The organism is Bacillus sp. KICET-1 (genome assembly GCF_027721405.1).
Taxonomy (GTDB): Bacteria; Bacillota; Bacilli; order Bacillales; family Bacillaceae; genus Bacillus; species Bacillus velezensis.
Genome location: NZ_CP113515.1, coordinates 2193930 through 2307932, shown reverse-complemented (window position 1 = coordinate 2307932; position 114003 = coordinate 2193930). Strand labels below are relative to the sequence as shown.

The 114003-nt window shown below is 45.9% G+C and carries 122 protein-coding genes, 1 other RNA gene, 2 pseudogenes and 2 other annotated features (2 of these 127 running past the window's edge); of the genes and pseudogenes, 17 read left to right on the top strand and 108 right to left on the bottom strand.

Going from position 1 to position 114003, the window contains the following annotated elements; translation table 11 throughout:
* On the top strand, positions 1-865 hold the 3' portion of the coding sequence (locus OVA33_RS11885; protein WP_017418209.1) for an MFS transporter. 344 nt of this gene lie to the left of the window's left edge; 865 of the gene's 1209 nt are visible here — the last part of the coding sequence; its start codon lies off the left edge, out of view; its stop codon occupies positions 863-865.
* 149 nt (positions 866-1014) lie between these two features.
* Here OVA33_RS11885 and OVA33_RS11880 read toward each other — a convergent pair whose 3' ends face one another.
* From OVA33_RS11880 to OVA33_RS11850, 7 genes are all read right to left on the bottom strand, one after another.
* Positions 1015-4176: a bifunctional cytochrome P450/NADPH--P450 reductase gene (locus tag OVA33_RS11880; RefSeq protein ID WP_017418210.1), complete on the bottom strand. Its 3162-nt coding sequence runs from the start codon at positions 4174-4176 to the stop codon at positions 1015-1017.
* Positions 4177-4203: 27 nt separating this feature from the next.
* On the bottom strand, positions 4204-4770 hold the full coding sequence (locus OVA33_RS11875; RefSeq protein ID WP_003152789.1) for a TetR/AcrR family transcriptional regulator: 567 nt from the start codon (positions 4768-4770) through the stop codon (positions 4204-4206).
* A gap of 209 nt (positions 4771-4979) precedes the next feature.
* A complete protein-coding gene (locus tag OVA33_RS11870) occupies positions 4980-5519 on the bottom strand; it encodes a class I SAM-dependent methyltransferase (RefSeq protein WP_007408228.1) in 540 nt (179 codons plus the stop codon).
* 171 nt (positions 5520-5690) lie between these two features.
* The gene (locus OVA33_RS11865; protein ID WP_007408227.1) at positions 5691-5846 is read right to left on the bottom strand and encodes a hypothetical protein; all 156 of its coding nucleotides are present in this window, start codon (positions 5844-5846) and stop codon (positions 5691-5693) included.
* 173 nt (positions 5847-6019) lie between these two features.
* The gene (locus tag OVA33_RS11860) at positions 6020-6160 is read right to left on the bottom strand and encodes a YrzI family small protein (protein ID WP_003152787.1); all 141 of its coding nucleotides are present in this window, start codon (positions 6158-6160) and stop codon (positions 6020-6022) included.
* 389 nt (positions 6161-6549) lie between these two features.
* The gene (locus tag OVA33_RS11855; protein ID WP_007408225.1) at positions 6550-7350 is read right to left on the bottom strand and encodes a formate/nitrite transporter family protein; all 801 of its coding nucleotides are present in this window, start codon (positions 7348-7350) and stop codon (positions 6550-6552) included.
* 268 nt (positions 7351-7618) lie between these two features.
* Positions 7619-7987 (bottom strand): Na-translocating system protein MpsC family protein, encoded by a 369-nt coding sequence (locus OVA33_RS11850; RefSeq protein ID WP_003152783.1) that lies wholly within the window; start codon positions 7985-7987, stop codon positions 7619-7621.
* 306 nt (positions 7988-8293) lie between these two features.
* On the opposite strand from OVA33_RS11850, the gene fdhF reads away from it, so the two are divergent.
* Both fdhF and OVA33_RS11840 read left to right on the top strand, forming a co-directional pair.
* The gene (gene fdhF / locus OVA33_RS11845; protein WP_087920802.1) at positions 8294-11236 is read left to right on the top strand and encodes a formate dehydrogenase subunit alpha; all 2943 of its coding nucleotides are present in this window, start codon (positions 8294-8296) and stop codon (positions 11234-11236) included.
* 17 nt (positions 11237-11253) lie between these two features.
* The gene (locus OVA33_RS11840) at positions 11254-11745 is read left to right on the top strand and encodes a helical membrane plugin domain-containing protein (RefSeq protein WP_007612765.1); all 492 of its coding nucleotides are present in this window, start codon (positions 11254-11256) and stop codon (positions 11743-11745) included.
* 38 nt (positions 11746-11783) lie between these two features.
* Here OVA33_RS11840 and OVA33_RS11835 read toward each other — a convergent pair whose 3' ends face one another.
* The 5 genes from OVA33_RS11835 to OVA33_RS11815 form a co-directional block, all read right to left on the bottom strand.
* Entirely contained in the window at positions 11784-12014 is a 231-nt protein-coding gene (locus tag OVA33_RS11835; RefSeq protein ID WP_013353003.1) for a YrhC family protein, read from the bottom strand.
* Positions 12015-12097: 83 nt separating this feature from the next.
* Positions 12098-13240 (bottom strand): bifunctional cystathionine gamma-lyase/homocysteine desulfhydrase, encoded by a 1143-nt coding sequence (locus OVA33_RS11830; protein ID WP_025649668.1) that lies wholly within the window; start codon positions 13238-13240, stop codon positions 12098-12100.
* Position 13241: 1 nt separating this feature from the next.
* The gene (locus tag OVA33_RS11825; protein ID WP_061862423.1) at positions 13242-14165 is read right to left on the bottom strand and encodes an O-acetylserine dependent cystathionine beta-synthase; all 924 of its coding nucleotides are present in this window, start codon (positions 14163-14165) and stop codon (positions 13242-13244) included.
* Between the two features lie 47 nt (positions 14166-14212).
* On the bottom strand, positions 14213-14908 hold the full coding sequence (gene mtnN / locus OVA33_RS11820; protein ID WP_003152774.1) for a 5'-methylthioadenosine/S-adenosylhomocysteine nucleosidase: 696 nt from the start codon (positions 14906-14908) through the stop codon (positions 14213-14215).
* Positions 14909-14928: 20 nt separating this feature from the next.
* Positions 14929-15570, bottom strand: coding sequence for a class I SAM-dependent methyltransferase (locus tag OVA33_RS11815; RefSeq protein WP_025649669.1), 642 nt, complete (start codon positions 15568-15570; stop codon positions 14929-14931).
* Positions 15571-15753: 183 nt separating this feature from the next.
* Here OVA33_RS11815 and OVA33_RS11810 point away from each other — a divergent pair, with 183 nt between their 5' ends.
* Entirely contained in the window at positions 15754-15957 is a 204-nt protein-coding gene (locus tag OVA33_RS11810; RefSeq protein WP_003152771.1) for a YrzA family protein, read from the top strand.
* Between the two features lie 39 nt (positions 15958-15996).
* Here OVA33_RS11810 and OVA33_RS11805 read toward each other — a convergent pair whose 3' ends face one another.
* The 13 genes from OVA33_RS11805 to OVA33_RS11745 form a co-directional block, all read right to left on the bottom strand.
* On the bottom strand, positions 15997-16713 hold the full coding sequence (locus OVA33_RS11805) for a YrrS family protein (RefSeq protein ID WP_014418462.1): 717 nt from the start codon (positions 16711-16713) through the stop codon (positions 15997-15999).
* A gap of 63 nt (positions 16714-16776) precedes the next feature.
* Positions 16777-18531, bottom strand: coding sequence for a peptidoglycan D,D-transpeptidase FtsI family protein (locus OVA33_RS11800; protein ID WP_029973382.1), 1755 nt, complete (start codon positions 18529-18531; stop codon positions 16777-16779).
* A gap of 53 nt (positions 18532-18584) precedes the next feature.
* Positions 18585-19058, bottom strand: a complete 474-nt coding sequence (greA, locus tag OVA33_RS11795) for a transcription elongation factor GreA (protein WP_003152766.1) — start codon at positions 19056-19058, stop codon at positions 18585-18587.
* A 253-nt stretch (positions 19059-19311) separates the two neighbouring features.
* Positions 19312-19947, bottom strand: a complete 636-nt coding sequence (gene udk, locus OVA33_RS11790) for a uridine kinase (RefSeq protein ID WP_003152763.1) — start codon at positions 19945-19947, stop codon at positions 19312-19314.
* 6 nt (positions 19948-19953) lie between these two features.
* Positions 19954-21222: a peptidase U32 family protein gene (locus tag OVA33_RS11785; protein ID WP_017418217.1), complete on the bottom strand. Its 1269-nt coding sequence runs from the start codon at positions 21220-21222 to the stop codon at positions 19954-19956.
* Positions 21223-21239: 17 nt separating this feature from the next.
* Complete coding sequence (locus OVA33_RS11780; protein WP_007408214.1) at positions 21240-22169, bottom strand: peptidase U32 family protein; 930 nt, start codon at positions 22167-22169, stop codon at positions 21240-21242.
* A 6-nt stretch (positions 22170-22175) separates the two neighbouring features.
* A complete protein-coding gene (locus tag OVA33_RS11775) occupies positions 22176-22829 on the bottom strand; it encodes an O-methyltransferase (protein WP_017418218.1) in 654 nt (217 codons plus the stop codon).
* A gap of 151 nt (positions 22830-22980) precedes the next feature.
* Positions 22981-24072, bottom strand: coding sequence for an endolytic transglycosylase MltG (mltG, locus tag OVA33_RS11770; RefSeq protein ID WP_017418219.1), 1092 nt, complete (start codon positions 24070-24072; stop codon positions 22981-22983).
* Between the two features lie 109 nt (positions 24073-24181).
* The gene (locus OVA33_RS11765) at positions 24182-24463 is read right to left on the bottom strand and encodes a DUF1292 domain-containing protein (RefSeq protein WP_003152751.1); all 282 of its coding nucleotides are present in this window, start codon (positions 24461-24463) and stop codon (positions 24182-24184) included.
* A 12-nt stretch (positions 24464-24475) separates the two neighbouring features.
* Complete coding sequence (gene ruvX / locus OVA33_RS11760; protein ID WP_003152750.1) at positions 24476-24892, bottom strand: Holliday junction resolvase RuvX; 417 nt, start codon at positions 24890-24892, stop codon at positions 24476-24478.
* Between the two features lie 8 nt (positions 24893-24900).
* Positions 24901-25167, bottom strand: a complete 267-nt coding sequence (locus tag OVA33_RS11755) for an IreB family regulatory phosphoprotein (RefSeq protein WP_003152749.1) — start codon at positions 25165-25167, stop codon at positions 24901-24903.
* Positions 25168-25251: 84 nt separating this feature from the next.
* A complete protein-coding gene (gene alaS, locus OVA33_RS11750; RefSeq protein ID WP_063636751.1) occupies positions 25252-27888 on the bottom strand; it encodes an alanine--tRNA ligase in 2637 nt (878 codons plus the stop codon).
* Between the two features lie 331 nt (positions 27889-28219).
* Entirely contained in the window at positions 28220-29281 is a 1062-nt protein-coding gene (locus OVA33_RS11745) for an AI-2E family transporter (RefSeq protein WP_063636752.1), read from the bottom strand.
* A gap of 218 nt (positions 29282-29499) precedes the next feature.
* Here OVA33_RS11745 and OVA33_RS11740 point away from each other — a divergent pair, with 218 nt between their 5' ends.
* Genes OVA33_RS11740 through OVA33_RS11725 form a run of 4 tightly spaced genes read left to right on the top strand, consistent with a single transcriptional unit; the run spans position 29500 to position 32458 of the window.
* Positions 29500-30228 carry an amino acid ABC transporter ATP-binding protein gene (locus tag OVA33_RS11740; RefSeq protein WP_014305489.1) on the top strand — a complete coding sequence of 243 codons (729 nt, stop codon included), beginning with the start codon at positions 29500-29502 and terminating at the stop codon, positions 30226-30228.
* Positions 30229-30248: 20 nt separating this feature from the next.
* On the top strand, positions 30249-31076 hold the full coding sequence (locus OVA33_RS11735) for a transporter substrate-binding domain-containing protein (RefSeq protein WP_017418221.1): 828 nt from the start codon (positions 30249-30251) through the stop codon (positions 31074-31076).
* A gap of 56 nt (positions 31077-31132) precedes the next feature.
* Positions 31133-31783 (top strand): amino acid ABC transporter permease, encoded by a 651-nt coding sequence (locus OVA33_RS11730; protein WP_003152744.1) that lies wholly within the window; start codon positions 31133-31135, stop codon positions 31781-31783.
* Positions 31784-31801: 18 nt separating this feature from the next.
* The gene (locus OVA33_RS11725; protein ID WP_017418222.1) at positions 31802-32458 is read left to right on the top strand and encodes an amino acid ABC transporter permease; all 657 of its coding nucleotides are present in this window, start codon (positions 31802-31804) and stop codon (positions 32456-32458) included.
* A 35-nt stretch (positions 32459-32493) separates the two neighbouring features.
* On the opposite strand, the gene OVA33_RS11720 is transcribed toward OVA33_RS11725, so the two are convergent.
* The 8 genes from OVA33_RS11720 to cymR form a co-directional block, all read right to left on the bottom strand.
* Positions 32494-32625, bottom strand: a complete 132-nt coding sequence (locus OVA33_RS11720; protein WP_003152741.1) for a YrzQ family protein — start codon at positions 32623-32625, stop codon at positions 32494-32496.
* Between the two features lie 21 nt (positions 32626-32646).
* Positions 32647-32838: a hypothetical protein gene (locus OVA33_RS11715; RefSeq protein WP_003152738.1), complete on the bottom strand. Its 192-nt coding sequence runs from the start codon at positions 32836-32838 to the stop codon at positions 32647-32649.
* 12 nt (positions 32839-32850) lie between these two features.
* The gene (locus tag OVA33_RS11710) at positions 32851-33309 is read right to left on the bottom strand and encodes a PRC-barrel domain-containing protein (protein ID WP_017418223.1); all 459 of its coding nucleotides are present in this window, start codon (positions 33307-33309) and stop codon (positions 32851-32853) included.
* A 118-nt stretch (positions 33310-33427) separates the two neighbouring features.
* Entirely contained in the window at positions 33428-35806 is a 2379-nt protein-coding gene (recD2, locus tag OVA33_RS11705) for an SF1B family DNA helicase RecD2 (protein ID WP_017418224.1), read from the bottom strand.
* Positions 35807-35824: 18 nt separating this feature from the next.
* Complete coding sequence (locus OVA33_RS11700; protein ID WP_088461189.1) at positions 35825-36445, bottom strand: tetratricopeptide repeat protein; 621 nt, start codon at positions 36443-36445, stop codon at positions 35825-35827.
* Between the two features lie 87 nt (positions 36446-36532).
* On the bottom strand, positions 36533-37648 hold the full coding sequence (mnmA, locus tag OVA33_RS11695) for a tRNA 2-thiouridine(34) synthase MnmA (RefSeq protein WP_025649675.1): 1116 nt from the start codon (positions 37646-37648) through the stop codon (positions 36533-36535).
* A gap of 36 nt (positions 37649-37684) precedes the next feature.
* The gene (locus tag OVA33_RS11690; RefSeq protein WP_007612815.1) at positions 37685-38824 is read right to left on the bottom strand and encodes a cysteine desulfurase family protein; all 1140 of its coding nucleotides are present in this window, start codon (positions 38822-38824) and stop codon (positions 37685-37687) included.
* An 18-nt stretch (positions 38825-38842) separates the two neighbouring features.
* Positions 38843-39259, bottom strand: a complete 417-nt coding sequence (cymR, locus tag OVA33_RS11685) for a cysteine metabolism transcriptional regulator CymR (RefSeq protein WP_017418225.1) — start codon at positions 39257-39259, stop codon at positions 38843-38845.
* Between the two features lie 194 nt (positions 39260-39453).
* Here cymR and OVA33_RS11680 point away from each other — a divergent pair, with 194 nt between their 5' ends.
* The gene (locus OVA33_RS11680) at positions 39454-40722 is read left to right on the top strand and encodes a replication-associated recombination protein A (RefSeq protein ID WP_025649676.1); all 1269 of its coding nucleotides are present in this window, start codon (positions 39454-39456) and stop codon (positions 40720-40722) included.
* 114 nt (positions 40723-40836) lie between these two features.
* On the opposite strand, the gene OVA33_RS11675 is transcribed toward OVA33_RS11680, so the two are convergent.
* The 5 genes from OVA33_RS11675 to OVA33_RS11655 all read right to left on the bottom strand — a co-directional run bounded on the left by OVA33_RS11675 (position 40837) and on the right by OVA33_RS11655 (position 45521).
* On the bottom strand, positions 40837-41601 hold the full coding sequence (locus OVA33_RS11675) for a tRNA threonylcarbamoyladenosine dehydratase (RefSeq protein WP_017418227.1): 765 nt from the start codon (positions 41599-41601) through the stop codon (positions 40837-40839).
* A gap of 71 nt (positions 41602-41672) precedes the next feature.
* A non-coding RNA gene (ssrS, locus tag OVA33_RS11670) (6S RNA) lies at positions 41673-41864 on the bottom strand.
* A gap of 62 nt (positions 41865-41926) precedes the next feature.
* On the bottom strand, positions 41927-43705 hold the full coding sequence (gene aspS, locus OVA33_RS11665; protein WP_017418228.1) for an aspartate--tRNA ligase: 1779 nt from the start codon (positions 43703-43705) through the stop codon (positions 41927-41929).
* 14 nt (positions 43706-43719) lie between these two features.
* Positions 43720-44994 carry a histidine--tRNA ligase gene (gene hisS, locus OVA33_RS11660; protein ID WP_017418229.1) on the bottom strand — a complete coding sequence of 425 codons (1275 nt, stop codon included), beginning with the start codon at positions 44992-44994 and terminating at the stop codon, positions 43720-43722.
* Between the two features lie 63 nt (positions 44995-45057).
* Positions 45058-45290, bottom strand: a binding site (T-box leader).
* Between the two features lie 60 nt (positions 45291-45350).
* Positions 45351-45521, bottom strand: coding sequence for a YrzK family protein (locus tag OVA33_RS11655; protein ID WP_094247699.1), 171 nt, complete (start codon positions 45519-45521; stop codon positions 45351-45353).
* A gap of 130 nt (positions 45522-45651) precedes the next feature.
* Between OVA33_RS11655 and OVA33_RS11650 the strand changes: the two genes are divergently transcribed.
* On the top strand, positions 45652-47214 hold the full coding sequence (locus tag OVA33_RS11650) for an N-acetylmuramoyl-L-alanine amidase family protein (protein WP_025649677.1): 1563 nt from the start codon (positions 45652-45654) through the stop codon (positions 47212-47214).
* 25 nt (positions 47215-47239) lie between these two features.
* Here the strand turns inward: OVA33_RS11650 and dtd are convergent, their stop codons facing one another.
* The 8 genes from dtd to OVA33_RS11610 all read right to left on the bottom strand — a co-directional run bounded on the left by dtd (position 47240) and on the right by OVA33_RS11610 (position 56565).
* On the bottom strand, positions 47240-47683 hold the full coding sequence (gene dtd / locus OVA33_RS11645; RefSeq protein ID WP_007408194.1) for a D-aminoacyl-tRNA deacylase: 444 nt from the start codon (positions 47681-47683) through the stop codon (positions 47240-47242).
* A gap of 12 nt (positions 47684-47695) precedes the next feature.
* Complete coding sequence (relA, locus tag OVA33_RS11640) at positions 47696-49900, bottom strand: GTP diphosphokinase (RefSeq protein ID WP_003152716.1); 2205 nt, start codon at positions 49898-49900, stop codon at positions 47696-47698.
* Positions 49901-50057: 157 nt separating this feature from the next.
* The gene (locus OVA33_RS11635; RefSeq protein WP_003152714.1) at positions 50058-50570 is read right to left on the bottom strand and encodes an adenine phosphoribosyltransferase; all 513 of its coding nucleotides are present in this window, start codon (positions 50568-50570) and stop codon (positions 50058-50060) included.
* A 5-nt stretch (positions 50571-50575) separates the two neighbouring features.
* A complete protein-coding gene (gene recJ, locus OVA33_RS11630) occupies positions 50576-52936 on the bottom strand; it encodes a single-stranded-DNA-specific exonuclease RecJ (protein WP_128974208.1) in 2361 nt (786 codons plus the stop codon).
* Positions 52937-52991: 55 nt separating this feature from the next.
* A complete protein-coding gene (locus tag OVA33_RS11625; RefSeq protein WP_003152709.1) occupies positions 52992-53318 on the bottom strand; it encodes a LapA family protein in 327 nt (108 codons plus the stop codon).
* 63 nt (positions 53319-53381) lie between these two features.
* Positions 53382-53879, bottom strand: a complete 498-nt coding sequence (locus tag OVA33_RS11620) for a cation:proton antiporter regulatory subunit (RefSeq protein WP_012118088.1) — start codon at positions 53877-53879, stop codon at positions 53382-53384.
* 130 nt (positions 53880-54009) lie between these two features.
* Positions 54010-56232: a protein translocase subunit SecDF gene (gene secDF / locus OVA33_RS11615; protein WP_063636754.1), complete on the bottom strand. Its 2223-nt coding sequence runs from the start codon at positions 56230-56232 to the stop codon at positions 54010-54012.
* A 36-nt stretch (positions 56233-56268) separates the two neighbouring features.
* Positions 56269-56565 (bottom strand): post-transcriptional regulator, encoded by a 297-nt coding sequence (locus OVA33_RS11610; protein ID WP_007408189.1) that lies wholly within the window; start codon positions 56563-56565, stop codon positions 56269-56271.
* A gap of 115 nt (positions 56566-56680) precedes the next feature.
* Between OVA33_RS11610 and spoVB the strand changes: the two genes are divergently transcribed.
* Entirely contained in the window at positions 56681-58237 is a 1557-nt protein-coding gene (spoVB, locus tag OVA33_RS11605; protein WP_025649680.1) for a stage V sporulation protein B, read from the top strand.
* A 7-nt stretch (positions 58238-58244) separates the two neighbouring features.
* Here spoVB and OVA33_RS11600 read toward each other — a convergent pair whose 3' ends face one another.
* A complete protein-coding gene (locus OVA33_RS11600; protein WP_003152699.1) occupies positions 58245-58901 on the bottom strand; it encodes a DUF421 domain-containing protein in 657 nt (218 codons plus the stop codon).
* A gap of 166 nt (positions 58902-59067) precedes the next feature.
* Between OVA33_RS11600 and OVA33_RS11595 the strand changes: the two genes are divergently transcribed.
* Positions 59068-59454 (top strand): TIGR04086 family membrane protein, encoded by a 387-nt coding sequence (locus tag OVA33_RS11595; protein WP_063636755.1) that lies wholly within the window; start codon positions 59068-59070, stop codon positions 59452-59454.
* Between the two features lie 53 nt (positions 59455-59507).
* Here OVA33_RS11595 and yajC read toward each other — a convergent pair whose 3' ends face one another.
* The 13 genes from yajC to nadB all read right to left on the bottom strand — a co-directional run bounded on the left by yajC (position 59508) and on the right by nadB (position 70426).
* Positions 59508-59768 carry a preprotein translocase subunit YajC gene (yajC, locus tag OVA33_RS11590; RefSeq protein WP_003152695.1) on the bottom strand — a complete coding sequence of 87 codons (261 nt, stop codon included), beginning with the start codon at positions 59766-59768 and terminating at the stop codon, positions 59508-59510.
* A 30-nt stretch (positions 59769-59798) separates the two neighbouring features.
* Complete coding sequence (gene tgt / locus OVA33_RS11585) at positions 59799-60944, bottom strand: tRNA guanosine(34) transglycosylase Tgt (protein ID WP_007408186.1); 1146 nt, start codon at positions 60942-60944, stop codon at positions 59799-59801.
* A 27-nt stretch (positions 60945-60971) separates the two neighbouring features.
* The gene (gene queA, locus OVA33_RS11580; RefSeq protein ID WP_003152692.1) at positions 60972-62000 is read right to left on the bottom strand and encodes a tRNA preQ1(34) S-adenosylmethionine ribosyltransferase-isomerase QueA; all 1029 of its coding nucleotides are present in this window, start codon (positions 61998-62000) and stop codon (positions 60972-60974) included.
* Between the two features lie 25 nt (positions 62001-62025).
* Positions 62026-62226 carry a DUF2905 domain-containing protein gene (locus tag OVA33_RS11575; protein ID WP_003152687.1) on the bottom strand — a complete coding sequence of 67 codons (201 nt, stop codon included), beginning with the start codon at positions 62224-62226 and terminating at the stop codon, positions 62026-62028.
* Entirely contained in the window at positions 62219-63223 is a 1005-nt protein-coding gene (ruvB, locus tag OVA33_RS11570; protein ID WP_003152685.1) for a Holliday junction branch migration DNA helicase RuvB, read from the bottom strand. The genes OVA33_RS11575 and ruvB overlap by 8 nt, the downstream gene beginning before the upstream one ends.
* A gap of 10 nt (positions 63224-63233) precedes the next feature.
* On the bottom strand, positions 63234-63839 hold the full coding sequence (ruvA, locus tag OVA33_RS11565; protein WP_003152683.1) for a Holliday junction branch migration protein RuvA: 606 nt from the start codon (positions 63837-63839) through the stop codon (positions 63234-63236).
* A 134-nt stretch (positions 63840-63973) separates the two neighbouring features.
* Positions 63974-64483 (bottom strand): intercompartmental signaling factor BofC, encoded by a 510-nt coding sequence (locus tag OVA33_RS11560; protein WP_025649682.1) that lies wholly within the window; start codon positions 64481-64483, stop codon positions 63974-63976.
* Between the two features lie 131 nt (positions 64484-64614).
* Positions 64615-64734 (bottom strand): hypothetical protein, encoded by a 120-nt coding sequence (locus OVA33_RS20690; protein ID WP_373364962.1) that lies wholly within the window; start codon positions 64732-64734, stop codon positions 64615-64617.
* 133 nt (positions 64735-64867) lie between these two features.
* Positions 64868-65461 (bottom strand): YhcN/YlaJ family sporulation lipoprotein, encoded by a 594-nt coding sequence (locus OVA33_RS11555; protein ID WP_014721606.1) that lies wholly within the window; start codon positions 65459-65461, stop codon positions 64868-64870.
* Positions 65462-65608: 147 nt separating this feature from the next.
* Complete coding sequence (gene safA / locus OVA33_RS11550; protein WP_007612852.1) at positions 65609-66799, bottom strand: SafA/ExsA family spore coat assembly protein; 1191 nt, start codon at positions 66797-66799, stop codon at positions 65609-65611.
* A 126-nt stretch (positions 66800-66925) separates the two neighbouring features.
* Complete coding sequence (gene nadA, locus OVA33_RS11545) at positions 66926-68029, bottom strand: quinolinate synthase NadA (protein WP_017418240.1); 1104 nt, start codon at positions 68027-68029, stop codon at positions 66926-66928.
* A gap of 1 nt (position 68030) precedes the next feature.
* The gene (nadC, locus tag OVA33_RS11540; RefSeq protein ID WP_017418241.1) at positions 68031-68879 is read right to left on the bottom strand and encodes a carboxylating nicotinate-nucleotide diphosphorylase; all 849 of its coding nucleotides are present in this window, start codon (positions 68877-68879) and stop codon (positions 68031-68033) included.
* Entirely contained in the window at positions 68861-70426 is a 1566-nt protein-coding gene (gene nadB, locus OVA33_RS11535; RefSeq protein ID WP_022552882.1) for an L-aspartate oxidase, read from the bottom strand. Before nadB ends, nadC begins: the two co-directional genes overlap by 19 nt.
* A 106-nt stretch (positions 70427-70532) precedes the next feature.
* Here nadB and OVA33_RS11530 point away from each other — a divergent pair, with 106 nt between their 5' ends.
* The gene (locus OVA33_RS11530; protein ID WP_110085409.1) at positions 70533-71684 is read left to right on the top strand and encodes an IscS subfamily cysteine desulfurase; all 1152 of its coding nucleotides are present in this window, start codon (positions 70533-70535) and stop codon (positions 71682-71684) included.
* Entirely contained in the window at positions 71681-72223 is a 543-nt protein-coding gene (locus tag OVA33_RS11525) for a transcription repressor NadR (protein ID WP_014418541.1), read from the top strand. Before OVA33_RS11530 ends, OVA33_RS11525 begins: the two co-directional genes overlap by 4 nt.
* Before the next feature lie 25 nt (positions 72224-72248).
* On the opposite strand, the gene pheA is transcribed toward OVA33_RS11525, so the two are convergent.
* The 17 genes and pseudogenes from pheA to OVA33_RS11440 form a co-directional block, all read right to left on the bottom strand.
* Positions 72249-73106, bottom strand: a complete 858-nt coding sequence (pheA, locus tag OVA33_RS11520; protein WP_003152668.1) for a prephenate dehydratase — start codon at positions 73104-73106, stop codon at positions 72249-72251.
* 13 nt (positions 73107-73119) lie between these two features.
* Positions 73120-73563 carry a transcriptional regulator ThrR gene (thrR, locus tag OVA33_RS11515; protein ID WP_007408173.1) on the bottom strand — a complete coding sequence of 148 codons (444 nt, stop codon included), beginning with the start codon at positions 73561-73563 and terminating at the stop codon, positions 73120-73122.
* A gap of 53 nt (positions 73564-73616) precedes the next feature.
* A complete protein-coding gene (obgE, locus tag OVA33_RS11510; RefSeq protein WP_007408172.1) occupies positions 73617-74903 on the bottom strand; it encodes a GTPase ObgE in 1287 nt (428 codons plus the stop codon).
* Between the two features lie 31 nt (positions 74904-74934).
* Entirely contained in the window at positions 74935-75513 is a 579-nt protein-coding gene (locus OVA33_RS11505) for a sporulation initiation phosphotransferase B (RefSeq protein ID WP_014418543.1), read from the bottom strand.
* Between the two features lie 317 nt (positions 75514-75830).
* On the bottom strand, positions 75831-76115 hold the full coding sequence (rpmA, locus tag OVA33_RS11500) for a 50S ribosomal protein L27 (RefSeq protein WP_003152662.1): 285 nt from the start codon (positions 76113-76115) through the stop codon (positions 75831-75833).
* A 12-nt stretch (positions 76116-76127) separates the two neighbouring features.
* Positions 76128-76469 carry a ribosomal-processing cysteine protease Prp gene (locus OVA33_RS11495; protein ID WP_012118103.1) on the bottom strand — a complete coding sequence of 114 codons (342 nt, stop codon included), beginning with the start codon at positions 76467-76469 and terminating at the stop codon, positions 76128-76130.
* A gap of 2 nt (positions 76470-76471) precedes the next feature.
* A complete protein-coding gene (rplU, locus tag OVA33_RS11490; protein WP_128974209.1) occupies positions 76472-76780 on the bottom strand; it encodes a 50S ribosomal protein L21 in 309 nt (102 codons plus the stop codon).
* 13 nt (positions 76781-76793) lie between these two features.
* Positions 76794-76867: a sequence feature (ribosomal protein L21 leader region), on the bottom strand.
* A 58-nt stretch (positions 76868-76925) separates the two neighbouring features.
* Positions 76926-77792, bottom strand: coding sequence for a M50 family metallopeptidase (locus OVA33_RS11485; protein ID WP_017418245.1), 867 nt, complete (start codon positions 77790-77792; stop codon positions 76926-76928).
* Positions 77785-78588: a M23 family metallopeptidase gene (locus OVA33_RS11480; protein ID WP_017418246.1), complete on the bottom strand. Its 804-nt coding sequence runs from the start codon at positions 78586-78588 to the stop codon at positions 77785-77787. Before OVA33_RS11480 ends, OVA33_RS11485 begins: the two co-directional genes overlap by 8 nt.
* A gap of 127 nt (positions 78589-78715) precedes the next feature.
* On the bottom strand, positions 78716-79519 hold the full coding sequence (minD, locus tag OVA33_RS11475) for a septum site-determining protein MinD (protein WP_003152655.1): 804 nt from the start codon (positions 79517-79519) through the stop codon (positions 78716-78718).
* A gap of 2 nt (positions 79520-79521) precedes the next feature.
* Positions 79522-80202, bottom strand: coding sequence for a septum site-determining protein MinC (gene minC, locus OVA33_RS11470; RefSeq protein WP_003152653.1), 681 nt, complete (start codon positions 80200-80202; stop codon positions 79522-79524).
* Positions 80203-80255: 53 nt separating this feature from the next.
* Entirely contained in the window at positions 80256-80774 is a 519-nt protein-coding gene (mreD, locus tag OVA33_RS11465; RefSeq protein WP_007408167.1) for a rod shape-determining protein MreD, read from the bottom strand.
* Positions 80771-81634, bottom strand: a complete 864-nt coding sequence (gene mreC, locus OVA33_RS11460; protein ID WP_016938781.1) for a rod shape-determining protein MreC — start codon at positions 81632-81634, stop codon at positions 80771-80773. Before mreC ends, mreD begins: the two co-directional genes overlap by 4 nt.
* Before the next feature lie 30 nt (positions 81635-81664).
* Positions 81665-82678, bottom strand: coding sequence for a cell shape-determining protein MreB (mreB, locus tag OVA33_RS11455; protein WP_003152647.1), 1014 nt, complete (start codon positions 82676-82678; stop codon positions 81665-81667).
* A 91-nt stretch (positions 82679-82769) separates the two neighbouring features.
* Positions 82770-83072, bottom strand: a pseudogene (gene radC, locus OVA33_RS11450) (RadC family protein); the annotation flags it as partial.
* Positions 83073-83354: 282 nt separating this feature from the next.
* Positions 83355-83495: a PhrK family phosphatase-inhibitory pheromone gene (locus OVA33_RS11445; protein ID WP_236830067.1), complete on the bottom strand. Its 141-nt coding sequence runs from the start codon at positions 83493-83495 to the stop codon at positions 83355-83357.
* A gap of 9 nt (positions 83496-83504) precedes the next feature.
* Positions 83505-84617 (bottom strand): response regulator aspartate phosphatase, encoded by a 1113-nt coding sequence (locus OVA33_RS11440; protein ID WP_128974210.1) that lies wholly within the window; start codon positions 84615-84617, stop codon positions 83505-83507.
* A 299-nt stretch (positions 84618-84916) separates the two neighbouring features.
* Here OVA33_RS11440 and OVA33_RS11435 point away from each other — a divergent pair, with 299 nt between their 5' ends.
* Both OVA33_RS11435 and OVA33_RS11430 read left to right on the top strand, forming a co-directional pair.
* A complete protein-coding gene (locus OVA33_RS11435; RefSeq protein ID WP_071181880.1) occupies positions 84917-86497 on the top strand; it encodes a T7SS effector LXG polymorphic toxin in 1581 nt (526 codons plus the stop codon).
* A 14-nt stretch (positions 86498-86511) separates the two neighbouring features.
* Complete coding sequence (locus tag OVA33_RS11430) at positions 86512-86901, top strand: Imm50 family immunity protein (protein WP_071181881.1); 390 nt, start codon at positions 86512-86514, stop codon at positions 86899-86901.
* Positions 86902-86954: 53 nt separating this feature from the next.
* On the opposite strand, the pseudogene OVA33_RS11425 reads toward OVA33_RS11430, so the two are convergent.
* Positions 86955-87068 (bottom strand): annotated as a pseudogene (locus tag OVA33_RS11425) (peptidoglycan-binding domain-containing protein); the annotation flags it as partial.
* A gap of 71 nt (positions 87069-87139) precedes the next feature.
* Here OVA33_RS11425 and OVA33_RS11420 point away from each other — a divergent pair.
* Positions 87140-87973 carry a hypothetical protein gene (locus OVA33_RS11420; RefSeq protein ID WP_071181882.1) on the top strand — a complete coding sequence of 278 codons (834 nt, stop codon included), beginning with the start codon at positions 87140-87142 and terminating at the stop codon, positions 87971-87973.
* Between the two features lie 32 nt (positions 87974-88005).
* Here the strand turns inward: OVA33_RS11420 and OVA33_RS11415 are convergent, their stop codons facing one another.
* From OVA33_RS11415 to OVA33_RS11270, 30 genes are all read right to left on the bottom strand, one after another.
* Entirely contained in the window at positions 88006-88977 is a 972-nt protein-coding gene (locus OVA33_RS11415; protein ID WP_071181883.1) for an N-acetylmuramoyl-L-alanine amidase, read from the bottom strand.
* A 47-nt stretch (positions 88978-89024) separates the two neighbouring features.
* Positions 89025-89447 carry a phage holin family protein gene (locus OVA33_RS11410; RefSeq protein ID WP_013353490.1) on the bottom strand — a complete coding sequence of 141 codons (423 nt, stop codon included), beginning with the start codon at positions 89445-89447 and terminating at the stop codon, positions 89025-89027.
* Positions 89448-89497: 50 nt separating this feature from the next.
* The gene (locus OVA33_RS11405) at positions 89498-89686 is read right to left on the bottom strand and encodes an XkdX family protein (protein ID WP_071181884.1); all 189 of its coding nucleotides are present in this window, start codon (positions 89684-89686) and stop codon (positions 89498-89500) included.
* Positions 89683-90045 (bottom strand): hypothetical protein, encoded by a 363-nt coding sequence (locus OVA33_RS11400; protein WP_071181885.1) that lies wholly within the window; start codon positions 90043-90045, stop codon positions 89683-89685. Before OVA33_RS11400 ends, OVA33_RS11405 begins: the two co-directional genes overlap by 4 nt.
* A complete protein-coding gene (locus tag OVA33_RS11395; RefSeq protein ID WP_071181886.1) occupies positions 90042-91274 on the bottom strand; it encodes a phage baseplate upper protein in 1233 nt (410 codons plus the stop codon). The genes OVA33_RS11400 and OVA33_RS11395 overlap by 4 nt, the downstream gene beginning before the upstream one ends.
* A 12-nt stretch (positions 91275-91286) precedes the next feature.
* On the bottom strand, positions 91287-93782 hold the full coding sequence (locus tag OVA33_RS11390; protein WP_241688008.1) for a peptidase G2 autoproteolytic cleavage domain-containing protein: 2496 nt from the start codon (positions 93780-93782) through the stop codon (positions 91287-91289).
* Positions 93783-93901: 119 nt separating this feature from the next.
* Entirely contained in the window at positions 93902-95605 is a 1704-nt protein-coding gene (locus OVA33_RS11385; protein ID WP_128974211.1) for a phage tail spike protein, read from the bottom strand.
* Positions 95606-95619: 14 nt separating this feature from the next.
* Positions 95620-96459 (bottom strand): phage tail domain-containing protein, encoded by an 840-nt coding sequence (locus OVA33_RS11380; protein WP_071181889.1) that lies wholly within the window; start codon positions 96457-96459, stop codon positions 95620-95622.
* On the bottom strand, positions 96453-100940 hold the full coding sequence (locus tag OVA33_RS11375) for a phage tail tape measure protein (RefSeq protein WP_071181890.1): 4488 nt from the start codon (positions 100938-100940) through the stop codon (positions 96453-96455). The genes OVA33_RS11380 and OVA33_RS11375 overlap by 7 nt, the downstream gene beginning before the upstream one ends.
* Positions 100941-101145: 205 nt before the next feature.
* A complete protein-coding gene (gene gpG, locus OVA33_RS11370; RefSeq protein WP_049627390.1) occupies positions 101146-101514 on the bottom strand; it encodes a phage tail assembly chaperone G in 369 nt (122 codons plus the stop codon).
* A 58-nt stretch (positions 101515-101572) separates the two neighbouring features.
* Entirely contained in the window at positions 101573-102187 is a 615-nt protein-coding gene (locus tag OVA33_RS11365) for a major tail protein (RefSeq protein ID WP_014418477.1), read from the bottom strand.
* Between the two features lie 14 nt (positions 102188-102201).
* Positions 102202-102585: a tail completion protein gp17 gene (gene gp17 / locus OVA33_RS11360; RefSeq protein ID WP_049627391.1), complete on the bottom strand. Its 384-nt coding sequence runs from the start codon at positions 102583-102585 to the stop codon at positions 102202-102204.
* Positions 102582-102980, bottom strand: a complete 399-nt coding sequence (locus OVA33_RS11355; protein ID WP_014305139.1) for an HK97-gp10 family putative phage morphogenesis protein — start codon at positions 102978-102980, stop codon at positions 102582-102584. Before OVA33_RS11355 ends, gp17 begins: the two co-directional genes overlap by 4 nt.
* Positions 102977-103294, bottom strand: a complete 318-nt coding sequence (locus OVA33_RS11350; RefSeq protein ID WP_071181891.1) for a phage head closure protein — start codon at positions 103292-103294, stop codon at positions 102977-102979. The genes OVA33_RS11355 and OVA33_RS11350 overlap by 4 nt, the downstream gene beginning before the upstream one ends.
* Positions 103284-103586: a head-tail connector protein gene (locus tag OVA33_RS11345; RefSeq protein ID WP_071181892.1), complete on the bottom strand. Its 303-nt coding sequence runs from the start codon at positions 103584-103586 to the stop codon at positions 103284-103286. Before OVA33_RS11345 ends, OVA33_RS11350 begins: the two co-directional genes overlap by 11 nt.
* A gap of 17 nt (positions 103587-103603) precedes the next feature.
* Positions 103604-104011 (bottom strand): phage protein, encoded by a 408-nt coding sequence (locus OVA33_RS11340; RefSeq protein WP_046559943.1) that lies wholly within the window; start codon positions 104009-104011, stop codon positions 103604-103606.
* Positions 104012-104038: 27 nt separating this feature from the next.
* Entirely contained in the window at positions 104039-105331 is a 1293-nt protein-coding gene (locus tag OVA33_RS11335) for a phage major capsid protein (RefSeq protein WP_046559944.1), read from the bottom strand.
* Positions 105332-105369: 38 nt separating this feature from the next.
* Positions 105370-105996 carry an HK97 family phage prohead protease gene (locus OVA33_RS11330; RefSeq protein ID WP_071181893.1) on the bottom strand — a complete coding sequence of 209 codons (627 nt, stop codon included), beginning with the start codon at positions 105994-105996 and terminating at the stop codon, positions 105370-105372.
* Positions 105959-107239, bottom strand: a complete 1281-nt coding sequence (locus OVA33_RS11325; RefSeq protein ID WP_015387940.1) for a phage portal protein — start codon at positions 107237-107239, stop codon at positions 105959-105961. Before OVA33_RS11325 ends, OVA33_RS11330 begins: the two co-directional genes overlap by 38 nt.
* 188 nt (positions 107240-107427) lie before the next feature.
* A complete protein-coding gene (locus tag OVA33_RS11320) occupies positions 107428-109137 on the bottom strand; it encodes a terminase large subunit (RefSeq protein WP_071181894.1) in 1710 nt (569 codons plus the stop codon).
* Positions 109134-109649 carry a phage terminase small subunit P27 family gene (locus OVA33_RS11315; protein WP_071181895.1) on the bottom strand — a complete coding sequence of 172 codons (516 nt, stop codon included), beginning with the start codon at positions 109647-109649 and terminating at the stop codon, positions 109134-109136. The genes OVA33_RS11320 and OVA33_RS11315 overlap by 4 nt, the downstream gene beginning before the upstream one ends.
* A 226-nt stretch (positions 109650-109875) precedes the next feature.
* Positions 109876-110241 carry an HNH endonuclease gene (locus tag OVA33_RS11310; protein WP_015387938.1) on the bottom strand — a complete coding sequence of 122 codons (366 nt, stop codon included), beginning with the start codon at positions 110239-110241 and terminating at the stop codon, positions 109876-109878.
* Positions 110231-110599, bottom strand: a complete 369-nt coding sequence (locus OVA33_RS11305; RefSeq protein ID WP_015387937.1) for a hypothetical protein — start codon at positions 110597-110599, stop codon at positions 110231-110233. Before OVA33_RS11305 ends, OVA33_RS11310 begins: the two co-directional genes overlap by 11 nt.
* A gap of 47 nt (positions 110600-110646) precedes the next feature.
* Positions 110647-110961, bottom strand: coding sequence for a hypothetical protein (locus OVA33_RS11300; RefSeq protein WP_071181896.1), 315 nt, complete (start codon positions 110959-110961; stop codon positions 110647-110649).
* Positions 110958-111239, bottom strand: a complete 282-nt coding sequence (locus OVA33_RS11295) for a hypothetical protein (protein WP_071181897.1) — start codon at positions 111237-111239, stop codon at positions 110958-110960. Before OVA33_RS11295 ends, OVA33_RS11300 begins: the two co-directional genes overlap by 4 nt.
* A gap of 146 nt (positions 111240-111385) precedes the next feature.
* Complete coding sequence (locus tag OVA33_RS11290; protein ID WP_071181898.1) at positions 111386-111829, bottom strand: hypothetical protein; 444 nt, start codon at positions 111827-111829, stop codon at positions 111386-111388.
* A 16-nt stretch (positions 111830-111845) separates the two neighbouring features.
* The gene (locus tag OVA33_RS11285; protein ID WP_071181899.1) at positions 111846-112721 is read right to left on the bottom strand and encodes a DUF6731 family protein; all 876 of its coding nucleotides are present in this window, start codon (positions 112719-112721) and stop codon (positions 111846-111848) included.
* A 140-nt stretch (positions 112722-112861) separates the two neighbouring features.
* The gene (locus OVA33_RS11280; protein ID WP_046559952.1) at positions 112862-113074 is read right to left on the bottom strand and encodes a helix-turn-helix domain-containing protein; all 213 of its coding nucleotides are present in this window, start codon (positions 113072-113074) and stop codon (positions 112862-112864) included.
* A 255-nt stretch (positions 113075-113329) separates the two neighbouring features.
* Entirely contained in the window at positions 113330-113479 is a 150-nt protein-coding gene (locus OVA33_RS11275; RefSeq protein WP_164967576.1) for a hypothetical protein, read from the bottom strand.
* A gap of 423 nt (positions 113480-113902) precedes the next feature.
* On the bottom strand, positions 113903-114003 hold the 3' portion of the coding sequence (locus tag OVA33_RS11270; RefSeq protein WP_019260088.1) for an ArpU family phage packaging/lysis transcriptional regulator. The gene runs 277 nt beyond the window's last position; 101 of the gene's 378 nt are visible here — the last part of the coding sequence; its start codon lies beyond the right edge, outside the window; it ends in the stop codon at positions 113903-113905.

The following is a 114003-nucleotide window of genomic DNA, read 5'->3' as shown; positions in this document are numbered from 1 at the left end:
GGCAGGCGTTCCTGCTGTCGCTATGACATATGTAGGCGAGGAGTTTGATCCGAAGGGCCTCGGGAAAATGATGGGCTTGTATATCAGCGGCACAAGCATCGGGGGAATGAGCGGCAGGCTGTTAACGGGGCTTCTGACCGATGTATTCGGCTGGCGGCCGGCGCTTGCCATCATCGGCATTCTTTCTATTGTATTAAGCTATTTGTTTTGGCGTTTTCTTCCGGCTCCGCGCCATTCATCTCAGCGGCATGCGGGCGTAAAAGCGGCATGTAAGGAATACGGAGCGGTTCTGCACCGCAAACGGCTGCTTTTGTTAATATCTCTGGGATTTATATTAATGGGGAGTTTTGTGACATTATATAATTATATCGGCTTTCATTTAATGGCGGCTCCTTATCATTTGTCGCAGACTGTGATCGGTTTTATTTTTATTGTCTATCTCGCGGGAACGTTCAGCTCTGTCTATATGGGGAAAAAAGCAGATCTTTTCGGAAGCGCAAAAATGATTAAGATTGCGATTTTTGTTATGCTTGCCGGCGCAGCGGTGACACTTTTGCCCCAGCTTGCGCTTAAAATCGCGGGGATTGCCGTCTTTACCTTCGGCTTTTTCGGCGCGCATTCGATCGCAAGCGCCTGGGTCGGCCGCGCAGCCGGTGATCAGCGCGCGCAAGCCTCTTCATTATATCTGCTTGCATACTATATCGGTTCAAGCGTGGCAGGGTCTTGCGGCGGTTTCTTTTGGACGCATTTTCATTGGATCGGTATCATTTCATTTATTTCGGTTTTGCTATTAGTGTCTTATCCGGTTTTATTTCTGGCGGAATTCAGAAAAAAGGGACATAGCCGCCTGCATGTAAATCAATAAAAACATTAAAGATTTGTGTCTTTTGTCCGATACTAAAGTTAAGGCCGGCACGATACTCCCTATAACTATTCCTTTTGATTCAGTAGATTTCAAATATCGTGCCGGCTTTCTTCAATTAAAAAACATTCTTCAGTTGTCTCACTCTTCTGTTACATACCTGCCCAAACATCTTTCGCATATCTTCCTTCCGCCTGCAGCTGTTCAAGCCAATTCAAGGAAACTTTTGAATCAGTGTTATGCACCTTTTCATACGCCTGAAGCAGTACATTTTCTACGGCCGGAGCCATTTTGCTTCCGTCGCCGCATATATAGAGATGGCCGCCTTGGTCAAGGAGAGCAATAATTTGTTCAGCCTCGCGAACCAGGACATCCTGTACGTAAACTTTACAGTCCTGATCTAACCTGGAATACGCCCGATGCACGGTGACAAGGCCGTTTTTCTCCGCATGGTCGAATTCATCTTTGTACAGATCGTCTTCTTCCGGATGTCTGCAGCCGAAGTATAAATGAGCTTCGCCCAGGCTGTTACCGGACATTTTTTCTGCAGCCCGCGCCTGGATAAATCCCCTGAACGGTGCAATTCCGGTGCCTGCTCCGATCATAATGAGAGGCGTTTTCGTATTTTCAGGCAATGCAAAACCCGACTGCGGCGAGCGGATGAAACAGACCGCAGAATCGCCATTTTGTAATCCGGCTAAATAGTTCGAAGCCACGCCTCTGTATTCTCCCCGGCCGCTCCACGCCGGAGCCGTCACAACGCCGACCGTGATACTGAGCTCCCTTTTGTTTGACTTCGGTGAGCTTGAGATTGAATAATAGCGCGCCTTTAAGGACGGCAGAAGTTCTAAAAAGCGCTCAAACGGCAGTTCACAAGCCGGATAATCTTCCAGCAGGTCCAGCATGGTCATTCGTTTTTTCAGCACGTTTTCTTTATATGCCGCATCGTCAGAATAAAGATGCTCCAATTCTTTTTGGTGCGGCGGGCACACGGTATGGGCGGCAAGTTCGCGAAGCTGGGCTCTCGTTGCCGGTTCCTGCAGCTCTACATATGACGCCAAAAGCTCCGGCGCATTAACCGGCCGGTCCATCGGCAGATGAGGCAGCTGCCGGCCCTTGATCTTAAAGTGCTGGTTCGGATCAAGACCGAATCGGCGAATGACACGGCTGATCAGTTCCCCGCTGTTTTGCGGAAGCACCCCGAGATGGTCTCCTTCCTGATACGTTTCGGTTTTCGGGAGACGCAGCTCAATATGCCGGACTGAACGCTTGCTGCTTTCGGTATGAAGCTCTTTGTTTGTGATGACTTCCGCCTCAAATGCTTTGTACGTTTTGGCAATCGGCGTCTCGGCTGCTTCACTTACGTATTCGATTGATAACTGTGATTTGTTTGCCTGTTTTGGAGCGGCCTCTATATGAAAAGCCTTCATGATGTCCTTCCAGAATGAGTCTTCCCAGGCTTCCTGACTGTACTCAAAATCATCGGCATTGTCGCCCTCCCCGATAGAAGTCAGCCTTTTTGCCCCTTTTTCTTCAAGCACTTTGTCTATCAGGCGGGGGATCCTCTGGTAAGTGGCGGCCCAGTTGCGGTCTCCGCAGCCGAAGACAGCATAAGAAACACCCTTTAATTCCTGATCTTCAAGGGTTTCCATCCATTTCACAAAACCCGCCGCATTATCAGGCGGCGCCCCGTTATAAGAAGCCGTCACAATAACGACTGCGCCTTTTACAGGCAGTTTCCCTGCATAATCATCGAGCGGGCCGGTTTCAGTTGAAAATCCTTTGCTTCTGCCGATGTCAGCCAGCTCTTCCGCAATTCCTTCCGCAGTTCCCAAATTTGAACCGTAAAGAATGAGAAGCGGAGTTCCGTGGGACGGTATTTCTTTCGTTTCTTCTTTGTGACCGCTGCCTTCAGCTTTATGGTTTTGTGCGGACTGCTGATTGGACACATCCTTGTTTTTCACACGGATTTTAAAATCACCGGGCTTAATGGTTAAAGCTTCTTTAATCGTAAGCTCATAATCAGTATGATCAATCAGTTCAAAGTGTTTAAGGACAAGGCCGAGCACCATTGTCGCTTCCTGCAGGGCAAACTGCATCCCGATGCATGCGCGCTGTCCGTTTCCGAACGGCTTATACGCATCAGCCGGAATTGCCGCGGGATCGCTGAACCTTTCCGGACGGAATAGCTCGGCATCTTCTCCCCACGCGCTTTTATCCCGGTGCAGCTGCGGAGTCAGAATCGTCACCGGCTGTCCTTTCGCAATCGGATATTTCCCGCCGAGAACCGTATCTTCTTTCGCGTACAGGGAAAATGCCGGGGCAGTCGGATACAGCCGCAAAGTCTCGTTCAGCACCATGCGGATATATGTCAGCTGCTGAATCTGCTTATATTCAGGTGTCTCACCCGTCAGCACCCGCTCGGCTTCCTGAACGGCTTTTTTCAATTTATCTTTATTTTTCAGCAGGCAGTATATCGCAAAAGAAAGCAGCCCGCTTGTGGTTTCATGCCCCGCGATCAAAAAAGTAATGATTTGATAACGGATATTTTCATCATCCAGCCTTTCCCCCGTTACAGGGTCTTTCGCTTCAAGCATCAATGCTAAAAGGTCAGACAGATTCTCATCCGGATTTTCCCTCCGCTCAGCGATGATCCGGTCTACAAGCGAATTCATCTCTTCAATATCCTGCTGGAACTGATGTCTCGTTTTGATCATCAGCTTGTCCTGCAGGCTGTGTCTCTGCGATTGGCGCATGGCCTCCTGCAGCGCACGAAGCATGCTCGTGATAAAAGGATGCTGTGTGTCGCGGTAAAAGCTGTTAAAGCGGTAATGAAATCCGCACAGGCCGATTGTATCCAGCGTCAGGCGCGTCATATCTTCGGCAACGTCAATTTCTTCATTCGGATTTAATCTGCTCCACTTCTGCACGAGCTGCATGGCAATATCAAGCATCATTGAATGATAGCCTTTCATCGCCTTCTGGCTGAAGCTCGGCAATAAAATCCGATGCGCTTTCTGCCAATTCTTTTCGTGAGTCCAGCTCGTAAATAGTCCGTCACCGCCAAACTCACGGACTTTCAGCAAGGCTTTGCTGAGGTTTTTATCAAATCGCTTTTCATCACAGACTTCTGCCGCGAGCTCGCGGCCTGAGACGAAGACCCCGACAGAGCTCGGAAATTCAAAACGAAAGATCGGGCCGTATTCTTCGGCAATTTTCCAGAGCGATTGTGACAGTTTTTCTTTTTCCAAGTGAGGGAGATTTTTCAGAGGTCCGTATGTTTTCGGCTGCGGTATAGCGCTTAGCTGTTTCATATCGATCTTCCTTCCTTCGGCGAATAATTAATGAGTTCTGATGGCATCCCAAGAACATTGTTCCAGTTCTTTCAGAAACGGTTTTGTTATTTCGACGCTTCCCGTCCGAATAAGCTGATAGAGTTTGAGATATGCCCCGAGCAGCAGCGCCATCAGCACATTGGACGGCAGATTGCGGAGCACACCTTCAGACTTGCCGCGCTGAAAAAAGACGTCAAGCATCTGTGTTATTTCATCAAGAAGCTTACGGCTCGTTTCATTCAGAAAGTAGGCGTCCTTATTCGTTTCAAGAAAAAACAATGCATACTCACTTTCCTTCGTAAAATCAATCAGACAATAAAACAGGTGATGAAACCCTTCTCTTACAGAGATACCCTGAAAGTCCGTTTTGACTTTTTTCATAAAACGCTGCGCACTTTCCTGATACAGTACGTTCACAAGTGTCTCTTTACTGTCAAAGTAACGGTAGATTGTGCCGGTTCCGACATCGGCCTGAGCGGCAATCATCGGAATCGTCGTGGCGTCAAATCCTCTATCTGTAAACAAAGTAAGCGACGCTTTCATAATGAGTTCAACCTTGTTTGAAGCTGTCATTTCATCCCCCTTTCTAAATGCGGAATGAATATTCATTCCGTTTGTTCAAAATATTTAAAATGTACGGTCATCTGATTACCATTGTATAAGAAAAAAACTTTTTTTAATATAAAATATATGTGAAATAACCAAAAATAAGGAAATATGCCCAATTTCACAAAAAGAGCTGCAGTGACTTAAGCAGCTCTTTTTATTTCCCAAGAAATATTCTATTTAATGGCAGTAATAAAATGGAATGAATCTCTGCTGACAACTGAAATGTCTCTGAAATGCTGATCATAGAGCACCTCAATCACATCCTTTTCACTCATCCGCGAAGGTTTCAAAACCATATAGAAACACCCGTCAATTTGAAGAACGCGATACACTTCTTTACATGCTGTCCGGTAATCGCTGACTGTTTCAGCAGTATGTAACGAGAAGACTTTATGAAAACTGCGGTCGCGGAACGGTATGCTTTCCGGCCTCCCCTGCTGAATGTTTCCGAGCCCGGCTTTTATAACCGAACGGTTTGCGCGCTGTGTTTTCCGTATTTTACGTTTCGATGTTTCTATGCTTTTAAGACTGCCCTTTTCAAGCTGTCCGATGATTTGTTTAAACATTGAGCCGTTTCCGGTCCCGATTTCCAAAATGCGGTCGTATTCCTGTATGTCCATCAATATTTGCTGAATGACTGACTCTGCCGGTTCTGATGCAGCAAAGTATTTCGCGCGCATTCGTTTTAATGCTGAAGATGTATGTTGCAACATTGTATAACACCCGCTTTTCCATTCCTGTGATTTATTATTCAGAAATAATATTACCTCGTATTAGTATGAGGTACTAACTAGACGCACTTCTCTTCATGAACGTTTCGATTTATTTGAAATTTATATTTGTTTTCATAAAAAAAGACGGAAAACATAGGTTTTCCGCCTGCTCTAGTACCAATAATACGGTGCTATATATCTTGTCTGCCGGGAAAGCGCCGCCATTCTCTGCCGGCGATACGGGTTGCCGTAGCCGTGTTTAAATGAATGGGGCATTGACGCATACCCGTGCCCGATGGATGGAATTCTGTTCTGACCGCCTTGCATGCTATCACCCGCTTACCAATTTTTCTTTCTTTACCATGGTATGCAGGCCGTCTGCGACGTGACAGCAACATCCTCGCTAAACCTGGTCCTTCTCCATTGTGTAATGATTCAGCAGTTCAATTCTGAACATGATGATCTCCTCCTTCTCCTCCGTTTTGGCCCTTCGTGTCCGTTCAGTTCATATAAAAGTGTTTCAGCTGGCGTTCTTTCGCTTCATTATAAAACTCTTCGACCTGCTGTTCTCGTTCATACTCTTCCGCACTTTTAAAACGCTTTGAAATGGTCAGTGTTAAAAAGAAAAGATTAATGGTCATTATCGCTCACCCCCTTTCAATATCCGCACAAGCGAAAATAACCCGCAGCAAACTTCATATGCGCTGCGGGCAGACTAAATCCGCAGACAAAAGAAGACGGAGCTTCTTTCCCTGCGGGGAGCTGCGAATGTCCTGATACTCCGAAATTAACGTGCTTGACGGGCAGAGGTTAAGGAAGGACACGAACTCTTCCACAGGCTGAATCGGTTCAATTGTAAATTTTGATTGCCGTTTAACGTCGTCATGTGATTCAACCTCCCTTTGCTTTTTTCTTACTTTGTAAGTATATCCATCAGCTTCCATTTTGTAAACATTTTTTTCAAGATTTGGACGGAAAATGTGCTGGCATTCCGCTTCAATTGTCCGTGTTTTCCGGCATCTTTCTTACCTCAGGAAACTCTTTTCATCCCTTGCTTTTTCTGATCTTTTTTTGAATATGCAATAAAATAAATAAGGCCGACAAACACTGCCCCGCCGATTACATTCCCGATAAAGGCCGGAATGAGATTGCCAATCAGATCACCCCACGAAAAAGAGCCTGCAAAAATCGCAGCCGGGATGATAAACATATTGGCTACAACGTGCTGAAAACCAATTGCGACAAACGCCATAATCGGAAACCATATACCCGCGATTTTTCCGGCTCCGTCTTCTGCGCCGAAAGAAAGCCAGACGGCCAAACAGACAAGCCAGTTACAGCCGATCGCCGAAACAATGACTTTTCCAAACGGCATATCCAATTTGCCTTGTGCGACCGCAATCGTTTTTTCCAAGTAAGGTCCTGTTTCGGTTAATCCGACAACATGTCCGAAAAAGTAAGCGACAAACAGTGCGCCGACAAGATTCATCAACGTCACGATCACCCAATTTTTCACTAATGCACCGGCGGATATTCTTCTGGAAAACAGCGCCATGGATACCGACATCATATTTCCCGTAATCAGCTCCGCGCCGGCAAGAACGACGAGCACCAATCCGATGGGAAACACGGACGCCCCGATTAAACTCGACAGGCTTCCCCATTCTTTCGGAAGGTCGCCGATGACACGGATATCAAGCAAATAACCGAGTGCGATAAACGCTCCTCCCAAAAATCCTAATACAATCAGTGCTGAAAGCGGTGAATGCACCTTTTTTACCCCTGATTCGACCGCAAGCTCCGCTATTTCGTCCGGTTTACGAAAAGCCATAATAACCCCTCCATTTAACAATTCAGCCCGCAGTTTCCAAAGACGCCTAACAAAAAAGGCAGCATTCAACTAACCCGTCTGAAAAAACGAGGGTTTGAATGCTGCCTAACTTGTATGCATACCCATACAACAATATCAAGCAGAATGAAAATATGCGGTATAGAATATGTACAGATCATGCACACATTCCATAAAAAATCGTCCTTAGGCCACTGCTGGCAGTTCATATCATATCAAATGTGACAATTTCGTGTCAATTGAATTTTTTTCAGCTTTTGATTTCTTCACGGCGCTCTTCAATTGTTCGGTCAAAGACAAATACAGACACCGCAATATTCTCTTCGATCTTGATGTCTGAAAACAGATGCACGAGCTTTGCTCCGATGAGCTCTTCCATTCCGTCAGGCGTTTGTTTTGAATACAGTTCCTGAATTAAGCTGGTCCGCGCCGCATGAACCATTTCTCTTCCTTCAGGCGTGCGTGCGATAAACTGCTCACTTGCGCTTAGATTGCCGTAAAGCGTTGATACCGCCATGTTATCCACAAAAACGGTGTGAATTCGTTCCGGCCCCTTTCCAAATAATTCTTTGCGCAATTTCCGGATAATATCGTTAAATTCATGAATTTTTTTAGACATATTGTCCCCTCCGATTTCAGCCTATGAAAGACATTCCCGGTTCCCCTTTTTGACATTTCACCTGGTTAAAGTTTTCCTTTCGTATTGTATTATAATAAATATCACCTTATAATAAAAGCAGTGAAGATGGATTTGTAATAGGAAACGTGTTACGAGTCTATCGTTTTATACAAATAGGATTGGTCTGTTAGTAAGACTTGCTAGTGAACTATTCCGCCATGCGTATTTATACCGTTCTCCAGACAGGAGGCCGGTATCTATGTGCATGGCTTTTTTTCGAGTTTAAAAGATGGAGGGGAATTGGAAGTGACAGACGTTCAGTCTATCCGTGTCAAAATTGACGGCACGGAGTATGAAGCACCAGAGGGGTCAAAGATTTTAGATATTTTAAACCAAAACGGAATTGAGATTCCGCAAATATGCCATGTACCGGAAGTAGATCCGATTCAAACATGTGACACCTGTATTGTTGAAGTAAACGGGAAATTGCAGCGCTCTTGTTCCACGGCTGCAGAAAACGGGATGTCCATCTCGCTTACGTCGGGAAGGGTAAAAGAGGCTCAGACAGAGGCCATGGACCGCCTGCTCGAGAATCACCTGCTTTACTGTACGGTATGCGATAACAACAACGGCAACTGCACACTGCATAATACAGCGGAAATGATGGGAATTGAGCATCAGAAATATCCGTATACGCCGAAAGATGATTCAAAGTGCGCGGTTGATATGTCTCACCCGTTTTACCGCTATGATCCGAACCAATGCATCGCCTGCGGCCAATGTGTGGAAGTGTGTCAAAACCTTCAGGTGAATGAGACTCTTTCAATTGATTGGGAGCGCGACCGCCCGCGGGTCATTTGGGATGAAGGCGTCGCCATTAATGAATCATCCTGCGTCAGCTGCGGCCAGTGTGTCACTGTCTGCCCTTGTAACGCACTGATGGAAAAATCAATGCTCGGCCAAGCCGGATTTATGACAGGAATAAAAGAAGATGTTATGGAACCGATGATTGATTTAGTAAAAAATGTTGAACCCGACTATACAAGCATCTTCGCCGTGTCAGAAGTGGAAGCGGCTATGCGCGATAAACGGACGAAAAAAACAAAAACAGTCTGCACGTTCTGCGGCGTCGGATGCTCTTTTGAAGTATGGACAAAAGGCCGTGACATCCTTAAAATTCAGCCTGTTTCCGATGCTCCGGTTAACGCGATTTCCACTTGTGTGAAAGGGAAATTCGGCTGGGACTTCGTGAATTCGGAAGAACGGATTACAAAACCGCTCATCCGGAAAAACGGCGCATTTGTTGAATCGTCATGGGAAGAAGCCCTTGACCTTGTCGCTTCAAGACTCGGTTCGATCAAGGCCGAACACGGAAATGGTTCTGTCGGTTTTATTTCTTCTTCTAAAATTACGAATGAAGACAACTACGTCATTCAAAAATTGGCACGCCAAGTATTTGAAACCAACAACGTGGATAACTGCTCACGCTACTGCCAGTCACCGGCAACGGACGGCTTATTCCGCACCGTCGGTATGGGCGGAGACGCCGGCACAATTAAAGATATCGCAAAAGCGGGCCTCGTGCTCATCGTCGGCGCCAATCCGGCGGAAGGACATCCGGTTCTGGCCACACGCGTGAAACGCGCCCATAAGCTGCACGGCCAAAAACTGATTGTTGCCGATCTGCGCAGAAATGAAATGGCTGAACGGTCCGACCTCTTTATCAGCCCGAAACAAGGGACTGACCAGGTCTGGCTCATGGCAGTAACGAAATATATGATTGACCAAGGCTGGCACGATCAAGCGTTTATTGATGAAAATGTCAACTACTTTGATGATTATAAAGAAACGCTGGAAAAATACACATTGGAATATGCGGAGCGCATCACCGGACTTTCTCAGGATACGATCATCCGCATTGCCGAAATGATTCGTGATGCAGACGGCACTTGTGTTCTTTGGGGCATGGGCGTAACCCAGAATACAGGCGGCTCTGATACATCAGCGGCGATTTCCAACCTGCTGCTTGCCACAGGAAACTACCGCCGTCCGGGCGCCGGAGCCTATCCGCTGCGGGGACATAACAACGTTCAAGGCGCTTGCGATATGGGAACTCTTCCAGGCTGGCTTCCGGGATATCAGCATATTACAGATGATGCGGCACGCGCTAAATTCGAAAAAGCTTACGGTGTTGAAATTGACGGCAAGCCGGGTCTTGATAATATCGAAATGCTCCATGCGATTGAAGAAGGAAACATGAAAGCCATGTATCTCGTCGGTGAAGATATGGCGCTCGTCGATTCAAACGCCAACCATGTTCATGACATTTTATCCAGCCTTGATTTCTTTGTTGTACAGGATATTTTCCTTTCAAGAACGGCGCAATACGCGGATGTCATCCTGCCTGCGGTTCCATCTCTTGAAAAAGACGGAACATTTACAAACACAGAGCGTCGTGTGCAAAGATTGTATCAGGCGCTTCCGACACTCGGCGATGCAAAACCCGACTGGTGGATTATTCAGGAAGTCGCCAATCGTTTAGGCGCTGATTGGAATTACACGCATCCTAGCGACATTTTCTCAGAAATGGCGAGCCTTTCTCCGCTGTTCGGAAAAGCAAGCTACGACGTTCTTAGCGGCTGGAACAGCTTCCTGTGGGGAAGCTTTACGGGAGAAAGCACTCCGCTTCTTTATGAAGACGGCTTTAACTTCCCGGACAAAAAAGCCCGCTTTGCGCTGAGCGATTGGGTGGAGCCTGCTGTATTCCCTGAAGAATATGACCTGCATATTAACAACGGACGGATGCTTGAACATTTCCACGAAGGAAACATGACAAACAAGTCAAAAGGCATTCAGTCTAAAGTTCCGGATGTATTTGTTGAAGTATCGCCGGAGCTCGCGGCTGAACGCGGAATTTGCGACGGGACAATGATCCGGCTCGTCTCTCCTTTTGGAGCGGTTAAATTGAACGCGCTTGTGACAGACCGCGTCCGCGCAAATGAGCTTTATCTGCCGATGAACTCTACAGATAAAGATTCTGCGATTAATTTCCTGACCGGGCCTGCGTATGATTCACGGACACATACACCTGCCTATAAGCAGACAAAAGTCCGCATGGAAGTGCTCGGTTCCTGTGATACTCCGCCGCTTCCGAAAACGAATCCGCGGAACAAAAAACGTCATCCGCAAAACGGTGTGGAAGCTCAGCGAAAATGGAACCGTCCGGGCTATGTGCACTTAACTGATTAAGGAAAGGAGGAAACATTATGGCAAGCCCAATTACTGAAATTCAAAAAGAAACGAAAACAGAGGAACAGCTGAAAGCTGAAAAACTGGAAGAGCTGAAGACGCTTCTCGCAGAAAATGAAGAAGCCGTCGCGAAAACGATGTCCATCATGGCAGAGCTGAATAGCTTGGGCATTTTTGATGCCGCCGGCTATATGCTCCAGGCAAAAGAGGAGATTGCCAAAATCGCACTCGGACAGATTTCCCGGGAACCTGTCACCAATCTCCTGAATACGATGATGGCCGCGGGAGGCGCGCTGTCAAAAGCTGATCCCGAATTTATGGGCAGACTTTTAGAAAGCGCCATGGCCGGGACGGATCAGGCGCAAAGATTTTTAAAAGAGGACAGGAAAGTCAGTATGTTTGAACTGATGAAAGCCGTCGGTGATCCTGATATTAACCGCGCGCTCGGCTTCGGGCTGCAGTTTTTAAAAGGAATGGGAAAAGAATTACGCGAAACCCCGTCTGAATAAGAAATGAAAAAGCCATTGTCAAAAGACAATGGCTTTTTTTATTCATCGGCCTCTTCCAGCCTCTTTTTATAAATAAGTGAACGGTCAACGCAGAAATAAGCGCCCGCTAAAAATGCACAATCCGTTACAAACATCAGCATTTTCTGGCCCGCAGTCAGCCCTTGTCCGGGAAGAACCGCGCCGATATAAATGAAGGTGCTGACTGCAAGCAGAATAAATGCGTAATGCTTAAAATCTTCTATTAATGATTTCAGTCTTTTCTTCTCCATATAAGGTCACCTGCCAGTTTTATAGTCTACCAACATTATAATACAAGCTGACAGCCGACAGAGAATGTAAATCTATCCATTCTTTATAAAAGGGAATCAAGCGCCTGTTTCACATCCGCCGTTAAATCCTCAGTATCCTCAATACCGACTGAGATCCGTACGAGCCCGTCGGTAATGCCAAGCACAAGCCGGCGGTCGCGCGGAATCGAAGCGTGCGTCATTCTGGACGGCACGGAGATTAAGCTTTCAACCGCTCCTAAGCTTTCAGCGATTGTAAACAGGTTCAATTTTTCTAAAAACGCGTCGACGCGTTCACTGCTGCCGATATCAAAGGAAATCATTCCGCCGAAACCGGAGCTTTGCGCTTTTGTCAGCTCATGGCCCGGATGTTTCGCTGATCCCGGATAGTAGAGCGTCTGAACGGCATCATGCGCTTCAAGCAGCTCGGCGATTTTCCCGGCGCTGTGATTGATGGCATCCATTCTGAGTCCCAGTGTTTTAATGCCTCTCATTAAAAGCCATGAATCCTGCGGTCCTAAAACGCCGCCCGTTGAGTTTTGCACGTAATGAAGCTTTTCACCGAGCTCTTTATCAGCCGTCACAACTAAGCCGCCGACGACATCGCTGTGGCCGCCGAGATATTTTGTCGCGCTGTGCAGCACGATGTCCGCGCCAAAGCTGAGCGGCTGCTGGAAATACGGCGTGTAAAACGTATTATCGACGATAAGCAATACGCCCGCTTCTTTTGCGATGTCAGACATCAGTTTGAGGTCAGTCACTTTCAATAGCGGATTTGTCGGTGTTTCGATATAAATGGCTTTCGTATTCGGGCGAATGGCCTTTTTGACTTTTTCTTCATTGCTCGTATCAACAAAGTCCGCTTCAATGCCGAAGCGGTTCAGCACACCTGTCATCACCCGGTAAGTGCCGCCGTATACATCATCCGTCAAAATAACATGATCGCCGCTGTCAAACAGCATCATGACGGCAGTAATCGCAGCCATGCCTGAGCCGAACGCATATCCCGCCGCGCCGCCTTCAAGCTCCGCAATTAAGCTTTCAAGCGCCGTCCGCGTCGGATTGGCCGTTCTTGAATATTCATAACCCGTGTGCTCGCCCGCTTTCGGCTGCCGGTACGTGCTTACTTGATAAATCGGTACGGAAACCGCTCCTGTTTTTTCATCTCCCGTAATTCCTCCGTGCACCATCAGCGTTTTTTTCTTCATCTTACTGACCTCCTTGAAAAATGTTTTTGCTTATATATCGATCGCTGCCGTCAGGGAAAATGGTGACGATATTTGATCCGGCGGGCGCTTTTTTCGCTTCTTCAAGCGCTGCATAAAGAGCCGCCCCTGAAGAGCTTCCTATTAAGAGGCCTTCTTTCTCGGCCGCTTCTCTGACAAGCGAAAACGCCGTATCGTCTTCCACCGTGTAAATGGCGTCAAAATGGTTCTCGTCCATATAATCCGGGATAAACTCCATGCCGATGCCTTCCGTTTTATGGGCATGCGGCTCTCCTCCGTTCAGGATCGAGCCTTCCGGTTCAACGATCACCGTTTTGACGGCAGGATTTTTCTCCTTTAAATAAGCTGCCGTACCGGCAAAGGTGCCGCCGGAACCCGCTCCTGCGACAAAAGCGTGGATATCCCCGCCGAGTGCGTTCCATATTTCGGGTCCGATCGTTTTGTAGTAAGTCAATGGATTTACTCGGTTTTTAAATTGCAGAACGGCATAAGAATTATTAATCTCTCTCTCCAGTTCAAGCGCTTTTCGGATGGCTCCCTGCATGCCTTCTTCTCTCGGCGTATGCACGATGTCCGCTCCGAGAGCTTTCATAATTTGCTGCTTTTCTCTGCTGAAATGCTCCGGGACGCAAAAAACGGCGCGAAGCTGATGCTTTCTGGCGCACAGAGCGAGTCCGATCCCGGTGTTTCCGGCAGTCGCCTCAATGATAACGCCGCCCGGTTTCACCTTTCCCGTGCGAAGCGCATCTTCAATGAGCATCCCGCCCAGCCTGTCTTTAATGCTTCCGCCCGGATTCATCATCTCAAGCTTAGCATAAACCGCTGTTCCCTCCGGTATATCAAAATGATTGAGACGGAGCAGCGGTGTATTTCCGATCAGTTCTGTAATATCTGTTATCACGTTCAATATGTGTCCTCCTCCTGGAAAAGCGGAGGAGAACGAGAATCCCCCGCTTAGTGAATTCGTTTGATGACATTCAGGACAAGCTCAGTTGAATGAACGGCAGCCTGTTCTAAAAATTTATCAAATGAAACGTCAGATTCTTTTCCGGCAATATCAGATAAAGCTCTGATGACAACAAAAGGCGTTTTGAACTGGTGGCACACCTGTGCGACAGCCGCAGCTTCCATTTCAACCGCGTACAAATCCGCAAATTTGGCGCGTACGTCTTCAACCCGCTTCGGATCATTCATAAAAGAATCTCCCGTAGCGATTGTGCCCTTGGCGACTTGAATGCCGTTCAGTTCAGAAACCGCTTCCTCAGTAATGCTGATCAGCTTTTCATCAGCTTTGTATGCTGCCGGAAGACCCGGCACCTGTCCGTATTCATAGTCAAACGCCGTCACATCCACGTCATGATGGCGGACATCTGTTGAGATGACGACGTCGCCTACATTCAATGTATGATGAAAACCGCCCGCTGAGCCTGTGTTAATCACATAATCAGGTTTGAAACGGTCAAGCAGGAGCGTCGTGCTGATCGCCGCGTTGACTTTTCCGATACCTGATTTCAGCAAGATGACTTCGACGCCTTCATAGCTGCCAGTTGTAAACTCACAGTGAGCGATCATCTCTTGTTTTGCGTCTTTCAGTTTGCTTCTTAAAATCGTAACTTCCTCTTCCATTGCTCCGATGACTGCCAGTTTCATTTATACACAATCCCTTCGATTTACCGTTTAATCGCCTCCATTATCCAGACAAAGTCATTTTGCTGCGTAAACCGCGCGGCAAATCCCTCTTCTGAAAAGATGTTTTTCATTGTCGCGAGTGTCGGATAATGTTCCGTCTTTAAATCGTCCGCTAATTGATGATAGCCGTTTCGGATTGCTTTTTTAATGGTTTCATCATAAGCTTCATGATCTTTAAAGACTGTATCGGCAAACACTATTTTATCATGCTTCTGAAGGATTGCGCCATACTGCTTTACAGCCGTTCGCTTTTCTTCATCGGTTAAATGATGAAAGGCGTACGAGCTGACGATGGTATCTATTTGAAAAGGCGGAGCGGGAAACTCCAGAAAATCTCCGTCACTGAACACGGCTTTGTCAGAAAGCTTGTCAGCCGCCAGTTTTCTCATTGACGGAGACGGTTCTACACCAAACACCTTTTTGTTCGCGGCGGCTAATTTCGCCGTTAAATTCCCCGTTCCCGGTCCGAACTCTAAAACGTTTGAACCTGAAAGTGCGACAATGCTGTCAAGAATATTGTCATATCCTTTAAAAACAGCGGCATATTGTTTGTCAGCCCCGTGCACTGTGGCATCATAAGTCGCTGCCCAATCTTCAAATAAAGGAATAAATTCACGGCCCATATTTTTCACTCTCCATAATTTATAATTCCTATGAGTATAGTATGGATTAATCGTGGAACAGTTCCTATCCTATCACAAAAAAGAATGGAAGGGTACTAAAATACTTTGGGATTATTGCGCAATTACGGCAGAAAGGCTTATACTTTCATTGACTCAGAAGAAAAATCAGGAGGATCTGTACTGATGAATTTTCAATTGGATTTAATCAAAGATAAAGTAGAATTTTTCGAAGCGGCATCTTTGCAGGAGCTTGAAAAGAAAATAAACGTTCAGATTGAAAACAACCAGGCGATTATGCTTCGCGTCCGTTCCGTATCCCATCAGGTGACGGCCGTTGACGGCAGAATCCTTTACAGCGCGTCGGTGCACTTTTCAGCTGACGTATGACAGAAAAAAGCAGCTGAATAATCAGCTGCTTTTTTGCGGTTATTTTAAGGTTTCTACTTTTGTCGGCTTCCAGCCTTTTTTGTCTTTCCAAGTGATGGTGACCTGATACTTTTTGCCGTTCGTTTTGTCTAAAACTTTACCCTTCGCATCTTGCGGACTTCCATTGTTCCCGAGCCACAGCACTGTCATGTGATCTTTTGACACGCCTGTTGCGTAAGAGATGGCGTCAAGCATTTCGGCCCAGTCTTCAGAGCTTGAGTCATACGTCGCGGCATGTTCTCCCGTCTGCTTTGTGCCGACCGCTTTCCATTTTGGGTTAACAATTGTTTTCTCGACATCGCTTGATGAGCCGCCCTCTGTTATTTTTGCGCCTTTAAAAGGATCGCTTGAATCAGAGTCTTTTTTGCTGCTGTCATCACTTTTCGATGAATCATCGTCTTTTTTGCTGTCAGAGTCTGAAGATGAATCAGATGTGTCCTTATCCTGTTTATCTTTTTTGTCATCGTCTGATGCCGTATCTTTTTTGCTGTCTTTTATGTCTTCATCCGATGTCTGCTTCGTCTTGCCTGATGCAGGTGTTTCCTGCTTCTGGCTCGTGTCCGCTTTTTCGCTCACGTCGCCCGACGGACTGTTGATGAAGAGGCTGACGGCAACGACAACAATAAGAATAGATACGATAGCAATTAAAATGTTAAGCACCATATTTGCTTTTCTGCGCTTATCACGGTTTTCAAAACGAGATTGTTTATTGCTCAATCATTCTGCACTCCTTTATCCCTCTTGCTCAGCATATATTTTAACATGGGCTGAGCGGTTGTTCTATGTCTGATTTATTTCATTTTCATGTACCTTTTTAACAATATCATAAAACACTGTATTTGTCAGAGCCTTATCCCCCGGCGTGTCCATGTGCAGCACCACGAGAGCGTATTTCGGCTTGTCCGCGGGAAAGTATCCCGCAAACCATTTGTGGTAAAGCGTCTGTTTTTCTTTTGTGAACATTCCCGTCTGGGCCGTTCCCGATTTGCCTGCTATCTCATACGGCAGATCCTGAAACCTTCGGCCGGTTCCTTTCGGTGAGGTGACGACTTCTCTGAGAATTTTTTGAAGCTGCTGCGCCGTATATTTGTCGATGTTTTCCCCTTTTAACGGCTGATCTTTGAATGACGCCATCGTCGTTTTGTTTTTGTATTCAATTTTGTCCGCGATTTTCACTTGTTTTTTTTCACCGCCGCGCGCGATCGCCGCCATCATATTGGCGACTTCAAGAGGCGTGACTTTCACGTTTTTTTGCCCGATCGCTGTCTGTGCGACGGCTTTTTTTACGGTTTTGTCTTTGTCATCTCCCCAAATGACCCCGCTTTTTTCATTATACAGCTGCCTGAATCCGTCTTCCCGGTACAGCTTGCCTTCCCAGCCCGCCCGCTGGGTGAGACCGAGTTTTTCCGCCATGTTTTCAATAACGGAATCATCTTTTTTGATCAATTTTTCCGCAAGACTTGTAAACGTATAATTGCAGCTTTGGGCAAAGCTTTCTCCAAAACTGAGCGTGCCTTTGTCATCCCCCGGCTCTCCGTACAGGTTGAGATTGCAATTAAAGGATGTGCCCGGCTTCACTTCGTTTTGTTCTATTGCGGCTGCGGCGATCACCGTTTTAAATACTGATCCCGGATAAATCGGCGTCAGCATGTAATTTTGCAATGTCTGCTGCTTTGACATGTCGGCGTCAGGCTTTGATACCATTCCGAGCACACTGCTTTTTTCAATGTCTAAAAGGACGGCTCCCCCCTTTTTTAACCCGCGGTCTTTCAATACATCTTCCATTGCTTTTTGAATATTGCGGTCGATGGAGGTTTTGACTTGCAGCGGATAAAACGCGTTTGCTTCAGCCGTATATTTGACGTCCATTCCGAATAAAGGGTTTCCCCTTCCGTCGACATGATACAAAAGTTTTGTGTCCTGATCCGCCAGTAAAAACTCATCAAACGTCCGCTCCATCCCGCTTGTCCCGATTTTTGCCGTGATCGGCAGTTCCTTCCTGCCGGGGTATTTCTTTTTCAAAAGCTCAGGGTCCTGGTTTGTCGCGCCCAACAGATGAGCGGCTATGTTTGTTTCTTTGCTGTCTTTCATATATACGCCGTAAATGCCGGGATATTTCAAAGAATTGATATTTGACACGGATTGTTTCGTCAAATGTTTTATTTTTCTGCTGTTCAGGATCACCGGTTTTTTTGCTTCCGTGAGCAGCTGCCTGAGCTCCCTCTGTTTCATTCCGAGAATGTCTGATACCCGGTCAACCGGCCAATCCTGCGTCACGAGAAAGGGAAACAGTATGACGGCAGGCTGCTTTTTTCCGGTCAGTTCTTTGCCGTTCCGATCAAGAAAAGAGCCGCGTCCGTCTGAAATAAGGACTTCTTCCGTCCGCTGCTTGACGCTTTCCTGAATCAGATTAATATTGGATTTTGAAAAAGATTCTGTAAAAAACAGCTGAATTTCAGCCAGCCTCGCAAGGAGAAAGAAAAACACGAGCAGAAAACAAATCACGGCCGTTTTCAGCCTTTTTGATACGATCATAAAAAAACACCTCATCCACATTTTGGACGAGGTGTTTCATTGTTAAACGGATCTTATGAAATTTTCACAATTTTCACGAGCATTTCTCCGCCCGGCGTCTGAACTGTCACTTCTTCGTCCACTTTTCTGCCGAGCAGGCTTTTGGCGATTGGCGAGTCGTTTGAAATTTTTCCTTCAAACGGATCAGCTTCAGCGCTTCCGACAATCGTGTAAGATTCTTCTTCACCGTCCGGCAATTCGATAAATGATACGGTTTTTCCCAAACCGACTACATTTGAACCGCCGTCGTCCTCGATGATTTTCGCATTCCGGATCATGTTTTCAAGCGTCGTGATGCGCCCTTCCACAAATGCCTGTTCTTCTTTTGCGGAATCATACTCAGAGTTCTCTGACAGATCTCCGAAGCTTCTTGCGATTTTAATGCGTTCTACTACTTCTTTACGTTTAACCGTTTTCAATTGCTCTAATTCTTGTTCAAGTTTTTGTTTTCCTTCGTGAGTCATCGGAAAAACTTTTTCTTGTGCCATGTTCCTTCACTCCTTGGTGGTTGTCCCTCAACAATAACGTGTGATTATGTATGAGAGCATAAACGAAAAAATCAAGAATGAGAACACAGGGCAGTCCTCGTTCTTCTCTCCCATATAGGTACTGTTTATCTTAAACTGAATGTGTGTTTTCTGCAAATGTTTCGGTTTATAAACAGGGAAAGAAGGGAACTGTCTCATTCCCTTCCAGCCTATACATAATATGGTCTGAGTTATTTATGTCTATGCTATGGTATTACAAAATTGCATTTTGTTCAAGGATCGTTTGAATCTTCGTGACCATCAGATCAATCGCGACGTGGTTTTGCCCGCCTTCCGGAATAATGATGTCCGCGTAGCGTTTCGTCGGTTCAACAAACTGATTGTGCATCGGTCTGACGACGGACACATACTGCTCAATGACAGAATCGATTGAACGGCCTCTTTCGTTAATATCTCTCATAATCCGTCTGATGATACGGAGATCCGCGTCCGTGTCGACATAAAGTTTCATATCCATGAGGTCGCGAAGCCTTTTATCTTCGAGAACAAGAATGCCTTCCAGAATAATGACATCCTTCGGCTCAACCGGAATGGTTTCCTCAGAACGCGTATGCAGTTTATAATCATAAATCGGCTTTTCTATCGGCCGGTAATTCAAAAGCTCTTGAATATGCTCGATTAAATAGTCATTATCAAATGCGAGCGGGTGGTCATAGTTTGTGTTCAGCCTTTCTTCAAACGGAAGATGGCTTTGGTCTTTATAATAAAGGTCTTGCTGGATCATTAAAATCGAGTGTCCTTTAAACTGTTCATAGATGGAACGGGTGACGCTTGTTTTTCCTGATCCGGAACCTCCTGCGATGCCTATAACTACAGGACTCTTACCCATTGGTGATTACTTCCCCTTTCTCATCATGTTGCTCGGATAAATCTTTTTGTCTACTTTAAATGTAACGATTTGCAGGGGATGGCGGGCAGCATCAAGCTCGTTTCCGTCTTCGTCCCAAATAGTGCCGATTGTGAATGTGAAATTGTCGATTTCAGGACCGAAAAATTCCACTTCGTCACCTTGTTTAAAGAAATTGCGCTGCTGGAGCGTCACCATTTGAGTGTCCTCGTTATACGCGAGCACGAGACCGGCAAAATCAAATGTTGTTTTCTTTCCGTGTTCACCGAACATCTGCTCTTCATACCCAGGCGTGCCTTCAAAGAAAGCAGGCGCGGTATCCCGGTTTGCACATTTGTCCAGCTCATCCAGCCATTCTTTTTGAATGACAAAGTTTTCAGGATCAGCGCAGTATGCGTCGATGACTTTGCGATACACGCTGACAACCGTCGCAACGTAATGAATTGATTTCATCCGGCCTTCAATTTTCAGGCTGTCGATGCCCATCTCGATCATTTGCGGAATGGATTCAATCAATTTTAAATCTTTCGGGCTCATCGCAAACGGAGCGTCTTCTTCATCATAGAGCGCGACCGCGTTTGCACCGTCTGTCTGATACAGGTCATAATCCCAGCGGCAGGACTGACAGCAGCCGCCGCGGTTGGAATCCCGGGCCGTCATGTGATTGCTCAGCACGCATCGGCCTGAATAAGCGATACACATGGCGCCGTGGATAAAGGTTTCAATTTCAATATCCACCTTTTCCTTCATTTCTTTAATTTCCAGTCCGCTCGTTTCACGGGCAAGCACCACGCGGTCAAGCCCTTCTTCTTTCCAGAACTGCACCGCTTTCCAGTTGGAAAGGGACTGCTGTGTGCTGAGGTGAATTTCTACATCCGGGGCCACTCTCCGGCATGTTTCAATAATCAGCGGATCAGCGACGATAATTCCGGCAACTTTTGCGTCACCCAACGCTTTTAAGTATTCTTCCAGACCGTCCATATTTTCATTATGGGCGAAAATGTTTGTTGTCACATATATTTTTGCCCCGTATTTTTTGGCAAATTCTACGCCCTCTGCGATTTCTTCTATTGAGAAGTTATCCGCATTTGAGCGGAGTCCGTATTCCTGTCCTCCGATAAAAACCGCGTCCGCTCCGTAATGAACGGCAATTTTTAATTTTTCAAGGTTTCCTGCCGGAGCAAGGAGTTCAGGTTTTTTCGTAATGACGCGTTTTCCGTTTACGACTTTGGAAATGGTTTGATTTACGGCTGTCATCCGTTGCACCCTCCTTTTTAATAGACCGTTTCTTTAAAGAAGAATCCTGTGTCGATGCTTCTGTTCACAGGCTGAATGCTTTCAATCCGCTCTATCCAGCTCTCTTTTTTCTCTTCGTATGTCTCTCGGCTTTCGAAGCACAAATCGATTGCTTCTCTGTACATGCGGGTCACTTCAGTTAAGTATTCAGGAGACTTCAAAACTCCGTCGATTTTGAAAGAATCGATGCCGGCATCCATCAGGTCCTCTAATTCATCAATCATGCACACATCGTTCGGGCTCATGATGTGCGTGCCGTTTTCATCTTCAAAAATCGGGTATTTATTGCCCCGTTCCTTGTCATGCAGAAACATTCCCGCTTCTTTTTTCTTCTGTTCGATGTCCATGACTTTACCCTGGTATTCGAAGTAATGGCCCACTAAAGAACGCTTCGATTGGAACATGCACGTCATGCCGTGGATTTGAATTTCAATTTCGACTTCGGCGTTTTCTTTTATGTCAATGATGCTGTCCATATTTAATTCCTTAGCCAGCACTGCCCGCCGTGCGCCTTTGCGTCCCCAGTAATTGCAGGAATAGTAGTTGGTTCCCGTTGTTTCCGTGCTCCAGTGCAGTTTAAGCTCGGGAGCCGCTTCACGCGCCGCCATTAAAACGGCCGGATCACCGAAAACAGCCGCATCAACGCCGGCCTCCTGCAAAAAGGCAAGATAGCCGTTCAGCTCGTCCACTTTTTCGTTGTGAAAAATAGCATTCACGGCGGCGTACACTTTCGCGCCTTCCTGATGAGCTGTCTTTACGGCTTCTTTTATATCTTCTCTTGAAAATTCACCGGCCAGTCTCAGGCCGTATCTCTGTTCTCCGACTAACAGGGCCGTTGCGCCCGCTTGAATGAGCGGAAGAATATCCTGTACAGAAGTCGGAGTCACCAAAAGTTCAGGTTTTTTCATGATCCTTCACCTCTTCTTTTTACTGATGGCGATGCCGTCTCCGACCGGCAGTATGACCGTTTGATAGTCAGGCCGGTTCATCAGCCATTGGTTATATTGATCAATTTTTTCAACAAGCTTCCGTCTTCTTTTCGGCTCAATGTCCACGTGATTTTGTGCCACCAGTCCTTTAAACAGAACATTGTCCGTAAAAATGACTCCATCCGGCGCAAGCATCGGTTCATAGAGCTCAAAAAAGTTCGTGTACTGGCCTTTGGCCGCGTCGATAAAAATGGCATCATAAGGAGCCGTGACACGGACAGACTCAGAAAGTTCCAGCGCATCCCCGTGCATTACGTGAATCCGGTTTTCCATTTCAAAGTCTTTTATATTGTTCACAGCTTCTTCATAGCGTTTGTCGTCCCGTTCAATCGTGTAAATATTCGCATCCGGAAGCTCAAGCGCCATCCGTATGGCGGAATATCCGATTGCCGCGCCGATTTCCAAAATGTTTTTCGCCTGTTGAATCGACAGCATTTGAAGCAGCACTTCAATGCCCGCTTCTTCCATAATCGGAACATGGTGCTCTTTTGCATAGGCTTCAAGCTTTTTCACTTTATCAGGCCGAGGCTTCAGCATCGCGTTTATATACTCGTTTATTTGTTCATACCGATCATTCACGGCAAACAGCCTCCGTTCTAAAAAGGAGTGCCCCTGACGAATCCGCGGGGACACTCTCTTAAGACACTTCTTTATCCATAAGTAAACAACCCGATATATTTTATCATAAAACCTTTCAGAATGGAATAAAAGGAGAGCTTTTGCCCTCCTTTTATTCGCTGTCTTTTTTGGAAATATACTTTTCCTTCGCTTTATTATGGTCTTTTAATGTTTTGGTGAAAACAACCTCGCCGTTTGATTTTGCAAGGAAATAGAGATAATCCGTTTTGTCAGGGCGGAGAGCCGCTTCCCATGATGAATCACCGGCATTTGCAATCGGTCCCGGCGGCAGCCCCTTATGTTTATACGTATTAAACGGAGAATCAATTTTCAGGTCTTTGTAGTAGACCCGGCTTTTATGCTTACCGGCCGCATATAATACCGTCGGGTCAGTCTGCAGCGGCATTTTTTCTTCGAGCCTGTTGTAAAAAACGCTGGCGATTTTGTGACGGTCGGCTTTGGCGGTGGCTTCTTCTTCAATAAGTGATGCCATTGTCAGCGCGTTATGGACGGAAAGTTTCTTTTTTTCCAGTTCAGATTTATACGTTTCGATACGGGTGTTTGTTTCCTGAACCATTGCCGTCAAAATCGTGTCAAGCGATGCATCCGGATCATTAAACGGATATGTGGCCGGATACAGATAGCCTTCGAGCGGATGCTTGAGCTTCTTGTTTGAAAGCGCGTCCGTTATCGTATCAGGAAACTGTTTTTTCAGTTTGCCGATGAATGTTTTGTCATCCAGTTTCGCCATGATCTCTTCTTTTGAATATGATGTTTCTTTTGCGATCGCATCCGCAATCTGCGTAAGCTGTTTTCCTTCAGGAACGGAGATCTGAAAGGCATATCCCGTTGATCCCGCGGTCAGTTTTTTGATAATCGCATCCGCATCCATTCCTTTATTCAGGTGGTAAAATCCCGCCTGAAACCCGGAAGCGCCTTTATACTTTACATACAGCTGAAATGCTTTTTTGCTTTTGATGACATGCTGATCCTCAAGAATTTCAGCGATTGCCGAAACGGAAGAACCGCTCGGAATATTAATATTGACTGCCGTTTTGCTGCCTTTGTCAACCGGGGACAGCAGAGATTTTCCATAGAAAAAAGCACCGCCAATGATGATAAGCAGAGCGATCACGGAGGACAGTATTATCGTCGTTTTTTTGTTTTTACGCGGAAATGAATTTTTAGTCTGATTGATATTCATACAAGTATTTTCCTCCCAACAGCTCTTATACTACATGATTCATGTGCATTCGGCAATTTATTACAAAAAAAGCCGAAGCGCATATGCGCTCCGGCTTTTTCCGTTCATTTTATTCTTCGTCTTCTTCCGCTAAAAACGTGTTCAGCGTTTCTTCGATCATTTCCCACTCTTCATCGGTTTCAATCGGCATCAGTTCGCCGTCTTCACCGTTTTCGTTCGGTTCGAAGCTTGAAGCGTGAATTTCGATTTCATCATCGTCTTGAGCATCAATCGGATAATAAAGTACGTAAGATTTGTTGAATGTGTCGTTTTCAAATGTGAACAGCACTTCGCAAAGCTGTTCGTTGCCTTGATCATCGACAATTGTAATGTGTTTTTCGCCGTGTTCCATTTCTTTCACCTCTTAGTTTAAACTGTCCAGATATCCTTGAAGGATCATGACAGCCGCCATTTTATCAATGACTTTTTTTCGTTTTTGCCTGCTGACGTCAGCCGCGATCAGCATTTTTTCAGCCGCCATCGTCGTCAGACGCTCGTCCCACAGCACAACAGGGACATTGTACGCTGTTTCAAGCAGTTTCGCAAATGTTTGGCTGGCTTCGCCTCTCGGACCGATCGTCCCGTTCATGTTTTTCGGAAAACCGAGCACGATCTTCTCTACATTATAGTCTTTCATCAGCTCGGATAAACGGTCCAGACCGTAATCTCCTTCAGCCTCGTTTATTTTTATCGTCTCAATGCCTTGAGCGGTCCAGCCCATTTCATCGCTTAAAGCTACGCCGAGTGTTTTTGTTCCAAGATCAAGTCCCAATATTCTCATGAATGTATTTACGCCTCTTTATGCTGTTCTAGATAGGATTTTACCAATTCCTCGATTAATTCGTCACGTTCCAGTTTGCGAATTAAGTTCCGGGCGTCGCGATGCCTAGGAATGTATGCAGGATCTCCAGACAGCAAGTATCCGACAATCTGGTTGATAGGATTGTACCCCTTTTCCTGAAGCGCATCATATACCGTAATCAGCACTTCTTCGACGTTTGTTTCAGCAGAATCATCGGAGAAATTAAATTTCATCGTTTTATCAAACGAGCTCACCGTTTTGCACCTCTTTCCCAAATTCGCAGGCAAAGTTCAGCCTGAGGTCCTCATCTTATCATCATTCTACACTAGTTGAAAGGATTATAAAACGGATTTTATCCAATCTTCCGCAGATGCGAGCGCCTCTTCCAATTTTTCAGGCTGCTTTCCGCCGGCCTGCGCCATGTCCGGACGGCCTCCGCCTCCGCCTCCGCAGACTTCAGCCGCTTGTTTGACCATTTTGCCGGCATGAAGGCCTTTTTCGATCAGGTCTTTCGTCACGCCTGCTGAAAGGTTGACTTTCTCATTTTGCACGGCGCCGAGAATGATGACCGCAGAACCGAGCTTCGCTTTCAGATCATCCACCATAGTGCGAAGGTGGTTCATGTCTTTCGCATTTACTTTTTCAGCCAGCACTTTTACGCCGCCGATGTCTTTTACTTTAGACAGAATGGCTCCGGCTTCCACATTGCCGAGTTTGCTGAGCAATGATTCATTTTCTCTTTGCGCTTCCTTCAGCTCCGCTTGAAGAGACTGAATTCGCTTCGGTACGTCTTTTACGTTTGATTTCAGCTCGTCCGCAGCGTGCTGCAGAAGGCTGAGCTGGCTGTTCATTTCCTGATAAGCGCCTTTTCCTGTTACGGCTTCGATTCTTCGCGTCCCTGCGCCGATCCCTGATTCGGATACGATTTTAAACAGACCGATTTCAGCCGTATTCGTGACATGGCATCCGCCGCAAAGCTCAAGGCTGTAATCTCCGACTTGTACGACGCGGACGATATCGCCGTATTTCTCGCCGAACAGGGCCATCGCGCCCATTTCTTTCGCTTCATTGATCGGTTTCAAATCAATTGCTACCGGAATGCTCGCCCAGATTTTTTCGTTGACGATTCCTTCAATGCGTTCAAGTTCTTCTTTCGTCACTTGACCGAAATGAGAGAAGTCAAAACGCAGACGGTTTTCGGTAACGAGTGACCCCGCTTGGTTGACATGTGTGCCGAGAACGTCTTTCAGCGCCTGGTGCAGAAGGTGGGTTGCTGTATGGTTTTTCACCACGCCGCTTCTCATTTGATCTTCAACTTCAGCCGTCACGCTTGCGCCTTTTTGAATCGTGCCGCTATCCACCGTGCCTTCGTGTACATGCTGACCGTTCGGAGCTTTTTTCACGTCCTTAATGGTTACGACAGCCTGCTCGCTTCTCAGCACTCCTCTGTCACCGATCTGTCCGCCGCTTTCAGCATAGAAAGGCGTTTTGTCGAGAAGGATTTGGACGGTATCCCCTTCCTGCGCCTCGCTGATTAATTGACCGTCATGAAGAAGCTCGATTACCTTCGCTTCAGCTTTTACGGAACTGTAGCCGACAAATGTGCTTTCTGCGGTAATGTCGCGCAATGCGCCGCCCTGCACCTGCATGCTTCCTACATCTTGGCGCGCATTTCTCGCCCGTTCACGCTGTTTTTCCATTTCGGCTTCAAAGCCTTTATGGTCAACCTTCATTTGCTCATCTTCCGCGTATTCCTCCGTCAATTCAACCGGGAATCCGTATGTATCGTACAGTTTGAATACGTCTTTTCCGGAGATGATGCCGCTGCCTTTTTCCTTCTCTTTCTTTATCACGTCGGATAAAATGGCCAGACCTTCGTTTAATGTTTCATGGAAGCGCTCTTCCTCCGTTTTGATGACTTTGGCGATAAACTCTTGCTTTTCTTTCACCTCCGGATAGAAAGCGTCCATAATTCCTGCAACAGTCGGAACCAGCTCGTACATAAACGGACGGCTGATACCGATGGTTTTCGCGTATCGCACCGCCCGGCGCAAGAGGCGTCTCAGTACATACCCGCGCCCTTCATTTGACGGCAGAGCTCCGTCGCTTACCGCAAATGCGACCGTTCTGATATGATCGGCGATCACTTTAAAGGCCGTATCCTTCACTGCATCCTTTCCGTAAGCATCTCCGGAAATGCGCTCTGTTGCTTCAATAATCGGCATAAACAAATCAGTGTCAAAGTTTGTCGGGACGTCCTGAATCACGGAGACCATCCGTTCAAGCCCCATGCCCGTATCAATGTTTTTCTTCGGAAGCGGTGTGTACGTGCCGTCCGGGTTGTGGTTGAACTCTGAGAATACCAGGTTCCACACTTCAAGATAGCGGTCATTTTCGCCGCCCGGATACAATTCAGAATCTGACGGATCATTGCCGTATTTCTCGCCGCGGTCATAGAAAATTTCTGTATTCGGTCCGCTCGGGCCTTCGCCGATATCCCAGAAGTTCCCTTCCAGACGGATGATTCTTTCTTCCGGAACGCCGATTTTTTCCGCCCATAGCGTATAAGCTTCTTCATCCTCAGGGTGAACCGTTACAGACAGCAGCTCCGGATCAAAGCCGATCCACTTTTCGCTCGTTAAAAACTCCCAAGCCCACGTGATGGCTTCTTCTTTAAAATAATCACCGATGGAAAAATTTCCGAGCATCTCAAAGAACGTGTGGTGGCGCGCCGTTTTCCCCACATTTTCAATATCATTTGTGCGGATTGATTTTTGCGCGTTTACAATTCTCGGATTCTCCGGCACAACGCGGCCGTCAAAGTATTTTTTCAGCGTCGCAACGCCGCTGTTGATCCATAATAAAGACGGATCTTCATGCGGAACCAATGAGGCGCTCGGTTCAACGGCATGGCCTTTTTCTTTAAAGAAATCTAAAAACATTTGACGCACTTCAGCAGAAGTTAAGTGTTTCATCTATATTCCTCCTTATCACTACCCGAAATTCTCTTTTGCGACAGCAAAAAAGCTCTCTCCCTATGCAAACCATGCGTTCACACAGGGACGAGAGCTGTTTCGCGGTACCACCCTGATTACAGGCCGAAAAAGGCCTGTCACCTTTCATCCCGTAACGCAGGATTGCGGCAGCCTTTAACTGCACTCAGGATTAGCTTCGGCCGATCTTCTGCTGAAGCTCCTTTCAGCGTATCGGAGCTTCTCTCTTAAACAGGGCTTCGGCGTACTCATATCCGTCACTCGAGATTCGTATGTATTCTACTCGAAATTATAGACAAGCAGAACCCGAATGTCAATGTTCCGTCCTGATCCGCAAAAAGTGAATGGCCGTCACTTTTAAAACGGCTGCCGCCGGAACAGCGAGAATCATGCCGGGAATGCCCGCGAGCTCTCCTCCGGCAAGGAGCGCCAGCATGATCACGACGGGGTGCATTCTGAGACTGCGCCCGACAATAAGCGGGCTCAAAATGTTTCCTTCTATAAATTGCAGAATAAAAATCGTGACGATTACGATGATCACAGCTTTAGCAGAAATCGCCAGCGAAAGGAGCAGCGACGGTACAGCGCCGATAAACGGACCGAAATACGGGATGACATTCGTAATCCCGATGGCAAGGCCCAAAATCAGCGGGTAAGGAAGCCCGAACAGCCAAAATGAAACGCCGGCTATTAACCCGAGCAAAAAACAAACGAGAAGCTGACCGCGGATGTAATCACCGAGAGAGTCGTCCACATCCCGCAGAAATTCACTCCCCCTTTTTCTCCAGGATTTCGGCGTCAAATACCAGACCGTCTTTTTCATAACGTCTATATCCTTCACCATATAGAACACGAGAAAAGGAATCGTCGCCGCGATCAGGATATAATCAAGCACGAAACGGATGCTTCTGATCGTGCTTTCAATCGTGCCGGCAAGAAACGTTTCTGTCTGCTGAATCATTTTGTCCATCCGATGGTGCATGCCGTCAGGCCAATGATCCGTGTGATTATGCAGATGCCTCAGCATGCTGTTGTAGTTTTCGGCCAGACCGGGAATGCTCTCAGACAGATCCTGCAGCTGTTCAATTAAAACAGGAACCCCTTTATAAACCCCCCAGCCGATTCCGCCGAAAAACAGGCAATAAATCAGAAGCAGGCTTAAAGTTCTAGGCATCCCTTTTCTATGAAGCCATTCAGTAATCGGAAGTAAAAGATAAGCAATAAATACTGCGATGAATATAGGAATAAAGAGAGATTTTATAACAAGCCAAATGGGAGACCATAACATATCGAGCATGCAAAAGACATACACTGTTAACAAAACGAGCAGACATACAGCCGTCCACATTAAGAGCTGCAGCGGTTTTTGAAGCATGACGTTTCACCTCTTGCTTTATCTTTTGACAGAAAGCCGGAATTATTCCCGATTCATAAACTCCGCCTTATGACGCAGACCTCTTGACGGAAATAATTATCAGAAATTACGAAATAATCTAACTAATATTCATAAAAGTCTGTATAACCATCGTAATGTGTTAAAGGATTTCAAAACTGTCCAGTCAATATGACTCATGTTTTTTAAGGAGGATGGCCATGATTTCATTTCAGGATGTAAATAAGCACTACGGACATTTCCACGTGCTGAAAAACATTAATCTGCACATTAAAAAAGGGGAAGTCGTCGTTATCATCGGACCTTCAGGATCGGGAAAAAGCACGCTTCTCCGCTGCATTAATCAGCTGGAAACAGTTGATGGAGGCGCCTTAACGGTAAACGGCGTCTCTATCCATGACAAGAAAACGGATATCAATCAGGTCCGCCGGAATATCGGAATGGTGTTTCAGCATTTTCATCTGTACCCGCACAAAACCGTTCTGCAAAACATCATGCTCGCACCGATCAAAGTGCTCAAGCAATCAAAAGAAGAAGCAAAGGAAACGGCCTTATACTATTTGAAAAAAGTCGGTATACCGGACAAAGCGGACGCTTATCCTTCACAGCTTTCCGGCGGCCAGCAGCAGCGTGTTGCCATCGCCAGGGGGCTTGCGATGAAGCCCGAAATTATGCTGTTTGATGAACCCACATCCGCGCTTGATCCGGAAATGATCGGAGAAGTGCTGGATGTCATGAAAACACTCGCAAAGGAAGGTATGACCATGGCAGTCGTCACACATGAAATGGGATTCGCAAAAGAAGTGGCGGACCGCATCGTGTTTATCGACGGCGGATCCATCTTAGAAGAAGCTGCACCGGCTGAATTTTACGAAAGCCCCCGTGAAGAGAGGGCGCGTTTATTCTTAAGCCGTATTTTAAATCACTGAAAAGAAACGGAGGAGCGCTTATGTCACGCGTAACAAAATGGTTGTCATTCGGATTGATATCACTGCTGGCCGTCTTTATGCTGGCAGCCTGCGGAGGGAAAGAAACGTCCGGGGATTCAAAAGGAACGGGAAAAGACACGTTAGCCTCTATTAAAGACAGAGACAAAATCATCTTCGGCGTCAAAACCGATACGAGGTTATTCGGGCTGAAAAACCCAAGCTCCGGTGATATTGAAGGCTTCGATATTGATATCTCAAAACAGCTCGCAAAAGATATTCTGGGGGATGAGAAGAAAGCGGAATTTAAAGAAGTGACGTCAAAAACGAGAATTCCGATGCTGCAAAACGGCGATATCGACGCCATCACCGCCACGATGACGATAACGGATGAGCGGAAAAAAGAAGTTGATTTCTCAGATGTTTATTTTGAAGCCGGGCAATCCCTGCTCGTCAAAAAAGGAAGCAGCATCAAAAGCACCGAAGACCTGGGAAAAGGGTCAAAAGTATTGGCGGTAAAAGGCTCCACTTCCTCACAGAACATCAGGAAAAAAGCGCCTGATGCCTCAGTGCTGGAATTTGAAAATTACGCCGAAGCGTTCACTGCGCTTAAAGCGGGACAGGGAGATGCGCTCACAACCGATAATGCGATTTTATACGGCATGGCGGATGAAAATAAACAATATCAGCTGACAGGCGAAACCTTCACCGATGAACCTTACGGAATCGCCGTCAAAAAAGGCCAATCCGGCCTTGTCAAAGAAATCAACGCCTCTTTGAAAAAAATGAAAGCCGACGGCAGGTACGAAAAAATCTATAAAAAATGGATAAAAGAAGAACCGGCAAAATAGGACGGACCGCGGGATGAGCAGGCATGCTCATCCCCGTTTTATAAGGAGTGACATAGATGAACTTTTCAATTTTAACGGAAAACTTCGATATGTATATGGACGGTTTCCTGCACACATTGCTTGCGAGCTTCATCGCGCTGGCAGGCAGCTTTGCGCTGGGCGTTCTGATCGCAGTCATGAGAATCACGGCTTTCAAACCCCTTCAATGGATCGGCACTGCGTATGTGGAATTTATCCGGAACATCCCGCTTCTCCTCATCACATTCGTTTTTTATTTCGGACTTCCGAACGCCGGGCTGAGACTGGACGGCTTTCAGGCGGGAACAATTGCGCTTACGATTTACACGTCCGCCTTTATCGCAGAAGCCATCAGAGCCGGAATTCAGACTGTCCCCAAAGGGCAGATGGAAGCGGCCAGATCGTCAGGCTTCACCTACAGTCAGGCGATGAGATATATCATTCTTCCTCAGGCCGTAAAAATCGTCATTCCCCCGCTCGGAAACCAATTTCTCAACCTTGTCAAAAACTCATCAATACTCGGAGTGGTGGCGGGACTCGATTTGATGTATCAGGCGGATCTCGTGTCCTCGAGCACTCTTGTCGTGTTTGATGTCTATATTTTCGTCGCGCTTTTTTATTTGATATTAACGATCCCGCTCAGCATCGGGGTTCACTATTTGGAAAGACGTCTCGGAAAGAGTTATTAGAGAAGGAGAGTGAAAAACATGGATTTTAGCGGCGCCTATACACCTGACCATCTGCTGTTTTTATGGGACGGCTTTTTGGTCACACTTTATGTTGCGCTGATCTCCATTGTCCTGAGTTTTATTTTCGGGCTTGCCGCCGGCACTTTGCGCTATGCGAACATTCCTATCGTCTCGGGCATTATAGCGGCCATTGTGGAAACCATCCGCAACCTGCCGCTGTTATTAATCATTTTCTTTACGTTTTTTGCCCTTCCGGAAATCGGGATCAAACTGGAAATTACCGCGGCCGCCATCACGGCGCTGACGATTTTTGAATCGGCCATGCTGTCAGAAATCATCAGAAGCGGTTTGCAATCCGTTGACAAAGGACAGATTGAAGCGGCGCGTTCTTCAGGACTGACGTACACGCAGACTCTTTTTCTCGTCGTCATGCCGCAGGCGCTCAGGCGTATGGTTCCTCCGATTGTGAGCCAGTTTATCTCCTTATTAAAGGATACGTCACTTGCGGTCGTCATCGCTCTGCCCGAACTGATTCATAACGCGCAGATTTTAAACGGACAAAGCGCTGACGGGGGGTATTTTTTCCCGATCTATCTGCTGGCGGCCCTGATGTATTTCGCGGTCAATTACAGCCTGTCTCTCGCAGCCAGACGGCTGGAAGCGAGACAAACGTAAAAAGGATACTTCCGGAGAAGTATCCTTTTTTCTGCTTAAAACATTTTCATGACTCGTCTTCTCATCCGTTTCATACCTTTTTTATTCAGCATATCGGACTGAGAAGCCATACGATACATAACGGCTCCAGCTCCTAAAGCCAACAGAGAGGTCATTGTTCTGCCCATCGCGCGTATCTCCTTTCAACTTTAAAAATTGATACTGCGTTCGTCTTCAGAAAACAAATCATCAAGACTGCTTAACGTGCCGTCTTCCTCTACTTGATGTGTCGCAATTTTGCCTTTGGCCACCGTCAGCTCAATGAAGCAGCCCCAGCAATAGTATTGGTTTACGCCGATTTTGCCGATATCTTTACTTTTGCAGTTCGGACATACAAGCACAGACTACACCTCTTATCCGTTCAGGACGATGCCTTCTTTCCCCGCTTCAATAAGCGTATCGGCGGCGCGGCGCACTTGGCGTCTGCCAGCCAGATCTGAAAAGAAGCCGTCCGAGAGTTCATATGCTACGATTATGCCCCTGTCCAAACAAAAGTATACATCTTCCAGCAAACCGAACATTTCACCATCAGGCGATTTCACCGGCTGCATTTTAATCTGTTCAAAGGTGAAACAGCTCTTCGGCAAAGGCTGCAAATGAGCATGACCGGCAGCTACGGCTTCTTGATCCATCTCTTTTATATCACTTGCCCCTAAAAAAAGATGGCGGTTGTGAAACAAGCGTTTCTGCTCCAGCACGAAACCGAGAAACCGGCCGTCAAGAGAGAAACATACATCCGATATCATTCCGAGACTGCGCCCGGTGTTTTCGTCATATACTGTTCGTCCTTCAGCTGCATGGCATGTTCTCAAAGTGTGATCAACCACCTTTTGTTGAACACGTATAGGTTTTGCCAAGAAGCCGAGCAGCATACTTTGAAATGACTTCCACAGGCGAAAACCCGGCGCATAAACATGTGCCGGGTTTTATTTACGCTTTTTCTTCCATAAAGTCAAAAGGCGTGATGCCTTCCATTCCGATGTTCGCATCGTATACACTGAACGGCAGCTCTTTTTGCAGGGCGGCCAGTTCTGCATCCATCTCTTCAGTCTGCTCTGTGAGCCTGTTTTTAAGCGATGTCTGTCTGACAGTGGCATCATTGTTTTTGACGCCCCATTCAAGCGCTTCTTCTTCTCCGCAAAGAATCAGAAATTTTTTCGCCCTTGTTATGGCGGTATAAAGCAGATTTCTCCTGAGCATTCGATAGTAGCCTTTGACGACAGGAAGGACGACAATCGGGAATTCGCTTCCCTGCGACTTATGAATGGAACAGCAGTAAGCGTGGGTAAACTGGCTGAAATCCTTTTTCGTAAAGGTGATTTCGTTGCCGTCAAACGAGACGACGACCATGTCTTCTTTTTCCGTATTTTCTTTGGCATAAAAAATGGACACGATTTCGCCGATATCGCCGTTAAACACATTGTTTTCCGGCTGGTTGACAAGCTGTAATATTTTATCGCCCGTCCTGTAGACGACATCACCGAATTTCAGCTCCCGCCTTTTTTCTTTCGGCGGATTCATGATGTCTTGAAGAAGCATATTCAGCTCGTTAATTCCCGCTTTTCCCCTGTACATCGGGGCGAGCACTTGAATATCCCTAGAGGTATACCCCTTTTTTAACGCGTTCGAGACGACCTGATCCACGACTTCTTTAATCTGTGAAGAATTACAGCGGATAAATGAGCGGTCCTTTGTCGGCGCGGTCAGCCCCTTTGGAAGCAGTCCTTTTTTCATATCATGCGCAAGTTCCACAATGGATGATCCTTCAGCCTGACGGTAAATATCTGTCAGACGCACGGTCGGCAGCACCTCAGAAGCCAAAAGGTCTCTGAGCACCTGCCCCGGTCCTACTGAAGGAAGCTGGTCTTCATCACCGACGACAATGAGCTGAATGTGCTTAGGAAGCGCCTTAAACAAATGGCTGGCGAGCCAGATATCGAGCATACTCGCTTCGTCTATAATGATCAGTTTCCCTTCAATCGGCTGATCTTCATTATAGGTAAAGCCTTCAGCGCCATTCCAGCCGAGCAGCCTGTGAATCGTAACAGCCGGCAGCCCCGTAGATTCGCTCATCCGTTTTGCGGCTCTTCCCGTCGGCGCGGCAAGCAGCACCGGGAACGTCTCGTCTTTTTTATAATCACCGGGGTCAAGCGATACTCCGTGCAGTTCACTGTATAATTCCACGATTCCTTTAATAACGGTCGTTTTCCCCGTCCCAGGTCCTCCGGTCAGTAAAAGCATCGGTGAAGACAGCGCTTTTTGAATGGCATCCTTTTGGCTTGGTGCGTATTGAACATTCATCCGTTCTTCCAGTTCACCGAGTGCAAGCAGAAATTCCGATTCAGGAAATTGATCGGCATACTCCGTTTGAGCCGCAATGTCGAGCACGCGTTTTGCGACATTTTGTTCGGCGTAAAACAAGGACGGAAAATAGCAGCGCTCTCCTTCAATGACGATATCCTTACTCTCCCCGAGGGCGATGATGCCGTCAGCCGCATCCATCTCCGTAACGCGGCCGCCTTCAGCTGACTGATTCAGGAGCGTTTGCGTATTGATAATCAGCTGCTTTGTCTCTATGTACGTATGGCCTTCTGAAAGACAGGTCGATTCAATCGTATATAAGATTGCCGCTTTGATCCGCTCCGGGTGGTTTCCTGACAGACCCATTTTTCCGCCCAGCTCGTCAGCTTTCACAAAGCCGATGCCTTCAACGTCTTTTACAAGCTGATAAGGATTTTCCTGAATTTTCTCCAGGGTTTCCGTTTCGTAGGCCTGATATATTTTCATTGATAGCTGGGGCCCGAAACCGTATTGGTTCAGAGAGATCATAATCTGCTCAAGCCCCTGATGCCGCTGCAGCTCTCCGGCAAGCTTATCCGCTTTCTTTTTCGACATTTTCGGCACATCGTAAAGCACCGACGCATCCGTCAGAATTTTATTGAGCGCGCCGTCACCGAGCTTTTTGACGATTTCTTCCGCCGTTTTTTTTCCGATTCCTTCAAACAGATCACTTGATAAATAGTGAATGATCCCTTCTTTTGTGGTCGGAATTTCTTTTTTAAAGTGTTCAGCCTGAAATTGCAGGCCGAACTTAGGATGCGTGGCGGTTTTTCCGTAAAATGTGTAGGTCTCATCTTCTTGCAGCAGAGGGAAGTAGCCCGTTACGGATACGACCTTGTCTTCGATCGCCTCAGACGTTTCTGCAACTTTGACTTTCAGCACTGTATACAGGTTGGTGTCATTATGATAAATGACCGTATGAATGACGCCTTTTACATACGGCTGTTCTTCGATGTTCAGCTGGTCCACGAGCCTTCCCTCCTTTTGTTATGACTGGGTGATAAGCTGTTTCGCATGAAGCGCAAGCATATGATCAGGCTGTATGCCGATTGCGCCTTCCAGCATCTCAAGCGCCTTTTCACGATTTTCTTTGTACGCGTAAGCGACTCCGGCATTATAAAATGCGTCCGCGTGGCTTGGGTCCTGCTCGATCACCGTCTCAAACTGCGCCAGAGCTTCATCCAGCATTTCTTCATTTGCGAGGCACATTCCGAACTGGAAGCGTGCTTCCGTGTCATTTTCGTTTAATTCAACGGCACGCTGCAAATACGGCAGTGCAAGCTTCGGCCGCTCTAATTTAACGAGAACGGTCCCCAGCATATAAAACAAATCTCCGTTTTCCATTCCGGAGCGAAGCGCTTTTTCAAACATATCCTTCGCTTCGGAAAACGATTCTTTCATCACATATACGTTTCCCGCACCGTAATAAGCGGCTGCCGCCGAATTGTCCAATTCGAGCGCTCTGTTATAGAATGCAAGCGCCCGTTCGAGTTCGTTCACAGAAGAAAGCAGATTTGCGAAGTTGATATACGGCACCGGATCTTGGCCGTTTTCCTCAATCGCTTTCGTAAAAGCCTCTGCCGCTTTTTCAAAATCGCCCTCCTGCATGGCGTCAATCCCGATTTTATTATAATCCATTTTTAACTTCCTTTCGCTAAAAAACCCCAACATGCGAGTTGAGGTTTTTTACATGTGTTATACGTACCACAGTTTTGTTCCGTCTTTATAAACGTCATCTATCGTTCCGCCGCCGAGGCACTCTTCTCCGTCATAAAAAACGACGGCTTGTCCCGGCGTAACGGCGCGTACCTGCCCGTCAAAAATGACTTCCGCTTCATCATCACCCGTCATTTTCACCGTTACTTTGTGATCTTCCTGACGGTAGCGGAATTTCGCCGTGCATGTCATTTCGCCGCCGTCCATCAGACCGGGACGCGTCCAGCTGACATTTGTCGCCGTGATCTTATCGGAATACAGAAGCGGATTATGGAATCCTTGATCAACATACAGAATGTTTTTTTCAAGATCTTTACCGACGGCGAACCACGGCTCGCCGCTTCCGCCGATTCCAAGACCGTGGCGCTGTCCGATTGTATAATACATCAGACCGTCATGACGCCCTTTTACTTCTCCGTCCATTGTCATCATATCGCCCGGCTGAGCGGGGAGATATTGGCTGAGAAACGTTTTGAAGTTGCGTTCGCCGATAAAGCAGATTCCCGTGCTGTCTTTTTTCGCAGCTGTCGCAAGTTCCGCTTCTTTGGCGATTTCCCGCACGCGGCTTTTTTGCAGATCACCGATCGGGAACATGACTTTGCTGAGCTGTTCCTGATTGAGCTGATTCAGAAAATAAGTCTGGTCCTTGTTTTCATCCAGACCGCGGAGCATGCGCACTGTACCTGCGCTTCTGTCCACGCGGGCGTAATGGCCCGTCGCAAGATAATCCGCGCCGAGTGACAGAGCATGATCCAAGAAAGCCTTAAACTTAATTTCTTTATTGCACATGACATCCGGATTGGGGGTTCTTCCGGCTTTATATTCATCAAGGAAATATTGAAATACCTTTTCCCAATATTGCTTCTCAAAATTGACGGCATAATACGGAACTCCGATCTGGTTGCAGACCCGGATGACGTCTTCATAATCTTCCGTCGCCGTGCAAAAACCGTTTTCGTCCGTATCATCCCAGTTTTTCATAAAGATTCCGATTACATCGTAGCCCTGCTCCTTCAGCAGAAGGGCCGCCACGGAAGAGTCCACGCCGCCGGACATGCCGACTACGACTCTTGTATCCTCCGGCCGTTTTTCCATTTGCATTCACTCCATTAAAAACGTAAGTCCGCCGTTTTAAGCAAGCCGTTTAACGACGGCGGCAAGCTTTTCGGCGGCTGTTTCGATTTGTTCCGCCGTATTGCCGAGGCCGAAGCTGAGGCGGATTGACGAAGTCAGCCTGCCGCTCTCACTTCCGAACATGGCCGTAAGCACATGGGACGGAAGAACGGATCCCGCTGTACAAGCAGATCCGCTGGAGACGGCAATGCCTTCCATGTCAAGATTGACCAGCAGCGCTTCCACCGGCACACCGGGAAAGTAAAGGTTTAAAATATGTGGCAGGCATTTCTCGGCATCTCCGTTCACCTCCGCTGTAACGCCGGATTTTTCCAGCGTGCTCATGATAATGTTCTTAAACTCCTTATACTTCGCTGTTTTCTCTTCCCTCTCACGGTTTGAAAGGACGACCGCTTCTTTTAAGCCGGCGATGCCCGGTACATTTTCCGTCCCCGCGCGGCGCTTTCGTTCCTGCTCTCCCCCGAGAAGAATCGGTGACAGCTTCACCTCTTGATTTACATATAAAAAGCCTGTCCCTTTAGGCCCGTTAAGCTTGTGACCGGAAACAGACAGCATGTCAATTCTGCTTTTTTTCACGTCAATCGGCATATAACCGAATGCCTGGACGGCATCTGTGTGAAAATAGGCCTGATGCCCGCTTAACAGCTCTCCGATTTCGTCAATCGGCTGAATGGTTCCGACTTCGTTATTGCCATACATGACGGTAACAAGGATTGTATCATCACGGAGCGCTTCTTTCACCTGATTTGCACTGATCCGTCCTGAAGGGCCGGGGATGAGGTATGTCACCTCAAAGCCGTCTTCTTCCAGCTTTTCGCAGGCGTGCAATACAGCATGATGCTCAACAGCGGTCGTAATGATATGCTTTCCTTCATTTTTCCGGGCGGCAGCCGTTCCGAAAATCGCCAAATTATCAGCCTCCGTGCCGCCGCTTGTGAAAATAATTTCCTGTTCTTTCGCACTGATTTCGCGCGCGATGTCCGCTCTCGCTTCATCGACCCATTTCCGGGATTCTCTCCCGAATGAATGAATGCTTGACGGGTTGCCGAAACTGCCGAAGAAATGGGGCTTCATTTCTTCGAGCACACGCTCATCCATCGGGGAAGTCGCGGCATGATCTAAATAAATCCGTTCCATTGTCTGTACACCTCTGGTTTAAATATAGAACATATAAGCTTCCTGCTCGCCGTCCGTGTAGCTCGCAAGGTCTTCTAACGTCGTGCTGTCCAGCACGTCTTTTACAGCGTCGCGGATGCGGATCCATAACTCCCGCTTGGCAGGCTCTTCATCCTCAAGCACTTCTACCGGGCTGATCGGCCCTTCCAGCACTCTGATAATGTCTCCGGCCGTTATCTCTTCAGGCCGGCCCCCGAGCACGTAACCCCCGTAAGCGCCTCTGATGCTTTTTACGAGTCCCGCGTTTCTGAGCGGTGATACAAGCTGTTCCAAGTAATGCTCAGAAAGGCTGTTTGTTTGGGCGATGCTTTTGAGCGACGTCGGACCGTCTCCGTGCTTTTTCGCCAATTCAATCATAATGGTGAGCCCGTATCTTCCCTTTGTCGATATTTTCAATATGAACACCCCAGTCAATTCTAATTGTTAATTTATACAAGTAAATGGATATGAATAATCTGTTTAGTATCTTATAGACCAACTGTTATTATAACATAACTTATCCTAATTTTCATTGAAACACGGGGCCCGCCGCAATTCGCTTTTCTAATCGTCCGTTTTCCGTTACCCTGTATATGTAAGGAGAGATGTTCATGAAACCATTGGCGTATCGGATGCGGCCTGCCAATATCGAAGACATTATCGGCCAGGAACATTTGGTCAAAGAAGATAAAATCATCGGCAGAATGGTGCGTGCAAAGCACTTATCATCCATGATCCTGTACGGACCGCCGGGCATCGGAAAAACGTCCATCGCCACAGCGATCGCAGGATCGACAAGCATCGCATTCAGGAAATTGAATGCCGTCATTCATAATAAAAAAGACATGGAGATTGTCGTACAGGAAGCGAAAATGTCAGGCCAGGTCATTTTAATCCTTGACGAAGTGCACAGGCTTGATAAGGGAAAGCAGGATTTTCTGCTGCCCTATTTAGAAAACGGAATGATTATTTTAATCGGCGCGACGACCGCCAACCCTTATCATGCCATTAACCCGGCCATCAGAAGCCGGACCCAGATATTTGAGCTCGAACCGTTAACACCCGATCTGATCAAGCAGGCATTGAAAAGAGCGCTCACAGATAAACACCGGGGACTCGGTTCCTACAGCGTTTCGGTGGACGACGACGCGATGGATCATTTCGCACAAGGGTGCGGAGGAGACGTCCGCTCCGCTTTGAACGCACTGGAGCTTGCCGTGCTCTCTACAAAGGAATCAAGCGATGGCACGATCCGGATTACACGGGAAACGGCGGAAGAATGTCTGCAGAAAAAAAGCTATACTCATGATAAAAACGGCGATGCGCATTATGACGTCTTATCCGCCTTCCAAAAATCAATCCGAGGCTCGGACGCAAACGCCGCCCTTCATTATCTGGCCCGTCTGATCGAAGCCGGAGACCTTGAAAGCTTATCAAGAAGGCTTCTCGTGATCGCCTATGAAGATATCGGCCTCGCAAGCCCGCAGGCAGGCCCCCGGGTGCTGAGCGCGATTCAGACCGCAGAACGGATCGGCTTTCCGGAAGCGAGAATTCCGCTGGCCAATGCGGTAATCGAATTATGCCTCTCGCCAAAATCAAACTCCTCCATCTCAGCCGTTGATGAGGCGCTCAAAGACATCAGGACGGGTAAAATCGGCGATGTGCCGAAACATTTAAAAGACGCCCACTATAAAGGGGCCCAAGAGCTCGGACGCGGGATCGGCTATCAATATCCTCACGATTTCGAGAACGGATGGGTCGAACAGCAATATTTGCCTGATCCGTTAAAAAACAAGCAATACTATAAACCGAAACAAACGGGGAAATTTGAAGCCGCCATAAAGCAAGTGTATGAAAAACTGATGAAGCAGAAAAAATAACCGGACAAGGACACCCTATGTGTTCTTGTCTTTTTTGATACCGGCCAAAATCTTTCGTGTAAACGGCGGATTCAAATAAAAAACAGCCTTTCCTGAAGAAGGCTGTTTTTCTTTTTATTTATCTTTAACCCGTTTAATGTCGATCTCCTTTAAGAGCTCCATGACAACATGTCCGCCCATAATCAGACCGGCCACTGACGGAACCCAGGCGTTGGAAGACGGCGGCATTTGCGCTTTGCGGATTTTCGCTTCATCATTCCCGACTTCTTTTCTGACGTCTTCACGGATGACGATCGGGCTTTCATCAGAAAAAATGACCTGTACGCCTTTTTTAATGCCCTCTTTGCGAAGCCTTGTGCGGACGACTTTGGCAATCGGATCGGTATGGGTTTTTGAAATATCAGCAATCTGAAAGCGTGTCGGGTCTGTTTTATTCGCCGCTCCCATGCTTGAAATCAGCGGAACATTCCGTTTCAGACATTCTTTCATCAGATGAATTTTATAATGAATCGTATCCGACGCGTCAATGACGTAATCGAGCGGATGCTCAAAGAACTGCTCATACGTCTCTTCCGTATAAAACATTTTTAAGGCGACGACGTCACAATCCGGATTAATATCCGCGATCCGCTCTTTCATCAAGTCTGTTTTCGGCTGTCCCACCGTCGACAAGAGCGCATGCAGCTGGCGATTTACGTTTGTAATGTCAACATCATCTTTATCGACAAGCACGATCCGCCCCACTCCGGACCTCGCCAATGCTTCGGCTGCGAATGAACCGACTCCGCCGACGCCGAGAACGGCCACCGTGCTGTTTTTTAACGTGTCCAGCCCTTCTTTTCCAATCGCTAGCTCATTTCTGGAAAACTGATGTAACAAGAACCTCACTCCACATTCTGGTTTTATAAACTCGGCTTGTCAAAAAGCCGCTGGTTTTAGCGCACAAAAAATAAAGTCCCAATTGTGCCGTTGCAGCTTTCCTTCGTTTTGAACCCGCTCTCAGCAGGTGGGTGCCCTTTTTTAAATCTTGTAAGTCCTCTTAACGAATGAAAAGAGGCATGTACGCCATTTAAAAATACGGGCTCCCAAATCAAAAAAATGTTCGGTCAAAACTAGGTGTACAACTAACACATCAGGACTTTATTTAACTTGTCAAAATCATATCACAGCAGATTTTGATTTTCAAGAAACAAACTGCTGATCTTTACTGTTTCACTTTTCTTTTGACAGAAAGGTGAAGTTCTTCAAGCTGGGCGTCGCTCACTTCGCCGGGCGCTTCCGTAAGAAGGCAGCTTGCGCTTGCCGTTTTCGGGAAAGCGATCGTATCTCTTAAGTTTGTGCGGCCTGCAAGAAGCATAACCAAACGGTCTAAGCCGAGCGCGATTCCGCCGTGCGGAGGGGCGCCGTATTCAAAGGCTTCAAGAAGGTATCCGAACTCCTCCTCCGCTTCTTCTTTTGTAAAGCCGAGAAGCCCGAACATTTTTTCCTGAACGTCTTTTTCAAAAATACGGATTGAGCCTCCGCCGAGTTCATAGCCGTTTAAGACAAGGTCGTAAGCCTGCGCTTTCATATCTTCAGGCGCCGTTTCAATCAGGTCAAGATCTTCACGGACAGGCATTGTAAACGGGTGGTGAGCCGCATAGAAACGGCCTTCTTCCTCGTCATGCTCCAGTAACGGCCAGTCCACAACCCACAGGAAGTTGAAGAGGCTTTCGTCAATCAGGCCGCGTTCTTTGCCGAGCTTTAAGCGAAGCGCGCCGAGGGATTGAGCCACAACCTCAAACTTATCAGCGCCGAACAGGAGCAGATCGCCTTCAGAAGCATCAAGCGCTTCAGCCAGTTTTGCCTGCTTCTCTTCATCAAAGAATTTCGCAATCGGGCCTTTTACGCCGTCAGCTTCAACTTTCACCCAAGCGAGGCCTTTCGCGCCGTAATTTCCGGCAAATACGCCGAGCGCATCGATATCTTTTCTGGAATAGTCGCCGGCAGCGCCTTTGACATTGATCGCTTTTACAACGCCGCCGTTTGCCACGGCTGATGAGAACACCTTAAATTCTGTATCTTTCACTATGCCTGACACGTCCGTCAGCAGCATGCCGAAGCGGGTGTCGGGCTTGTCAGAACCGTAGCTGTTCATCGCTTCTTCATATGTCATTCGCGGAAGCGGAAGCGGTACTTCAACACCTTTTGTTTCGAGCATGACTTTCGCCATCATCTCTTCCGCCAGAGCCATGATGTCCTCTTGACTCATAAAGGACATTTCGATATCAATCTGCGTAAATTCCGGCTGGCGGTCGGCACGCAAGTCTTCATCGCGGAAGCAGCGGGCCACTTGATAATACCGTTCAAAGCCCGACACCATCAGAAGCTGTTTAAAAATCTGCGGCGATTGCGGAAGGGCGTAAAATTCTCCTTCATGCACCCGGCTCGGCACTAAGTAATCACGGGCGCCTTCGGGAGAGCTTTTTGTTAAAATCGGTGTTTCAATATCAAGAAATCCGTTTTCATCCAAGAAATGGCGGATGGATTTTGTGACTTGATGGCGCATTTGCAATGTTTGAAACATCGCCGGGCGGCGCAAATCCAAATAACGGTGTTTTAACCGGACGTCTTCAGAAACGTCAGCCGCCTGGTCACTGATCGGAAACGGAGGCGTTTTCGCCGTGCTGAGCACCGTCACCGCTTCAGCTTTGATTTCAATTTTACCGGTTTTCAGGTTGGGATTCACCGTGCCTTCTTCACGGGCAGAAACCGTGCCTTCGATATCAAGCACATATTCGTTTCTGATTGCTTCCGCTGCGGCAAGGGCTTCCTTGGATACGTCAGGGTTGAACACGACTTGCACAATACCCGAGCGGTCGCGCAAATCAATGAAAATCAAGCCGCCGAGATCGCGCCGTTTCTGCACCCACCCTTTCAGTTTGACGGTTTCGCCAATCGCTTTTTCAGTTATCTCGCCACAATAATATGTCCTTCCAAACATAGCGTTCCTCTCCTTCACTGCTTTTGATCTGCCTTTAACACTTGTATCAGCTCGTCTAACACCACTTCACGCTGCTCTCCTGCTTCCGCATCTTTTACATTGATTTTATTTTGGGCAAGCTCATCTTCTCCTAAAATCGCAATAAAACGTGCGCCGAGGCGGTCAGCCGTTTTGAATTGGCCCTTCATCTTTTTATTTTCATAATCGATTTCACTTGAGATGCCCGCTTCTCTCAGTTTGTACACGAGGGAAACGGAATAATCCTTCGCTTTTTCTCCGAGCGTCACGATGTAGCAGTCAATCCCCTGATTGACAGGAAGCTCTGTTTTCTCAGCGTCAATGGCTGCCAGCAGACGTTCGATGCTCATCGCAAATCCGATACCCGGCGCTTCAGGTCCGCCGATCTGTTCAACAAGCCCGTCATAGCGGCCCCCGCCGGCAAGGGTTGTAATCGCTCCGAATCCTTCGGCATTGCTCATAATTTCAAAAGCGGTATGGTTATAATAATCAAGCCCTCTGACAAGATTCGGATCTATTTCGAACGGGATGCCGAGATCGTTTAAGTATTGTTTTACTTTCTCAAAATAAGCGGCTGATTCTTCATTTAAGTAATCAAGAATGGACGGAGCCGTTTTCATCAGTTCATGCTCTCTGTCTTTCTTGCAGTCAAGAATTCTGAGCGGGTTTGTGTGCAGACGCGACTGGCAGTCTGAGCAAAATTCTCCGATGCGCGGTTCAAAATGTTTGACGAGCGCTTCCCGGTAGGATTTGCGGCTCTCCTGGTCACCAAGGCTGTTCAGCACAAGCTTGATATGTTTCAAACCGGCTTTACGGTAAATACTCATCGCAAGCGCAATGACTTCTGCATCCACGGCCGGATCTTTGGAGCCGATCGCTTCAATTCCGAATTGATAGAATTGGCGGAAACGCCCTGTCTGCGGACGTTCGTAACGGAACATCGGTCCGACATAATAAAGCTTCGTCGGCTGCACCGGGTTCGCAAATAATTTATTTTCATTGAACGCGCGGACTGCGGCGGCTGTTCCTTCCGGCCGAAGCGTCAGGCTTCTCCCTTTACGGTCTTCAAACGTGTACATTTCTTTCTGCACGATATCTGTAGACTCACCGACGCCTCTTGCGAATAATTCCGTATGCTCGAAGATCGGCGTGCGGATTTCTTTATATTGATAAGTGCGGCACGTCTCCCTCATAATTTGTTCGACGAACTGCCATCTGTCTGATTCACCCGGCAGTATGTCCTGTGTGCCTCTTGGAATGTGATATGCCATGTTACAGGCCTCCTTAATGTCTTTCTTCAAATAAAAAAACTCCCGCTCCTACTATACATGTATAGTAGGGACGAGAGTTATACCCGTGGTGCCACCCTAGTTGGAATGCCGAAGCATCCCCGCTCTGACCTTTAACGCAGGTTCACGTCCGCTGCCTAATGACTTGCAAAAGCGTTCAGCAGGGAACCTCCGGAGTGTTGTTTCGAGAAAGATGCAGTGCGGATCCGCTTTCAGCCCGGGACGGTTCCTCTCTTCTCCATGCATTCTGACCTACTCTTCTCCATTATCGGTTCAAAATCGTTATCATGACTTATGTACATCAATTTCTATTATAATAATGGGATTGCACTCCCCTGTCAAGTTTTATTCCGTCTGTTTTTCCTTGCGACCGCTTCTTTCGATAAGAGACCGAACTCCGTCGACGTCTCTTCTAGAAAACCCGCCTTTTCTCTATCGCTCTGATCACTGAAGTGCAGATTTCCTTCCGCATCGTGCAGCGCGCGTCCCATTTTTGGTTGATATTTCATGATTTGCACACCTTTTCGCTGTATTTATGACTAGTATAAACAAACCATTTTATTTTTATTTAACATTCAGCAAGGAAAATACGATATTATACAAGAATGTATTTTAGTTAGTTCAGAAAGGAGGACAGCCATGAAGAAGAGAACTCTTGCTCTTATTTTATGCGGCGTCATCATCACAGAGCTTCTTCCGTCATTTCACACCGCAATCGCCGCAGAGGGAGAAGCGGTCATCGCGACAGACAAGATCAATGTCAGAGGCGGTCCCGGCCTGAGCTACGGAATTAAGGCTGAAGTGAAAAAAGGGGAAAGATACCCGATCACTAAAGAAGAGGGAGACTGGGTACAGCTTCAGCTGAGCCCCGGTAAAACCGGATGGGTCGTTTCCTGGCTGATATCAAAAACAGCCGGGGGAGCAGACCATTCATCCGCAACAAGCGGAACGGTCACTTCCACCGATCCTGACCTCCGCATCAGAAAAGGCCCGGGGACATCGTATGAAGTCATCGGCAAACTTCCGCAAGGCGCGCATGCATCCGTGCTGGACAAGAACAGCGGATGGGTGAACATTTCTTATCAAGGCACAACCGGGTGGGTTTCTTCCGAATACGTCACCGCGGACAGCGGCGGATCGGATACGAAAGCAACTTCGGCCCGAAGCGGGTCAAAAAACGGAACGGTCGGCGTTTCTTCATTGAATGTCAGAAGTGCAGCGTCACATGATTCAGCGATTATGACTAAATTATCACGCGGAACAAAGGTTTCCATCTTAAGTGAAGACCACGGCTGGCTGAAAATTGAAGCAAACGGGCAAAAAGGCTGGGCAGCAAGCCACTACATCATAAAGGATTCTGACTCATCGGACAGCGCATCGGGCTCAGGAGACGGTTCTGCGGGCTCAGGCTCCTCGAAAAAAGCGTATATTGTTTACGGCGGCACCAACTTAAGGAGCTCGGCCTCGACTTCCGCTTCTATCGTAAAAAGAGCAGATAAAGGCGCAGCCTACCCGATTGTCGGCTCAAGCGGCAAATGGTATGAAGTCCGGCTTGAGAACGGACAAACCGCATATGTGGCAGACTGGGTCGTACAAACGTCAAAAAGCGGTGAGGAAACAGGCGAAGCACCTTCTCCCAACACGTCAGGCGGCAGCGGCTCACTTAAAAACAAAACGATCGTCGTTGATCCCGGACACGGAGGAAAAGACAGCGGAACGATCGGCTACTCCGGAAAGTTTGAAAAAAACGTAACGATTAAAACAGCTAAGCTGTTAGCCGGAAAATTGAGAGCGGCCGGTGCAAACGTGTATATCACCAGACAGGATGATACATTTATCAGCCTGCAGGCCAGGGTTTCAACCTCTCATTACCGGAATGCGGATGCCTTTATCAGCATTCACTATGACAGCTATGCCGATACGTCAACGAGAGGAAGCACGGCTTATTATTACAGTCCGTCTAAGGACCGCCAGCTTGCCTCAGACGTCCATTCTGAAGTAGTGAAGCGTTCCCCTATTCCTGATCGCGGCGTTCTGTTTGGCGATTATTACGTCCTGAGGGAAAATAAACGGCCTGCCATGCTGTATGAGCTCGGCTATCTCAGTCAACCGCAAGAAGAAACAATCATACATAGCGGCTCTTACCAGGAAAAAGTGACAGACGGAATTGAAAGCGGATTGGAACATTATTTTCAATCATAAAAAAAGCTGCCGAACGGCAGCTTTTTTATTGTTTAGAATCCATAATCAATGTAATCGGCCCGGAATTCGTCAGCTGAACATCCATCATGGCTCCGAATATTCCGGTTTCCACTTTGACTCCTTTTTCCCGAAGGAGTTCGTTCCACTTTTCATAAAGGAGCACAGCCTGATCCGGTTTAGCCGCATTCATAAAATTCGGGCGTCTCCCTTTCTTCGTTTCGCCGTAAAGCGTAAACTGGGAAACGGATAAAATCTCCCCGCCCGTATCCAAAAGCGATAAATTCATCTTGCCGCTTTCATCATCAAAAATCCGAAGATTCACGATTTTATCCGCCAAGTAAGCGGCATCTTCTTCTGTATCTTCATGAGTGATGCCGACAAGCGCCATAATACCGGGTCCGATCCGGCCTGCGACAGCGCCGTCAACCGTCACACTCGCTTCTGTTACACGCTGAACAACTAATTTCATAGCAAGCTCCTTTTAGTTCATTACCCGGCGGACTGAATAGATGTCTCTGATCTGTTTAATCCGCTCGACCACTTTGTGCAGATGATTGATGTTTTGGATAAAAATCGCCATATGAATCGTAGCGACTTTATTGCGGTCGGATTTGCCGGAGACAGAGGAGATGTTGGTTTTCGTCTCATTTACGGCTTGGAGCACCTCATTTAAAAGCCCGAGACGGTCATACCCTAAAATCTCAATCTCAACGTTATATTCTTTGCGTCTTTGAACCTGTGATTCATGCTCCCATTCAACGGGGATCAGACGTTCCTGCGCTTCATTCGTTTTGACGTTCGGACAGTCATCCCGGTGAACGGATACACCGCGCCCTTTTGTAATAAAACCGACGATATGGTCGCCCGGCACCGGGTTGCAGCATTTCGACAAGCGGACGAGAAGGTTGTCAATGCCTTTTACGCGCACACCCGCTTCCCGTTTTCTCCCTTGCGGATAATGTTTCGGCTCGGAAGTGACTTCCTGAACGATTTTTTCCTGCTCTTCCTGGTCACGCAGCTTCCGTTCTTTTTCGGTGAGCCTATTGGCCACCTGAAGAGCGGTAATGCCGTTATACCCGACCGCCGCGTACATATCCTCTTCATTTGAGAAATTGAACTTGTCGGCAACTTTTTGAAGATTTTCGAGTGTTAAAACATCTTTCACTTCAAAATCAAGATTTTTAATTTCTTTCTCGACAAGCTCACGGCCTTTTTCGACGTTTTCTTCACGGCGCTGTTTCTTAAAGAATTGGCGGATTTTGTGTTTCGCCTGGGACGTCTGCGCCAGTTTGACCCAGTCTTGGCTCGGGCCGTATGAATGCTTGGACGTCAGAATCTCGACGATGTCGCCCGTCCGGAGCTTATGGTCAAGCGTCACCATTTTTCCGTTCACTTTCGCCCCGATTGTTTTGTTGCCGATCTCCGAGTGTATCCTGTAGGAAAAATCAATCGGCACAGAGCCTGACGGCAGTTCAATGACATCGCCTTTTGGCGTAAATACGTATACCATGTCAGAAAACAGATCGATTTTCAGCGATTCCATAAATTCTTCCGCATCGGTAGACTCGTTTTGGAATTCCAGAATTTCACGGAACCAGGACAGTTTTTTCTCAAATGTCGCTTCTTCGTTTGCAGCCTTGCCTTCTTTATATGCCCAGTGTGCGGCCACCCCGTATTCAGCGATCTCATGCATCTCAAACGTTCTGATCTGCACTTCCAGTGGATCGCCTTTAGGCCCGATTACGGTCGTATGCAGAGACTGATACATATTCGGCTTAGGCATCGCAATATAATCTTTGAATCTGCCCGGCATCGGCTTCCAGCACGTATGAATAATGCCGAGTACGGCGTAGCAGTCTTTAATGCTTCCGACAAGAATACGGACGGCGAGCAGATCATATATTTCATTGAACTGTTTATTTTGCAGCGCCATCTTGCGGTAAATGCTGTAGATGTGCTTCGGGCGTCCTGAAAAGTCCGCTTTGATATTCACTTCTTCGACCCGTTTTTTCACTTCATTGACAACCTCTTCGACATAAAGTTCGCGTTCCGCGCGCTTTTTCTTCATGAGGTTGACGATTCTGTAATACTGCTGAGGATTCAAATAACGGAGAGCGGTGTCTTCAAGCTCCCATTTGATTTTAGAAATCCCGAGCCGATGGGCCAGCGGAGCGAAAATCTCCAGCGTCTCATTTGAAATTCTCCGCTGCTTTTCCTGCGGAAGATGCTTTAACGTCCGCATATTGTGAAGGCGATCCGCCAGCTTGATCAATATGACTCTGATATCCTGAGCCATAGCGACAAACATTTTTCGATGGTTTTCCGCCTGCTGCTCCTCTTGAGATTTATACTTAATTTTACCGAGCTTCGTCACGCCGTCGACAAGCATCGCCACTTCTTCAGAAAATGCTTCCTTCAGGTCGTCGAGGGTGACATCCGTGTCCTCTACCACGTCATGCAGAAATCCGCCCGCAATTGTGGAAGGGTCCATTTCCAGATCGACGAGAATCCCCGCCACCTGAATCGGATGAATGATGTACGGCTCACCTGATTTGCGGTACTGTTCGCGATGCGCGTTTTGCGCATACAGGTAAGCTTTCTCAACAAACGCAATCTGCTCCTCCGGCAGATAAGTGCGCGCTTTATCTATTACTTGCTCGGCAGTCAATACTTGTTCGTTCGCCATGGAATCACCTTTTTTAAATGTAAACTGTATTAGTTTATTATCAAGAAAAAAACGAGAGATGTAAAGGGCAGAAGTTCAAAACACCTAAAGAATCTGTCAGGATGATGAAATAATAGGAAAAAAGCACCCTGACACGAGTGCTTTTTTCCATATGCGGTTAATATTTCATTAATGTTAAAATATCGTAATCGTCAAGCTTGTCTCTGCCGTCAAGGTAAGAAAGCTCGATTAAGAACGCAATACCGGCTACGACGCCGCCCAGTTCTTCGACAAGCTTAATCGTTGCTTCGATCGTGCCCCCTGTTGCCAGCAAATCATCAGTAATCAGCACGCGCTGTCCCGGCAGAATCGCATCTTTATGAATTGTCAGTACGTCTTTTCCGTACTCCAAACCGTAATCGACTTTAATGACCTCACGCGGAAGTTTTCCTTCTTTCCGAACCGGCGCAAAGCCGACTCCGAGCGCGTATGCAACCGGACAGCCGATAATAAAGCCGCGCGCTTCAGGCCCGACAACTAAATCAATTTCTTTTTCTTTTGCATATTCAACAATCTGGTCAGTGGCGTAACGGTATACGTCGCCTTTGTCCATCAATGTCGTAATATCTTTAAATTGTACGCCTTCTTTCGGGTAATCGGGCACAATTGTTACGTATTTTTTAAGATCCATCTGTTCTATGTCCTCCTCGTACTTTCATAAGCCTCTGAACCTTGGTTCATCAGCTTATTCAGCCATTCCTTCAGCTCATGGGCTGCGGAATAATTGAGCTTCTGGTCTAATTCCATCAGCTGCTGTTTTACCTGATAGGTTTGCGAATCTGCCAGGTCGCGTTTTTTCGCGCCGTTCACGACAGACAGCACACCATCTTCTATTTTAACAAAACCGAGATCAAAAAACACCTTTGTCATAAAATTGATTGTGTCAATTGACCATCCTCTGTGTCTTGCAAGCTCTGAACCATGCTTGCCGAAGTCAAAAGCGCCCCTTTTCAAGAGAAATGCGTAAAACCACTTGAAATCATTCCGCGATGGAAATGAGGACAGGAAATGTTCTTCATGATTGATAAAAACAAAATAAATCCGTTCCGGCTTCTTTCCGTCTAGCAAATGCTGCAGGCGATCCGCTGACGGCGGCACATCCAGAAAAACGGCATATTTTCCGTCAAGCTGGAGAACTTCCGCCTCGGATTCCGAAGTGATCCCGGCAAGCTCGCCCGACAGCTCTTTTTCACGGAGCTTCTGAGCGGTTTTTTCGTTAAAGCTGATGAGCACCCGTTTTTCCTTCGGCAGCGCGGTGACCGTGTCTTCCCACGTCCGCTTGCCTCGAATATCAAAAAGCTGCCATTCCGGCACCGCAGCATCTTTAATCATCAGCTGGGGCTTCTTTCTGTTGTTCCATTCATTAATGGACATCTCGCCGACAATGGAAATCGTTGATCCGGGAACAACTCCGGCTTCCAGCTCTCCTTTGTTAAAGCCGACGCAGTCAAGGACGGCGGAATCACTTTTCACCGTCATTTTTACGTGGTTTTTATTCGCTCCGATCAGGCGCACATCATCAAGCACGGCATTTTTCACCATCACATGCGGTTTAGGGTTAAGCATGCCGAACGGCGACAGCATATTCAATTCTGTAATGCTTTCAACGGTTATGTCTTCAACGCCGCAGACAAGATCAACCTCCTGAACGGGAATAAAATCCTCTTCCGTCAGGGTTTCTTCAGCCATTTGATTCAGCCTGTCCCTTAATTCCGCCACATCTTCAGCCTTCAACGTCATTCCGGCCGCCATCGGATGCCCGCCGAAATGAGGAAGAATGTCTCTGCACTGTGAAAGGCTCGTAAAAAGGTTGAAGCCCCTGATGCTTCGCGCCGACCCTTTAGCGATTCCCTGCTCCACATCTATTCCAAGCACAACAGCGGGCCGGTAAAAACGTTCAGCCAGCTTCGATGCGACAATACCGACGACTCCCGGATTCCAGCCGGCTTTTGCCACTACAATGGCAGACGGGTTTCCGCCTTGCTGCTGAACCATTTCAACAGCCTCTTCGGTCATGGTTTTCACCATTTTCTGCCGCTCTTTATTCAGCCGGTCAATATCCGAAGCCAGTTCCTCCGCTTCAAACTGATCTTCGGTCATCAGCAGGTGAACGGCGGGATCGGCCTGTTCTATTCTTCCGACGGCATTGAGCCTCGGTGCGACCTGAAATCCGATCGTTTCCTCATCAGCTTGTCCGATATCTCCGCCGGAAAGCTTAATCAGAGCTTTGAGGCCCGGCCGATTTGTCGTCCGAAGCCTTTCAATTCCGAGTGACGCAATTAATCTGTTTTCATCATGAAGAGGCACCAGATCTGCAACCGTACCGATTGCCGCCAAGTCCAGCATAGCTTCCGGCAAAGAACCCGTAAGCGCGTGGGCAAGCTTAAACGCCACACCGACGCCGGCCAATTCTTTAAACGGATAGCCGCATCCCGGCTGCTTCGGGTGGATGATCGCAAATACGTCAGGAAGCTCGGGTCCCGGCTCATGGTGGTCGGTAATAATGACGTCTAAGCCCAGCTCTTTTGCGACTTCAGCTTCATGGACGGCGGCGATTCCCGTATCCACTGTAATGATCAGCGAAAATCCCCGCTCTTTTATGGAGCGGAAAGCTTGTTCATTCGGGCCGTAGCCTTCTGTAAAACGGTCGGGAATATAAAAGTCAACGTCCGCCGACAGCTGTTTGAGTGCCGTCAGCATCACTGACGTGCTTGTAACGCCGTCTGCATCGTAATCTCCGTAAATCATAATCGGTTCCCCTTGAGAAACCGCCAGTTTTATCCGATCAACTGCTTCCCGCATTCCCTTTAATTCATACGGGTCATAAAAGTCTGCATCCTTTGTATGTAAAAACAGCCTTGCGCTTTCGGCAGTATCAAAACCTCTTTTTACAAGCAGTGATGCCACAAGAGGTGTTATGTCCAATTGTTCTGTGAGTGATTTGACTTTTTCCTGATCCGGCTGCTGGATTTCCCAGCGCATTTTTGACGCTAACATAAATTCACCCCTCAACCACCCTATTATACTAGAGCGGACTGAGGGGTTTCAAATGTTATTCTGATCCTTTTTTCTCTTCAAGCATTTCTTCCGGCGGAGCGGCTGTTTTTTTGCCGTCCGAATCAGCCGTCAATTCACCTGCGGATCTGTTTTCTTTCCGCAGCATTTTAATTTCGCGCTTCAGTTTCATCACTTGAAATATACCGGCTGAAAACACGATCAGCGCTCCCATTAACACAGAGCCTAAAATGACTAAAATCAGCGGCCATTCAGCGGTTCCGAACAGATAATCAACCTCAACCGCCCGCACGTTAATGACAGCAAAGATGGCGACAATCAGAGTAAATAGTAAAGCGAATATAATAGTCCATTGTTTATTCATGCGTCTGCCCCCAATTATTGATTCTTATCTTTTCCCCCGTTTTCCCGGGAGTAAACCCAAACCTCAGGAAATCCGGGCCGTCAACTGCTCGCGGACCAGCTTTTTCAGTCCGCTTCTTTCTCCCGATATGACGAGGGTGTCCCCTTCTTCAATTACGGTATCAATACCGGGACTCAGCTGTTTTTGCCGGTTTTTCTTCACGATCGCAATAATCTGGACGTTGTAATGTTTCTTGATCTCCAAATCTCCGATTGTACGGCTGACAGCCGGTGCATGAGATTCGGCTTTAAACCACTCAATGACGAGGTCATCAAGCGCGACTTCCACAGATTCCAGCGCTTTCGGCTTATACGTCATCCCGCCTAAAATAGCGGAAATCTGCCTTGCCTCTTCGTCGTTAAATTCAACGGATGCCAAGCATTCGTCATGATCATTCTCATCGAAGTAATAGAGCTCTTTTCTGCCGTCATCATGAAGAATAATACTGATTTTATCGTGATTTTTCGTAATGACTTCTACTTTCTGGCCGATGCCCGGAAGCTCCGACTCACGAACGTTCATAAGAACCCTCCTACATGTTTTTACAATGATGATTGATTATGTAAGCGTATGTCATTATAGCAAATGCAGGTTTTAAGTTCAATGCGGCCTAAAAAAACAGGCTGCCTTCCGGAAGACAGCCTGTTTCCTTTTACTCTTCGATTGATTTTTTCCCTCTAAATTCTTTTCCTTTCCATACAAGCCACAGCTGCGCGGCGATGTAAAGAGAGGAATAAACGCCCGTCAATAAACCGACCAATAAGGCGACGGAGAAGTTTGTAATTGACGATGAGCCCAAAATGAGCAGCACGACGACCACAATCACAACGGTCAAGACCGTATTGATCGAACGTGTAAAGGTTTGCTGCAAACTCAGATTCACGATGTGTTCCAGATCGGCAAATGACTTCGGCTTGCGTTTTTTCATCTGCTCGCGTATCCGGTCAAATGTAACGATCGTATCATTTATCGAGTAACCGATTATGGTGAGAATAGCGGCGATAAAGGTTACGTCAACCTCCAGCCTTGTAATGCTGAAAAACGCGACGATAAAGAAAGCGTCATACAGCAGGGATACAATTGCGGCGATAGCCATTCTGTACTCGAAACGTATTGATACGTAAATAATGATGCCGATTGATGCAATTGCCACGGCATATAAAGCATTACGGGCCAGTTCTTTTCCGACTGTCGGCGATACCGTGCTGACGTTCGGTTCAGATCCGTATTTGTCCTTAAAGTACGTTTTGATTTCAGCGATCTTTTCTTTAGATGGCTCTCCGACAAACCGGGCTGCGGCAACATGGTTCTCTTTACCCGAGAGCACGATGTTTTCCGGATCCATGCCGAGAGAGTCAAAGTCTTTTTCAACCTGCTGCGCCGTCAATGCATGATTGCTCTGCACGTCAATCCGCGCCCCGCTTGCAAAATCGATTCCCAGGTTGAGCTTAAAGACCAGCAAGATGATAATTCCCGCAATGGTTACAGCGCTTGAGAAAATAAAGAAATATTTTCGCTTGCTCGTGAAATCCCATTTTTGGAATGCCGTATGCGGTTCAGTATTTTCATCCGTTTTTTGAATGTCCATAATATGTTTTTTCTTGACGCCGAACCAGCCTTTTTTCCGGTCAAGCCATCTGCTTTCCACGAGAAGAGAGAGCAGGAATCTTGAAAGGAAGACAGCTGTAATAAAGCTTGTCAGAATTGACAGAATCAGCATCGTCGCAAACCCTTTTACAGAGCTTGTCCCGAAAATAAAGAGCACGACCGCTGCGATAATCGTTGTGATGTTCGCATCGAAAATCGTCGCGAATGACCGTCTGTTCCCTGAACGGAAAGCTGAGCGGACGGATTTGCCGAGTTTCAGTTCTTCTTTTATCCGTTCATAGGTGATGATGTTGGCGTCAACCGCCATCCCGACACCCAAAATGAGCGCCGCAATACCCGGAAGCGTCAGCACCGCCTGCATCCAGTCAAACACTTGAAGCGTGATATACACGTATACAGAAAGCGTAATTACCGCTATGAGTCCAGGCAGTCTGTAATAAAGCAGCATAAATAAGAAAACAATTGCAATACCGATGATGCCGGCCTCTACCGTATCATGCAAAGCCTGCTGTCCGAATTGCGCCCCTACGGAAGTAGAGTATTTTTCGGTCAGTTTCACAGGCAGCGCGCCCGCGTTTAAAATATTGGCCAAGTCCTTCGCTTTTTGAACGGTAAAATCATCATCCTCGATAGTAACGTCAGTAGTATTCAATTCTTGTCTGACGTTTGGTGCCGCAATATATTTCGGATGTGCTTTTTTAACTTCACTCTTAAATGATTCACTTTCTTTGTAGTCTAACCATATAACAAGTTGATTGTTAGGTGCCATCTTTAAAATTTTCTTAGTCACTTCACCAAATTTGTCAGCGTCCTTTAATTTCACACTGACGATTGGCTTATTCGTCGTCGGATCAAAGGTTTGCTTCGCGCCGTTTTCCACGAGATCAGAGCCGTTTAACAGCTCTTTATCATTCGTATCCCTGAACGAGAGCTGCGCTTCCGTTGACAGAATTTCGCGCGCCCTGTTCTGGTTCGTGACGCCAGCCAGCTGAACGCGGATACGGTTATTTCCTTCAATCTGAATGTTCGGCTCGCTTACGCCGAGAACGTTAGCCCGGCGGTTCAGCGCCTGCACCGTGCTGACGAGCACGTCTTTTGTGATTTTATCGCCTTTTTTGACGGGCTGCACATCGTACAGAACTTCAAACCCGCCGCGTAAATCCAATCCTAACGTAATATTATCGGCAGCCGGTTTTGTAAAATACCCCAGCCCTGTGCCGATCAATAATACGATCAGGAAAAACGCAATCAAGCGTCCTTTTTTCATTATGTATTTCCTCCTTAAACCTATGCCGTCAAATCATTATCTCAGCAGTTCATCCAAAGCTTCCTGACCCTCATCGCTTTCCAGCCAATTAGACGACTTAAAAGCTTCAACGGTTGCATAGTTCATAAAATCGCCAATTTTAACTGATAAAATATGACCGGCCAATTCATGCAGCGGCAGTTCCTTTTTCTGTTTCCACTTTTTATGTATTAAGTATGACCATAAACTCTCGTGCTCAACATCATCGTATCCGAGGATTTTGAACTCTTCAAGTTTACTGTACAAGAAAGGCCGCAAATGATCTTTGTACATTTCGGCGGGATGTTTCTCCACTGGGCGCTCGCTCCTTTTTCCATTTTTCTCGAAGACTTGTCATGCTCGGACGACATCGGCGCATATCTTTATTGTATATGATTCCAGGTAGTTTGAGAAGGCAGGGGTTTATAAAATGGCAAAACAGACTTTTTTAAGAGGCACTCTTATTCTCATCGCAGCCGGGATGATTACGAGAATGCTCGGCTTTGTCAACCGGGTGGTTATCGCCCGGTTTATCGGTGAAGAAGGGGTCGGTTTATACATGATGGCTGCCCCGACATTTTTTTTGGCCACCACTTTGACTCAATTCGGCCTCCCCGTTGCCATCAGCAAACTTGTCGCTGAAGCAAGCGCGCGGGGGGACCGGCAGAAAATGAAACACATTTTAGTGATGTCGCTTACCGTCACCGGGATATTAAGTCTCATCTTCACGCCGCTGTTTTTATGCTTTGCGCCGATTATGTCCGAAACGATGCTGACGGATCAGCGCACGGTTTACCCGCTTCTGGCGATTACGCCCGTCGTGCCGATTATCGCGATCTCCAGCGTGCTGCGCGGTTACTTTCAGGGCAGGCAGAATATGAACCCGCTGGCGTTTTCCCAAGTGCTTGAGCAGATCGTGCGGATTTCACTTGTCGCAGTCTGCACGACGGTGTTTCTGCCGTACGGGATTGAATATGCCGCAGCCGGAGCTATGATTTCGTCTGTCATCGGGGAGCTTGCCTCTCTTATTTATTTATTCATTTGTTTTAAAGCAAATAAAACAATCAGAATCAGAAAACAATTTTTCAAGTCGATTGCAAATGGAAAAGAAACCTTCCGCCAGCTGATGAGCGTGTCGCTCCCGACAACCGGAAGCCGCTTCATCGGAAATTTATCTTGGTTTTTTGAACCTATTGTCGTCGCGCAGAGCCTTGCGATTGCAGGAGTGGCCACCGCTGCCGCCACCAGCCAGTACGGGGAGCTGACCGGATTTGCCATGACGGTTTTGACGCTGCCCAGCTTTATAACCTATTCTCTGTCTACGGCGCTTGTTCCTGCGATCAGTGAAGGAATGGAGCAAAAAAAGCTGCAAGTTGTCGAATACCGTCTGGAACAGGCGATGAGGCTGTGTCTTTTAAGCGGAGGCATTTCGGTGGTTATTTTATTCTCTTTCGCTGATGAACTGATGTCCGTCATGTACGGATCAACTAATGCAGCGGTATTTGTTAAAGTGATGGCGCCGTTTTTTCTGCTTTACTATTTTCAGGGGCCCCTTCAGGCGGTGCTGCAGGCTCTCAATTTAGCCGGGGCCGCCATGATGAACAGTTTTATCGGCGCCGCTGTCAAAACCGGCCTGATTTTTGTTTTGGCGACCAGGCCTTCCTTGGGCATCATGGGCGCCGCACTTGCGATTGTAACGGGGATGGTCCTTGTCACCCTGCTGCATGCGGCCACCGTAAGCAAGGTGCTTCCGATCAGCATTAAAATAAAAGAATACGCGCTCTGTTTTGCCGTCATATTCATTTGCGGTTATGTCAGCCGCATCATCAAGCACGCCGTTCATTTTTCAGGATCAGAGGCTGTTAATCTCACAGGCTGGATTGCAATGACCTCGATTTTATACATTGCGCTTCTTCTGTTATTCAGGCTGATTAAAAGGGAAGAGCTGATCCGGATTCCGGTCATCGGCAAGTTCGTGACGCGGTGAAACCGATTTATGGCTCCCCTTTTTCATCTTTAAGATCAATAAAAAAAGCGCCGTCCGTAAACGTGCAGAATGATATAACCGAAAGATCGCGATATCCTCTTTTTGCTAAATTTTTTTCAAGCCAGTGTTTATCTTTCCCGATTCTGTCCAGATGCTCGTTCTGAATGACCCCGTCAACGATAAGCGATGTTTCCATCTGCTTATCCTTATTGTTTTTCTTTTTGACGATTGACAGTTTGCCCGAAGACTCCAAAATGGCGTACGACACGTCAGAGATTCTATCGATGTTATTCTCCCTCAGCTGCATAAGAAGATCGTCAAAATTGTAGCGCTGCGATCTCATCGCCCGTTCATCAATTTTTCCCTGTTTTATAATAATCGTGGGTTTTCCGTCAAGCAGCTGCCGTATTTTTTGGCTTTTGAGCGAAATAAAAGCAAGGCTTACTTGAATAATCATTAAAACGACAATCGGCACTATTGTGTGCAAAAGCTTATCTTTTACATTTTCAATTGCCAATACGGCAATCTCGGCAATCATAATGGAGACGACAAGGTCTAAAATGCTCAGTTCTCCGATTTCCCGTTTTCCCATCAGTCTGAAAATCACAAGAATGATAAAATAAAGCACAATCGTACGAAACGTAATAATGAAAATATCTTCCATATCGCACCTCCAACGGTCATAGCATTTGCCATCGGCTCTGAATTATGTAAGAAACGGGCTGAACATCATGCATTTACGTCTAATTCGAACATTCAGAGAATACATTTAGAAAAAGACGGGCTCCGGCTTGTCATATATCAGGCCGCAGAGCGGAGAGGAGATAAAAATGGAAGAAACGAAACAAGTGGGAAGAGGCGTTTTGTACGGCTTAGTGGCTATTTTTGCGGTGATGCTTCTTACGAGTTTTGCGATTTCGCTTTTACTGACGGTTACCTCAATGGAAGAATCATCTTTCAGCTGGCTGATCACCGCGCTTTCTTTTCTTTCTTTATTTGCGGGAGGTTTTATATCGGGCGGCAAAGCGAAGGAAAAAGGCTGGATGATCGGAGCGTTAACCGCCGTCTGTTTTTCATTAATCATCTTGCTGTTTCAATATTTAGGGTTCGGAAAAACGTTTACATCCGGTCAGCTTTTGTTTCATCTCGGCTTTTTGGGAGTCAGTATGCTGGGCGGCATTTTCGGAGTGAATTTGAAAGGAAGCAGATCAGCGTAATAAAAAAAGAGCGGATTCTCCGCTCTTTTTTTTTGTATGTATGAGCTTCGCTGTTATTCAGCGGAAGCTTCTCTGATTGCGCGGCGGTCAAATGTTAAACGGGTGTTATCACCTGTTTTAATGACGACCTTGCTTTCATCAATTGAATCAACAGTGCCGTGCAATCCTCCGATTGTCACCACTGAATCCCCTTTTTTCAGCTCTTCCTGCATCTGGCGTACGGCCTTCTGCTGCTTTTGCTGCGGACGGATGAGCAGGAAATAAAGCACTGCAAACATTAAAATAATAGGAACGATTGTGCCTAAAGTACCCATCTGTTTCCCTCCTTTCAAGAATGGTTTTATTTAGAAGCTTTTCGCATTTGGCTTATTATAGCCGTAACGCTCAAAGAACTCTTCTCGGAAATCACCAAGACGATCCTCCCGGATGGCTTGTCTGACCTGCTCCATTAAGTGTAACAGAAAATGAAGGTTATGGTAAGTTGTTAATCGAATTCCAAACGTTTCATTACAGCGGATCAAATGTCTGATGTAAGCGCGGGAGTAATTTTTGCATGTATGGCAGCTGCACTCTTCGTCAATCGGACGGAAATCACGCTCATATTTGGCGTTTTTCATATTCAGACGCCCTTCATTCGTAAACACCGTGCCGTTTCGGGCAATCCGGGTCGGCAGTACGCAGTCAAACATATCCACGCCGCGGATGGCGCCGTCAATTAAGGCATCCGGTGAACCCACACCCATTAAATATCTCGGCTTGTCCTTCGGTAAAAGCGGAGTTGTAAACTCAAGCACTCGGTTCATGACGTGCTTCGGCTCGCCGACAGATAATCCGCCTATGGCATACCCCGGAAAATCAAGCGAAACCAAGTCTTTTGCACTTTGTGTCCGCAGGTCTTCGTATTCTCCGCCTTGTACGATCCCGAACAGACCCTGCTCATCTGAGCGCCCGTGCGCCTCCAGGCAGCGTTCCGCCCAGCGGCTGGTCCGTTCCACAGAGCGTTTCATGTAATCATACTCTGCCGGATACGGCGGACACTCATCAAACGCCATCATGATATCAGAGCCGAGGGCGTTTTGAATTTCCATCGCTTTTTCCGGAGATAAAAACAGCTTGTCTCCGTTTAAGTGATTGCGGAAATGAACGCCTTCTTCTTCTATATTACGAAACTTGCTCAATGAAAAGACCTGAAAACCGCCGGAATCTGTTAAAATCGCGCGGTCCCAGTTCATAAACTTATGAAGCCCGCCCGCTTCTTTTACAATGTCGTGTCCCGGACGGAGCCATAAATGGTACGTATTGCTTAAAATAATGCCCGCATCCATAGATTTCAGCTCATCCGGAGACATCGTCTTTACCGTAGCAAGCGTGCCGACCGGCATAAATACAGGCGTCTCAAAGGAGCCGTGGGGCGTATGAACTCTGCCCAGCCGCGCTCCCGTTTGTTTGCATTCCTTTATAAATTCATAACGTATCGGTTGTTCAGCCACTTTGTATGAGGCCTCCTGTCATTCAAATTAGATAATCAGCATGGCGTCGCCAAAGCTGAAGAAACGGTATTCCTCTTCTACCGCATGACGGTAGGCGGAAAGAACATGCTCTCTGCCGGCAAGCGCAGAAACGAGCATGATAAGGGAAGATTTCGGCAGATGAAAATTGGTGATCATACCGTCAATCGCTTTAAATTCATATCCCGGATAAATGAAGATGGACGTCCAGCCGCTTGAAGCGGTAAATACGCCGTCATGCTCGCCGGCAATGGTTTCCAGGGTGCGCGTTGATGTCGTCCCGACCGACACGATGCGCCCTCCCGCCTTTCTGACCTCGTTTAAAGAGGCGGCGGTTTCTTCCGTCATTTCATAAAATTCCGCGTGCATGTTATGCTCTTCCACATCATCCGCACTGACGGGGCGGAATGTGCCGAGTCCCACATGAAGTGTGATAAATTCAATCCGCACACCCTTTTGCTTCAGCTCGTCCAGAATCTCTTCCGTAAAATGAAGTCCGGCCGTCGGAGCTGCGGCAGATCCGATTTCTTTTGAAAAGACGGTCTGATACCGTTCTTTATCATCAAGCTGCTCTTTAATATAAGGAGGCAGCGGCATTTCACCGAGTGATTCAAGCACTTCGTAAAAAATCCCGTCATACCGGAATTCTATTTTTCTGCCTCCGTGATCAAGCTCCTCCGTGCAGACCGCTGTCAGCCGGCCGTCGCCAAATGTCAGGACCGTTCCTTTTTTTACGCGTTTCGCCGGCTTTACGAGCGTTTCCCATGTATCATTTTCTTCCTGTTTTAATAACAGAAGCTCCACTTTCGCTCCCGTATCTTCTTTTGTGCCGAATAATCTTGCAGGCAGCACACGGGTATTGTTCAAGACGAGACAATCCCCTTCATTAAAAAAGCTTACAATCTCTTTAAATGAACTGTCCGTCAGCCCGCCCGTCTGTTTGTCGAGCACCATCAGCCGCGATGCGTCACGCTCTTTCAGCGGCACTTGGGCAATGAGGCGTTCAGGCAGTTCAAAATCAAATAAATCGACTTTCATCATTTCACCTTTATTCTGTCTATTGTTATTTCATTCTGCCGAAAAAATTAAGCAGAATGGATAGTATCACACTGATCACAATACAAGTGACAACGGGAAAGAAAAATGTAACATTTCCCTTCTTAACGAAAATATCTCCGGGCAGCCTTCCGACAAAGTGCCAGACTGCGCCGGCAATAAGCAAAACGGCACCGAGAACCATGAGAACCTTCGGAAAGTCAGTCACGGGCGGGCGCCTCCAATCGAAAATGTTCATACACAGCCGGAGTCACGACCCGTCCCCTCGGCGTCCTCTGGAGAAATCCGATCTGCAGCAGATACGGTTCGTACACATCCTCTATTGTGTGCGGTTCTTCGCCGATTGTCGCGGAAATCGTATCAAGGCCGACAGGACCGCCGCTGAATTTTTCGATCATGCCCATCAGCAGCTTATGGTCGATATGGTCAAGGCCGAGCGCATCGACTTGAAGACGTTCGAGCGCGTCGTGAGCGATTTCTTCCGTGATGCGGCTGTCGCCGAGCACCTGGGCAAAATCTCTCACCCTTCTGAGAAGCCGGTTTGCAACCCGCGGCGTTCCCCTTGACCGTCTGGCGATCTCCAGAGCCGGAGCTTCTTCGATATCCACTTCAAAAACGTCAGCCGTTCTTGACACGATATCTGTCAGCTCTTCCTGCGTATAGTATTCAAGGCGCGACAGCACCCCGAACCGGTCTCTGAGCGGTGCGGTCAATAATCCGACCCTTGTCGTCGCTCCTACAAGCGTAAAAGGGGGAAGGTCGAGACGGACGGAGCGGGCGGACGGGCCTTTTCCAATGACGATATCAAGGCAGAAATCCTCCATCGCCGGGTACAACACTTCCTCAATCGAGCGGTTCAGCCTGTGAATTTCGTCTATAAACAGCACATCCCCTGGTTCGAGCGCCGTCAAAATGGCTGCCAAATCTCCCGGTCTTTCGATGGCGGGACCTGACGTCGTCCGCATCTCCACACCCATCTCATTGGCCACGATAGACGCAAGCGTTGTTTTCCCGAGACCCGGAGGCCCGTATAAAAGAACGTGGTCCAGCGTTTCCTGCCTCATTTTCGCCGCATCGATAAACACGCGCAGATTTTCTTTCACCTTCTTTTGGCCGATATACTGGGCGAGATTCTGCGGCCTGAGGCTTTGCTCGATTATTGATTCATGGCTGTCTGCTTCACTTGAAACGAGCCGTTCATCCATGAACATCACCTTACTTTAATAATTTTTGCAATGCTTTTTTCACATATTGATCTGTTGAAAGCGCCGTTTCCTCTTTTAAGTGAGGAAGCACTTTTTTAATTTCTTTTTCGGCGTAGCCGAGAACCCTAAGCGCTTCAAGCGCCTCGTCAAGCGCCGTTTCAGCCTCTTGTTTTTCAATGCGCGCTTCATGATTGAACAGGTTGTCAATCATTTCAGGCACGACGTCGGCCAGTTTGCCTTTCAAATCAAGAATAATCTGCCGCGCCGTTTTTTTGCCCACACCCGGAAATTTCACCAAAAAGGCTTCGTCTTCCTGTTCGATCGCTTCGATGACGGCTCCGGGATCACCGGAACCGAGGATGGCGAGGGCCCCTTTAGGCCCGATGCCGGTGACGTTCAGCAGCTTTGTGAAAAGCGCTTTTTCTTCCCGGGTTGAAAAACCGTACAAAGAAAAGGCGTCTTCTTTTATATGATGATACGTAAAAATGGTCTCTTGATTGCTTACCTTATAAATAAACGGATTCGGAGTGAAGACCTGATAGCCGATTCCGCCGTTTTCAATCACGATGTATTGGGGAGATACGTAATCAATCGTCCCCTTCACGAATTCAATCACACCTATTCACCTCTTTGACTGCTTATCATTGTAACACAAAAACAGCCAAAGTCTTATAGAAAAGTTAACGTATGTTCGCTTTGACACCTTCCATTCAGAAAAAAAAGACATGTGTCACATGTCTTGCGTCAAAGTCAGCCGCTGTAAGTCTTAATATGATCGATCACGCTCTCAAACTCCGCTTTTGTTCTGTACGGTATGCCGTGTTCCAAGTGCTTTTGCAATCGGCTTTCCAGCCTTTCTATATCAATCTGGAAGAAAGACTGAATCGGCTCGGCCAGCGATCCGGGACGGCCGTGAAAAGTGGAGATGACGCCTCCGTCCGTGACGCCGATATAACCGTTAACCTTACTGAGCGGAGAAATATCATCAACATGCTTACGGAAAAGGACGAAGCCTTTTTTCTGCTCAACGAGCGTCCAGCCCGCATATGCGGCCCAAAAATCCTCCATCGCCAAAACGGTTTCATCCGTATGTTCGATGCCGACATCACCGTCCAGATAGACCTTTTCCAGCTGGACGTGCACCCGAAGCGGCCCGTAATGCTCAACCTCCGCCCCGTATGCGTCTTTTCCTCCGCAAATCAGGACTGCAGCCGATAAGATAAGCATAAACAATAGACGAGCACCGCAAATTCGTTTCACCAATAACACCTCTTTATTCAATCAAACTCTTGATGCTAGTTTGACCAAAGATGCCGGTGCTTAACCGTTTTCTTTCATTTGTCTGTTTCAGCCGAAAAAAAGCAGCCTCTATATGAGGGCTGCCCCGATGATTATGCCCGGCCGGCTGAAATCAGTTTCATTTGTCCGGGCGTCAGTTTGAGCCGGTATCCCCTTACGGTCAGATACACAGTTTTTTCTCCGCGGCTTTTGTCATGCTCCGTTTTTTTCATTCCGGCCCCTCCGTTACGTTTTATTACTTTTATGTTAACACCGCAACATAAAGAGCGTTTTAAGAATATGTAAAGAAATGATGAAGCTTTATCCATAAAAATACTGCCGGATGAAATCATCCGGCAGTCCCGTTTAACGGCTGTTTCTGTTCATGTCTTGCAGCTTTGTAAAAGTAGCGTTGTCGGTAAACACTTGAATTGTACGGCCGTCCGCAAATTTTTTGGCCGCATGTTTGACATGTTTATCATCATTTTTCGTAAAAGGATGATTTGTTCTGACGGCAATGACGACTCTCGTGTCAGTCACGATGACCTGACTATCCTGTACGCCTTTTACTTTTTTCACGCGGTTTGCAACTTTTGCCGCCAGCCTGATGTTTTCGGCGTTGTCATACCCATTATAAGACATAGCTGCCGGCGGCGTATTGACATTTCGGCCGTTATATGTGCCGTCCGTCGTTAACGGAACCCCGTCATTAGGGGCGTACTGGTCGGACACATTTGTCGTATTATGACGGCCGTTTCGGTTTTCCATCATTTCAGAAACGGGTCCTTGATGGTCCATTCCGTACTGGCCTCTGCCGTTACCATTATCATTCGAATAATATCCGACCGGACGTGTTGACTGATTGTAGCGTCCGTCATTCATGGCATTATTTGCTCCGCATGCCGTTAAGCTTGCCGTCACGGCTAAAACGCCCGCGATCGTCATCAGTTTTTTACCCAATGGAAAAACCCCCCGTGGATTCATCGCTGTTTGAGCGTTTTCCGCTCATGTTTAGGATGTGCGTCAGGCGGCGGGTTTAAGCTTGTCAGTTATGTCCATTCCTCAGTTGGACATAAAAAAAGGAACGACATACATCGTCCCGAAACATTAATCTTCTTCTTCCTCCGGCCGTCCGAATACTTGATTTGGACTCGGCTGATTCGGCGCGACATTGGGATTTGCTCCGCCGTAAGGCATAAAATGTCCTGCGTTTGCACCCATATTCGGATACGGCTGCACAGGCATATTTGCGTGATGGTGATGTGAACCGTGGTGGTGATGATGGTGATGATGTGAATCATGGCAGCCGCAATCATCATCCTTATATTTTCCATCATGATGAGGGGCGTGTGCGTAATGTGACGAATATCCGCCGTAATACGGCATTTGACCGTAAGGAGCACCGCCGAAACCAGATGCAGAACCATCATAATGCTCTGCATTTTCATGGGCCTGATTTTCATATTCACCGTAACCCGCATGCGGCCCAAATCCCGGATGATGGAATCCGTACGGTAACGGCATCGGCATGACCGGAAAGCCTCCGAAACCTCCTCCAAAACCGCCGAAACCTCCGCCTACCGGGAAGCACGGATGGCATAATCCAGAACCCGGCAGCATCGGTGTCACCGGAACCGGACAAGGACAAGGCATGCACGGCATCGGGTAATGCATAAAAGGCGGTTCAACGGCCGGCATATTTGGAAACGGGACATTCGGAATGTTTGGCATGTTCGGCAGATGATAAGCGGCGTTTTCTTCTTCCATCTTTCCGGCTTCAGGCGCCTTTGGCATATTCGGGTAATTCGCGTTTTCCATGTTGATCATTTCCTCCTGTTGTGGAATGTTATTGTCATGCTCTTTTTCTTTCGGCTCGACAAAATGTGTCACCGGTTCCTCCGGCTTAGGAGGCGACCACGGCTGAAACAGCTGATTGGACGGGTAATATTGGTTCATATCAGCTTCCGGCAGCACATTTTCATGCTTTTCAGGGATTGGCGGCACATAAGGAATCGACGGCTTTGGTTCTTCCGGTATGGTGTCTTCAATGTCCACAACTGATTTCGGTTTTTCTTTGGCATATGGATGCTCATGCTTATGCGCAGACGTTCCGAAGCCGGCCTTAGGTTCTTTTCTGACCGGAACGGCTTCTGAAGGCACCTTTATCTTCATTCCAGGCATAATTAAGTCTGGATTGCTAAGCTGATGATTCAGTTTTTTTAACTCTTCAAGATCAACTCCGTATTTTTCAGCTATTTTCCAGAGCGAATCGCCTTTTTGAACGATATGAATTTTCAACGTTTTCCCCTCCTATGCACAAAACGTGAACGGTACATTTGTCATTACAATACGTTTCTTCACACTATATGCCGATGGACTGGGCATGATGATAAAAAATTTGGGAAGGAGGGGAAATTTTTATAACTACGTATGACTCAGCATTCTGTTCAAAGCACGAAGCGCTTCTGTCCGAACCGCTTCCGGAACTTTAATGACACCCTTCAGCTCGCCTTTTTCAAGCTGCTCAAGCGACCACAATAAATGCGGCAGATCGATTCTGTTCATTGTCAGACACGGACACATATCGGGATTCAATGATTCAATCTGTTTATCCGGATGCGATTGAATGAGGCGCTGAACAAGATTCATTTCCGTTCCGATCGCCCACTTGCTTCCCGGTTCAGCCTGTTCAATCGTATCAATAATGTATTTGGTAGACCCGCTGTCGTCACTGAGCGAGACCACTTCCCTCGAACATTCCGGATGAACGATAATGCGGATGCCGGAATCCCGCTGCCGCAGCTGAGAAATATTTTCCGCTGTGAACTTTTCGTGTACGGAGCAATGCCCTTTCCAAAGGATGACTTTAATGTTTTCCGGATGGTCAGTAAGCAATCGGTTCTGCCCCGGGTCCCATACAGCCATTTCTGTCAGCGGAATGCCGAGATCATAGGCTGTATTTCTGCCTAAATGCTGATCCGGCAAAAATAAAATTCTCTCTTTTTGTTTAAAAGCCCATTTCAGCACACTCCGGGCATTCGAAGAGGTGACGGTCGCTCCTCCGTGCCGTCCGACGAATGCTTTAATTTCCGCCGTCGAGTTAACATATGTTAACGGAATGATGGTGTTACCGTACAGTTCTTGAAGCTCTTGCCATGCTTTGTCCGTCTGCTGAAAATCTGCCATATCAGCCATCGAGCATCCGGCGCGCATATCGGGCAAAATGACGGTTTGGTTATCACCAGTCAGCATATCAGCGGTTTCCGCCATAAAATGCACGCCGCAAAACACAATATATTCCGCCTCTTTATTTTTTTCTGCCACTTGAGCAAGCTGCAGGGAGTCACCTGCCGTATCGGCGAATTGTATTACTTCGTCTTTTTGATAGTGATGCCCCGGAATGAACAGGCGCTTTCCGAAATCCCGTTTAATGGCAGCGACCCGCTTCTCCATTTCTCCGGTGCTCATGTCTTTATAATGGCTCGGCATCATTTCGGCTGATGCAGTTAACACGTCAAAAATAGACATCTTAAAAATCCCCCTGTTCCGCAGCCTCAACATCCATGCTGATGTCGGCGCTTTTTACTGAATGAGTCAGAAATCCGAGTGAAATATATTGGACGCCCGTTCCTTTATAAGCGGGCAATGTGTCGAGCGTTATGCCTCCAGATGCTTCCGTTTTGATATGGCCCGGTGTCATGCCTGCAAAACGCCGGACGGACTCAGGCGGACAGTTGTCAAACATAATAACGTCTGCGCCCGCTTCTATTGCCTCGAGCAGCTGCTGTTCGGATTCGATTTCGACTTCAACCGCAAGCATCTGCCCCGCCGTTTTTCTTGCCCGCTCCACGGCCGCCTTTATCGATCCGCAGGCGGCAATATGATTATCTTTTATCATGATGCCGTCATATAAGCCGAAGCGATGATTAAAGCCGCCTCCGACCCGAACGGCGTATTTTTCCAGCATTCTGAGCCCGGGTGTCGTTTTTCTCGTATCACAAATCTTAATGGACGGATCATCAAGACGCCTTTTGGCCTCATCCGTCATTGTCGCAACGCCTGACATTCTTTGTAAGAGATTCAGAATGACCCGCTCCCCCGTAAGAAGAGCCGCCGCCTGGCCTTCCATTTCAGCGAGCACGTCTCCTTTTTTCATCCGTTCTCCGTCTTTTTTCAGGGAGCGGACGCGGATATCATCGTGTAAAAGCTTCCATCCTTCACGGATAACGGCTTCTCCGGCAAACACGCCATCTGTTTTTGCGATGATTCGCGCTTTACATTGCTGATCAGCAAAAATCGCTTGTGACGTCGCATCACCCGTTCCGATATCTTCCTGAAAAAAATGAGTCAGCATTTGTTTCAGCTGCAGAATGTCCATAGTTCCCCAATCCTTTCGTTTTTTCTGATAACTGTTCCAGATGTTGAATGAATGATTTGTTTTCCGTGCCACTCTTTCTCCGTCCCGGGAAAATCAGCGCGAAAATGAGCGCCTCTGCTTTCTTCCCGAATAAGGGCTGAGGTCACAACAAGTTGCGCAGTCTTCCATAGGCAGGATAGCTCGGCTTGTTCTATTGTGATATCCTTCACATTTATATGACGCACAGATACGTTGTTAAGCCAGGATGCCAGCGCCTGCATGTTTTCTTTTTGCCTGACGATGCCCGCTCCGGTTGTCATTTTGGCTTGGAGCACATGAAGCGTTGTGTCCGGCACTTCTAAGATGACGTCAAATTTCTTCGGGGTTTTTTTATATCTTCCGTTTAACGGTGTTTGAATGATATGTTCAGCACATCGTTGCCCGCTTGCCAGCGCTTCCAGCAGTGAGTTGCTCGCAAGGCGGTTCGCCCCGTGCAAGCCTGTGCAGGCGGTTTCGCCTATAGCGTACAAATCAGGCACGGACGTTTTCCCCCATGTATCGGCTTTTACTCCGCCCATTAAAAAATGCATTCCGGGTGCTACGGGAATTCCGCTTTCGAGATCAACACCGGCTGTTTGACAAATTTCTGTTATGGTCGGAAAACGTTTCTTAAAATCGGCTATTCGGCTGCAATTTATAAAAACAGGATTTTCTTTCATCATTTCTTCATAAATCGCCCGTGAAACCACATCCCGGGGCGCCAAATCTTCTAGTGCGTGTCTGCCAGCCATGATCCTGCGCCCGAAGCGATCCGCTAAATATCCTCCTTCTCCTCTCACTGCTTCAGAAATCAGGCCGTACACAGTCCCGTTTTTCACAAGGAGGGTCGGGTGGAACTGGGTGAACTCCATATCCGTGATCTCAGCTCCCGCGCGAAAGGCAAGAGCGATGCCGTCTCCCGTTATGGCGGAATCATTTGTGTGATATTGGTACAGACTGCCGCAGCCGCCTGATGCAAGCACTACACAATCCGCTCTTCTGTAAGAAACGGCGCCTGAAGCATCCTTTACGGCAACGCCTGCGCATCGTCCGTGTTCAATCAGCAGATCAACAACCGACTCGTGTTCAATGATCCGTATGCCGTCCCTCAGCTGCCGAACCAGAAACTCAACCAACATCCGTCCGGTCGCATCTCCCCCGGCGTGCAGAATCCTCCTTTTGGAATGAGCCCCTTCCCTGCCGAGACAAAACGTTCCGTCCGACTTCGTATCAAAAGGGAAATGGCCTTCTATCAGCCTGTTTATCATGGTCTGTCCGCTTTTCAGCAAATGCCGCACGGCTGTCACGTCATTGTGTCCGCATCCCGCATACAGTGTATCGTTCACATGGGATTCTAAAGAGTCATCTTTTGCGTATGAAACAGCAATCCCGCCTTGAGCATAATGCGAATTGCTGTTCGTTACGTTTCTCTTTGTGATGACGGTCACTTGATATGACGGAGGAAATGAGGAAGCACAGGCAAGGGCCGCCGTCCCCGAACCAATGACGATAATTGTTTTTTCAGACATACATCACCCTCCTGTTATATTTACACCTGTCTTGACACCTATATTTACACAGCGATAAAATAAACTCAAGCTTTTTTTTAACATAAACGGATAGGAGACGGGCTGTATGATTTATCTTGATTACGCGGCGGGAGCGCCTTTAAGCAAAGAAGCCGCGAAAGTCTTTCAGCATCTCAGCACAGAGGTATACGGCAATGCAAGCAGCCTTCATGACGCCGGAGGAAGAGCGGCGGACGTGCTGGAATATTGCAGACATTCTGCAGGAAAATTGATCGGCGGAGCGGCAGACGGCATTTACTTTACAAGCGGCGGAACGGAAGCGAACATCTTGGCCGTCCAATCATTGCTGCACGGTCTGCCCGATCACAAAAAACATTTTATTACGACCGCAATGGAACACCATTCGATCCATAATGCTGCGGCGTTTTTAGCTGATCGGGGAATTGATATCACCATCATATATCCCGACGAAAACGGCCTTATAACCGAGGACATACTGGCGGCTCATATCCGTCCTGACACGGGGCTCGTTTCCATACAGCACGCCAATTCAGAAACCGGCCTCATCCAGCCTGTGAATCGTCTGGCCGCTTTTCTTCACCAGAGAAACATTTTGCTGCATTGCGATTGTGTTCAAAGTTTCGGCAAACTGCCGATTGATGCGGATCAGGCGGGAATCGACGCCCTTTCCGTCTCCGGTCATAAAGTATACGGCCCGAAAGGCACCGGGGCTGTTTACATTCGGCCCGGTGTCAGCTGGAACCCGGTTTATCCGCATACCGTGCATGAAAACGGGTTCAGGCCCGGTACGGTGAATGTGCCGGCCATCGGCGCTTTTACCGCTGCTGCGGAGTATGCAGTGAAACATATGGAGGAACACCGTGAGCATGCTGACAGGCTGAGGAATTATTTGTATGACCAAATTCGGCGTCAAGGCCTCCCCATTTCATTTTCAGAGGAAGAAACCGGCGGTGAATGCCTGCCCCACATTGTCGGGTGTTTTTTTCACTCCTTTGAAGGACAATATATTATGTTAGAATGTAATCGTAACGATATTTGCATCTCAACCGGGAGCGCATGTTCCGCCGGCAGCCACGGCCCTTCTTCAGCTATGAAGGCGCTGAAAAAAACCGAACGGGAAGCGCGGCAGTTTTTCCGGATCTCATTCGGAAACGAAACAACATGTGAACAGCTCGATATGCTGATACATACATTTACGGCGCTATGGGAGCAAAAGAAAGGAGAATCAGCAATTTGACAGAAGGAACGAAGCTTACTGGGGAGAAAAGACGCGACATGCTGCTTCATTGGCTGAAAGAAGCCGGCTCGCCATTAACAGGAGGCGAATTGGCCAAAAAAGCAAATGTCTCAAGACAGGTGATCGTGCAGGACATATCGCTCTTGAAAGCAAAAAACGAGCCGATCATCGCGACGAGCCAAGGCTACTTATACATCAGCATGAATGCCGGCGGTGAAAAAAACGCCGAACGGATTGTCGCCTGTCTGCACGGCCCGGAGCGGACGGAAGAAGAGCTTGAACTCATTGTCGATGAAGGCGTCACCATAAAGGACGTCATTATTGAACACCCCGTATACGGCGATTTAACCGCCGCCATAAGAGTCAGCACACGGAAAGAAGTCAAACAATTCATGGATCACATTAACTCGACAAATGCCGCTTACCTTTCACAGCTGACCGGAGGCGTGCACCTCCATACGTTAAGCGCCCCGACAAAAGAGCGGATTGACCAAGCCTGCCAAGCGCTGGACGACGCGGGTATTTTAATAAAAGATTAAAAAAAAGCCCCCTGAAGGGCTTTTTTTATATCGAATAGGATTGATATGTTCCCAGAAGCTTGACCCGGCAGCCGAGGGCTTCCATCTCTTGAACGGCACCGGGAATGAGAACCTGATCCATCGCCTGTTCAATATCAATAATAAAGAAATAGTTGCCGAGACCCGTTTTTGTCGGGCGCGATTCGATCTTTGATAAATTCAGGTTTCTCCATGAAAAAGCGGACAGCACCCTGTGCAGCGCACCTGATTGGTCATCTTGGGGAAGCGTTACCATCATCGTCGTTTTCGGCCGTGAAGACAGTTTCGCATTCACTTCGAATGAGACGTCTTTTTCAGGCGAAAGAATGACAAATCTCGTGTGGTTGTCCTGATAATCCTGAATATCCCGCTTCACGATGCTCAATCCGTATGTAGCGGCGGCCATTTCATTTGCAATCACGCCGATCGGAAGGTCCGAATGCTCACTGACATACTTGGCAGCCGCACCTGTTGACTTCGCATACTCATAAGGAACGGACGAAAAATGCCGGTGAAGAAATTTGTGGCATTGCGCAATCGCATGGGAATGAGAATAAATTTTCTCAAGCTTTTTCCACTCATTTTCTCTCGAAGGGTGAACGAGCAGATGCTGGTGAATCGGCAGCGTCATTTCCCCCACGATCGCAAGAGGCTGCTCATGAATCAAATAGTCAATCGTTAAGTTAACCGAGCCCTCCAGCGCGTTTTCCAAAGGAACAAATGCAAGATCAACTTCTCCCGCAACCGCCGCATCCATGCATGCCGGTATTGTTTGATAAGGTGCTTGTGTCACGCTGTTTTGAAAGCAGGAACTGACTGCTAGATGTGTAAATGTGGCTTCTGGCCCTAAATAACCGACTTTCATGTCTCTTCTCTCCTTACGCGCCTGACCCTAAGATCTCAACTTTTTCTATAAAATCAAATTTTCTCAGTTTATTCATTAACGTATGAATGTTTTCTTCCATTGCGGACGTACTGATTGAGAGCGTGACATTCGCCCTGCCCTGAAGCGGAATCGTCTGGTGAATGGAAAGCACGTTGCTTCCTGAGTCAGCCACCGCCTGCAAAAGCTGGGATAACGCGCCTGACCGATCCTCCAAATGAAAGAAAAGTGTGATTATTTGTTCTTTAACCATCGTGTAAAAGGGGAAAACCGCATCTCGGTATTTGTAAAAAGCGCTTCTGCTTAAATCAACTTTCTGCACGGCATCTGCAACCGATTCAGCCTTTTTTCTGTCGAGCAGCTTTTTGACTTCTAGAGTTTTCCGCATCGCATCAGGCAGAACGTCTTCACGCACTAAATAAAATGTCTCTTCTTTCACCTGCACCCCTCCCTTTTACATCAGAGAGCCTGCATCGCAAGCTCTCCGTTTTTTTAATCAATAAATTCAAATTCAAATTCCAGAAGCCGGATGATATCGCCGTCTTTAGCACCGCGTTCTCTGAGCGCTTCATCAACGCCCATACCGCGCATCTGTCTTGCAAAACGCTTGACGGATTCGTCACGGGAGAAGTCAGTCATTTTAAAGAGGCGTTCCAGGCTGTCACCTGAAAGCACAAACGCACCGTCCGGATCACGGGTAATGTTAAATGGAATTTCTTCGTCTTCCATCGTGTACATTACGCGGTTTTCCGCCAGTTCTTCTTCATCATACAGCGGGAATTCAGGCGTTGTTTCCAGCTGGTTGGCGACTTCAAACAGAAGATCGCGGAGCCCTTCTCTCGTCACCGCGCTGATCGGGAAGACAGGATGGTCATCCTGAAGCTTTTCTTTAAACGCTTTAAGATTTTCAGCCGCCTCGGGCATGTCCATTTTATTCGCAACGATAATTTGCGGACGCTCCGTCAGCCGCAGATTATATTCACTGAGCTCCTGATTAATGGTCACATAATCCTCATACGGATCACGGCCTTCCATCGCTGACATGTCAATGACGTGAACGATGACGCGCGTCCGTTCGATATGGCGGAGAAATTGGTGGCCTAAGCCGACTCCTTCGTGCGCTCCTTCAATCAAACCGGGCAGATCCGCCATGACGAAGCTTCTTCCGTCATCCGTTTCCACCATGCCCAGATTCGGAACAAGCGTTGTAAAATGATAATCGGCGATTTTCGGCTTTGCCGATGAAACGACAGACAGAAGCGTAGATTTTCCGACGCTCGGGAAGCCGACGAGACCTACGTCTGCAAGCACTTTCAGTTCAAGCACGATATAGCGCTCTTTTCCGGGCTCTCCGTGCTCTGACAGCTGCGGTGCCGGGTTGGCCGGTGTCGCAAAGCGGGTATTCCCGCGTCCGCCGCGTCCGCCTTTTGCGATGACGGCGCGCTGCCCGTGCTCAGTCAGATCGGCAATGACCTGTTTTGTATCGTCATCCGTTACGACTGTGCCGGGCGGAACTTTAACAACCATATCGTCCGCATTTCTGCCGTGCTGGTTTTTAGACATGCCGTGTTCGCCGCGTATCGCTTTGAAATGCCGCTGGTACCGGAAGTCCATGAGCGTGCGCAGTCCTTCATCAACCTCAAAAACGACGTCGCCTCCATTACCTCCGTCACCGCCGGCAGGCCCGCCTTTCGGCACATATTTTTCACGGCGGAACGCAACCATTCCGTTACCGCCGTCGCCGCCTTTTACATATACTTTCACCTGATCTACAAACATAATATCCTCCGTTCTAAACCGTAAAAAACCGCTAGTTCATTCCAATTTCGGCCACACATTCATGGCCGGTCAGCTCAAATTGCATGACATCAAAGTCCTCATACCGGGATTTGCGAAATTCATCAAACACATCTGCATTTGCAATCGTTCCATGAAAATCGAGATATACAATAAGCTGTCTGTCAGGGTGATCCGTCTGCAGCGATACGGTCAGATGATTTTCACTTTCATTGTTTACCGCCAGACCGAACAGATGAAACAGTTTTCTCATCAGGTTCGACAGCTTTTGATCATATGCCGATAAATCTTTAATTTCTCCGAGCACTTCGTATTCGAGCCTCATATAACGGGACTTCCAATTAAATGTAAGAAAGTCAAACGCCAAGTGCGGGGTTTTCAGGTTTGAGAGCTTTGATTCGTGCTTTGCATCTATGACCATTTCGTCAATAATTTCAACGACCCTGTCATACTTCTGCAAACTTAAGTTTCCTTTTATCAGCTGCAGCTTATTCATCCAATCATGACGGAAATGGCCCATTAATTGGATCAGCTCATTGATCAGAGCCGCATCGCTTACAGGTTCTTCTTGTTTCTTCGATACATCCTTCATTTTCGCACTCCCAATCGTTTAATTTCTTTTTAGGAGTCTTGATAAGTGTGTACTATGAATTATAACAGAGAAGGCTTTGTTAAAAAAACACTTGTTTTTCCTGGTTCATCATGTTCCTTTTTCGGATCGCATACTATGCGGATGCCAGGCAGAAACATTTTTGGTATCACTGCTTGGGGAACATATCCAGTGGGTATGGGAAGCTGATGTCCTCATTCAAGGCGGGGTTCACTCACGCATCCTCTGCTTTTCATTCTTGATGTTACTCCGCTTACTGCAAAAAAAACTCCAGTCAACGACCGGAGTTTTTTGTGTCATTATTGAGCTACAGGATATACGCTCACTTTTTTGCGGTCACGGCCGAAACGTTCGAATTTAACAGTTCCGTCGATTTTAGCAAAAAGAGTGTCATCTCCTCCGCGGCCCACGTTTTCACCTGGGTAGATTTTCGTTCCGCGTTGACGGTAAAGGATAGATCCGCCTGTTACGAATTGACCGTCTGCACGTTTAGCGCCTAAACGTTTAGATTCAGAGTCACGTCCGTTCTTTGTAGAACCTACACCTTTTTTAGAAGCGAAAAACTGAAGATCTAATCTAAGCATGTAACTCACCTCCTATATTTGGTTTGCAGTCAACCGTAAGTGTTCACTGTAATCCCGCTCGATCGTTTCAAGAGAAACAATCATGCCTTCAATCAGCAGCTGCGCTTTTTGCAAAGCTTCCTGATCAGCGGCTTCAGGGAATTCAAAGTAGAAATAACCCCCGTCCTCGCCTATATCAAGAATCGGTTCGAGAGGAGCCAGCGCGATAACCGCATTGACCGCTCCGAAAACGACAGCCGTGACCCCGGCGCATACGAGATCTCGTCCATGTTCAGCAAAATCGGCATGTCCCGTCATTTCAAAGGACAAAATGCCCCCGTCATTCCGGGATCTTCGAATTGTTGCCTCAATCATGCTTACGCGTTGATTTTTTCGATTGTCAATTTAGTATAAGGCTGACGATGACCTTGTTTTTTATGAACATTTTTCTTTGGCTTGTAACGGAAAACAGTGATTTTTTTCGCACGGCCTTGTTTTTCAACTTTAGCTGTAACTGTCGCGCCTGCAACTGTTGGGTTGCCGACTTTCACGCTGTCTCCGCCAACAAACAATACGTCTTCAAACGTCACTGTTTCACCTGCTTCAGCAGCAAGTTTTTCGATGTAAACAGTTTGACCTCCTTCAACTTTGATTTGTTTTCCGCCTGTTTTAATGATTGCGTACATTCTCTGCACCTCCTATTAGACTAAGACTCGCCAGCAACAGGGGGCTTTAAAGCTCTTATCACCTGTCCCGAGCGGTTGTAGCATTGGTGCTACATCCATAACATTAAAAAATATATCAGAACCAAAAGGATATGTCAATCTATTTCTAGTAAGGCAGCAGCAGGTCTTCCATAGAGGAATCTGTCCGTTTATCGGCAAAATACGCATGAAGCACTTCATTTTCATCGAGCTGGCTGAGCTTTTCTCCGGCTTTTTCAACGATGATGGGGTGCTTGCATCCCCGTTTGAATTCGGCCATGACATGTTTCACTTTGGCATCGGCCGCGACCGTCAAAGGATGCAGCATGGCGACATCGCGGTTTTTGCCGTAGTATCTCTCCAAAAGAAACCTCAGCTGAATATAGTGCCGCTTCCGGTATTCATCCCATAAAGAAGCGGCGAGAAAGACGAACAGCACCCATGCACTGACCTGAAGGGGGACGGCCAGCACAATCCAGCAGCAGAGCAAAAGCGCGGAAACGGCCGATGTCTGCAGGCTGAGGAGATGCGCTTTTTGAAAAGCCATTTGTTTGGAGAAGTATAAAAACACAAACTTTCCGCCGTCAAGCGGCCAGATCGGCAAAAGATTGATGAAAAGAATAGAGAGATTATAAAAGGTAAACATCTCAAATGTCTGCTCACTTGCAAAACCTGACATGAAAAAGAGCCAGGCTGCCGCCTGAAGCCACACATGCTGAAGCGGGCCTGCCAGGATGACCGCGAATTCCTCTTTAAGCGGCCGGTTTCCGTGCTCCTCCACCTCAACCGTCCCGCCGAAAGGGAGCAGAAAGATTCGTTTTATGCGCCACGAAAAAAACACAGCCAGAGCAGCATGCCCCAGCTCATGAACGGATACGACCAGCAAAAGACACAGCAGCGCTTTGATGTGCCCCGTCATAAGACCAAGCCCCATGATAATCCAAAGAAAAGGATGGACATGAACTTTGAAAAGGAGGCTGAGCCATTTATTCATCAAAAGTGATCACCTGGATCGGATCTATGAATTTATCGCCATCCTGGATCGCGAAATAGTACTGGCCTTTACTTTTATCGTTAAGCTTGATCGAACCGATCTTTTTCCCTTTATCGACAAAGTCGTACAATGAAACGTTAACATCTTTTAGCCGGCCGTAAATGCTGCTTGTATTGTCGGCGTGCTGCACCTTCACCGTCAGCCCTGTTTTTTTATCTTTGCTCACTTCCATAATGTAGCCTTCTTTTACGCTGTCAATGGCTTCGCTGGCGGTTTCGACGACGACGCCCTCTCCGTTATTTTGAAAGTCCTGCTGGATTTTCCCCGCGGCAGGAACGGCCATATCCTGACTGACCGCCACCTGACCGTCCTTCTTTTTCGTTCCCGGCGTAAGAAAAGCGAGCGGGTTTCCGAAGGAAGATACGAACCAATTGCTTACGGCAGCAAACTGAAATTCCTTTTGAAAGGTTTGTGCGATCGCCGGTTTGATCTGACTCAACGGCTGTTTGTCAGTTTTATAGGCAATAGCGGAGATCAGTACGAGACAGGCGGCCAGCAGGCATTTTAAAATAATAGAATGAGCGCTGATCAATGGATGCCGTCCGTTAAATTCGGGCGGGTGTTCCGTTTGATATTCGTAGTCCGGTAGAAGCTTGTGCTTTTCCTGCTCCTTGACCGTCTGCCACGCGGGAAAATCCTGAGTTCGGGCGTTTTGAACGAAAGTCCGTTTTGATTCAGGCCGCTGTTTTCTTCTTTTGGCCAGTCTTTTTCTAATTTCATCAGCTCTGTGACTCATCGCCATCATCCTTTGCAATCGTTGGGTTTGTACATCCTATGTCTTGTCCATTGCAAATATGCGCTCTTGAAAAACAAAAAAGACCTGATAAGCTGGGCTTCATCAGATCTTTGTATTCTGGTATATATTATGAACGCACGCCGAAAAATGACTTGATTTTCGCCATCATCCCTTTTTGCTGCTCTTCAAGCACCTGCAAAGGAACGGATTCTCCTAAAATGCGCCGGGCGATATTGCGGTACGCAATGCTGGCGCGGTTTTTGGAATTCATGGCAATCGGTTCGCCGATATTTGAAGCCCTGATCACTTCATCATCGTCAGCAACGATTCCGAGGAGATCAATAGACAGATGATGAACAACTTCATCCACATCCATCGTGTCACCGTTTTTCACCAGGTGATTTCTGATGCGGTTCACGATAAGGCGCGGCGGTTCAATATCTTCCTGCTCCAAAAGTCCGATAATGCGGTCAGCGTCCCGCACCGCTGATATTTCCGGCGTCGTCACAACAATCGCCTTATCAGCTCCGGAGACGGCATTTTTATAGCCTTGTTCAATTCCGGCCGGACAATCAATAATGACATAATCAAATTCCTGCTTAAGCTCCTGCACAAGCGATTTGATCTGCTCAGGGACAACAGCCGTCTTGTCGCTTGTCTGGGCAGCCGGCATTAAATGAAGCAGATCATCAAAACGTTTGTCTTTGACAAGCGCTTGATGCGTCTTGCATCTGCCTTCAATTACATCTACTAAGTCGTAAATAATTCTGTTTTCAAGACCCATTACGACATCAAGGTTGCGCAGTCCGATATCTGTGTCTACCAAACAGACGCGCTTCCCTAAAATGGCTAAGGCGGTACCGAGGTTTGCAGATGTTGTTGTTTTACCTACTCCGCCTTTTCCCGAAGTTATTACGATAGCCTCACCCAATTTCACATTCCTCCCTCAAGCCTTGTTAGATCAGGTCTTAAATGAGCCAATTGCTGAAGGCGTTCAATGACCATATTTCCGTCAGTATCTAAATAAGCACATTCCATGTCGTTCCCTTTTTGAATGTGGTCTGGGGAGCGATTTAACACGTGATTGATCCTCAATTGTGTCGGCATCATTTCGGATGCGGCGATCACAGCCCGGTTATTTCCGTTATAACCCGCGTGGGCAATCCCTTTTAATGAACCGAGAACAAATATATTTCCTCCGGCTCTGATCGTACCGCCGGGATTCACATCTCCGATTAAAAGCAAATCTCCCGTCACGTGAAGCACCTGGCCCGAACGGACGATTTTGGAAACAGAAACAATTTCCTGCTCCTCTTTCATCCGCTGCGCTTCTTCTTTGGCGATGACTTCACTGTCAATTGAATGCACGACTAAATCTTTCTTTGACGCGATCAGATCAGTCAGCTGCTCTGCCTGTTCCTGATACAGATACCGATGCCCGAGTTTAATATGAACACTGATTTTTTGGCCTTTGCCATCAGTATATTGTTCAATCGACAGCATGTTTTGAAGACCATCGAGAAGCTCATCAAAAGAACACGCATCATCCAGATGCAATGTTAAGCCGTTTTTTGTTCCTTTTATTGTTACATATTGCTGCTTTTTGGTCTTCATCAATGTTCACCTCAACAACATACTCTTTTCGTCAAAAAAAGATAAAATCCTTTTTACTCATCTCTTAATTCTTTCTTCAGACTTATATAAAACAGCCTGAAGGGCAGGACTAATATAACGGCCCCCGCAATATTCAGCAAAGCAGTCGGCAAGAACCGCTGAATGACAAAATCGTTAAACGTCATTGTGCCGCTGCGGATTAACGTCTGAATGCCGTAGACGTAAAATTCAAGCACACATACGCTCAGCACCGCGACCAGAATGACCATCAGGGCGTTTGTCTGCAGCACTTTAAACGCTTTGGCCGCCAGATAGCATAAACCGGCAAAACCAAACATATAAACGCCTAAAACACCCGTATAATTGATGTCATAAAGAAATCCGAAAATCAAACCGTAGATCACCGCATGCTTTTGGTTGATATAAGCGGACATAAAAATCAGCGCAAGCAAAAGAAAATGCGGAACGACCTGCTGCTCGACGGAAACGAAAGGAAAACGCACCAGATCCGTATAGATGCTTTCCGCACAAAAGACCAAAATCATAATCAAAGGGAGAAGGAAACGTTTCACGATCCTTCCTCCCCTGTTGCTACGCTTCGGTTCACGACGATGACATGGTCAAGATCGTACAGGTTGGCAGCCGGTTTCACGTAAGCGATTTTCGTCAGGCCGTAAGCATCTGATTCTACATCGGTCACTTCCCCGACCGTCAGCCCTTGAGGAAATACGCCGCCCGTTCCGGATGTCTCCACGAGGTCGCCTTTTTTCACTTCACGTTTTTCATCCGGCTCAAGGATGGTCATTTTCAGAGTCTGTTTCTTTTTATCATACCCTTCAATTAAACCGTAGCCTTTGCTTCCCTTTTTGCCGGAGATTTTGGTGGCCACTCTGTTATTGCGGTCAACATCACTCAGCAGCTGAACGGCGGATGTGAAACTGTTGAGTCCGCTGCTTTTGATCTTCCCGACCAGCGCACCCTTTTCGTTCGTGACAGCCATGTCTTTGGCCACTTTCTGCTTCGTTCCCTTATTGATCATGATCTGCTTGTACCATTGATCAGGGTTTCTGGCGATAACGGTCGCTAAAATCGGATCATAGTCGGAAATTGATTTGACATGCCCGAGTTCATCACGCAGCTTCTTGTTTTCATCTTTGAGTTCTTGGAGCTTCGCTTCATATTGTGTCTGTCCGTCCAGCTTTTGTCTTAAGCGTTCGTTTTCCTTGTACGTGTTTTTCAGGTCTTTTATGTCCCCGAAGAACCCTGCAAAATATTCGGCAGGCGTGTGAAAAATGTTTTGAAATACTCCCGTCGTATCACCGATCAGCTTTTCAGGCCAGGTGGTATTACGGCCGTTCTTCAGCGAGAATCCAATCATAGCCACCAATATGATAATACACAGAAGTAATAGCATTAACCGTTTGTTCGGCATCGTGATACACCTCTTCTATTTAACTCCTGATTATCTTGTTTTTCCTTTGAAAAGATGGATGTGCTCCAGTGCTTTTCCAGTGCCGATCGCAACACAATCCAGCGGATCTTCAGCGATAAGAACAGGCATTTTCGTTTCGTCGCTGATGACTTTGTCGAGATTGCGGAGCAGGGCGCCTCCCCCTGTTAATACAATACCTCTGTCCATAATGTCAGCGGCCAGCTCAGGCGGTGTTTTTTCAAGCGTGCTCTTCACCGCGTCAACGATTGAGAGAACTGTATCACGCAGTGCATTTGCAATTTCCGTTCCCGTGATTTCGATCGTTTTCGGCAGACCTGTCAGAAGATCGCGGCCGCGGATTTCCATTGACGCATTTTCTTCACCGGTTTCTGCTGAACCGATTTCCATTTTAATAGCTTCCGCCGTACGGTCACCGATCATCAGATTATATGTTTTTCTGATATAGCTGATGATTGAGTCGTCCATTTCGTCACCGGCTACGCGGATTGACTGAGACGTGACAATGCCGCCTAAAGAAATGATCGCCACTTCAGTTGTTCCGCCGCCGATATCAACGACCATGCTGCCCGTCGGCTCCCATACAGGAAGATTCGCGCCGATTGCTGCCGCAAACGGTTCTTCAATCGGATAAGCGTCACGTGCGCCCGCTTGTCTTGTCGCGTCGATGACCGCCCGTTCTTCAACGGCCGTAATACCTGACGGCACACACACCATAACGTACGGCTTTCTCGCAAACAATCCTTTATTTTTCACAGCCTGATTAATGTAGTATTTCATCATTGTCGCAGTTGTTTCATAGTCAGCGATAACGCCGTCTTTCATCGGACGGAGCGCAACCACGTTGCCCGGAGTTCTTCCGATCATGTTTTTCGCATCGTTACCGACCGCAACGATTGACTTCGTATCCGTTTGCAGAGCAACGACAGACGGCTCTCTCACTACGATTCCTTTACCTTTAACAAACACAAGCGTATTCGCGGTTCCCAAATCTATACCAAGGTCTCTCGTACCAATTCCGAACATATGTATGTATCTTCCTTTCTTAAAGCAAAAATACCCTAAAGGGAAAAACTCATAAAATCTATTATATCTTAAATCAACGAAAAAAAAAGTGTTACAAATATCCTTTTTCCTTTAAACTCACAAATTTTTTATCACCAATGACCAAATGATCCAGCAGCTCGATGCCGATTAAATTTCCGCACTCAAAAAGCCGCCTGGTTACCTCTATATCTTCCCTGCTCGGTGTAGGATCTCCTGAAGGATGATTGTGAACGCAAATGAAGGACGCGGCGGATCGTTTGAAAGCTTCTTTAAACACCTCCCGCGGGTGGACAATAGATGAATTCAGACTTCCGATAAAAACGGTGCGTTTATGAATGACTTGATTTTTGGTATTTAAATATAAACATGTAAACTTAACATAAATACAAATAAATCTTTAAGCCTGCTAATGTTAGACGGCGCTAAAAATAAATGGTTTCACAAAAATGTTCGTTTTGCAAAAAAAAATCATTAGAAAACAAACTAAAAAAGCCCCATCTAAGGGCTTTTTTCTGTTTTTCTTTACGAAGATGGAGTCTGATAAAAAGAGACAACTCCAATTATCATTAACACAATGATTATCCCAAGGATACTCCATAATGTTATTTTAACGCCTTTTGTCATGCTATGCCCCCCATCTTTTAACTAAGATGTTTTAGGTGCCTACTGGCCGCTCTGCTAATTTTAGAGTACCCACCGGGCGCTCTGTTATCTTAACATCCGATGATGCATGATTAATTTTGACTACAGCTAAACCACTTAACGTAACGAAGGTTAGAGCTGCACAAAGAATCATTTTTTTCAATTATAATCCCTCCAGGTGCCTCATTTTCTTCTCGGCTAAAATAGCATGCTTAGAAAATTCAAGCGCCTCTTTATAGAGTCCATGCTTCTCACAGTGTTCTGAAATAACCAAAGAAAGATCAAAGACGCTATCAAGGTCATTTACTTCATATAAGTAAGAAATACCACCTCGACAAGTTTCAATGCTTTTCCTCTGATCCTGCTGCAGAAGTCCGTAAATAATATTTATTTTAGCCTCATACACCTTATTCTCTTTTCGTTTAAAATATTCCTTTGTCTTTTTATAATAATATGGAATTTTATTTACATCCCCTATTTTATAAAGCTCTTTCAAAAACATATACAGGGAATTTATATAATAAACCGAGTCCCTCCACTCTTTATTTCTGATGGCTTTTTTCAAGGCATTTATACAGTCTTCGGAACGGTTTGCTGCAGAATATGTAATACTTAAATTATGGTGTATTAAAGCGGTGAAAAGTGAATCGTGAAGAACTCTCGAAATTCTGATTGCTTCTAAATAACTTTCCTCTGCTTTTTCGTAAAGTCCTAAATCAGTGTAGTTTTGGCCAACAATCATAAGAGACGTGGCAAGCTTTCGTTTATAGCCTTCATTTTCTCTATAAATTTGTAGCGCATCATTGATATAATTCAGAGAAATTAGACTCTGCCGCAGCATCATATACATAGATGCCACTTTCGAATAAAATTCAGCCCGCTCTATACAATCGGGTATATCTTTCAATTTTTTCTCTGCTATTTTGAACAAAGTAATTGCTTTCTCAAAATTTCTTTTGTGCGACTCATATAACGCTTCAAATAGAAAGAAATAATATTCAATCATGTGATCTGTTTTTTTTATTTCATCAGCGTGGTTTTCATTAAAATATGAATGGGACGGCAGCTCTTCCCCTTTCACCTGAAATAAAAGCATTTTATGTCTTTCTTCTAACAAAGAATAATACATCAAAACTTCCTGATCCTCTTCCATTTCATCAAACAATGGTTTGATCTCTTCAAAATATCTCTCAGCAGAGTCAGTGTCTTGCTGTTTTATCGCGATATACCAATCATTTAATATATTTGCAACACATTCAGAAGCCAGTTTACTCATCAATAAACCCCTCTTTCTACAAATATTCTAAATTTTCTCAAACAATATTCTAGCATACGTTTAGCATAATTTGTAATATATAGGAATAATTTTCGACATGCCGCAATTCTTATTTCGTTTTTACGCAATCAGAGGAAAGGGCAATTCAACCTATTTTTAAAAGTTCGAATCGAAGGATAATAGTAAAAACAAACCAACCCAAAAGAACTATTTTGTATTTGGAAGTTTTGTTATGTATTTACTCCGGCTTTCATCGTGGTAAAATTTTGAATAACATTTTATCGCGAAAGGATATGATCATGAAAATCTTTGAAGCAACCACCCTGCTTTCTGCCGCCAAACAACGCGCAAACGAATACAAAGAATTGCGCAGCCAAATGACGAACCTGAAAAATGCGTTCCAAGGCATGGCAGACCTGGGCGACAGCGATTTTTCGGGCAAAGGCGCCGACAACATCAAAGCTTTATTTCAAGATCACGCTGGTGTCACAGATGAATGGCTGGAATTGATTGATATGAAAATTGCGTTTCTCACAAGCATAGAAGCTATGATTGAAGATGCCGGCCTTTCAGACTCTTATGTGGAAGATTCTTTCCTTGAACATGAGTTGACAAACGCACTTGATAAATCAAGAGCGATTATGCAAGAGCAGCGCAACGAAATGAAAGGTATCCTTGATGAAATCGCAGATATACTGCCGCTCGATCTCTTTTCAACCAATAACGCGGATCAAAAATTAGATGATTCTGATACAACAAAAAGAGATACAATACAAAAAATTGGTGAGCTGGATAACAACCTTTCAAATGAATATGGGCTGTCAGAAGCTAATGAGGCGTTCATTATGGCAGATTTTCAGGCATTACAAGATGCGACAGGGAAAGGCAAAAACGCCACCCCGCTCAACTATAATGCCAAGGCGTACCGGGAAAGTGAAATCCATCAGATGCAAGCAGGATTACATAAACAATCATCGGAATATCTTTCGTTCAAAAAACAGCAGGCAGAAGAAAGAAGAATTGCGAAGGAACAGGAAGAGCTTGCGAACAGGCCGTGGTACGAAAAAACATGGGATGTTGTTTGTGATTTTACAGGTGAGGTTACCGGATATTATGATTATAAAAGGGCGGCTGATGGAGTTGACCCCGTTACAGGTGAAAAACTTACTGCCGGGCAACGGGTCGCAGCCGGGGGAATGGCTGCTGCAGGGTATATTCCAATTGTCGGTTGGGCCGGCCGTATCTTTAAAGGCGGAAAAGCAGTCTATTCAACTGGAAAAGCGATATACAAGGCTGATAAAGCCCTCGAAATATATAAAACTCCCAAAACCTTTCATGCATTGGAAAGTTCTCAAAAAGGGCTTTATGGCTTAGTCTCAGCAAATGGTTTAAGTGAAGGGATAACAGGCCGTGATATGTTTGGGAATAAGATTTCCAAAGAACAGCAGCATAACAGTATTAATGCAGCGCTTGCTGTTTTTATGCCTTTCGGGGCAAAGGGTTTTTCCGGTAAAACAGGCCTTAAAACTTCAACTTCAGTTAAAAACACAACTATTATTGTTAGCAGAAAAGGGGCTTTGAAAGAAGCTAAAAGAGACGCCGGTATACCACGTGCTCAACATCCAGAGTCAATTAATCGAGTAGAAATGCGCACTGCTCCCCACGAAGGTAGTCGTGTAATTAAAGATAAAAATGGTAAGATCATATGGACGAGGGAGTACACTTTCACTAATAATAAAGGGGAAAAGATTATCATACAAGATCATAGTGCTGGGCATGAAAAAGGTGGTCAGGGCCCACACTTTAATGTTCGACCGATTGATAACACTCGAACAGGAAAGGTTCCTGGCACAAAAGAACATTATCCTTTTAACAAATAATTTGAGGTGATTTTATGTGGTACACAAAGATTGAAGAGAGTCGTTTTTTAAATAGTTTATATAATGAGGTGCCAAATTTAGAAAATGTACGCATCGAAGGAATTTACATAAAGGAGGAAGGCAGAAAAGTAACATTACATTTTGACATGCCATTTTATGCAGAAAACCCTCCTAAGAAATGGGCTAATTTAGGATACAACTCAATTGCTCTTCAAGTCGACTTTTTTGATATTCATTCTTTAGAAATGAAAACAACATCAGATACATACAGAGGAAACATCGAGATAAATAATGATGAAGAGGGATTATTAGAGGTTAATGTGACTGGTGAGATTACGGCAAAAATTAAAGCTGATGCAGGATTTATTCAATCAATAAATGGTTATATTAACGAGGCTATATAATTATTGACTATATATACAAAAAAGCCCCTCTCAATGTGAGATGGGGCTTTTTATTATTCCAAAAGAGTTCTTAGTTTCGCCTTTGTTTTTGATCCGTAAATGCCGTCTTGTGGAAACCCGTGCATGGACTGGAACCGTTCGACCGCATTTGCCGTTTTTGCGCCATATGCATAAAACTATGGATAACCATCCATTATTCCACTAAAATGGAGTCATCGTCTATTCTAGGAGGAATTTCATGTCATTATTTTTTTCACTCTTCGCAGCTCTGATGATAGTTGGAATATTTATTGGATTGTTTCTTCTTATATTAAACTCCACTAGAAGATTTGGAATTCGACTTACAGTTGCATGTCTTACAATCCTTCTGCTAATGTCTCTGTCAAACAGATTCATTTTTAAATTTGAGGATGAACATGAAGAAGCTGTTACTCCGCAAACATTTCATAAAATTAAAGAAGGTATGACTTATGAGGAAGTTAAGAAAATAGTTGGTGGGAAAGCCATGTCAGAAAGTAATTTATATGCAGGATCTAAGGAATACGTTTATGAAGGGAAAGATGGGTTAGAAAGCGGAGCAACAGTTACTTTGCAATTTGATGATGATGAATTAAATTTCATATCAGAAACAGGTTTAATTAGTAAGCGAGAAGAAGATGAGCAAAATAAAGAAGAAAATACGACTACTTTTACAAAAAGTGATTCAAAAAAAGATGAAATCAATAGTTTAATTGACAATAATCTAAAAAACGTCACTGTGGAAGAAGTTGAAGTCAATCAGGATCTGGGAACAGATGAAAACGGACAATACATTGCACTTGTTCATTTGTCCTTTGACTTTAAAAATTCATTAGCAAGAACAAAAAAAATGATGGAATTGTATAGCGAGGATTTAGCAGCTCGCATAGCAATAGAAGACAAGAGCTTTCGTGAAATTACTGTATTTTGGAAAGCGCCATACATAGATGAAAACGAAACCTTAGCAAAAGTCTCTTACAAAAGATCAGGTGAAAAGATGAGGATCAGTGAGAAGAGCTTTTCCCAATCTTTAAGTTACAATCAAGTTAAATGAAAAAAGCCCTCCCTTTTAAAAGAGGGCTTTCATTATTTCAAAAGCGCTTCGATCTTCGTTTTTGTCTTCGGCCCATAGATGCCGTCAGCAGCTAATCCGTACATAGATTGGAATCGTTTGACCGCGTTTGCTGTTTTGGACCCGTAATAGCCATCTATTCCGTTGTTCTTTGCTCCTTTGTCCGGATAGTAATAAAGAGCCGCCAGAGCCGTCTGAATCTGTTTCACAGCCGTTCCCTTAGTTAATGGGCTTGTCACTTTAAAAACGCCTGACGGCAGCGTGTAAGATGATTTTTTTCCTTTTGTTGGGGTGCTGGCCGAATCCGTCAGCCTTAATACTTGGCCGACTTTGATAAAATTCGGATTCTTGATACCGTTCAAACTTTGCAGGGTGGCCATGCTCACGCCAGTTTTCTGTGCAATGACAGAAAGAGCATCGCCTTTCTTGACGGTGTACGTCGCTCCGCCTGTCTTGGTTTCTGTTTTTGGTGGTTTGGGTGCTTTTTCACCCCCAAGACGTTCTAATTCTGCAGCAATGGCCGCTTTCACTTGATCCCAGCGCCCCTCTGACAGAATACGATGCGGGCAGTATTTTCCGTTCCAGTCCTGATGCTTTCTGATTTTGTCAACGCCCCACCCACGCTCTTTAAGAAGCTGAGCCACGAACTTGATAGCCAGCGCCTCTGCTGCCCGGTAACGCGCACCACCTGACTTGCTGTAGCAAATTTCTACCGCAATAGACTTACGGTTCCCGGTTCCGTTTGTGCCGTCGCCAGAGTGCCATGCGTTCCGGTTCAACGGAATCCCCTGAATTACTTCTTTATCATCGACGGCAAAATGATAGCTTGTCGATTCGCTGTTTCCCGTCATATAACTGATTTCATTGGCGGCTGATGCGTCGTTTGCTGTGTTATGGATGGTGATATACTCCGGCGTCATTGGATTCGGGCATTTCAGAGCATATTTCTCAGATTCTACTATTCTTTTTTTGACTGCAATTGTCATGAAAAATCTCTCCTATTCTGTTTTTGGAATTAAAAAAGCCGCTGAATTTACTCAGCAGCTTTGTCCTCTTTTTCTGTTTTCTGGTCGTTGTCGCTTTCAATTACGTGAAGCCGGTCAGTGATGACGGCCGGAATTTTAACGCCGATCTGCGCCAAATTCTCTGTGATGGACAGGCCCTCATTTGCGATATAAAAAAGAACGGTTCCAAAGGTCAAGACACCGTTCAAATTTGTTATCGTATCAATAATGTTTGCGACGATGACCACCATAAAACTGAGCATCTTCCGCACATATCCAAACCACGCGCTACGGCTCCGGAGCTGCTTCATTTTCCACGCTTTGATAATGCCGGTGATGACATCCAAGATGCTGAGGATCAGAAGCAAGTCAAGGTATTTCACCTCCCCGAAAAGATATGTTCTTGCGATCTGTAAGCTTTCAAAATTCATCCACACGTATATTCCCTCCATTTGTTAATCACCTCCTTCGAGGCAAAATAAAAACACCTCTGGGGTGTCGATCAGTTTGCGGCGCTGCCTAAATCCACACTGACAGGCTGTTTTGTCTTTGGATAGGTCAAGCCGGTTATTTGTTTGTATTGATCTTCTGTAATTCTTCCCCACTCAACAAAACGGGCCACGTCTGCATTACTGTAATACTGCGGCCCCCATCCGTAGATGGTTTTAACGCTTGTAAACCAATCCATCATTCCCCTTTCCCTCCCTCCGCCAGCATTAGATAAAGATTGGCAATCATTTGCGCTTGTGACTCGGCAAGGCTTTGCGCTTCCGCAAGTTGTTCTGTAATGGCCGCGTTCTGAGCTTTCAATTCATCAACGGTAAAAGGCACCCGCCCGCTTTCAATTTGCTTTTCCAGGGCTTTTTTCTCTTCCTGGGTGGCCGCCTCCGTCCATGTCTTCTCAGCGGGATGATACATCGCCTTTATGAAAGACGGAGGCTGGACGGTTGTACAATTCTCAGGGATTGTATAGTTACCTTCTTCGTCAGGCTCAATCGGAACGGGTTTGGTCAAAATGAAATTTTCATCGTATTCATAAACCTGAATCATGCTTTTCCTCCTTCCTGAAAGCCCACGACCACATCCAGATAGTAGCCTCCGCCCATCTTACTTGAGTCCGCCGGGTCCGGGTATTTTATTTTTAAGTCTCCATCATCATAAATGATCAAATTGGCTGTGCCGCCTGTACCACTTAACGGCACTGTTATAACAGAACCGCCAGCAGGCGCGTATGCCGCGGGGATGGAGCCGAATATGATTTCGGCGTCTGTTTTCACATGCCCCCGTAAGATTAAAAATGCCCCCCACTTTGCATACATCGGTGTCCGCGTCCCTGCGGCGGCTCCGTTCTTCAGCATGATGTTTGCATAGATGGCGGCCCCGTTCCATGTCTTCCGCTCAGCTGCCGAGATGTGTCGTTCTTGGTTGTAATTATGAGCTTTGAACTGCCGGGTCATATCATCCCAATACGCCTGATCTTCGGCCGTAACGTGAATGTCCGTGTTACTTGCATGGATATTGACTTTATCCTGTGCGCCGCCTTCTGTTTCCTTGCTGTCCCAAGCTTTCCGATCAGCTGCAGAAACATGCATATCTACATCGTTCGCATGGGCGTTTACTTTATCCTGTGCGCCAGAAGGGGTTTCCTTGGCATTCCACTCTTTTCTCTCGGCAGCCGTGATGTGTTTCACGTTATCTTTTGCATGGTCGTTTGTGTAAGACTTGGCGTTTTCCTCTGCAGCATCCGCCTTTTGCTGCGCGCCCTCTTTCGTTTCAATGGCTTCAAGATCGGCAAATTTCTTCTGTAATTCCTCGACGGTCCGGCTGATCTCTTCGATGGTATGGTTTATCCTGTCTTTCAGCGTTTCAAAATCGTCAATGTAATAGTCAGCTGTCGGAATGATGTTCTGATCTTCTAGCGTTTTGGCGATAGAGAAGGTAAAAAGTGAAGTCGCCAGCGCCTGCCCGTTTGTATAATATAGTTTGATTTCAGCCTTAACGGTCCCGTAATGCTTAAGCTCTTCATCTGAAAGCACATATTCCGCCTTCCCGTTCATCTTATCAGTGATGGTAAGGCTCTTCTTGTAAAATGACCCATCAGCATACAATAGAACAATTTTCGCGTCTACGGCAGACAGAGGCAACGGCGTGCCGTCTTTTGTAAAAGAAAAAGACAGCTTCGCGCTACCTGTATCCTGCGTCATGAATTGAATGCTCGTGGTTCGCCCGTTTGTCCGGTTCGCATTAATATCAAATGCGACGCCCCCCGTTTTGTACATTCCTTTTCCTCCTTAGTGCTGCGGCGTAACGATCATTTGAGCTACACCGTATCCTTTTCCCGCATCATACGGGGACTTGATTCTCATAACCGTACCATAGCCCCCGCTTTCTGCTTTAGTCGCGATTCCGCCAATTGCTGAAACGCTATCCCCTACGGCCACTGTTTCGTCAATCCTGACAAAGACTTGACCGATCAGACCGATGACATGCCATTCGTCCCGAGAGTCACGCGGCACATATTCGAGAGAAGGGTCGTATTCTGGATTAAGTTTGGGGAGACGGATTTCTTCGCCGCCGCGGAAAACTGTCTCGTAGACCAACCCGCCGAATTCATTTCTTTCGTACTGCTCGTTCCAATAGAACGCAGCACCGCCGAGTACCACACCCGCAGTTTCCGAAACAACTCCGAGAATCTTGTCCCCTTTTTCCGCTTTTCGAATCTTTTCGCCTTCTAGCGCAACGAGATAACTAGAATCAATTTTCTTGCCGTCAGCAGACTCAAAATACTCAGCGAAGTCTTTGAAATCTGAGACGCTCTCGACTCGCCCTGTGCCGCGAATATGACCGCCAGTCGAATCCAACTCCCATCTCGTATTTTTTGTTGAGGCAGTTCCTGTCCCATAACCGCCTCTAACGCTGTATCCGTTATCGTTGATAACCCCTTGAGCTGCAAGAATAGCCCTTGAGTTGCCGTCACCTTTTGTGTGACAGTTATTGACGGCTATTAGCGCTTGACGCGACCCCTCAGTTGTTGAGCCGCCCCGGACACCCAGCAGAACATTAGCAGGGCCTTTTGCGATGTTGTCACCTGTACTGCCTAAAATGGCACTCGCTTCATGCAGTGCAGAGCCGGAAGTGTTACCGCCCATAAAACCGCCTTTTACTCTTGTCGGGATAGTGCTGTACTCTCTCCCGGCCAATTGAGCAGATATCTTATACCCGGCTGCTTCTACACCTACAATGGTTGTTTGATTATTCGGCGAACCAATTCCGACAGTTCCGTTTTTACCTATAATCGTTCCATTCATAATGCTTGAATGATAAACCCCGCCGCCTAAACCGATAGCTGCCGGAGCCGAATTGTAAATATCAAAATTTGAGATCTTCACGTAATCAGCTTTTTGTGGGCCTCCGTACACTCGAATATCATGAGAAGCCTTTCTGAACCCTCTCATTTTAATTCCGTTTACGGTAATATTTCTGCAGCGATACTGAAAAGCAACCACCGGACTGTTTTTATAATCGTAATTGGGATTTCCGATTGCGGTAAAATTGACAATCTGCACGTTCTTATATGCGGATACAACAAGAGCACGAGGGGTAATCCCCTCATACAGATCATTAAAAACCGGTTCTATTGCAGTGCAGTCCGTTAACGTCACATCATAAGCTGTGGTACTCTCAGGATCATTTGCTTTATGGTGGCCGATATGCCGCAAATCATAAGCCCGCACGTCCCGATATGAAACGTGGCCGAGGATATGAACATTTTGGGAAGCCGGCCATTCGGTATGCGCCTTAACTTCAACGCCTCGGATGTTTCCTTCTGTATAGTTGTTGAGCAGCCACACATGCTTAGAACCGTCGTCAATCTCAATACCGTTAGAATTAGCCTTTCCCGCGGCATGTGCGAGGCCTGTTGGGTTTGTGCAATGGCAGTTTGATATGAAAATATACTCACTGTAATGGGTTGTTATCCCGTCATCCCCATACCCTGAGCTAACGCAGCCGTCAATCCATACATATCTGCATCCGTCTTTTGTATACTCGGTATCTGGCAGATGGTCATACGTTGGCGCTGTTATATCAATGCCATGAAGTGCCGGGTTAATGTTTTCTATATTTTTAATCCAGATGAACTTTGAATTCGCAAAGGCAACGCATGTGGAATGCTGCCCGCCTGTCGCCCTTAAACCACCCTGCCGCTCTTGATTCCAGTCTGTTGAAAATCCTTCAATGTGAATGTTTCGATTCCCTTTTTCATAGTCCACATTCGTAATAACCCATTCTGAGGTCGGTGTCTCATCATTCAAAATCAAGAATGTAACGCCGATTCCCTGGCCGACCAGACGAACCCAGGAAGGGATTTTCAAACCTTTCACGACGTAAATGCCAGCTGACATAACGACCTGCACCTTACCGGTCCCGAATGCCTTCTTAAAAGCTTCCGTGCTGTCTGTTTTTCCGGTTGGGTCAGCTCCGAAGTCATCAACGTTTACAACGCGTTTGATTTTCCTGTCAAGCTTGCTGAATTCCCTATCAAGCCTGTCTTTCAATGTTGCGGCAATTTCCCCATCCGTCGTTACGCGGGAATCCACGACTTCTTTTACATCTTTGCCGTCGTGATTCAGTACAAGGTTAGTAAATCGCGCAAACAGATTTTTCAAACGGTTTTCGACGGTGTACCCATCATGTGTAATCTGTGAAGAATCATGAACGGCAATTCCTGCTCGGTGCCTTTTAAGATCATCATCAATTTTATTTATTCCATTTTCTATAGTTTCCATGTCATCTCTTATTTGAGATGTATACCGGGCATTTCGGGTGGTATCATAGTCTTTGGTAAGCCTGACCAATTCAGAACACTCCTTTCAACTAAAACGAAAAGCACCCCAATAGAGGTGCTTTAAATCATCATTCTTAATTTCTGAACATAACGTTTTTGATCTTTCAATCGTTTTTCTTGCTCCATGCGGATATCCTGGATATCTTTACGGAAATTAGCAAAGTTCAATGTTGGCTTTGCATATGGATTTAAGGGCTTGTATTGGATGGAAAGCAGTCGGACATCGTCTTCATAAGTCACACCGCATGCTGTATCAGCCAATACGTGAAGTGTGTCTCCTTTCCAAAAATCATCTTGTATGTCAAGAAGCTTCGGCTCATAGATGTATTCATAATCTACTTCTATCTCCATTTTCGGATAAGGATTCACGTATTTTTCAAGCGCCGTCATCATGCTGGATTCTTTTTTATAACGCTCGTCGCGCAACGGTTCCGCCCACCTCGGCATACCATCAAGCAGGAACTTATCTTCGTCAGGGTGCTTGTAAAGGACTGGCTCAAAGACGTACTCCGTTTTTTTGCTTTCGGTGCTGCTGTTTTCCTTAATCGCTCCGAATCCTCTCGCCCGGGTAGAGCAGCCTTCTGTCGATGTTTTAATTTTAATACCGGGCATATTATAACGAGAGTCGAGAGTGTGATTGATACGCTTTCCCATCTTTTTATAAACGTAAATCTTGTAATTATCAACATCCAGTTCTAAGCCGTAGTCTTCCACAATTTCGCTTATCAGCTCATTCGCGAACTTATCACCAAAATTCTCCTGCTCCACACTTTTAAATTCACTTTCCTTGTCTTTGAAAATATAAGAGAATTTCGTTCCCTTCAATGTGAAATCAAGCATTTTTCTTACAGTCAGTGTACCGCTGATCGTCTCTTCTACATAATGGTTATTCAAAACGGCAACGAAAACATGACTTGCAGAAACTTTCTTGCTGAGTGTCTTTTCCTGATCGACTTCGATCATCGTGATAAAGTATTTTTGATGGTTAAATTTCTTTTCGTCCAGGTAAAGAATATTGTCATTTATGAGCAAGTCATATTCAATGCCGTTATCAGCAGTTCGAGTGATCGTAAACTCAATATCTTTTTTTCCGGTGGTGTCATCTAATAGATCTGGATCGGCACCAATGACTTCGACCACTTGATTTCCATCTTGACTGGAAACATGCAGCTGAGGGAAATAAACGTCTTTTGGCAAGTTTTGATTCAGCGTAATGTCTTTACCGTCATATTCTTTACTTGGTATGTCCGGCACAGGATCTGGTGTGCTCGGATTACTCGGTTCGTCTGGTACTCCCTCGGTTGTATCATATTTCGTTAATTTATAGGTGAAAATGAGGCTGTTCAATTTTGTTGCGTAATTTGGGTCGGTAGCATACCCGGCTTTGACGAGAGCCGCAGTTGCTTTCTGATAATCTGTTTCCCCGACGACAGCTTTATAATGGTTTTTGTCCCAGCTTAGGCCATTTAAGTACAAGTTCGCCAGGTCTTGTATAGATTCTTTCCATGAAGGGTACTTCCTGAATTTAGCCGGAACTTGTACGTTTTCTCCATTGATAACTTCCCATGTTTGCATAATGACATACTGTCCGTTGTATTCGCCCTTCATACCGAAAAGGTTATGCCCTTTTGTCGCCAATTCACTTGTGCCCCACGCGCTTTCTAAGCATCCTTGCGCAATGATCAGTGATGCGAGAATACGGTGCTTTATATATATTTGCTGGGCGTCGCCGGCAATCTCTTTAATAAAATCTGTATTCGCCATATAAACCGCCTGCCTTACAAGTAATAGAGCCGAGTGTCAAATTCTATGACAAAATCATCGGCATTCTGAACTTCAAACTCATTCCATCCAATTTCAAGACTCGGCAGACGTCCAGATGTTTTTATTGGTTTATTATTGAGCAGCGCGTACTGCTTTAAAAATGATACCTGCTGTGACTTCTTCAACTCCTGTTCAATCGTTAATTTCTCGCCATTGGTATGATTGATTAGCGTTACATTCTTCCCCTTGGCGTTCAATAGGACGTTATACGCATGATCAAGAGGATTGATTTGGACGTCTCCGGAATTAAAGACAGAGAAACGTTTCTGATTCTTAAAATAATAGGACAGATTGTCATCTGATTGCAGGTTCATACCGATGTTCCAGTTCTCTCCTGACTGAGTCTGCGCTGTTTTGGTTGAATGTTTAGATTCTGCCATCCCGGTAATATTGGTAAACTCGACCGAAAAAACAGTATGTGTTTTCTCCTTTTCTTTGGGGATGTTGAAATTCCCATCACACGTGACAAGGAAACGGCGATTCGGCCATAAGTCAGTAGAAATATAATAGGCAAATGGCTTCACCAATAAAGCATAGAGCTGATGCCTAAGCATGTAAAAATTATTGTGAATTTTCGAGTTCAAATATATTTCTACAGTGACCTTTCTTGATGAATAAGTCACGTCACGTGGGTGCTGTGCTGAGATAACACCATGTCGCCGCGGGATCGTGATCGTTTCCCGATTGATAATCGGCGCTTCCGCCAAAAAACTCAACACTTCAAATTGAGGAAGCAAGCTGTCAAGGCTCTGCTCCCCCAATCCGTTATCAAAATCCAAAAATAGTTTTACCAAGCCGGCTTACCCCCGTTTCTATATTGTTTTCTTCTATATCGGTCAGCACTCGTTTGGTCTACTCGGGCGCCATCAATATATGTGTTGTTATCTTTTAAGACCAGCTGTTGCAGTAGCTGAATGTTCTGCTGGAGAGCGTCGATCTGCTGCCCCATCATACTGATTTGCCTTTCTTGATTCTCGACGACCCGAGTCATATCAATATTGACGCTTTTATCATTTTCAGGCTGTGCCGCGGATGCTTTTTGAAGCAATAGCAAAGCCTTCGAGATCATCCCTTCTTGCAGAGAAGGCAGGACGCCAAGCTCACGCCCAACCCGCGCCCACAATCCGATATTCCTTTCGCGGTATGCCGGATCTTTCGTAATGGTGGTTTCATCGTACCCTCGTTCGTTGAGGACGGCGAGCTTGGAGCCGCCCCGCCCCGGAGAAGTACCGCCCTTTGCATACCCTACGTAAGGGCCGCCGCGCGCCATTGATTTCAAGCCGGGATGATTGGATATATCACCATATCGCCCTTTAATGTAATTAATGGCCGCCAGAATGTTGTCCACCGGATTAAGTATGTTGTTATGACCCGGAAATGCGTTAGAGGAAAACGTACTCGGAATGGTCTGCATTAACCCCCTTGACGGATTTCCTGCTCTTGCATTGGAATCTGTAAGGTTAATGGCATTCGGATTTCCTCCTGACTCTTTCATGGCAATCGTGATTAAGCCGGGAACCCATGAAAACGGGACACCAGCGATGCCGACCGCTTCTGATACCCATTTTTGGACCTGGGCAGACCCGGTTGCGCCTTTATAGGCATCGGCCGTAAAAAATCCCACATCCGGCAAGACCCCTTTTAAGAATTGAAGGGCACCGCTTTTTAGCGTTTTGAGAATACCAGTCCCTAATCCATCTATGCCGGTTCCTGTTTTAAATGGGATCATACCTTTGAAAATGCTGCTGATTATCTTTTTCGGCCCTTTCATAATCATTTCCATAGCGTTAGAAGCGACATCCTTCGTTTTGCCAATGACATTCTTGCCGACAGAGACAGCGCCTTTCACCAGCTTTTTTGATCCCTCAAACGCATTTTTAAAGAAGTTTCCGACCCCATTTGCATAACCGGGAAGTCCTGTGGCAGCTGCTTCTTTCGACTGAGCGTGCGGTAGAACAGACGTACCACGTGGAAGATCCCACACTTGTGGGCCGCCCATTCCGACAATGTAAGTGCCGATACCGGGCGTGTGAGCAAGCTCCCATCCTTCCTCTCCGACTAATGCCCGGCCGCCGGGGTGGAAGTCTGTTCCTTTGGCATAGGCTAACCCCGGTGCGATTTGCATTGTAGAAGACTGGCGACTGTCGTAACCTGCCGGCTTCCACTGGGGAATTGTAGGAATGTGCATAAATTCTAAAACTGTATTTATGCCGTCAGTTATAGCGTTTACTTTGGTTGCTAAATCTACTTTTAACTGATCCCAGACACCAAGCACTTCACCTTTTTCCCAATCAACTTGACTGATATGGCCTTCAGCTTGTTTTTTTGCCTCTTCTACGACACCTTTATGAGTTTTCTCCGCTTCACTAATTGTCTTTTTAGCCTGACTCTTTGCATTTTTAACGGTTTTATCGTGTTCTTTCTTAGAAATTGAACCTTTCACATAATACTGTTCATCAGCGGCATCAATAACGGCATCACGTTGTTTCTTAGCTGCTTTAATCGTTTTCTCTTTTGCATTGTTACTGTCCTTTACTACGGCCGCCGCTTGCTTTGCAGAAAGATTAGACGTTTCTTCTTTTAATTTTTTGGAGATTTTGGTTTGCTCGTCCTTGCTACGTGAGAGTGCAGTCTCCATTTCAGCAAGCATTTTGCCTTGAATTTTAGCTATTTCTTTATTTTCTTTTTCCGTGGTTTTTCGATTTTCACGGGCGGCAGTCCTATAAATTTCATCAACTCGATCAACATACTTTTGGATCTTCTTTTGTTTTTTCTCGTTATAAGCATCAATTTTGCCAATGATTTTATTTTCTTCTTTATCAGACATTCCTTTATTAGAAGCATAAAACTCTTTCAGCACTTTAGTTGCATTGGTCGCGCTGGTTTTGTAACCATTTTTCAAAGAATCTCCCATGTCTTTAAAGCGCTTTGACATGTCATCTGCGATGTCGTTCGTGATGGTAGCATTGGTCGCTTTCAGGGTGTTCAGCTTGGCTGTAACCTCAATGTTCATGTCTTCATAGGCATTGACGGCTTTTGCTGTGGATTTTGATACACCGTCTCCAAAATCAATTGTCGCCGGAAGCACACGTTTCTTTAAATTGTCATAATACTTAAATCCTGCATCAGCTAAGAGGGTCACACCCGTAATGAGCGCGCCGACTGGTCCGCCTAACAATCCAAGTCCGCCACGTAAAAGACCGACAACAGCAGTGCCTTTTTTAAGTATGTTAAACAGGCCGAAACCGCTTTTTGCAAGCTTCATAAATCCGCCTGCCCCTTTTACAGCATTTAATCCGGTTTTGATAATTCCGGCACCGAACTTTAACAGCTCAGGAGCAAAGGTAAGAACGAGTCCGGCAATTGTCCCGATTGGACCGCCGAAAAGAGTTAGACCAGTACCGGCAACCCGGGATGCGCCGCCAAGCCCGCGCATCGCTTTCGAGCTTCTATTTGTCGATTGCTCCAGTCGGCCCACTCGTGTTGCTGCCACGGCGTTTGTTTGGTTGAGCCTTTCCATTCGGGTGGCTGCTACCGTTGCCGCAGTGGAAGTTGTCGCAATGCCAGCTGCCGCTGTTCGGGATGCGGCGCCTGCCGCAACGGCTTCAGTCGTATAAACACCGAGACTTGCCGATGCCCGATTGACGTTACCGGTTAAATATCCCCCCGCCGTGCGGAGCATGTTCCATCCTGCTGCGATCCTCGGTAATGCCCCGATTAACAGCAAGGCAGCCCCGCCAAAAAGAGAAAATACTGTTACAGCTCCGGCCGTAATAGCAATAGTGCTTGCGACGGAGTTCGGTAAGGCGTCGAACCACGTTACTAATGAAGTCAGACCGTCAGTAGTAGCTCTGATGATCGGTATAAACTGGTTTCCCATGGTGATGACGGCGTTGTTTGTTGCAGATTTCAGATATTCTACAGATCCGGCCAGGTTGTCCATCTGCGTGTCAGCCACTTTTTCAGCAATACCGCCGCTGTTTTCTATTTCCTTTGTGAATTCTTCCAGCTTATCTTTACCTGCATGCATGAGCGTGATAAATCCAGATATAGCATGTTGTCCGGCCAGCTGTTTAGCGATCCGGATCTGTTCTGTTTCAGTATAATTTTTTGTTTTCTCTGTGATCTGTCCCATGATGTCGGCCAGCGGGCGCATCTTTCCGGTAGAGTCTGTCACTTTTAAACCCAATTCTTCAATAGCCGAAGCCGCAGGTTTAGGCGGAGCCGCTAAACGGGTAAGCGTCGAGCGAAGTGCTGTACCTGCCATGTCTGCCTTTATTCCGCTGTTTGCCAGAATGCCGGTTGCCGCGGCCAATTCTTCCATACTGAGACCTGCTGTTTTAGCAGCCGGAGCCGCATATTTCATCGTTTGGCCAATCTCCTGCAAAGTGGCATTGGAGTTTGTGAACGTATACGTCATTGCATCGGCAACACGGTTTGTGTCCTCTGCCTTAATATGAAATTCGGTTAAGATGTCAGAAACGATATCAGCCGTTACGCCGAGATCGGTTTGTCCGGCGGCCGCCGTCGCAAGCAAGCCGGGCATAGCGCCGATAATTTGGTTCGTCTTATAGCCGGCCATCGCTAAATACTGCATGCCTTCGGCTACTTGCCCATCCGTATACTGTGTGACGGCGCCAAGATGACGGGCTGTTTCTGTTAATGATGCCAATTGATCGTTTGTTGCGTTCGCCAAGGCGGCGACACGGCTCATATCTTTCTCGAAGCTCGCTGCGGCCTTAACGGTTGCACCGATCCCAAGCGCTCCGGCGGCACCAATTCCCGCTAATGCCTTTCCTGTGGCTGTTGCAGATTTATAAACAGCGTTTAGCTCTTCTGATACATCCTTTGAATCCTTTTTAAAAACAGAAAAAATTCCTGCAGCCCGACTGCTGCTGTCTGACATGGTCTGAAACTCTTTGCTGACTTTATTCAGCTCTTTGCCGAGATTCTCATGAACCGCAATAGCATCATTCAAACGCCGCGCCTGAATCTGTGTCTCTCGGTTGTCTTTTCCTTTTTGTCTGACCAGTTCTTCATACCGCTGACGGTGCTCCTGGACCAACCGGCCTTGAATCTTATACTTATTACTCAAGCCCTCCATCTGCGATTGCAGGAGCTTTGATTGATCGCCAGCATTTTTATAAATGCTTCCGGCTGCCTTCATTTCTGAATTTGCCAGGCGCATCTGCCTTTTTAAGCCTTCAATGCCCCGGTTAAATCCTGTATCATCAAGACCGACCTTAACGACCATATTTCCTATTGGTTGAGCCATATGTATCCACCCCGCTTTCCTGGCAAAAATTCAACAAAAAAGACAGGCTATAAGCCCGTCTAAAAGAAGACATCTTCAAATTTCACTTCTTCTGGTTTATTGCTTTCGGTCAATATCTCTAAATAGTGATATATGTCCATCTCGTCAATCGCGCTCATACTCCACCCTTGTTGTAGGAGAGTAGCGTAAATTTCATTTATCTGCTCTATTCCGCGCTCGTAGGTGTATTCTTCTCCGTCTGTTCCGGCAAAAAATCCTGATCAGCAGCCTCAATTTCTTTATAGCCGGCAATTTCCGAGAGAATGCGGCTTACTTCCTTAGCCACTTCAAAAGATTCCAGCCCCTCAAATAATTGATCGTAAGTAAATTGGTTCCGGAATACCCCTACGATAAATTGCAGCTGTTTTTCAAGAATCTTGATGCTTTCCTCCAAATTTTCTGCTGTTTTTTCGGCTTCTGCGTTCAACCGTAATGCTTCAATAAGTGTTTTCGTATTTGTCCGAGGTGCAATAAATGTTTTCAATTTCTTTTCATCTTCGAACCATAGTTTGATTGAGATATGTTTTTGAGCCATGTCGACTCCTCCTTTTAATTGTTATAGAAATAAAAAAGGAAGCACTCTGCTTCCCTTTTTAAGCGCCAAGATCAGTGCTTTTACTTGCCTTGGGTTCATCGTTAGATGAAGTGTAGGCGTTGCCGTATACCTTTTCATAAAACTTGTCTAAGTCGAAATTAGGCGCGTCTTCATCTGCGATGATTTTATACACATCATCCTGCTCTCTTTCAAGAAACTCCGCGGACAATTTAGAGGTCTGGAAGTCTATTTTTTCTTTTTTTGTGCTCCAGTCATCATCAGGCAAAGTGAATCGGCCTTGAACTAAGCCTACATGACGTTTTTTTCCGTTTGCTTTGACACCAAAGAAGGTAATCGCGATCCAAGGCGGAGTAACGTTTTTCTTGAAAAGATATAGACCGTCTTTGGTTTCCTCTATCCCAAATAAATTGACAAGGTGTTCCGGCGGTACGTCTCGCATTTCTAAGTCGAGTTTCGTTGAGCCAGTCGAGACAGCTAAATCAGCTACTTTATTATCTGCATACTGTTTTTCTGTAGATGAATCGGTTGCCATCTTTGCGTTGATAACATGTGGATAATCAATGATCTTGCTGGCGATCCACAAGCCTTTTTCTTTTACTAACGGTGAATACTTGACGCCTTCCAATCCCACCATAGAACTGTATTCAGGCATAATAAAACCTCCAATTATAGTAAAATATTGGCCTCAAACCGATATCCTTTCCGGATGAGGCGCTCAGATTGTAAAAATTCATTAAAAGGACCATAAGCCTGGAAATCAAAAGTTCCCATTACATCAACGACAGCAGCCATTACGGATTCACAAGACTGATTGTGGTACACATCAATCTGATATAGCGTGCTGTCCTGGATAGGCTTACCGTCTGCCCATTTGGTTGTTCGATAATCTAATTCTTGTACGACAATATAAGGCGGCTGGCTTTTTATCCCTTCCGGCACTGCCAATTCATAGATATTGCCGGGGTCAACCAATGATAAAAGCGCCGGATGGGCTTCCAGCGCTTCAAATAAACTGTTTTTCAATTGTGCAGCCCGTTCGATAAGATTCACAGCTTGTATCCCGCCTTTATGACTTTTTCCATTGCATCAAGCATCTTGCCATTCGCCTTCACCATACTCCGATGAATAAATGGATTGGCAGCTTGATGGAGAGTGCCGAACTCCGGCAAGTGAACACGGAATTTTGTATCTTTTGTAGGACCTACAACCGCGTATATCTCTCCGTCTTCGTCCCGCCTGATACGGCTGCCGACTATAATATCATCGTCAATGTGCGGATGACTTCCGCCAATGGAAGAGCGTGGAGCTTCCTCATTAATTTCCGCTGCCAAAACAGCCCCTCCGGCTTTCACTGCTGCTTTATGAATCTTTTCATCCTTACGGGCCAGATCAGCAAAAGTAGATTCAAGCTCTCTAAACCCTTTCAATTCCAATTCAAAGTTCATCGGCTCACCACATTCGCTTTAATCGTAATGAAATGCCGCCGCGAATAATTCGGCAAGATAGCCTCAATTTCATATGAAACGCCCTGAAAGATGATTCGCATATGTTCATTGATATCTTCCCGGTGCCGGATTGTAAATTGAACTGTTTTTTCTTTTTGTATGGCCGCTGCAGCATAATATTCCCGGCCTTTTAAGCCCTCCGCCTTTGCCCAGCATTCAATAACTGTTTCCCAGTTATTATTTCCCTCCACAGGTAGACGGCCGCCGGGTTTCTTTTTTTGAAATTGAATGCGATACCGCATATCATTTAGCATTGGCCTTCACCCCTGGAACCGTGTATTTCAATTGATTGATCATCATAGTCAGCACTCCATCAAGATTGGATGTCGTGCCGGCAATCTCCCGGTTTTCATACCAATGCGTCACAAAAGCTTTTACACACATAGCTGCTCGTGCTGAGTTATTCGGAAATGTAAGGCCAGTAGCACCTGTTATATGTTCCTTTGCTGATGCGATAAAGTCTAGAATTAAATCATCCTCCTGATCGCCATCGACCCGAAGGAATTTTTTCACTTTCTCTAATTCTATTTTTTCTGCTTCTGTCATCTGACTTCATCAGCCTTTCATTCTGCTGGAGTGGTGGGTTTCAGCTCATCAATTTGTTTTTGCATACCATCAAGTACAGCTTTTACTTCACTGTTCAGATGCTCCAACATGATGCTGCCAGTCCCAACGTTTTTGCTGCGAACTGATTTTTCGGCCAGCATTTCATGTGCAATGCTACCCTCTTCAATGACTGCCGGTTCGCCTTGTGGGCCTGGTTCGCCTGGCTCGCCTTGGGGTCCTGGAGGTCCCGGTTCACCTTGTGGGCCTGGTTCACCCGGATCACCCTTTAGGCCTTTTACGTAGAGAGGATTTTCTTCGCTGTTATCAGCAACCGAAATGTCAGTGATCGGCACTCCTTTACCGTTGTCCCTCGCAGAAGTTAATACACCGTTACTTTCGTTCAGAATATTGTCTAATTTCGCCATGTCGATCAATCCTTTCAATTTTTATTTTTACTTTCCAAGATCAGCAGACTGTTCAGGCGTTTCTACCTTTGCGTCTTCCCCGACGACAAGATCAGTGACAATGACGGCTGCTTCCGGATCTACCACTTTTCCGTCAAATCGTTCAATGCCGCGGAAATATGTCTGATCCGTAAGAAAAGCGTCTCCGCCCACGTCAGTTGATTTGATTTCGAATTTTTGACGGTCAAACATGAAATATGCACTTTCAAAATCACCGAAAAGAATATGAGTCTTTTGTGTTTTGTCGTCAGTTACAATTTCGTCATAAACCTCAACCGGACGTCCGAACAAAAGGAAGCTGTCTTCGTCCCTAGGATCTTGAGCTAAGATGCCTCTGCCGTTTTTATCTTCAATATTTGCCAGAGTTTCAAACGCTTCAGTATTCATAACCCACTTTGCATTTTTACGATATCCGCGTTTAATCTGGTTTTTAACCTTGCGTAGAAATTTAATCGTAATTACAGATGGCGCTTTAAGCGTTTTGTATTTGCCGCTGGTAATGATGCCTTCAACATTCGTCTCCCCACCTTTTCCATAAAAGACTTCATCATTTTCTGTCACTACAGCGGATTCAGAGAGCCAGTCTACAATCTCACGAACAAAGTTTACAAAAGAATCATTTAATAGCTCGCTAGAAACAGGCAAAAATCCGGCGAACTTTTTAACGTTGTACCAGATTTGTTCAAATTCCATGTTTTTTAGTTCTTTAATTTGTTCTTTCTCGGCTGTATTATAGAGTTTTCCGGCTACACCTTTTCGGACTGTATAACTCCCTGATGGAGCAGTTTTAGGCACAACGCGAACCAGATTCCGAACGGAATTTAATTCCTTGATGGATTTCAAAATCTCTTTTGAAATATCGTCCGGAACAGTATACCCGCCGTCTTTATCACTTCCAGAAGACAACGAGCGATTTTCTTTCAGAACACGCTGCATCATGCTTCTTTCTTCTTCTCCAAGGTCATGACTGCGTCCGGTCAACACTTTAAACCAAGCATCCCGGTATTCTTTTGTAGCTGTTAAAATATCGCGCTCTTCGGGTTCTTCATCGGGCTTTCGTTCGAATTCTGGTACAAAGTTTCGTTCTTCACCCAATGCCGGCAGTTCCAAGCCACGCTCTTCTGACATAAGCTCAATTTGTTTTTGCAACGCCTTGGCTTCATCAAGCATACTGCGGGCTTCTTCGGACTTCCCTTCATTCAAAAGATTGGATGCCTCTTGTTTTTTCTGTGTGAATTTTTGTCTCAATTCACGTTCTTTTTTCGTCATAGCAACTGTCATTCGTATTTCCTCCTTGAATTTGGACATAAAAAATAGACCTAAATTGTCAGGTCTAAAAGTTCAAGCTCTATTTTTAATTTTTCAATTGGGGCAGCACGCATTTCTTTTAACTGCTCCACTTTAGCCAAGCTTCGTTCACCAATCACTGCCTCCGTATCGCTATAAGCAGGCGTCGTTACGAGAGAAATGTCAAAGATACGTTCGATATTATTGATGCGGCGTTCATAAATGTCTTCTTCATCATTATGGCGCCATTCGTCCGGATCTCCTTGACTGTAATCCAAAGAAAAAGCAAAAGAACACTGATTAACGACTCCGCTTCTAACATTCACCATTAAATCTTTCGCGTATGACGTGTCTGTAGGGATAAAACGGAATTTGAGACCTATTGCATCTGTTTCTAGCTCCAGCCTCCCTACGTCCTCAGAAACGGTATTTCTCGCTAAGGGATAATCCTGACGGTGGTTAAAAAGAGCGACTACGTTAGAAAGGTCTGTGGAATCCAGGGCATTCCGGCTGATGATTTCTTTAAACCATCCTCCCAACGGCTCGGACCATTTTTCGAATTTCAAAGCGTACCCCTCAATAAAATGCCTTTTCTCTTCGCCTTCGCCGGCAGAGCGCAACTCAATTTTCGTTGTCAGATGACGTACTTCCTTGCTCATGTTTGCCATCACCTCCTTTACTTGAGCCAGCTTTGTTCATTTGATACTGCTCCAATGAATCAAGGAAGGTATAGTTAAGCGACACAAGGTGCCGATCACCGTGTTCAATCGCATTTTTCTCTTCCAGTGCACGAATTTCATTGATATTTAAGGCGCCGATCCGTTCCATAATTTCGTAATACTCGGCCCTTGATTTTGCATCACCGCGCAGCTCGCTGTTTACATTGAATTTGATGTAAAACCCTTCATTTATTTCACCATCAGTAAAAAGCTTTGTGATGATTTCCTGTTCAAAGGATACCAGCCAAGGATGCAGCGTATTTTTTACATACTCAATGGACTGGTGCTCAATATTGTTGAAAGTAGCACGATCCAGTTCATTAATTTTGTGCAGAGGGACTTTATAGATAGACGCAATTTGTGCTTTGTTGAATTTCATCGACTCCACAAATTGCGCTTCTTGTAAAGGCATTGAAATTGATTCATATGAAAGACCGGCATCAATAATTGCGATGTTGCGGCCCGCATTGACTTTTTCCCATTCATCTCTAGCCCGATTTTTTGCGTCTTCATCAATTAAGGTTGGAACTTTCAATATTCCCCGGGGAGTAGCATCATTTTTATACAATTTCGCATTAAATTTGGTTGCAGCAGACTGCGCACCGATATGTTCCCTTATGACGCCTATCGGACTTTTTCCGTTAATCCCGTCTTCTGTCATACCCTTGAAATGCAGGACCTCATCCGCATACAATTCAACACTTTTTGAATTAATGACCGTTTCATACCACAGTAGACCGTTGTTCGGATTTACATAGGCCTGTGTATTGGCCGGATTTAACGGTAATAAGGCTATGATTTTACCTGTTTTATCTACTTTGATATAAGAGTAGGCATTTCCCCAAAGACAGACGTGAATCATCATTAGCTTTTTCCATGTGAAAGCCGTCATGTAACGATTAGGCTTCAAATAGAGTAATTGAGCAACAGGATGTTTCATGCTGCTGATAATATCACCTTGGCGACTTTTGAACGTATGGACTGAAAGCTTAGCAATGTCATCAGACAATACATTCACACATGAATAGACATCAGGATGAATTAAGGCGGTTGATTCGCTCACACGTTCACCGCTGGCCGTCTTTGAGCCGCCGAACATATCAATGATCCAGTCAGGAGGGTTCGCAAGGTTCCAAGTCTCTGATTCATTTGATCTTTTTGAAAACAGCCCTTCCAAAAACAATCAATCACCCCCTTTTTTTGCTAATTAACACCGCATAAAATATAAAAAAGACACCCGTCGTCAAAAGACCGATGTTTGTATGCAAGCGATATGCGGCGCACGCTATAAATGCTGCACCTGTGATAAAAAGAAAATCGTTTAACAGAAGCAGCATGAATGCGAATATTTTTTTCACGATTACACCGCCCTTAGAAAGAGAATGACGCTGATTTGATATATGAGTTCAGGTCTACTTCATTATCAGTTTGAGAAGCTCGTACATAAGCATTAATCAATGCGGCTACAGGATCAATCCGTTGTGTTGATTTGGATTTATCCAGCATGATATTCTCTTGAGCATCTACTTTGGTTACTGCGTTCCCCATCGCCCAAGTTAGCAGTGAATTTTTCGGATGAATGACTTTTTTTGATTTCACCTTAGCTCTGAAGCCTTTAGTCGGTTCCGATAGAGTAGCAACACCCTGACGAATTTCAATCATTACATATCCGTCCGCCTCCATCTGCTGAGCAAACTGCGTCGCATTGTATGGATCATATCCAATTTCTTTGATACACCAGCCATTTTCCTGCTCCATCTTTTTGATGTAAGCCCTGATGTAATCATAATCAACAACAGCGCCGTCAGTTGTCGTAAGCCATCCCCTATCTTTCCATGTGTCATACGGAACGTTGTCGGTTTTCATTCGCTCAAAAAAAGTATCCTCCGGCATAAAACCGTGGCTTTCCACAGCGAACCGCCCATCATCCAAAGGAAAAACGAAAGATGCTGCGGTTAAGTCAATTGTTTTTGACAAGTCAATTCCGACGTAACACTCCCTGTTTTTCAGATCCGGAATTTTGTCAGAACCGCAGTCAGCCCAGGCCTGCATATCCATATAGCCGTTTTCTCGCATGTTTACCCAGATGTTCATGTTTTTTGTCATGAAATTTCTCATTTTCTCTGGGACAGCAAGCGCGACCTCCAATTCCCCACGTAAATAATTCAAACCGTGCTCATTGGCAGCAACAATCGGATTCGCTTTAATCCAGTTCTTTTCATCTTTGACGTCATCGCCTTTATCAAGCTCATTGACCATTACAAAATATTGCTCGTTCTGTTCGACCTTATTCGGGTCCAGTATACGAGACACGTAGTCATATTCCACACGATAAGCAGGATTATTTAATTCAAAGCCGGCCGTCGTAATAATTAACATTAATGGCTGGGCGCGGGCGGCCATACCAGAGGCCAGGACGTCATAAATTTCTGAGGTTTTATGGGCATGGTATTCGTCGATGATGCCGCATTGCGGGTTGAACCCGTCTCCGGTCTTCCCGGCATCTTTAGAAAGCGCCTCAATTTTCGACTGTGTTTTGGGATGCTCAATTTTCCCATAAGCAATCCGATATTTCTTTTCCGGCTTGTTCAAAAGGTCGCTTTGCATGATCTGCGCCTTAATTTCATTCCAACAGATTTTTGCTTGTTCAGTTTTTGTAGCCCCAATGTATACCTCGGACATATACTCATCGTTGGCCATTGTCTCATAGGAACCAACACAGGCGAGGCTCTGGGTTTTGGTGTTTTTACGGCCGACCTGCCAATATACCTTTTTAAATCGGCGGTAGCCGGTATCCTTATGCACCCAGCCGTACACATTACCAAAGATGAAAATTTGAATAGGCTCAGGAACAATATTTTCACCCTGTAATGGCCCTTTCGTATGTTTAAATTGTGTCATCCAGTAAAGGAACCGACGAGCTTTTTCGTCATCAAACACATATGGGAATTCTCTTGTACCTTCCCTACTCACATCATTTAAAAAGCGCTGGCAAGCCCATATGTGTTTTTCGCATGCCACAATCTCCCCCGATATCACATCGCGCGAGTAATCAAGTAGAAACTGTTTGATTGTCTTCATACATTTTTAAACTCCTTTTCTGCAGCTGTTTTCTCCCGTTCTTCCTGTGTACGAGTGATAGCAAGCTTTGCCCGGGCAGACGGAGTCAGGCCGAAGTCATTAGCAGCCGATTTCATCTGATCATAATAGTTTTTTTGCCGCTTTAATAAAGGATGTTCTTCCCCTATTAACTTGATAGGATTGCCCTCTTCATCCTTGCCTTCTGTATGAACCATAATCCCGTCTTCTTCAATCACTTTTGATATAGAGATATACTGAGAGTAGGCATTACAATAGGCAGCCAACATGCTGATGTCCGCTTCCGTTATGATTTCGACTTCTGTTAATAAAGCAGCAACCCGCTTGAATTCTTTTTTTCCGACCTTATCCAACCACGTTGGCGGTTTTATATTATCGGATCGCATTTTCAGCTTTTTCTCGTGCTCTGCCCGGGCGGCCAGCTCTTCCGTATTCTTTTTATTTGGGTTGCCCTGTATCAATTGAAGCGTCGCGGATTTTGCAGGTCTCGGCATGTTCTCACCTCATTTCTCTTCAAAAAAGTTGCATTTTTTACTTGTTTTTTTCACCAATCGTGATACGATGGAATTAACAATAAAACCAGTCGTACCAAGCCCTCTCGGCAATTTCGCCGGGAGGGTATTTTGTTTTTCCGGAACTTTGAAAAGCGGTGTTTGTTTGCAGAAGAGGGATCGCCGTTCTCCGTTCGTTTCCCTTCCAGAGATTTGTTAGGGGGGAGGGTCACTTGCCCTTACTGCCGTGAGCCTTGTTGTGACAGGCGTTACACAAGCTTTCAAGGTTCTTTATGTCCAATCGTTTCGACCAATCTTGCTTTACTTCCACAATATGATGCACCATGTCAGCCGGAGTGAAGCAATGATCTTTCAAACAATGCTGACAGAGATAATTGTCTCGTATCAAAGCAAGTTGTCTTGTTCGTTTCCATTCAGTTGATTTATAAAAACTTGTTATTGTTTTGTTTCTTGAATGTTTGTTGTAATGTTTTGTTTCTTCTTGTTGCTGTGTCTTGTGTGTATCGCAGTACCGGTTACGGGTGAGGCTGGAGCATCCGCGAGTAGCGCATACCCTGAGAGGTTTAAGGGGCATCCCTTCCACCTCGCTCATTCCTGTTACAAAAGTTCTCTTTCCATAATAGCCTTGGTGGTATGAATTCCCCTTTTTCATCCCTATCTCTAACCCCTAAACTCTCATATGGAAGATGCAATAATCCTTTAACCTTACTGTATGGATGCATTTCGCTTATACGTGCAATACGTTCAACTGCTAATAGGTTATGCAATCCATAGTCACCAAGGTAACCTAAAGCCTCTACGATATCAGCATCCTTCCAAGGGCAACCTGAGACACACAATTGGTATAAACCCTCATGTATCATTGCTGTAGTTATATTGTGCTTTGTGGCAGTGTTATAAGCCTGCACGCGTAAATCCTCATCAAATTGCATAGTGACCTCCTAAAAAATAAAACACCTTTCCAAAGAACAGAAAGGCGCTACTGATTAATGCTTTTATTCTCTTGATCAATTAACGGTTTCATAAGAACTTCAATCTGCGCCTTCACCTTTTCATATTCAGTAAGGAGACTGGCAGCTTTCTTTACTCTTTTTGCTTTTCTGTATTGGTTTCTTATTGTTCTTATTCTCTTTATAAGAGATCTGATATGAGGAGTTGTTACAGAGTAAACCGTTTTATGATGGCAAGCCGGGCATTGAATGAACCCCACAACGACACTATTTGCTTCTTTATGCTCAAATAATTCGATCGCGTGATTTGCTCCGCATTGTTCGCATTTGCTAAGCGGGTTCATAATGTTCCCTCATCTGTTAAGCCTGTACTCAACCTTCTTTCGTCTATACCAATAGCTCCTTGATTGTGGCTAATTCGTCTTACCGTTCCATCTTCTCTATGTGTAACAATATCAATATAGATTGGCTTATTCCCGTACTCATCTCCAGTAAGATAAGAGAAATCTACACGGACTTTATTTTTTATTTCTTCGCCTTTATATAAAACACGCGGAACGGAAGTAATGTCATCAAGCTCGATCTGTAGCAATGGCGTTTTATGCTTGCCACCAGTTTTCATACTATTCATCCTCCTTCATATTCTTTCTAAACTGCCCCCGCACTCAAGCCGTTAACCGCCGATTGTCTATCCTGAGATTTACCGGACGCAGTTTACAGAGAATATAAAAAGCGCCTTCTGGTAAGAAGACGCCAAAAATTAAAGCTCTAGTGTGAATCATTTTGTGTTAACACAAGAAATTTCAAAAATAAATGAATCACTCGGACAATTGATAAAATAGCAAACACGAATACAAAAATCCAAAGGTTACCGAACACAAATTTAACAAGTGTATACGTATCACTATTAATAAACAATCCACTTATAGACAAGAAAGAAATCGCGAAAAGACCTATAATAGCAATAATAATATATCTTAATAATTTTTGGTACGCACCTAACCTTTTCAAATTTTTGACCAGTTCATTGTTTGAAAGTGATGGCATTAATGTTATAGCAGCTGCTAAAAAACCTACCGCAATTGAACCTAAGCTTATCGAAGATGACATTATATCTTTATAATTCTTTAAATCTAATAGCGAAAAATTGAACCATATAGAAGTTCCAACTAAAACAATACTTAATATTAATGGGTAGGTTCTTTCAAACATTTTCCTACCTCCTATTTTAACTTTTATTAATATACATTCTATTCAGGTTTACTTCATGAAACTTATATGCTTTTGGCAAAGCTTCCACAACTTTTACAACCGTTAATTTTTCTTCCTTTTTTAATTTGAATTTTTCTTCATAGGTTACTTTATGTTTGATTAAATTTATTGATTCCATATCATCATCAATCTGACCTCGAACTATTATGTTAGACATATTATCTGAAAAACCTAAAAGTGATTTAACCTTTTTTTTGGCTTCATCTAATGAGAGGTGACTTCCTCTTTGAGATCCAATAACAACGTTCAGTGAACTTCCTAATAATTTTTTAGCAAGCTCTAAATCACCATTCATTCCTCGGTTTTGTTCTTTCGCAAAATCTAAGTTTGTTGGATTCGAAACTGAATATTCAATTTTCTTAACCATATCCATCTTATCAAGCTTAACGATAACCTTGGGATCAATAATAATTTCTAAATCACAATCGTCTTTTTTTGTAAGTTTACTCAAATAAGAAACAAACGCTTTATACCCTAATCCAAGTCTTGAATTTCTTTGAAGAACAACAACTTCATTCATAGGGTTATATAAAAAAGCAGTATCAAAAAGTGGTCCTTGATCCGGCTTTGTAGCAACAGTCATTCTCTCGGCTTGTAAATCACCAATGTTTGCTTCATCTAGAACATTTATTTTTTCAACGTTACAAACATAGAATCCTTCGCTAGTTTTTTCAATCTCCCATATACGGCAAACAAAGCCGAACAGTTCTATATTGTTTACCTTCCCCTCTTTCCTTAATTTAATTTCATTTTCTAGTGCATTTACCAGAGCATTTTGGTCTGTTGGGCAATTAAAAGTGTAAAAATCAAAATTCACTTTTCTTGTAGGCATATTATCACATCTCCTTACAACCATTATATCGGTTTTAAAGGATGGTAATAAATGCTATGCAAAATTTGTCGAACGAAAGTGTCTTTCATAAATAGGTGGCAGTCGTAAGACAAAAAAGCACCCTTTAGCTGTGGGTGCAATCAACGTTTCTTTTTATAGCCTTCAATATCTTTTCTCAAGAATAGGCGATCTCTGTTTGTTGATTTAATCGGATTTAATGTCTTATGATCAACCAGCTGCTTTAAGTTCTGCCGGCTGCATCCGATAATCTCAATGGCTTCTGATGTCGTTATGACTTCTTTGTCCATGAACTCTCTCAGCTCGTCAACATTCGCAAAAACAAATTTAGTCATTCCGCAGGTTCCTCCATTTAAGGATAATATTAATGATGGTCACTACCAACCATATCAAAGCCAATATCATTGTTATGATATCTAGGGTGCCTAAATTGCTGTAGTCTTTATCCACAAATACGATCACAAACAGAATGAAAAATAAAATTGTTGAGCCATCTACTAATTTTTTCATAAGAATGGGCATGGAATTTTACTGTTACAGTATAACAGTAAAATGTTATAATAAGGCGAGGGGATAAATCCCCTCCATGCTTATCTGCGACGTTTCTTCTTGGCGGGAGAACGTCGTTTTTTGTTTTTGCTTCCCTTCATGTCCTTAATATTCTTGATCATGGTTGTGATTCCGGTAAGAATTGCAACCAGCCAAGCCAAGTCCCGAAGGATAAGCTCAACCATTTCCATGCTCTCTCAACACCTCCTTTCTATACTTTAATTATAACACTTATATTTACCACCGTCAATATATAATTTGGTTTTATTTTCTTATTTTCGCTCCTTATGCTAATCGCTTTTTTAAGATTGATCTTACGCATACTCCGAGAGGAAGCCAAGTATAGTAAGACCGGTCAATGAAACACGATATTACTATTCCCCGATACGGCCGCCGCAGACTAGCTGCTATCCAGGCTCAGAATGTTCCTCTCGTTCGGCTTCATTCCTCAACACCTTTGTTCCGTATCCGGATACGCCATTGATAAGGGTTAGGCGCGTCACCCGTCTTTTGTTGATAAGTTAAGTCTATCGAGATTTCAAACATAAATAGTCCCCCCTTTTCTCCCCCAATTTGTCCCCTGTTTTGTCGGAAATTTGTCGATAAAAAAGCACTCAGATAATTCCGAGTGCTGTAGCAATGCGTAAAATGGCACGCTGTTTTATTTCATAATAGGTGTCCTTCTTCATACCGAGTTCCATATAGATATGAATGT

Excerpts from the sequence above, each read along its gene's own strand:
- alaS (WP_063636751.1), bottom strand. The coding sequence starts at position 27,888 with ATGAAACACTTAACTTCTGCTGAAGTGCGTCAAATGTTTTTAGATTTC.
- mltG (WP_017418219.1), bottom strand. The coding sequence starts at position 24,072 with ATGAATATCAATCAGACTAAAAATTCATTTCCGCGTAAAAACAAAAAA.
- OVA33_RS11395 (WP_071181886.1), bottom strand. The coding sequence starts at position 91,274 with ATGTACAAAACGGGGGGCGTCGCATTTGATATTAATGCGAACCGGACA.
- OVA33_RS11720 (WP_003152741.1), bottom strand. The coding sequence starts at position 32,625 with ATGGGCAGAACAATGACCTCTCTGTTGGCTTTAGGAGCTGGAGCCGTT.
- OVA33_RS11785 (WP_017418217.1), bottom strand. The coding sequence starts at position 21,222 with ATGACAGCCGTAAATCAAACCATTTCCAAAGTCGTAAACGGAAAACGC.
- obgE (WP_007408172.1), bottom strand. The coding sequence starts at position 74,903 with ATGTTTGTAGATCAGGTGAAAGTATATGTAAAAGGCGGCGACGGCGGT.
- OVA33_RS11800 (WP_029973382.1), bottom strand. The coding sequence starts at position 18,531 with ATGATCGTATCAAAAAGGCTGAAAACGGCCGTGATTTGTTTTCTGCTC.
- mtnN (WP_003152774.1), bottom strand. The coding sequence starts at position 14,908 with ATGAAACTGGCAGTCATCGGAGCAATGGAAGAGGAAGTTACGATTTTA.
- OVA33_RS11400 (WP_071181885.1), bottom strand. The coding sequence starts at position 90,045 with ATGATTCAGGTTTATGAATACGATGAAAATTTCATTTTGACCAAACCC.
- OVA33_RS11725 (WP_017418222.1), top strand. The coding sequence starts at position 31,802 with ATGGATTTTAGCGGCGCCTATACACCTGACCATCTGCTGTTTTTATGG.
- greA (WP_003152766.1), bottom strand. The coding sequence starts at position 19,058 with ATGGCACAAGAAAAAGTTTTTCCGATGACTCACGAAGGAAAACAAAAA.
- OVA33_RS11780 (WP_007408214.1), bottom strand. The coding sequence starts at position 22,169 with ATGAAAAAACCTGAACTTTTGGTGACTCCGACTTCTGTACAGGATATT.
- OVA33_RS11765 (WP_003152751.1), bottom strand. The coding sequence starts at position 24,463 with ATGGAACACGGCGAAAAACACATTACAATTGTCGATGATCAAGGCAAC.
- OVA33_RS11345 (WP_071181892.1), bottom strand. The coding sequence starts at position 103,586 with ATGACAGAAGCAGAAAAAATAGAATTAGAGAAAGTGAAAAAATTCCTT.
- OVA33_RS11290 (WP_071181898.1), bottom strand. The coding sequence starts at position 111,829 with ATGTTTGAAAGAACCTACCCATTAATATTAAGTATTGTTTTAGTTGGA.
- OVA33_RS11315 (WP_071181895.1), bottom strand. The coding sequence starts at position 109,649 with ATGCCGAGACCTGCAAAATCCGCGACGCTTCAATTGATACAGGGCAAC.
- OVA33_RS11865 (WP_007408227.1), bottom strand. The coding sequence starts at position 5,846 with ATGCAAGGCGGTCAGAACAGAATTCCATCCATCGGGCACGGGTATGCG.
- mreC (WP_016938781.1), bottom strand. The coding sequence starts at position 81,634 with ATGCCGAACAAACGGTTAATGCTATTACTTCTGTGTATTATCATATTG.
- OVA33_RS20690 (WP_373364962.1), bottom strand. The coding sequence starts at position 64,734 with ATGAAAAAAACGGAGCATGACAAAAGCCGCGGAGAAAAAACTGTGTAT.
- OVA33_RS11735 (WP_017418221.1), top strand. The coding sequence starts at position 30,249 with ATGTCACGCGTAACAAAATGGTTGTCATTCGGATTGATATCACTGCTG.
- OVA33_RS11285 (WP_071181899.1), bottom strand. The coding sequence starts at position 112,721 with ATGCCTACAAGAAAAGTGAATTTTGATTTTTACACTTTTAATTGCCCA.
- rpmA (WP_003152662.1), bottom strand. The coding sequence starts at position 76,115 with ATGCTTAGATTAGATCTTCAGTTTTTCGCTTCTAAAAAAGGTGTAGGT.
- gpG (WP_049627390.1), bottom strand. The coding sequence starts at position 101,514 with ATGGCTCAAAAACATATCTCAATCAAACTATGGTTCGAAGATGAAAAG.
- OVA33_RS11435 (WP_071181880.1), top strand. The coding sequence starts at position 84,917 with ATGAAAATCTTTGAAGCAACCACCCTGCTTTCTGCCGCCAAACAACGC.
- nadB (WP_022552882.1), bottom strand. The coding sequence starts at position 70,426 with ATGTCTGAAAAAACAATTATCGTCATTGGTTCGGGGACGGCGGCCCTT.
- OVA33_RS11625 (WP_003152709.1), bottom strand. The coding sequence starts at position 53,318 with ATGAATAAACAATGGACTATTATATTCGCTTTACTATTTACTCTGATT.
- OVA33_RS11365 (WP_014418477.1), bottom strand. The coding sequence starts at position 102,187 with ATGCCTGAATACAGTTCTATGGTGGGATTGGAAGGCGTCAAGTATTCA.
- OVA33_RS11440 (WP_128974210.1), bottom strand. The coding sequence starts at position 84,617 with ATGAGTAAACTGGCTTCTGAATGTGTTGCAAATATATTAAATGATTGG.
- OVA33_RS11530 (WP_110085409.1), top strand. The coding sequence starts at position 70,533 with ATGATTTATCTTGATTACGCGGCGGGAGCGCCTTTAAGCAAAGAAGCC.
- OVA33_RS11740 (WP_014305489.1), top strand. The coding sequence starts at position 29,500 with ATGATTTCATTTCAGGATGTAAATAAGCACTACGGACATTTCCACGTG.
- yajC (WP_003152695.1), bottom strand. The coding sequence starts at position 59,768 with ATGGGTACTTTAGGCACAATCGTTCCTATTATTTTAATGTTTGCAGTG.
- OVA33_RS11275 (WP_164967576.1), bottom strand. The coding sequence starts at position 113,479 with ATGGAAATGGTTGAGCTTATCCTTCGGGACTTGGCTTGGCTGGTTGCA.
- OVA33_RS11700 (WP_088461189.1), bottom strand. The coding sequence starts at position 36,445 with ATGCAGGAGGGCGATTTTGAAAAAGCGGCAGAGGCTTTTACGAAAGCG.
- OVA33_RS11330 (WP_071181893.1), bottom strand. The coding sequence starts at position 105,996 with ATGAGCAAGGAAGTACGTCATCTGACAACGAAAATTGAGTTGCGCTCT.
- OVA33_RS11815 (WP_025649669.1), bottom strand. The coding sequence starts at position 15,570 with ATGGGCCGTGAATTTATTCCTTTATTTGAAGATTGGGCAGCGACTTAT.
- OVA33_RS11600 (WP_003152699.1), bottom strand. The coding sequence starts at position 58,901 with ATGGAAGATATTTTCATTATTACGTTTCGTACGATTGTGCTTTATTTT.
- hisS (WP_017418229.1), bottom strand. The coding sequence starts at position 44,994 with ATGGCATATCACATTCCAAGAGGCACACAGGACATACTGCCGGGTGAA.
- OVA33_RS11855 (WP_007408225.1), bottom strand. The coding sequence starts at position 7,350 with ATGGCTTTTCGTAAACCGGACGAAATAGCGGAGCTTGCGGTCGAATCA.
- OVA33_RS11445 (WP_236830067.1), bottom strand. The coding sequence starts at position 83,495 with ATGATTCTTTGTGCAGCTCTAACCTTCGTTACGTTAAGTGGTTTAGCT.
- OVA33_RS11680 (WP_025649676.1), top strand. The coding sequence starts at position 39,454 with ATGAAACCATTGGCGTATCGGATGCGGCCTGCCAATATCGAAGACATT.
- OVA33_RS11690 (WP_007612815.1), bottom strand. The coding sequence starts at position 38,824 with ATGGAACGGATTTATTTAGATCATGCCGCGACTTCCCCGATGGATGAG.
- OVA33_RS11835 (WP_013353003.1), bottom strand. The coding sequence starts at position 12,014 with ATGGAGAAGAAAAGACTGAAATCATTAATAGAAGATTTTAAGCATTAC.
- OVA33_RS11420 (WP_071181882.1), top strand. The coding sequence starts at position 87,140 with ATGTCATTATTTTTTTCACTCTTCGCAGCTCTGATGATAGTTGGAATA.
- OVA33_RS11430 (WP_071181881.1), top strand. The coding sequence starts at position 86,512 with ATGTGGTACACAAAGATTGAAGAGAGTCGTTTTTTAAATAGTTTATAT.
- queA (WP_003152692.1), bottom strand. The coding sequence starts at position 62,000 with ATGAAAGTCGATTTATTTGATTTTGAACTGCCTGAACGCCTCATTGCC.
- OVA33_RS11505 (WP_014418543.1), bottom strand. The coding sequence starts at position 75,513 with ATGAAGGATGTATCGAAGAAACAAGAAGAACCTGTAAGCGATGCGGCT.
- OVA33_RS11810 (WP_003152771.1), top strand. The coding sequence starts at position 15,754 with ATGAATTTTCAATTGGATTTAATCAAAGATAAAGTAGAATTTTTCGAA.
- minC (WP_003152653.1), bottom strand. The coding sequence starts at position 80,202 with ATGAAGACCAAAAAGCAGCAATATGTAACAATAAAAGGAACAAAAAAC.
- OVA33_RS11830 (WP_025649668.1), bottom strand. The coding sequence starts at position 13,240 with ATGAAGAAAAAAACGCTGATGGTGCACGGAGGAATTACGGGAGATGAA.
- OVA33_RS11405 (WP_071181884.1), bottom strand. The coding sequence starts at position 89,686 with ATGATGGATTGGTTTACAAGCGTTAAAACCATCTACGGATGGGGGCCG.
- OVA33_RS11840 (WP_007612765.1), top strand. The coding sequence starts at position 11,254 with ATGGCAAGCCCAATTACTGAAATTCAAAAAGAAACGAAAACAGAGGAA.
- mreB (WP_003152647.1), bottom strand. The coding sequence starts at position 82,678 with ATGTTCGGAATTGGTACGAGAGACCTTGGTATAGATTTGGGAACCGCG.
- dtd (WP_007408194.1), bottom strand. The coding sequence starts at position 47,683 with ATGAAATTAGTTGTTCAGCGTGTAACAGAAGCGAGTGTGACGGTTGAC.
- OVA33_RS11310 (WP_015387938.1), bottom strand. The coding sequence starts at position 110,241 with ATGCCCCTTAAACCTCTCAGGGTATGCGCTACTCGCGGATGCTCCAGC.
- OVA33_RS11355 (WP_014305139.1), bottom strand. The coding sequence starts at position 102,980 with ATGAACTTTGAATTGGAATTGAAAGGGTTTAGAGAGCTTGAATCTACT.
- secDF (WP_063636754.1), bottom strand. The coding sequence starts at position 56,232 with ATGAAAAAAGGACGCTTGATTGCGTTTTTCCTGATCGTATTATTGATC.
- udk (WP_003152763.1), bottom strand. The coding sequence starts at position 19,947 with ATGGGTAAGAGTCCTGTAGTTATAGGCATCGCAGGAGGTTCCGGATCA.
- OVA33_RS11595 (WP_063636755.1), top strand. The coding sequence starts at position 59,068 with ATGGAAGAAACGAAACAAGTGGGAAGAGGCGTTTTGTACGGCTTAGTG.
- OVA33_RS11335 (WP_046559944.1), bottom strand. The coding sequence starts at position 105,331 with ATGACAGTTGCTATGACGAAAAAAGAACGTGAATTGAGACAAAAATTC.
- relA (WP_003152716.1), bottom strand. The coding sequence starts at position 49,900 with ATGGCGAACGAACAAGTATTGACTGCCGAGCAAGTAATAGATAAAGCG.
- OVA33_RS11375 (WP_071181890.1), bottom strand. The coding sequence starts at position 100,940 with ATGGCTCAACCAATAGGAAATATGGTCGTTAAGGTCGGTCTTGATGAT.
- OVA33_RS11305 (WP_015387937.1), bottom strand. The coding sequence starts at position 110,599 with ATGCAATTTGATGAGGATTTACGCGTGCAGGCTTATAACACTGCCACA.
- recJ (WP_128974208.1), bottom strand. The coding sequence starts at position 52,936 with ATGTTAGCGTCAAAAATGCGCTGGGAAATCCAGCAGCCGGATCAGGAA.
- OVA33_RS11730 (WP_003152744.1), top strand. The coding sequence starts at position 31,133 with ATGAACTTTTCAATTTTAACGGAAAACTTCGATATGTATATGGACGGT.
- OVA33_RS11295 (WP_071181897.1), bottom strand. The coding sequence starts at position 111,239 with ATGAAAACTGGTGGCAAGCATAAAACGCCATTGCTACAGATCGAGCTT.
- OVA33_RS11350 (WP_071181891.1), bottom strand. The coding sequence starts at position 103,294 with ATGCTAAATGATATGCGGTATCGCATTCAATTTCAAAAAAAGAAACCC.
- OVA33_RS11650 (WP_025649677.1), top strand. The coding sequence starts at position 45,652 with ATGAAGAAGAGAACTCTTGCTCTTATTTTATGCGGCGTCATCATCACA.
- OVA33_RS11385 (WP_128974211.1), bottom strand. The coding sequence starts at position 95,605 with ATGGCGAATACAGATTTTATTAAAGAGATTGCCGGCGACGCCCAGCAA.
- nadA (WP_017418240.1), bottom strand. The coding sequence starts at position 68,029 with ATGTCTATTTTTGACGTGTTAACTGCATCAGCCGAAATGATGCCGAGC.
- OVA33_RS11745 (WP_063636752.1), bottom strand. The coding sequence starts at position 29,281 with ATGCTTCAAAAACCGCTGCAGCTCTTAATGTGGACGGCTGTATGTCTG.
- rplU (WP_128974209.1), bottom strand. The coding sequence starts at position 76,780 with ATGTACGCAATCATTAAAACAGGCGGAAAACAAATCAAAGTTGAAGGA.
- OVA33_RS11390 (WP_241688008.1), bottom strand. The coding sequence starts at position 93,782 with ATGGAAACTATAGAAAATGGAATAAATAAAATTGATGATGATCTTAAA.
- OVA33_RS11620 (WP_012118088.1), bottom strand. The coding sequence starts at position 53,879 with ATGAACGTTCGTGAGTCGGAGCTTCCGGGCATCGGCCAGAAAGTAGAA.
- OVA33_RS11860 (WP_003152787.1), bottom strand. The coding sequence starts at position 6,160 with ATGACCATTAATCTTTTCTTTTTAACACTGACCATTTCAAAGCGTTTT.
- OVA33_RS11875 (WP_003152789.1), bottom strand. The coding sequence starts at position 4,770 with ATGACAGCTTCAAACAAGGTTGAACTCATTATGAAAGCGTCGCTTACT.
- ruvX (WP_003152750.1), bottom strand. The coding sequence starts at position 24,892 with ATGAGAATATTGGGACTTGATCTTGGAACAAAAACACTCGGCGTAGCT.
- mnmA (WP_025649675.1), bottom strand. The coding sequence starts at position 37,648 with ATGGAAAAACGGCCGGAGGATACAAGAGTCGTAGTCGGCATGTCCGGC.
- aspS (WP_017418228.1), bottom strand. The coding sequence starts at position 43,705 with ATGTTTGGAAGGACATATTATTGTGGCGAGATAACTGAAAAAGCGATT.
- OVA33_RS11495 (WP_012118103.1), bottom strand. The coding sequence starts at position 76,469 with ATGATTGAGGCAACAATTCGAAGATCCCGGAATGACGGGGGCATTTTG.
- OVA33_RS11280 (WP_046559952.1), bottom strand. The coding sequence starts at position 113,074 with ATGACTAAATTTGTTTTTGCGAATGTTGACGAGCTGAGAGAGTTCATG.
- OVA33_RS11300 (WP_071181896.1), bottom strand. The coding sequence starts at position 110,961 with ATGAACCCGCTTAGCAAATGCGAACAATGCGGAGCAAATCACGCGATC.
- OVA33_RS11870 (WP_007408228.1), bottom strand. The coding sequence starts at position 5,519 with ATGTTGCAACATACATCTTCAGCATTAAAACGAATGCGCGCGAAATAC.
- OVA33_RS11635 (WP_003152714.1), bottom strand. The coding sequence starts at position 50,570 with ATGGATCTTAAAAAATACGTAACAATTGTGCCCGATTACCCGAAAGAA.
- OVA33_RS11410 (WP_013353490.1), bottom strand. The coding sequence starts at position 89,447 with ATGGAGGGAATATACGTGTGGATGAATTTTGAAAGCTTACAGATCGCA.
- ruvB (WP_003152685.1), bottom strand. The coding sequence starts at position 63,223 with ATGGATGAACGGCTCGTTTCAAGTGAAGCAGACAGCCATGAATCAATA.
- OVA33_RS11880 (WP_017418210.1), bottom strand. The coding sequence starts at position 4,176 with ATGAAACAGCTAAGCGCTATACCGCAGCCGAAAACATACGGACCTCTG.
- OVA33_RS11415 (WP_071181883.1), bottom strand. The coding sequence starts at position 88,977 with ATGACAATTGCAGTCAAAAAAAGAATAGTAGAATCTGAGAAATATGCT.
- OVA33_RS11485 (WP_017418245.1), bottom strand. The coding sequence starts at position 77,792 with ATGAATAAATGGCTCAGCCTCCTTTTCAAAGTTCATGTCCATCCTTTT.
- OVA33_RS11480 (WP_017418246.1), bottom strand. The coding sequence starts at position 78,588 with ATGAGTCACAGAGCTGATGAAATTAGAAAAAGACTGGCCAAAAGAAGA.
- OVA33_RS11655 (WP_094247699.1), bottom strand. The coding sequence starts at position 45,521 with ATGAAATATCAACCAAAAATGGGACGCGCGCTGCACGATGCGGAAGGA.
- pheA (WP_003152668.1), bottom strand. The coding sequence starts at position 73,106 with ATGAAAGTCGGTTATTTAGGGCCAGAAGCCACATTTACACATCTAGCA.
- OVA33_RS11340 (WP_046559943.1), bottom strand. The coding sequence starts at position 104,011 with ATGGCGAAATTAGACAATATTCTGAACGAAAGTAACGGTGTATTAACT.
- spoVB (WP_025649680.1), top strand. The coding sequence starts at position 56,681 with ATGGCAAAACAGACTTTTTTAAGAGGCACTCTTATTCTCATCGCAGCC.
- nadC (WP_017418241.1), bottom strand. The coding sequence starts at position 68,879 with ATGGACATTCTGCAGCTGAAACAAATGCTGACTCATTTTTTTCAGGAA.
- OVA33_RS11320 (WP_071181894.1), bottom strand. The coding sequence starts at position 109,137 with ATGAAGACAATCAAACAGTTTCTACTTGATTACTCGCGCGATGTGATA.
- OVA33_RS11850 (WP_003152783.1), bottom strand. The coding sequence starts at position 7,987 with ATGTCTAAAAAAATTCATGAATTTAACGATATTATCCGGAAATTGCGC.